The organism is Bacillus salipaludis (assembly GCF_030938565.1).
In the GTDB taxonomy this organism is placed as follows: Bacteria; Bacillota; Bacilli; order Bacillales; family Cytobacillaceae; genus Neobacillus; species Neobacillus salipaludis_A.
The window spans coordinates 988,015-1,103,357 of record NZ_JAVGVR010000001.1 but is presented as its reverse complement, the minus strand read 5'-3'; the positions used below and the strand labels follow the sequence as shown (position 1 = coordinate 1,103,357).

At 39.9% G+C, this 115,343-nt stretch carries 101 protein-coding genes, 10 tRNA genes, 3 rRNA genes, 3 pseudogenes and 3 riboswitches (1 of these 120 running past the window's edge); of the genes and pseudogenes, 29 read left to right on the top strand and 88 right to left on the bottom strand.

The window, feature by feature from the left end:
• The 3 genes in view from RCG21_RS05330 to RCG21_RS05320 are tightly spaced (at most 27 nt apart) and all read left to right on the top strand, a layout consistent with a single transcriptional unit that may run on beyond the window.
• A protein-coding gene (locus tag RCG21_RS05330; RefSeq protein WP_133336583.1) for a spore germination protein crosses the window boundary here: on the top strand, positions 1–1,436 show its 3' portion. Its footprint begins 160 nt before the window's first position; only the last 1,436 of its 1,596 coding nucleotides appear in the window; its start codon lies off the left edge, out of view; the stop codon is at positions 1,434–1,436.
• On the top strand, positions 1,433–2,623 hold the full coding sequence (locus RCG21_RS05325) for a Ger(x)C family spore germination protein (protein WP_133336585.1): 1,191 nt from the start codon (positions 1,433–1,435) through the stop codon (positions 2,621–2,623). The genes RCG21_RS05330 and RCG21_RS05325 overlap by 4 nt, the downstream gene beginning before the upstream one ends.
• 27 nt (positions 2,624–2,650) lie before the next feature.
• Complete coding sequence (locus RCG21_RS05320; RefSeq protein WP_133336786.1) at positions 2,651–3,739, top strand: GerAB/ArcD/ProY family transporter; 1,089 nt, start codon at positions 2,651–2,653, stop codon at positions 3,737–3,739.
• Between the two features lie 624 nt (positions 3,740–4,363).
• Here the strand turns inward: RCG21_RS05320 and RCG21_RS05315 are convergent.
• The 4 genes from RCG21_RS05315 to RCG21_RS05300 all read right to left on the bottom strand — a co-directional run bounded on the left by RCG21_RS05315 (position 4,364) and on the right by RCG21_RS05300 (position 7,610).
• Positions 4,364–4,900: an HD domain-containing protein gene (locus RCG21_RS05315; protein ID WP_133336587.1), complete on the bottom strand. Its 537-nt coding sequence runs from the start codon at positions 4,898–4,900 to the stop codon at positions 4,364–4,366.
• A gap of 98 nt (positions 4,901–4,998) precedes the next feature.
• Positions 4,999–6,420: a tetratricopeptide repeat protein gene (locus RCG21_RS05310; protein ID WP_308912935.1), complete on the bottom strand. Its 1,422-nt coding sequence runs from the start codon at positions 6,418–6,420 to the stop codon at positions 4,999–5,001.
• A 146-nt stretch (positions 6,421–6,566) separates the two neighbouring features.
• Positions 6,567–6,845 carry an MFS transporter gene (locus RCG21_RS05305; RefSeq protein ID WP_235824848.1) on the bottom strand — a complete coding sequence of 93 codons (279 nt, stop codon included), beginning with the start codon at positions 6,843–6,845 and terminating at the stop codon, positions 6,567–6,569.
• Between the two features lie 153 nt (positions 6,846–6,998).
• The gene (locus RCG21_RS05300) at positions 6,999–7,610 is read right to left on the bottom strand and encodes an RraA family protein (RefSeq protein WP_133336591.1); all 612 of its coding nucleotides are present in this window, start codon (positions 7,608–7,610) and stop codon (positions 6,999–7,001) included.
• A gap of 361 nt (positions 7,611–7,971) precedes the next feature.
• Here RCG21_RS05300 and RCG21_RS05295 point away from each other — a divergent pair, with 361 nt between their 5' ends.
• Complete coding sequence (locus RCG21_RS05295) at positions 7,972–8,409, top strand: SRPBCC family protein (RefSeq protein WP_133336593.1); 438 nt, start codon at positions 7,972–7,974, stop codon at positions 8,407–8,409.
• A 56-nt stretch (positions 8,410–8,465) separates the two neighbouring features.
• Here the strand turns inward: RCG21_RS05295 and RCG21_RS05290 are convergent, their stop codons facing one another.
• Positions 8,466–9,755 carry an alkaline phosphatase gene (locus RCG21_RS05290; RefSeq protein ID WP_372512745.1) on the bottom strand — a complete coding sequence of 430 codons (1,290 nt, stop codon included), beginning with the start codon at positions 9,753–9,755 and terminating at the stop codon, positions 8,466–8,468.
• A gap of 242 nt (positions 9,756–9,997) precedes the next feature.
• Between RCG21_RS05290 and RCG21_RS05285 the strand changes: the two genes are divergently transcribed.
• The gene (locus RCG21_RS05285; RefSeq protein ID WP_133336595.1) at positions 9,998–10,474 is read left to right on the top strand and encodes a divergent PAP2 family protein; all 477 of its coding nucleotides are present in this window, start codon (positions 9,998–10,000) and stop codon (positions 10,472–10,474) included.
• Between the two features lie 55 nt (positions 10,475–10,529).
• Positions 10,530–10,613: riboswitch (ZMP/ZTP riboswitch) on the top strand.
• A 46-nt stretch (positions 10,614–10,659) separates the two neighbouring features.
• Positions 10,660–11,502: a bifunctional 5,10-methylenetetrahydrofolate dehydrogenase/5,10-methenyltetrahydrofolate cyclohydrolase gene (locus tag RCG21_RS05280; RefSeq protein ID WP_133336597.1), complete on the top strand. Its 843-nt coding sequence runs from the start codon at positions 10,660–10,662 to the stop codon at positions 11,500–11,502.
• Positions 11,503–11,875: 373 nt separating this feature from the next.
• Here RCG21_RS05280 and RCG21_RS05275 read toward each other — a convergent pair whose 3' ends face one another.
• A complete protein-coding gene (locus RCG21_RS05275) occupies positions 11,876–12,916 on the bottom strand; it encodes an LLM class flavin-dependent oxidoreductase (RefSeq protein WP_133336599.1) in 1,041 nt (346 codons plus the stop codon).
• A gap of 150 nt (positions 12,917–13,066) precedes the next feature.
• On the opposite strand from RCG21_RS05275, the gene RCG21_RS05270 reads away from it, so the two are divergent.
• From RCG21_RS05270 to RCG21_RS05260, 3 genes are all read left to right on the top strand, one after another.
• The gene (locus RCG21_RS05270) at positions 13,067–13,666 is read left to right on the top strand and encodes an NADPH-dependent FMN reductase (protein ID WP_026573674.1); all 600 of its coding nucleotides are present in this window, start codon (positions 13,067–13,069) and stop codon (positions 13,664–13,666) included.
• A 222-nt stretch (positions 13,667–13,888) separates the two neighbouring features.
• Complete coding sequence (locus RCG21_RS05265) at positions 13,889–14,467, top strand: TetR/AcrR family transcriptional regulator (protein ID WP_133336601.1); 579 nt, start codon at positions 13,889–13,891, stop codon at positions 14,465–14,467.
• A gap of 29 nt (positions 14,468–14,496) precedes the next feature.
• Positions 14,497–15,699, top strand: a complete 1,203-nt coding sequence (locus RCG21_RS05260) for an MFS transporter (protein WP_133336603.1) — start codon at positions 14,497–14,499, stop codon at positions 15,697–15,699.
• 89 nt (positions 15,700–15,788) lie between these two features.
• Here RCG21_RS05260 and RCG21_RS05255 read toward each other — a convergent pair.
• The 10 genes and pseudogenes from RCG21_RS05255 to RCG21_RS05210 form a co-directional block, all read right to left on the bottom strand.
• A pseudogene (locus RCG21_RS05255) lies at positions 15,789–15,941 on the bottom strand (HU family DNA-binding protein); the annotation flags it as partial.
• 469 nt (positions 15,942–16,410) lie between these two features.
• Positions 16,411–16,731 carry a DMT family transporter gene (locus tag RCG21_RS05250; protein WP_308912934.1) on the bottom strand — a complete coding sequence of 107 codons (321 nt, stop codon included), beginning with the start codon at positions 16,729–16,731 and terminating at the stop codon, positions 16,411–16,413.
• 7 nt (positions 16,732–16,738) lie between these two features.
• Positions 16,739–17,095 carry a DMT family transporter gene (locus tag RCG21_RS05245; protein WP_133336607.1) on the bottom strand — a complete coding sequence of 119 codons (357 nt, stop codon included), beginning with the start codon at positions 17,093–17,095 and terminating at the stop codon, positions 16,739–16,741.
• A 59-nt stretch (positions 17,096–17,154) separates the two neighbouring features.
• Positions 17,155–18,039 carry a Cof-type HAD-IIB family hydrolase gene (locus RCG21_RS05240; RefSeq protein WP_308912933.1) on the bottom strand — a complete coding sequence of 295 codons (885 nt, stop codon included), beginning with the start codon at positions 18,037–18,039 and terminating at the stop codon, positions 17,155–17,157.
• Between the two features lie 23 nt (positions 18,040–18,062).
• Entirely contained in the window at positions 18,063–18,845 is a 783-nt protein-coding gene (locus RCG21_RS05235) for a DeoR/GlpR family DNA-binding transcription regulator (RefSeq protein WP_133336611.1), read from the bottom strand.
• Between the two features lie 20 nt (positions 18,846–18,865).
• Complete coding sequence (locus RCG21_RS05230) at positions 18,866–19,879, bottom strand: ABC transporter ATP-binding protein (RefSeq protein WP_133336613.1); 1,014 nt, start codon at positions 19,877–19,879, stop codon at positions 18,866–18,868.
• Positions 19,879–20,751: an ABC transporter permease gene (locus RCG21_RS05225; protein ID WP_133336615.1), complete on the bottom strand. Its 873-nt coding sequence runs from the start codon at positions 20,749–20,751 to the stop codon at positions 19,879–19,881. Before RCG21_RS05225 ends, RCG21_RS05230 begins: the two co-directional genes overlap by 1 nt.
• Positions 20,751–21,602 carry an ABC transporter permease gene (locus RCG21_RS05220; RefSeq protein WP_133336617.1) on the bottom strand — a complete coding sequence of 284 codons (852 nt, stop codon included), beginning with the start codon at positions 21,600–21,602 and terminating at the stop codon, positions 20,751–20,753. Before RCG21_RS05220 ends, RCG21_RS05225 begins: the two co-directional genes overlap by 1 nt.
• A gap of 116 nt (positions 21,603–21,718) precedes the next feature.
• Positions 21,719–22,552: an alkaline phosphatase family protein gene (locus tag RCG21_RS05215; RefSeq protein WP_133336619.1), complete on the bottom strand. Its 834-nt coding sequence runs from the start codon at positions 22,550–22,552 to the stop codon at positions 21,719–21,721.
• Positions 22,542–23,651, bottom strand: coding sequence for an ABC transporter substrate-binding protein (locus tag RCG21_RS05210; protein WP_308912932.1), 1,110 nt, complete (start codon positions 23,649–23,651; stop codon positions 22,542–22,544). Before RCG21_RS05210 ends, RCG21_RS05215 begins: the two co-directional genes overlap by 11 nt.
• 293 nt (positions 23,652–23,944) lie before the next feature.
• Between RCG21_RS05210 and RCG21_RS05205 the strand changes: the two genes are divergently transcribed.
• Positions 23,945–25,684, top strand: coding sequence for a multicopper oxidase family protein (locus RCG21_RS05205; RefSeq protein ID WP_308912931.1), 1,740 nt, complete (start codon positions 23,945–23,947; stop codon positions 25,682–25,684).
• A 90-nt stretch (positions 25,685–25,774) separates the two neighbouring features.
• Here RCG21_RS05205 and RCG21_RS05200 read toward each other — a convergent pair whose 3' ends face one another.
• Complete coding sequence (locus RCG21_RS05200) at positions 25,775–26,320, bottom strand: cupin domain-containing protein (protein ID WP_133336625.1); 546 nt, start codon at positions 26,318–26,320, stop codon at positions 25,775–25,777.
• 161 nt (positions 26,321–26,481) lie between these two features.
• On the opposite strand from RCG21_RS05200, the gene dsdA reads away from it, so the two are divergent.
• The gene (dsdA, locus tag RCG21_RS05195; protein WP_133336627.1) at positions 26,482–27,840 is read left to right on the top strand and encodes a D-serine ammonia-lyase; all 1,359 of its coding nucleotides are present in this window, start codon (positions 26,482–26,484) and stop codon (positions 27,838–27,840) included.
• A 457-nt stretch (positions 27,841–28,297) separates the two neighbouring features.
• Here the strand turns inward: dsdA and speB are convergent, their stop codons facing one another.
• The 4 genes from speB to RCG21_RS05175 form a co-directional block, all read right to left on the bottom strand.
• Entirely contained in the window at positions 28,298–29,296 is a 999-nt protein-coding gene (gene speB, locus RCG21_RS05190) for an agmatinase (RefSeq protein WP_133336790.1), read from the bottom strand.
• Between the two features lie 114 nt (positions 29,297–29,410).
• Positions 29,411–30,595, bottom strand: a complete 1,185-nt coding sequence (locus tag RCG21_RS05185) for an iron-containing alcohol dehydrogenase (protein WP_133336629.1) — start codon at positions 30,593–30,595, stop codon at positions 29,411–29,413.
• A gap of 64 nt (positions 30,596–30,659) precedes the next feature.
• A complete protein-coding gene (locus RCG21_RS05180; RefSeq protein ID WP_308912930.1) occupies positions 30,660–32,132 on the bottom strand; it encodes an aldehyde dehydrogenase family protein in 1,473 nt (490 codons plus the stop codon).
• Positions 32,133–32,158: 26 nt separating this feature from the next.
• Positions 32,159–33,547, bottom strand: a complete 1,389-nt coding sequence (locus tag RCG21_RS05175; RefSeq protein ID WP_133336633.1) for an APC family permease — start codon at positions 33,545–33,547, stop codon at positions 32,159–32,161.
• Between the two features lie 129 nt (positions 33,548–33,676).
• Between RCG21_RS05175 and RCG21_RS05170 the strand changes: the two genes are divergently transcribed.
• Positions 33,677–34,510, top strand: coding sequence for a MerR family transcriptional regulator (locus RCG21_RS05170; protein ID WP_208025383.1), 834 nt, complete (start codon positions 33,677–33,679; stop codon positions 34,508–34,510).
• Between the two features lie 361 nt (positions 34,511–34,871).
• On the opposite strand, the gene RCG21_RS05165 is transcribed toward RCG21_RS05170, so the two are convergent.
• The 10 genes and pseudogenes from RCG21_RS05165 to RCG21_RS05125 form a co-directional block, all read right to left on the bottom strand.
• On the bottom strand, positions 34,872–35,771 hold the full coding sequence (locus RCG21_RS05165) for a 5'-nucleotidase, lipoprotein e(P4) family (protein WP_208025384.1): 900 nt from the start codon (positions 35,769–35,771) through the stop codon (positions 34,872–34,874).
• Between the two features lie 153 nt (positions 35,772–35,924).
• Positions 35,925–37,085 (bottom strand): response regulator, encoded by a 1,161-nt coding sequence (locus tag RCG21_RS05160; RefSeq protein WP_133336635.1) that lies wholly within the window; start codon positions 37,083–37,085, stop codon positions 35,925–35,927.
• Positions 37,086–37,112: 27 nt separating this feature from the next.
• Positions 37,113–39,476: a histidine kinase gene (locus RCG21_RS05155; protein WP_308912929.1), complete on the bottom strand. Its 2,364-nt coding sequence runs from the start codon at positions 39,474–39,476 to the stop codon at positions 37,113–37,115.
• A 173-nt stretch (positions 39,477–39,649) separates the two neighbouring features.
• Positions 39,650–39,952: pseudogene (locus tag RCG21_RS05150) on the bottom strand (sigma-54 interaction domain-containing protein); the annotation flags it as partial.
• Between the two features lie 133 nt (positions 39,953–40,085).
• A complete protein-coding gene (hbs, locus tag RCG21_RS05145; RefSeq protein WP_133336639.1) occupies positions 40,086–40,358 on the bottom strand; it encodes a non-specific DNA-binding protein Hbs in 273 nt (90 codons plus the stop codon).
• Between the two features lie 176 nt (positions 40,359–40,534).
• Positions 40,535–40,756 (bottom strand): IclR family transcriptional regulator domain-containing protein, encoded by a 222-nt coding sequence (locus RCG21_RS33470; protein WP_133336641.1) that lies wholly within the window; start codon positions 40,754–40,756, stop codon positions 40,535–40,537.
• Positions 40,757–40,840: 84 nt separating this feature from the next.
• On the bottom strand, positions 40,841–41,683 hold the full coding sequence (locus tag RCG21_RS05140; protein WP_133336643.1) for a YitT family protein: 843 nt from the start codon (positions 41,681–41,683) through the stop codon (positions 40,841–40,843).
• A 214-nt stretch (positions 41,684–41,897) separates the two neighbouring features.
• The gene (locus tag RCG21_RS05135; protein WP_133336645.1) at positions 41,898–43,529 is read right to left on the bottom strand and encodes an amidohydrolase; all 1,632 of its coding nucleotides are present in this window, start codon (positions 43,527–43,529) and stop codon (positions 41,898–41,900) included.
• A 39-nt stretch (positions 43,530–43,568) separates the two neighbouring features.
• The gene (locus tag RCG21_RS05130; protein ID WP_308912928.1) at positions 43,569–44,915 is read right to left on the bottom strand and encodes an APC family permease; all 1,347 of its coding nucleotides are present in this window, start codon (positions 44,913–44,915) and stop codon (positions 43,569–43,571) included.
• Between the two features lie 198 nt (positions 44,916–45,113).
• Positions 45,114–45,971 (bottom strand): MerR family transcriptional regulator, encoded by an 858-nt coding sequence (locus RCG21_RS05125; RefSeq protein WP_133336649.1) that lies wholly within the window; start codon positions 45,969–45,971, stop codon positions 45,114–45,116.
• Between the two features lie 219 nt (positions 45,972–46,190).
• Here RCG21_RS05125 and RCG21_RS05120 point away from each other — a divergent pair, with 219 nt between their 5' ends.
• On the top strand, positions 46,191–46,967 hold the full coding sequence (locus RCG21_RS05120) for a DeoR/GlpR family DNA-binding transcription regulator (RefSeq protein ID WP_133336651.1): 777 nt from the start codon (positions 46,191–46,193) through the stop codon (positions 46,965–46,967).
• On the top strand, positions 46,960–47,838 hold the full coding sequence (locus RCG21_RS05115; RefSeq protein WP_372512576.1) for a Cof-type HAD-IIB family hydrolase: 879 nt from the start codon (positions 46,960–46,962) through the stop codon (positions 47,836–47,838). The genes RCG21_RS05120 and RCG21_RS05115 overlap by 8 nt, the downstream gene beginning before the upstream one ends.
• Before the next feature lie 325 nt (positions 47,839–48,163).
• Here the strand turns inward: RCG21_RS05115 and nagZ are convergent, their stop codons facing one another.
• From nagZ to RCG21_RS05090, 5 genes are all read right to left on the bottom strand, one after another.
• On the bottom strand, positions 48,164–49,993 hold the full coding sequence (nagZ, locus tag RCG21_RS05110) for a beta-N-acetylhexosaminidase (protein ID WP_308912926.1): 1,830 nt from the start codon (positions 49,991–49,993) through the stop codon (positions 48,164–48,166).
• Between the two features lie 217 nt (positions 49,994–50,210).
• On the bottom strand, positions 50,211–51,218 hold the full coding sequence (locus RCG21_RS05105; RefSeq protein ID WP_308912925.1) for a FecCD family ABC transporter permease: 1,008 nt from the start codon (positions 51,216–51,218) through the stop codon (positions 50,211–50,213).
• On the bottom strand, positions 51,215–52,210 hold the full coding sequence (locus RCG21_RS05100; RefSeq protein WP_308912924.1) for a FecCD family ABC transporter permease: 996 nt from the start codon (positions 52,208–52,210) through the stop codon (positions 51,215–51,217). Before RCG21_RS05100 ends, RCG21_RS05105 begins: the two co-directional genes overlap by 4 nt.
• 214 nt (positions 52,211–52,424) lie before the next feature.
• Complete coding sequence (locus tag RCG21_RS05095) at positions 52,425–53,339, bottom strand: iron-hydroxamate ABC transporter substrate-binding protein (RefSeq protein ID WP_308912923.1); 915 nt, start codon at positions 53,337–53,339, stop codon at positions 52,425–52,427.
• Entirely contained in the window at positions 53,290–54,135 is an 846-nt protein-coding gene (locus tag RCG21_RS05090; protein ID WP_133336663.1) for an ABC transporter ATP-binding protein, read from the bottom strand. Before RCG21_RS05090 ends, RCG21_RS05095 begins: the two co-directional genes overlap by 50 nt.
• Positions 54,136–54,365: 230 nt before the next feature.
• On the opposite strand from RCG21_RS05090, the gene RCG21_RS05085 reads away from it, so the two are divergent.
• On the top strand, positions 54,366–55,415 hold the full coding sequence (locus RCG21_RS05085; protein WP_308912922.1) for an NAD(P)/FAD-dependent oxidoreductase: 1,050 nt from the start codon (positions 54,366–54,368) through the stop codon (positions 55,413–55,415).
• A 423-nt stretch (positions 55,416–55,838) separates the two neighbouring features.
• The gene (locus RCG21_RS05080; RefSeq protein ID WP_133336677.1) at positions 55,839–57,038 is read left to right on the top strand and encodes a CynX/NimT family MFS transporter; all 1,200 of its coding nucleotides are present in this window, start codon (positions 55,839–55,841) and stop codon (positions 57,036–57,038) included.
• 339 nt (positions 57,039–57,377) lie between these two features.
• Here the strand turns inward: RCG21_RS05080 and RCG21_RS05075 are convergent, their stop codons facing one another.
• Entirely contained in the window at positions 57,378–57,698 is a 321-nt protein-coding gene (locus tag RCG21_RS05075) for a YbjQ family protein (protein ID WP_026573696.1), read from the bottom strand.
• A 323-nt stretch (positions 57,699–58,021) separates the two neighbouring features.
• The gene (locus RCG21_RS05070) at positions 58,022–58,489 is read right to left on the bottom strand and encodes a GNAT family N-acetyltransferase (protein ID WP_133336681.1); all 468 of its coding nucleotides are present in this window, start codon (positions 58,487–58,489) and stop codon (positions 58,022–58,024) included.
• Between the two features lie 457 nt (positions 58,490–58,946).
• Here RCG21_RS05070 and RCG21_RS05065 point away from each other — a divergent pair, with 457 nt between their 5' ends.
• Entirely contained in the window at positions 58,947–59,345 is a 399-nt protein-coding gene (locus RCG21_RS05065) for a (deoxy)nucleoside triphosphate pyrophosphohydrolase (protein ID WP_308912921.1), read from the top strand.
• 134 nt (positions 59,346–59,479) lie between these two features.
• On the opposite strand, the gene RCG21_RS05060 is transcribed toward RCG21_RS05065, so the two are convergent.
• A complete protein-coding gene (locus RCG21_RS05060; RefSeq protein WP_133336685.1) occupies positions 59,480–59,662 on the bottom strand; it encodes a DUF1272 domain-containing protein in 183 nt (60 codons plus the stop codon).
• A 12-nt stretch (positions 59,663–59,674) separates the two neighbouring features.
• Positions 59,675–60,634, bottom strand: a complete 960-nt coding sequence (locus tag RCG21_RS05055) for a threonine ammonia-lyase (protein WP_308912920.1) — start codon at positions 60,632–60,634, stop codon at positions 59,675–59,677.
• 169 nt (positions 60,635–60,803) lie between these two features.
• Here RCG21_RS05055 and RCG21_RS05050 point away from each other — a divergent pair, with 169 nt between their 5' ends.
• The 3 genes from RCG21_RS05050 (at position 60,804) to RCG21_RS05040 (ending at position 63,771) form a co-directional block, all read left to right on the top strand.
• Positions 60,804–61,670, top strand: a complete 867-nt coding sequence (locus RCG21_RS05050) for a LysR family transcriptional regulator (RefSeq protein ID WP_308912919.1) — start codon at positions 60,804–60,806, stop codon at positions 61,668–61,670.
• Between the two features lie 73 nt (positions 61,671–61,743).
• Positions 61,744–62,190 (top strand): VOC family protein, encoded by a 447-nt coding sequence (locus RCG21_RS05045; protein WP_133336691.1) that lies wholly within the window; start codon positions 61,744–61,746, stop codon positions 62,188–62,190.
• A 636-nt stretch (positions 62,191–62,826) separates the two neighbouring features.
• Positions 62,827–63,771 (top strand): PD-(D/E)XK nuclease family protein, encoded by a 945-nt coding sequence (locus RCG21_RS05040; protein ID WP_133336694.1) that lies wholly within the window; start codon positions 62,827–62,829, stop codon positions 63,769–63,771.
• Between the two features lie 51 nt (positions 63,772–63,822).
• On the opposite strand, the gene RCG21_RS05035 is transcribed toward RCG21_RS05040, so the two are convergent.
• Positions 63,823–64,476, bottom strand: coding sequence for a hypothetical protein (locus RCG21_RS05035; RefSeq protein ID WP_133336696.1), 654 nt, complete (start codon positions 64,474–64,476; stop codon positions 63,823–63,825).
• Between the two features lie 201 nt (positions 64,477–64,677).
• Here RCG21_RS05035 and RCG21_RS05030 point away from each other — a divergent pair, with 201 nt between their 5' ends.
• Positions 64,678–65,031, top strand: a complete 354-nt coding sequence (locus RCG21_RS05030) for a hypothetical protein (protein WP_133336698.1) — start codon at positions 64,678–64,680, stop codon at positions 65,029–65,031.
• A 253-nt stretch (positions 65,032–65,284) separates the two neighbouring features.
• On the opposite strand, the gene RCG21_RS05025 is transcribed toward RCG21_RS05030, so the two are convergent.
• The 6 genes and pseudogenes from RCG21_RS05025 to RCG21_RS05000 form a co-directional block, all read right to left on the bottom strand.
• On the bottom strand, positions 65,285–66,766 hold the full coding sequence (locus RCG21_RS05025; RefSeq protein ID WP_133336700.1) for a sodium:solute symporter family protein: 1,482 nt from the start codon (positions 66,764–66,766) through the stop codon (positions 65,285–65,287).
• On the bottom strand, positions 66,763–66,963 hold the full coding sequence (locus tag RCG21_RS05020; protein WP_026573727.1) for a DUF3311 domain-containing protein: 201 nt from the start codon (positions 66,961–66,963) through the stop codon (positions 66,763–66,765). The genes RCG21_RS05025 and RCG21_RS05020 overlap by 4 nt, the downstream gene beginning before the upstream one ends.
• A gap of 12 nt (positions 66,964–66,975) precedes the next feature.
• The gene (locus RCG21_RS05015; protein ID WP_372512744.1) at positions 66,976–68,154 is read right to left on the bottom strand and encodes a M20 family metallopeptidase; all 1,179 of its coding nucleotides are present in this window, start codon (positions 68,152–68,154) and stop codon (positions 66,976–66,978) included.
• 178 nt (positions 68,155–68,332) lie between these two features.
• Positions 68,333–69,631, bottom strand: a complete 1,299-nt coding sequence (locus RCG21_RS05010) for a hypothetical protein (protein WP_308912918.1) — start codon at positions 69,629–69,631, stop codon at positions 68,333–68,335.
• Between the two features lie 140 nt (positions 69,632–69,771).
• A pseudogene (locus RCG21_RS33465) lies at positions 69,772–70,110 on the bottom strand (C40 family peptidase); the annotation flags it as partial.
• A 1,307-nt stretch (positions 70,111–71,417) separates the two neighbouring features.
• Complete coding sequence (locus tag RCG21_RS05000; protein WP_133336706.1) at positions 71,418–71,867, bottom strand: NUDIX hydrolase; 450 nt, start codon at positions 71,865–71,867, stop codon at positions 71,418–71,420.
• A 131-nt stretch (positions 71,868–71,998) separates the two neighbouring features.
• Between RCG21_RS05000 and RCG21_RS04995 the strand changes: the two genes are divergently transcribed.
• Positions 71,999–72,985: a DMT family transporter gene (locus tag RCG21_RS04995; protein WP_133336709.1), complete on the top strand. Its 987-nt coding sequence runs from the start codon at positions 71,999–72,001 to the stop codon at positions 72,983–72,985.
• 25 nt (positions 72,986–73,010) lie between these two features.
• Here RCG21_RS04995 and RCG21_RS04990 read toward each other — a convergent pair whose 3' ends face one another.
• The gene (locus RCG21_RS04990; RefSeq protein WP_133336711.1) at positions 73,011–73,385 is read right to left on the bottom strand and encodes a hypothetical protein; all 375 of its coding nucleotides are present in this window, start codon (positions 73,383–73,385) and stop codon (positions 73,011–73,013) included.
• 198 nt (positions 73,386–73,583) lie between these two features.
• Here RCG21_RS04990 and RCG21_RS04985 point away from each other — a divergent pair, with 198 nt between their 5' ends.
• From RCG21_RS04985 to RCG21_RS04975, 3 genes are all read left to right on the top strand, one after another.
• On the top strand, positions 73,584–74,366 hold the full coding sequence (locus RCG21_RS04985) for a metal-dependent hydrolase (protein WP_133336713.1): 783 nt from the start codon (positions 73,584–73,586) through the stop codon (positions 74,364–74,366).
• A gap of 160 nt (positions 74,367–74,526) precedes the next feature.
• Positions 74,527–75,801: an L-cysteine desulfidase family protein gene (locus tag RCG21_RS04980; RefSeq protein WP_133336714.1), complete on the top strand. Its 1,275-nt coding sequence runs from the start codon at positions 74,527–74,529 to the stop codon at positions 75,799–75,801.
• Positions 75,802–76,350: 549 nt separating this feature from the next.
• Positions 76,351–76,632: a YggT family protein gene (locus tag RCG21_RS04975; protein ID WP_235824850.1), complete on the top strand. Its 282-nt coding sequence runs from the start codon at positions 76,351–76,353 to the stop codon at positions 76,630–76,632.
• 46 nt (positions 76,633–76,678) lie between these two features.
• Here the strand turns inward: RCG21_RS04975 and RCG21_RS04970 are convergent, their stop codons facing one another.
• A complete protein-coding gene (locus tag RCG21_RS04970; RefSeq protein WP_133336717.1) occupies positions 76,679–77,500 on the bottom strand; it encodes an alpha/beta fold hydrolase in 822 nt (273 codons plus the stop codon).
• Between the two features lie 128 nt (positions 77,501–77,628).
• Positions 77,629–78,447, bottom strand: coding sequence for an MBL fold metallo-hydrolase (locus RCG21_RS04965; RefSeq protein ID WP_133336719.1), 819 nt, complete (start codon positions 78,445–78,447; stop codon positions 77,629–77,631).
• Between the two features lie 145 nt (positions 78,448–78,592).
• On the opposite strand from RCG21_RS04965, the gene RCG21_RS04960 reads away from it, so the two are divergent.
• The gene (locus RCG21_RS04960; RefSeq protein WP_133336721.1) at positions 78,593–78,787 is read left to right on the top strand and encodes a hypothetical protein; all 195 of its coding nucleotides are present in this window, start codon (positions 78,593–78,595) and stop codon (positions 78,785–78,787) included.
• Positions 78,788–78,912: 125 nt separating this feature from the next.
• Here RCG21_RS04960 and RCG21_RS04955 read toward each other — a convergent pair whose 3' ends face one another.
• The 9 genes from RCG21_RS04955 to RCG21_RS04915 form a co-directional block, all read right to left on the bottom strand.
• The gene (locus RCG21_RS04955) at positions 78,913–80,313 is read right to left on the bottom strand and encodes a sensor histidine kinase (RefSeq protein WP_308912916.1); all 1,401 of its coding nucleotides are present in this window, start codon (positions 80,311–80,313) and stop codon (positions 78,913–78,915) included.
• Positions 80,303–80,977: a response regulator transcription factor gene (locus tag RCG21_RS04950; protein WP_133336723.1), complete on the bottom strand. Its 675-nt coding sequence runs from the start codon at positions 80,975–80,977 to the stop codon at positions 80,303–80,305. The genes RCG21_RS04955 and RCG21_RS04950 overlap by 11 nt, the downstream gene beginning before the upstream one ends.
• Before the next feature lie 295 nt (positions 80,978–81,272).
• Positions 81,273–82,802, bottom strand: coding sequence for a flavin monoamine oxidase family protein (locus RCG21_RS04945; protein WP_133336725.1), 1,530 nt, complete (start codon positions 82,800–82,802; stop codon positions 81,273–81,275).
• Between the two features lie 207 nt (positions 82,803–83,009).
• Positions 83,010–83,972 (bottom strand): peptide-methionine (S)-S-oxide reductase MsrA, encoded by a 963-nt coding sequence (gene msrA, locus RCG21_RS04940; RefSeq protein WP_133336728.1) that lies wholly within the window; start codon positions 83,970–83,972, stop codon positions 83,010–83,012.
• 151 nt (positions 83,973–84,123) lie between these two features.
• Positions 84,124–85,383: a sensor histidine kinase gene (locus tag RCG21_RS04935; protein ID WP_133336731.1), complete on the bottom strand. Its 1,260-nt coding sequence runs from the start codon at positions 85,381–85,383 to the stop codon at positions 84,124–84,126.
• Between the two features lie 9 nt (positions 85,384–85,392).
• Positions 85,393–86,064 carry a response regulator transcription factor gene (locus tag RCG21_RS04930; RefSeq protein WP_133336800.1) on the bottom strand — a complete coding sequence of 224 codons (672 nt, stop codon included), beginning with the start codon at positions 86,062–86,064 and terminating at the stop codon, positions 85,393–85,395.
• Positions 86,065–86,157: 93 nt separating this feature from the next.
• A complete protein-coding gene (locus RCG21_RS04925) occupies positions 86,158–86,985 on the bottom strand; it encodes an RnfABCDGE type electron transport complex subunit D (RefSeq protein WP_133336732.1) in 828 nt (275 codons plus the stop codon).
• Positions 86,986–87,867 (bottom strand): FAD:protein FMN transferase, encoded by an 882-nt coding sequence (locus tag RCG21_RS04920; protein WP_133336733.1) that lies wholly within the window; start codon positions 87,865–87,867, stop codon positions 86,986–86,988.
• 3 nt (positions 87,868–87,870) lie between these two features.
• On the bottom strand, positions 87,871–88,347 hold the full coding sequence (locus tag RCG21_RS04915) for an FMN-binding protein (RefSeq protein ID WP_133336734.1): 477 nt from the start codon (positions 88,345–88,347) through the stop codon (positions 87,871–87,873).
• Between the two features lie 203 nt (positions 88,348–88,550).
• A riboswitch (Lysine riboswitch) is annotated at positions 88,551–88,731 on the top strand.
• Between the two features lie 129 nt (positions 88,732–88,860).
• Here RCG21_RS04915 and dapA point away from each other — a divergent pair.
• On the top strand, positions 88,861–89,730 hold the full coding sequence (dapA, locus tag RCG21_RS04910; RefSeq protein ID WP_133336735.1) for a 4-hydroxy-tetrahydrodipicolinate synthase: 870 nt from the start codon (positions 88,861–88,863) through the stop codon (positions 89,728–89,730).
• 89 nt (positions 89,731–89,819) lie between these two features.
• Here dapA and RCG21_RS04905 read toward each other — a convergent pair whose 3' ends face one another.
• The 14 genes from RCG21_RS04905 to RCG21_RS04840 all read right to left on the bottom strand — a co-directional run bounded on the left by RCG21_RS04905 (position 89,820) and on the right by RCG21_RS04840 (position 104,442).
• Positions 89,820–90,548, bottom strand: coding sequence for a sirohydrochlorin chelatase (locus RCG21_RS04905; protein WP_133336736.1), 729 nt, complete (start codon positions 90,546–90,548; stop codon positions 89,820–89,822).
• Between the two features lie 19 nt (positions 90,549–90,567).
• Positions 90,568–91,347: a uroporphyrinogen-III C-methyltransferase gene (gene cobA, locus RCG21_RS04900; RefSeq protein ID WP_133336737.1), complete on the bottom strand. Its 780-nt coding sequence runs from the start codon at positions 91,345–91,347 to the stop codon at positions 90,568–90,570.
• Positions 91,348–91,480: 133 nt separating this feature from the next.
• A complete protein-coding gene (gene cysC / locus RCG21_RS04895; protein WP_026573748.1) occupies positions 91,481–92,080 on the bottom strand; it encodes an adenylyl-sulfate kinase in 600 nt (199 codons plus the stop codon).
• A gap of 12 nt (positions 92,081–92,092) precedes the next feature.
• Complete coding sequence (gene sat, locus RCG21_RS04890; protein ID WP_133336738.1) at positions 92,093–93,247, bottom strand: sulfate adenylyltransferase; 1,155 nt, start codon at positions 93,245–93,247, stop codon at positions 92,093–92,095.
• Between the two features lie 109 nt (positions 93,248–93,356).
• A complete protein-coding gene (gene cysP, locus RCG21_RS04885) occupies positions 93,357–94,427 on the bottom strand; it encodes a sulfate permease (RefSeq protein ID WP_133336740.1) in 1,071 nt (356 codons plus the stop codon).
• A gap of 36 nt (positions 94,428–94,463) precedes the next feature.
• Complete coding sequence (locus RCG21_RS04880) at positions 94,464–95,180, bottom strand: phosphoadenylyl-sulfate reductase (RefSeq protein ID WP_133336742.1); 717 nt, start codon at positions 95,178–95,180, stop codon at positions 94,464–94,466.
• A 112-nt stretch (positions 95,181–95,292) separates the two neighbouring features.
• A complete protein-coding gene (locus tag RCG21_RS04875) occupies positions 95,293–95,424 on the bottom strand; it encodes a YezD family protein (RefSeq protein ID WP_372512743.1) in 132 nt (43 codons plus the stop codon).
• Between the two features lie 89 nt (positions 95,425–95,513).
• Positions 95,514–95,615, bottom strand: a riboswitch (SAM riboswitch).
• 124 nt (positions 95,616–95,739) lie between these two features.
• Positions 95,740–97,458: an assimilatory sulfite reductase (NADPH) hemoprotein subunit gene (gene cysI, locus RCG21_RS04870; protein WP_133336744.1), complete on the bottom strand. Its 1,719-nt coding sequence runs from the start codon at positions 97,456–97,458 to the stop codon at positions 95,740–95,742.
• Between the two features lie 17 nt (positions 97,459–97,475).
• Positions 97,476–99,284, bottom strand: a complete 1,809-nt coding sequence (locus RCG21_RS04865; RefSeq protein ID WP_133336802.1) for an assimilatory sulfite reductase (NADPH) flavoprotein subunit — start codon at positions 99,282–99,284, stop codon at positions 97,476–97,478.
• A gap of 192 nt (positions 99,285–99,476) precedes the next feature.
• Positions 99,477–100,205 carry a GntR family transcriptional regulator gene (locus RCG21_RS04860; RefSeq protein WP_133336746.1) on the bottom strand — a complete coding sequence of 243 codons (729 nt, stop codon included), beginning with the start codon at positions 100,203–100,205 and terminating at the stop codon, positions 99,477–99,479.
• Positions 100,206–100,264: 59 nt separating this feature from the next.
• Positions 100,265–101,047, bottom strand: a complete 783-nt coding sequence (gene frlD / locus RCG21_RS04855; protein WP_133336748.1) for a fructoselysine 6-kinase — start codon at positions 101,045–101,047, stop codon at positions 100,265–100,267.
• Between the two features lie 63 nt (positions 101,048–101,110).
• Entirely contained in the window at positions 101,111–102,124 is a 1,014-nt protein-coding gene (locus RCG21_RS04850; RefSeq protein WP_133336750.1) for an SIS domain-containing protein, read from the bottom strand.
• A gap of 128 nt (positions 102,125–102,252) precedes the next feature.
• A complete protein-coding gene (locus RCG21_RS04845) occupies positions 102,253–103,596 on the bottom strand; it encodes an amino acid permease (RefSeq protein WP_133336752.1) in 1,344 nt (447 codons plus the stop codon).
• Positions 103,597–103,620: 24 nt separating this feature from the next.
• A complete protein-coding gene (locus RCG21_RS04840) occupies positions 103,621–104,442 on the bottom strand; it encodes a sugar phosphate isomerase/epimerase family protein (RefSeq protein WP_133336804.1) in 822 nt (273 codons plus the stop codon).
• A 541-nt stretch (positions 104,443–104,983) separates the two neighbouring features.
• Here RCG21_RS04840 and RCG21_RS04835 point away from each other — a divergent pair.
• The gene (locus RCG21_RS04835) at positions 104,984–106,477 is read left to right on the top strand and encodes an amino acid permease (protein WP_133336754.1); all 1,494 of its coding nucleotides are present in this window, start codon (positions 104,984–104,986) and stop codon (positions 106,475–106,477) included.
• 114 nt (positions 106,478–106,591) lie between these two features.
• Here RCG21_RS04835 and RCG21_RS04830 read toward each other — a convergent pair whose 3' ends face one another.
• Both RCG21_RS04830 and RCG21_RS04825 read right to left on the bottom strand, forming a co-directional pair.
• Positions 106,592–107,137 carry a DUF4865 family protein gene (locus RCG21_RS04830; protein WP_133336756.1) on the bottom strand — a complete coding sequence of 182 codons (546 nt, stop codon included), beginning with the start codon at positions 107,135–107,137 and terminating at the stop codon, positions 106,592–106,594.
• 85 nt (positions 107,138–107,222) lie between these two features.
• Positions 107,223–108,122, bottom strand: coding sequence for a GNAT family N-acetyltransferase (locus tag RCG21_RS04825; protein WP_133336758.1), 900 nt, complete (start codon positions 108,120–108,122; stop codon positions 107,223–107,225).
• Between the two features lie 93 nt (positions 108,123–108,215).
• Here RCG21_RS04825 and RCG21_RS04820 point away from each other — a divergent pair, with 93 nt between their 5' ends.
• Positions 108,216–108,458 carry a hypothetical protein gene (locus RCG21_RS04820; protein WP_133336760.1) on the top strand — a complete coding sequence of 81 codons (243 nt, stop codon included), beginning with the start codon at positions 108,216–108,218 and terminating at the stop codon, positions 108,456–108,458.
• 273 nt (positions 108,459–108,731) lie between these two features.
• Here the strand turns inward: RCG21_RS04820 and RCG21_RS04815 are convergent.
• The 13 genes from RCG21_RS04815 to RCG21_RS04755 form a co-directional block, all read right to left on the bottom strand.
• Positions 108,732–108,805, bottom strand: a tRNA-Ile gene (locus tag RCG21_RS04815).
• A 5-nt stretch (positions 108,806–108,810) separates the two neighbouring features.
• Positions 108,811–108,884 (bottom strand) — tRNA-Gly (locus tag RCG21_RS04810).
• A 21-nt stretch (positions 108,885–108,905) separates the two neighbouring features.
• A tRNA-Gln gene (locus tag RCG21_RS04805) sits at positions 108,906–108,980 on the bottom strand.
• A gap of 13 nt (positions 108,981–108,993) precedes the next feature.
• Positions 108,994–109,069, bottom strand: a tRNA-His gene (locus RCG21_RS04800).
• Between the two features lie 18 nt (positions 109,070–109,087).
• Positions 109,088–109,164, bottom strand: a tRNA-Met gene (locus RCG21_RS04795).
• 40 nt (positions 109,165–109,204) lie between these two features.
• Positions 109,205–109,278: transfer RNA gene (locus tag RCG21_RS04790), tRNA-Cys, on the bottom strand.
• Between the two features lie 7 nt (positions 109,279–109,285).
• Positions 109,286–109,360: transfer RNA gene (locus RCG21_RS04785), tRNA-Gly, on the bottom strand.
• A gap of 50 nt (positions 109,361–109,410) precedes the next feature.
• Positions 109,411–109,486: transfer RNA gene (locus RCG21_RS04780), tRNA-Lys, on the bottom strand.
• Between the two features lie 5 nt (positions 109,487–109,491).
• Positions 109,492–109,567 (bottom strand) — tRNA-Val (locus RCG21_RS04775).
• Between the two features lie 39 nt (positions 109,568–109,606).
• Positions 109,607–109,681 (bottom strand) — tRNA-Glu (locus tag RCG21_RS04770).
• A 44-nt stretch (positions 109,682–109,725) separates the two neighbouring features.
• A 5S ribosomal RNA gene (rrf, locus tag RCG21_RS04765) occupies positions 109,726–109,842 on the bottom strand.
• A gap of 204 nt (positions 109,843–110,046) precedes the next feature.
• A 23S ribosomal RNA gene (locus RCG21_RS04760) occupies positions 110,047–112,982 on the bottom strand.
• A gap of 196 nt (positions 112,983–113,178) precedes the next feature.
• A 16S ribosomal RNA gene (locus RCG21_RS04755) occupies positions 113,179–114,728 on the bottom strand.
• Together the 16S, 23S and 5S rRNA genes with 10 tRNA genes alongside form the textbook arrangement of a ribosomal RNA operon.
• Between the last annotated feature and the right edge of the window lie 615 nt (positions 114,729–115,343).

Sequence of the window (115,343 nt, the reverse complement as noted above, 5' to 3'; positions counted from 1 at the left end):
TTGTCTTCCGCCCCATTTGCGCCAATAGGCAGACCAAAATGCTTCTGATTTATATAGATGGATTAGTGGATAAGAAAATAGTGGAACAGGTTGTTTTGAAACCAATGATGTTTGAAGGTATGCCTGATGGATTAAAGCAAGTGAACTCAATAGGCGAAATTATCCAAGACCAGCTTGTCGCTATTACTCAAGTAAAGGCGGTTTCTAAGGTTCGTGAGGTCAGTGATGCAGTATTGAAATCTAATCTTGCTGTTCTGACAGACGGGGAGAGTCAAGCGCTGCTTGCCGATATAAAAGGGTTTGAGAAACGTAGTATCGAAGAGCCTAGTGCAGAGCTTTCTGTTCGCGGCCCGCGAGACGGGTTTACGGAAACTCTCAGGGTAAATACGAGCCTTGTACGCCGGAGAATTCGGAGCCCTAGACTAAAAATGGAACCTTATTCGATTGGAGATTTATCGCAGACAGATATCGCGATTTCCTACATTGAGGGGATTGCTTCAAATTCGGTTTTAGAGGAAGTTCGCCAAAGGGTTCGGCGAATTCAAATTGATGGGATTTTAGAGTCTGCTTTTATTGAAGAGTTTATCGAAGATCTTCCTTTTTCTCCCTTTCCACAAATTCAAAATACCGAACGACCGGATGTTGTGTGTGCAAGCCTATTAGAAGGGAAGGTTGCCATTTTCGTGGATAACACACCTTTCGTTCTGATCGTTCCAATGACATTTTGGACAGGAGTGCAAGCAGCGGAGGATTATTATGAACGATCGATCTTTACATCCTTCATTCGATTTGTACGTTTTACACTTATAAATATTTCTTTATTCCTCCCTTCTCTTTACGTTGCGGTGACAACCTATCATCCACAATTGATCCCGACAAATTTGCTTATCAGTATTGCAGCGGCACGGGAAGGAATTCCTTTCCCGACTGTCGTGGAAGCACTGATGATGGAATTTTTGTTTGAAGGTCTGCGGGAAGCGGGTGTTCGTTTACCAAAAGCCGTTGGATCCGCTGTCAGTATCGTGGGAGCGCTTGTAATCGGACAAGCTGCCGTGCAAGCAGGCATAATATCAGCACCCATGGTCATAATTGTGGCTACCACCGGTATCTCGTCGTTTTCTTTTCCTCGCTACAACTTGGGAACAGCCTATCGTGTGCTGCGCTTCCCGATGCTACTATTGTCGGGAATATTGGGGCTGTATGGGGTTGCCTTTGGAGCCCTTGCTATAATCATACATTTAACTAATATTCGCTCTTTTGGTGTTCCTTATCTAAGCCCTGTTGCTCCCCAGATTCCTCGTAATTTGAAGGACGTATTGATGCGAGCACACCGGTGGAACATGACAAACCGTCCCGTGATGATTTCTGGTGAGGAAAAAATGCGGATTCCGAAAGGCCAACAACCCGGTCCGAAACAAGGGGACCAGACAGAATGAGCCCGCTAAAGGCACTTTGTCTTATTCTGGTTATTTCTTTATTTTTCTTGACGGGCTGCTGGGACCGAACGGAGTTAAATGATCTGGCCATAGAGTTGGGCTGGGGACTCGATCAGGCAGAAAATAACAAAATTGAAATCAGCGCTCAATTTATCATCCCTTCAAAAATTGGAATGGGGCAGAGTGGAAGAAGCGAAGCAGGAAAAACTGTTTTTATTGAATCGGGAACTGGAAAGGACACGCTTGAAGCTGTACAAAATATGCAGACGAAATTGTCAAGAGAAATCTTTCGAGGGCACCGTCGTGTTATTGTGATTGGAGAACAATTGGCTAGGCGGGGTCTCGATCCATTTTTAGATACCTATAGCCGCGATCCCGATATTCGCTTACGAGCTGATGCACTTATAGTAAAGGGGAGTACAGCGAAGCAGTTTCTGGAAGCATCCTATCCTTTAGAAAATATCCCTGCACTTGGGGCACTGAAAGAACACTCTCAAGTGGGTGGAATGGGAGATACGTCTTTATTAAATTTTTTTATCGCCATCATGAGTGACGGGATCACCCCAACCCTACCCGTTATTGAACTGAACCAGGGCTCCAAAAAACAAGATCAAACAAGTGTCAAAGGATTTCAAATTGTAGGCATGGCAGTTTTCAACAAAGACCTTAAATTAAAGGGGTTCTTAAATTTACAGGAAGATAAAATCTATCTTTGGCTAATCAACCGTTTAACTAAACAAACGATTACAGTAACTGTCCCTGAGGGAAAGGGAACTGCTAGTTTATATATAATCAAAATGAACAGCAAAATTATACCCATTATTCAAGGTCACACCATCAAGTATGACATTATCCTTTCAGGTGAGGGAATCATCCGAGAGAACAATACGAATTTAGATCTTACGCAATCGAAAAATCTTGATCTTCTAGAACATGTATTGGAAAAAGAGGCCGAAAAGGAAGCTCTTCAAACCATTGAAAAGGTTCAAAAACAATATGGAACCGATATCTTTGGCTTTGGTGAAGCCATTCATCAAAAATATCCATCCCAATGGAAAGTATTGAAGAAAAGTTGGGCCAATCAGTTCCGCAAGGTAGAGGTCTCAGTCCATGCAAATCTGACCATTCGACGAGTGGGTCTGACTGGACCATCGTTGCAGTTAAAGAATAATGAAATAAAAAAATAAGGAGACATACAGCTTGTGGCAAAATCAATGAAAATCTCTGGCTCGCAAATTTTTTGGATGATGTTCACATTTGAAGTGGGAAATTCACTTCTTCTGACCATATCATCTACGATCCGTAGTGTAAAACAAGATGCATGGATCTCGATGATGATTGCAGGACTTGTTGGCATTGCCATTACTTTTCTGGCAACTACACTCAGTTCGCTGTATCCGAACCAAACCATGATTGAATTTAGTCAAACCATTCTCGGTAAATGGCTTGGTAAGCTGATGATGATTCCCTTTTTCCTTCTATGGTACTCGGCGATTGGGGTAATCGTCCGTGAATTTGGTGATTTCATGATTACCGCGTTGTTTCATAAGACACCTTTGTGGGTTATTATACTTACCACCATGTTACTGCTCATTTTTATCATGTATCAAGGTGGTATAGAAGGGATTGGACGCTTAAGTGAAATCGTTGGTCCAATCGTTATTTTGATGATTACTGTTTTGATCATTTTAGACCTTGGCAATATGCATTGGCATTATATACTTCCCATTTATCATGATTCTGGATTGCTTCCAATCCTTAAGGGTTCCTATACCCCCATGGCCTCCTTTTTTGGAGAGTCTGTCATGATGACAATGTTCGTCTTCTTTATGGAAAAACCGGACCAAGCGTCAACACGGGCGATGTGGGGAATAGGGCTGGCCGTTTTCATGGTGAGCGTCGGCACATTGGCTGTGATTTTCACGTTCGGGCCAAATTTACCTTCAAGGCTTTTGTATCCGTTTTACGATATGAGTCGGTTCATATCCGTAATGGAATTTATTCAAAACGTGGATATTTTGATTGTCATTATATGGTTTTTTAGTATTTTTGTTAAGCTGGCGTTATATATGTTTATTGCAAGTTATGGAACGGCACAATTGTTTCACCTGAAGGATTGGCGAAAAGTGGTTTGGCTTCTTGCTCCAATTTCGTTTGTTATGGCTCTGTCGATTAAAAATATTCAGATATTCGCCCAGTATTATGATAAGTTTTTCGTGCTTCCATTTGTATTTCCCATCAACATGATCGGGATTCCCTTGCTTTTGTTGGTTGTTGGCTGGATTCGAAGAAAATATGCGTAAGTCCAGTAGCATCATGTGGTGTTTATTGTACTTGTTAATGGGAATAAGCCTCACAAACACCCATTCGGGTTGTTAAAGAAGGGATTTCCAAGCTTAAAACGAAAATAGCGGACGTTAAGACCTAATAACCTTTATATATAAGGAAAGGTAAAGTTTACACAACTCTGTTAGAATACTTTTGAAATAAGCCAAAAGCTTGTTAAAGCAAGGTTCAAAACCTATTACCAAAAATAAAATTCCATTAGTTTTAAAGGATATTATATGTCAACTAGCCCTATGACGGGGCTGGTTTTTCGTATTTTGAAAATCAAAGGTAACAAAACCCTATCAGATAAATACTATAAATGGGTCCTCCAGTCAATCTTTTTTAAAACGGTTCAATCTTGTTCTAAACGGTACAACTTTGTTTTAAATCCACACATGGTCGAAATTTAACTAAACATTGAAAATCAATTATGACTCCATTCCTAAATGGTTTAGTGACAGGTAATGTTCTGCCTTGCTAATAATCTTTAACTAAACGTTTGATTAGTTTAGACTGTTTCAGCCAAAACCCCAATTTACCAAGGCTTACGCCGTTCAATTAAACGTTTAATTAGTATACGCTTTTCCGACACAAGGCTTTTAGTGAAATAACAATTCCACTTCATTACGTAATTCTTCTAACAAAGCAAAGGTCCCTTGGGCCCCCAAGCTTTCCACGACATTCGTGTAATACCACTTTTGCTTCTCCTTGCCCCGTTTAAACCTCTTCCAAACCTCTTCGCCAACTTGTTCGTAGTCATTTCGGATTGATCGAATATTATGTAGTTTATCCGCACAAGCAACAGCACGGATTTCCTTTGAAGCAGTTTTTAAAAATTCAATCGTATGTTCCTTCCGCTTCTCCCAAGAGAGCGATTTATCTGGTTCGGAACAGCCCGCAACGATTTCAGCAGTTTTTTCTCCGAAATTAAGTTTAATATCTTCCAAGGTTAAAGAGGTATCTTCAACTGTATCATGCAGGATTCCTGCTGCCACCACATTATCAGGGTAACCTGCTTTCATTAACAGCATCCCCACTGCTACCGGATGGGTAATATAAGGTATTTCCGTCAGTTTTCGGTACTGACCTTCGTGTGCTTTGCTAGCTATATGAAGTGCTTTTTCAACCATTTCCATCGTGAATCACTCCTCTTATTTTTATTCTATCATTCCTTATTGTTTACTCTAGTAAATTTCCCCAAAAAAGAGCTCGGAAACGAGCCCTGTATAAAAGGTTATCCAACCTGTTGATTATGTTTTAATTGCGCAGCAATTTTCTGATATACACTAGCTTCCTTGACCATCCCCTTTTGCTGATACATTTTACTAATTCTTAAGACGGGAATTGGGTTTTGTGGCTGTAATTCCATCTCCCAAAAGAAGCAATCGATGGCCTTATCATATTGCTGAAACTCTGCATAATATTCCCCCAGTTCCATCATCCGTTCTGGGTCCTCTTCCAACCCGGCCATTTTATTGATTTTTTCAAACACCTTTAAATGGGGAATTGTCTCATTAACAGGGATTAGTTTATTGCGAACCGTTTGGAGGTCATGTTCTTCTAAAAGGAGAATAGCCAGTTGGGACATTTTTTGTTCCATCTGGATTGTTTTCTTATCATCGGGAAGATGTTTCAGCAAGGCAAGGAAATCGTCCAAGTGTATGAACACAAACTTAGGGTCGGAATTTCCCCAAATGTTGGTTAGAATCGTTTCGTAGGAATGTGGCAGGTCATCTAAAAAGGTGAATAAATATAAGGCGGCCTTCTCAGTGTTCCCTTTCGCAACCATTTTTTCAATCAGTTGTTTTGCTTCAGGAATCTCATTAAACGGGTTAATGTTTGCCTCACTTAAAACGAGCATCCATTGTTCTAACGTTAGAAATCTTAGTGCAAGTGAAGTAGATTTTTCAAGGGCCTCCACTCTTTGTAGTTTTTCAACTCGTTCCAGCCACAGCAGTAACACTTCAACATTACAATCCTGCTGCGTAGATATTTGTTCTAAAAATTTTTGTTCCTTTGGATTTAAGCGGTTTTGGAAGCAGTGCAGCTCTACATAAAGTGGGTCCTTTTTAAGGATTTCAGACAAACTGGAGGTATTGTAAAAATCGTGGTAAGAAAAGTATTCGTGTGATTCTAATCGTTCCTTTGCAGATTTTAAGGAAGGAGCAAAGTCACGTAAAATTTGAATCACCTGGAAGGATTTCATAAATTTTCCACTTCTTCTTTGATGATAATAAATTTTGTCAATCATTTCGATTAGCTGATTTTTTTCAAAAAAGGAGTCAAGTGTTGTGGCAATATAGGCAACTTCTTGCAGTGAAAAATGCTGTTGGAGTTCTGTGAAGAGTTTATTTTTACTCGGAATTGAAACGTTTAAATTGGGGATAAATGTGGGTAACATTGGATTGGGAGCCTTAAGTATAATTCCTTCTCGAAAAGCTTTATCGATAAAAGTATCTTCAGTGGTTTTAGAGAGTTTGTCACCATAAATAAAAGAGTTTTTATAGTAAACAAGATAATATTTATCGTGTTCTTCTGTCATAACTTCGACTACCTTGCTTCTTGCAAAAAGAGCGGCACGAAGAATATTCCCTTTTATTATTCTCTTTTTATCCTTTATTGACATTTCAGTTGGTATCATCAGTTCTTTATCCATTTAGCCCTGCCCCCAATCATCAATTTGACTCTTACCTTCGACTTTATTATATCACACGTCTAAAAAAAGAGTGCATCAGGCTATTTTTTCTAAAAAGGAAAGGATCTGGCGCAAAGTGCTTCATTTTCGCCAGATCCTTTTTCGTCCTAACCAGATACATTTTTATAATTATTTTCTTCCGTTACTTCCTTCTTATCAAGATTCATAAATAGAACCATCAGAAAAGATATTAACAGCAAAGCACTTAAAAAAAGCAGTCCGGATTTGGTATCCCCTGTCATCCCCTTTATAATACCTATCGCATAAGGACCCACAAAACCACCTAAATTACCAATCGAATTGATTGATGCGATCGCAACAGCTGCTGTTGACTGGGTTAAGAACAAGGATGGTAAAACCCAGAATGGAGCTTTAAAACTGTACATTCCTGTCAGAGAAACCGTTATTACATGGATGGTTTATCATAAGAGTGCTGAGGAACTTAATGTTGTGAAAGCGTTTGTTGAATTTATTAAAGATTTAGTAGCATCTTCGTCCATATAAAGAGTTGGGCCAGATTGAGATGGCCCAACTACCAATTAAGATAACATTTTGTCAAGATAGGCAATGATTTCTTCTTTATTGTTTGATACCTTTTCTGCTCTTTTAATGTCTTTCTCTAATTTTACTTGTGACTTTTTCAGGATTTCCTCTTCTCTTTCTCGGGGCACTACTACAACACCATCAGCATCTCCTATTACAAGATCACCAGAAGAAATGGTTACACCGCCGCATGAAATCGGTCCATTAATGCTTCCATTTCCCGTTTTATTGCTTGCAGCTATTGTAGTCCCTTTACAAAACACAGGATAATTTAATTCCTTTGCTCCTATAATGTCACGAATAACACCATCCGCAATAATCCCTTTAATGCCAAGGGTTTGGGCCATCCCGAGAATAAAATCACCTGCAATGGCTCTGCTCGTATCCCCTTTTGCGTCTATAACAATGACATCGCCTGGCTTTGCTTCGCGTATGGCTTTTAGTACAACAAGATTATCCCCTGCTTGCATGTTCACAGTAAATGCACGTCCTGCAACCCGGTATTCTTCTTTTAAAGGTTTGATTGATGCATCTAAGTTTGTCATTCCATCTAATGCATCGGAAATACAAGTTGTTGGTATGTCTTGAAATTGATCAACAATATTCATTTTTTCTCCCCCTGATTTTAATTTTCACACCAGATTAATAGCATCAACTGATGTTTTTGCTCGTATCTTTACCATACCAATCTTTCACCTAGTTCATAAAATCGAAATATTTCATATTGGTTTATTCTATATTTGAATGAACTTAAACGTGGTTGGTTAAGACTTTAATAATCAAACGGTCGAAAAAAGAGTACTAGGTGCCACACGACCTTTTAACGAAAGACAAATTTAATTAAACGTTTGATTAGTGTATGCTATTTAAGAAACAACCTGATTATTCGTGGAATCAAATTTTAATTAAACGTTTGATTAGTATACGCTAATCATCAGAATCTTTAGTGGAAAGTGAGATGGCTTGAGGATGAAAAACATTACAAAATTTAAAATAGCAAAACCTGCTCATGAAGTATTTGAAGCATTTGTTGATCCAGCGAAAATCGGTAATTTTTGGTTTTCAACAAGCTCAGATAGATGGGAATCTGGAAAGACGGTTGCATTAACATATAAAGAATACAATGCGGAACTTGAAATAAAAGTCATAAATGTTGTTGCAGATCAGAAAATCGTGTTTAAATGGGGCCCGGTTGAAGATGAGCATCAGGTGACAATCTCACTAAATGATGTAGATTCGTCCTCTACGATTATTGAAGTTACAGAAGATGGTTTTGACGAAAATGACCCTGAGTTCGTACATAATCTAGTCGACAATAAAGAAGGCTGGGTATATATGTTGACCTGTTTAAAAGGGTATCTAGAAAACGAAGTCAATACGTTGAGGGGCGCTTTAGTTAAAGAGTAGTAGTCAATAACCCCATTGAACAAGGGAGTCCAATGGGGTTAAACTTTTTAATGAAATCACTTACCTTTTTTAATCATTTCAAAAATGTTTTTCGCCTGACCTGTATTGTTTATTTTTCCTGTAAAAAGGTCGCTTCCGGGTCCGTAGGCATAAATGTTCACATCATCCCCCGTATGCCCGCTGGTTGTCCAGCCAGTTAAGGATCGGTTATCGAAAATCTTTTCAATTGCATTATCAATTTCAGTTACGTTTTTCGATTCTGTCGCTTTTTTTACCAATCGGATTTCTTCGGGTTTCAGTGACAACTCAATATTACTTTTTAACGTTTGTTCTACATCTGCACCTTTTGCAATTTGTTCAGCCATAAAGTCAGGAGTATGCTTTGCAGCTAGTATTGGCGCTGCAAACCAGTTATAATTCCCCTTTGCCCCGACTGAAAAACCGCCTGTTGAATGATCTGCAGTTGCAACCACCAATGTATGCTTTTCTTTTTTAGCAAAATCAATTGCCGCTTCAAACGCATTTTCGAAGTCTTGCATCTCGCTCATCGCAGCAACGATGTCGTTATCATGACCTGCCCAGTCGATCTGGCTTCCCTCAACCATTAGGAAAAAACCCTTTTTATTTTTACTTAATTTACTTAAAGCAGTTTCTGTCATCTCTTTTAAGGATGGTGTAGAAGCCTCTCGATCCAGCATTTTAGGCAATCCTTCAGGGGCAAACAATCCAAGCACCTTAGTTTGTTTACTTTTTAACATTTCGTCCTTATTCGTTACATAATCATAACCATCTTTTTGGAATTCCTTTGTTAAATCACGGTCAGAACGGACCAGGTTGGTTACTCCACCGCCAAGCATTACATCGATTTTGTGATGACCATTAATTTTCTCGTCAAAATAATCATCCGCTATCGCATCCATATTTTTGCGGTTTTTTTCATGGGCACCAAAGGCTGCAGGTGTGGCATGCGCAATCTGGCAAGTCACAACGAATCCAGTCGATTTACCTTTTTCTTTAGCCGCTTCCAGAACGGATTTTACCGGTGTGCCATTGCGGTCGACCCCAATCGCCGAATTGTAGGTTTTGACCCCTGTTGCCATGGCTGTACCTGCAGCAGCGGAATCCGTTACATTATGCTTCGGGTCATCCGAGTAAGTCATTTGCTGTCCAACTAGGTATGGATCAAACGCTGTGGGCTCAAACCTTTTTGTGTTCGGATTATCCTTAAAATAGCGATATGCAGTCGTATAGGAAACCCCCATTCCGTCTCCGATTAAAAAAATAATGTTGTTAATTTCTTTTTGGCCGTGATTAGCTTTGACCCCCTGATACATAGTTCCGAGTATCGTTCCGACAATTGCTATAAAAAGTGTAGCGACTATTAGTATTGTTTTCCGCAAAATTTGCTCCTCCTAAATTTAACTATATAGGTTCAGTGTCCCCTTTTAATTTATAATCATAAGGAGTTTGCCTTTTTGGGTAATCTAACATTAAAAAGGGTATGTAATAAAAGAAATTTCTTTTGCAATATACACATACAATCAATTATTAATGAGAAATGTTAAATACATTTACTGGAGGGAAACCTGTGTTTTTATCCTATCCTATTTTAGCCGCCCTTTTAGGGATGTTGATTGCTCAATTCGTAAAGATCCCCATTCATTTTTTAACTACCGGGGAATTAAGATGGAATCTAATGTTCAGTACTGGCGGTATGCCGAGCTCTCATACCGCAACGATTATCTCCTTAACGACAGCGATTGGGCTCACCTCTGGGTTTAAATCAAATGAGTTCGCAATTTGTGTAGTGATGTCTGCCATTGTCATGCATGATGCTACGGGGGTCCGCCGGCATGCCGGGTACCATGCGGAGGTTTTAAATAAATTGTTAGTTGATTTCAACGCTTTGGTCGAAACTCTAAAAGACCCTAATCTTAAAAAAACAGAATCCCGAGCAAAGCTCAAGGAACTTTTAGGACACCAGCCGGCAGAGGTATTTTTTGGTGCCGTCACCGGGATTATAATCGGTTTCTTAACCTATTTGGTTTATCCATTTTCTTCCTAACTAAAACCTTTATTGAATATCTTTTTAAGGTATGATATTCTCTAATCAATAAGAAGGAAAATGCAGTGACTGACGACAACCGTGGAATTGACCACATGGGAGCTGCATTTTATACGGTCGGGTCGTCTGGGCAGAGATAGGTATTTTTTTCCTATCTCTTTTATTATTTAGGAGGGTTTTTTTCAATGGAAAAAGTCATTTTAGATGGACAACTCGTAGCAACAAATATTAAAGATGCTTTAAAAGATAAAGTGAACGTACTAAAGGAAAAAGGAGTTACTCCTTGCCTTGCTACTATTTTAGTCGGAGATGATCCTTCATCAGCGACATATGTAAAAATGAAGGGAAATGCTTGTGAGAAGGTTGGAATTAAATCATTACGAATTCATCTTCCTAAGGAAACACAAACAGATGATTTATTAAAAACGATTGATGAATTAAACCAAGATGATTCTGTTCATGGAATTCTTCTTCAACATCCAGTGCCGGCACAGATTGATGAACGTAAAGCGTTTGAGTCCATTGATATTCGTAAGGATGTTGACGGGGTAACAAGCAGAGGCTATGGTGAAACAGCTTTAGGATTCGGAAAATATCCATCATGTACTCCGGCTGCGATAATGGAAATCATTAACTTTTACAATATCCCTGTTGAGGGTAAACATGCGGTTGTTGTTGGTAGAAGCCCAATCTTAGGGAAGCCGGTATCAGCTTTACTTTTAAATGCAGATGCTACCGTAACAACTTGTCATTCACGTACCACGAATTTACCAGAAATCGTTAAACAAGCGGATATTGTGGTAGCCGCTGTGGGTAAACCTAATTTTATTCAAGGGGACTGGATCAAAGAAGGTGCAGTAATCCTGGATGCTGGATATAATAAAGGCAATATCGGTGATGTGGATTACGATGCGTGTTATGAAAAAGCTAGCGCGATTACCCCTGTTCCAGGTGGAGTTGGTCCTGTGACAATTTCGATGCTGTTAAAGCATACTGTAAAGTCTGCTGAGGAAACTCTTCAAAACTAATATGATTTGAGTTGAGCTGTTTTGGCTCAACTCTTTTTTTTGCAATTTCATTAGCCTTAAGTATGCATTTATCATCTTCACCGGTAATGCAACGCCTTCCCTTTTACCTCGAGATCACTTTTTTCCTCTTCAGGGATAATGCAACGCCTTTCCTTTTACCTCGAGATCACTTTTTTCCTCTTCACGGGGAATGCAACGCCTTTCCTTTTACCTCGAGATCACTTTTTTCCTCTTCACGGGGAATGCAACGCCTTTCCTTTTACCTCGAGATTACTTTTTTCCTCTTCACCGGTAATGCAACGCCTTCCCTTTTACCTCGGGATCACTCTTTTCATTTTCACGGGTAATGCAGATACATTCTTTTTCAAGAGATTTACTGTTTCCCAGTCTCTCGACGCACAACAGGTGCTACCTCGGTTGCCAACCTTTCAATATTCTCCGCAACCTTCTCAAAAGGCATTCCGCCAATATCCATTTGAGCAATAAACCGCTGGTGCCCAAAAAGCTCATATTGATAGAGAATTTTTTCAATAATCTGCTGCGAACTTCCCACAAATAATGCCGTTTCCGGAGCAGCCATAATCTCAAAATCAGCTCTCGACATATGGGTACTCATGCCACGCTGGCGATTGAGATATCCCCAATAATTGGAGTGAAACGCATAATACTCATCTTTTGCCTGCTCCGTGGTTTTAGATATATAAGCATGTCCTGTGACTCCCACTTTCAAAGATTCCGGAGCATGCCCAGCTTGACTAGCCGCCTGCCGGTATATATCAACAAGAAGCTTAAATCGGATGGGCGGACCTCCTAGGATGGCCAAGGCTAAACCAGTACCTAATCTGCCTGCTCGTGCCGCGCTCTCCGGAGTGCCGCCAACTCCAACCCAAATCGGTATTTCTTTTTGTAACGGCCTCGGAGCTATTTCAGCAGCCTGCAATGGCGACCTAAATCTGCCACTCCATGTAACCCTCTCTTCCGCATTTAGCTTCAAAAAGAGCTCAATATGTTCTTCAAACAATTCATCATATTGGTTCACGTCATACCCGAACAGCGGAAACGATTCGATAAATGCTCCACGTCCGGCAATGATTTCCGCCCGCCCATTTGATAGTAAATCAAGTGTAGCAAAATCCTCAAAAAGACGGACAGGATCTATCGTATTTAAAACAGTAGTAGTAGTGGTTAGTTTGATTCGTTTCGTCACTTGTGACACTGCAGACAACACAATCGCTGGAGCTGATACTGCATAATCCAGACGGTGGTGCTCCCCTACTCCAAATACATCCAGCCCTAATTCATCCGCCATTTTTGCCGCTTGGATAATTTCTTTAAGTCGCTGATGCGCACTAATCGTCTTCCCTGTATGCGGATTCGGGCCTAAATCCGCTAACGTATAAATCCCAATTTCCATTTCTTTCTCATCCCTTCTTTCTTTATAACTAGTATTCAATAGTTGACAAAAATAATTACATGTAATATTATTATCTTGAATTAAATATATTTTAATTTGAGATTCATGATTTGTAAATATATTTCACAAAAACTACAAGGGGTGTCAAAAATGAGCTTTTTCAGTAATTTATTTGGCAGTGCATCTAAGGAGGAAGAAAAAATGACCAATCCAAAATTAAAAATCGGGATTATTTTAGGAAGTACACGTCAAGGACGTGTTAGTCCACAAGTAGGAGAATGGGTGAAAGGTATTGCTGACAAACGTCAGGATGCAGATTATGAAATCGTTGATATCGCCGACTTCAAATTACCATTCTTAGGAGAAGGTACTGGCCAAGAACCAGGACTTCAAGCATGGAATGAAAAACTTGCTAGCCTTGATGGCTTTGTATTCATTGTGCAGGAATACAACCACAGCATCACAGGCGCATTGAAAAATGCATTGGATTCAGCTCGCGAAGCTTGGAACGATAAAGCAGCAGGTATTGTAAGCTATGGATCAACTGGCGGAGCCCGTGCTGCTGAACACTTACGCGGCATCTTAGGGGAATTAAAAGTTGCAGATGTTCGCACACATCCGACTCTTTCATTATTTACTGATTTTGAAAACGGATCAGTATTCAAACCAGCTGAATTGCATCTTACAAATGTGAATGCAATGCTTGATGAAGTAATCAGTTGGAGCGGGGCATTAAAAACTGTTAGATAATTGATTCTCCTTTTAAAAAATAGAGCTTGGATTCCAAGCTCTATTTTTTTATATTCGATTTGTATTGGTTAAACTAGATTTAATTAAACCATTCTCCCCAATTAAAACTTCATTTCCCTCGTCCCCATCCCATATATCTTTCGAGTCAAATTGAGATACTTGCTTATCATTACTTAATTTGATATGATAACTAACGAACGTTCGTTAGTTGAGGTGATTTTATTGAAAAGCAATGAAATTAAGGAAGCGGCTCTAAAATATTTCACAATACATGGTTATGAAGGAGCGTCTCTTTCGCAAATAGCTGAAGAGGTCGGCATGAAAAAGCAATCCATTTACGCTCATTTTAAAGGGAAGGATGACCTTTTTCTGCAAGTTTTGCGTGATGCCAAAGAGACTGAGCTATCTTCAAAGCTCCAATATTTTGAAAAAGTTGATTCACAAAATCCCGAAAAAGATTTATACGGATTCTTACAATTGGTTATCGATCTATTTCAAAAAAATGAGCATATAAAGTTTTGGCTACGCATGTCCTTTTTTCCGCCAGCCCATCTCGCAAAGGCAATTGAAAAGGAAGTAATCGATATCGAAGAGAAAGTACAGGCGATACTAGAAGGTAAATTTCAGGATTGGATTGATGCTAAGTTAATCATCATAGATGCTGCAAAAACACCAACCTTCGCTTTCTTAGGAGTAGTCGATTCCATTTTGCTGGAACTTGTATACGGCAATGATGAACATCGGCTGAAAGACAAATTAGATGCCTCATGGACTGTATTTTGGAGAGGGATTTCACATTAATGATTCATACAGAAAAGAGGTGTTGATTCATGAAGAAAACGATAAAAAAACAAAAAGCTGTATTAATTATTCTTTTAAGCAATATTTTTATTGCCTTTCTGGGAGTTGGTCTCATCATCCCTGTTATGCCAACTTTTATGAATATTATGCATTTATCTGGGAAAACGATGGGCTATCTTGTTGCGGTTTTTGCGGTGTCACAACTGCTAGTGTCACCACTCGCAGGACAATGGGTTGACCGTTATGGCAGAAAGAAAATCATTATCATCGGTTTATTCCTATTTGGTGTATCAGAACTGATTTTTGGGATAGGCAAAAATGTATCAGTGCTTTATCTATCAAGGATTCTAGGTGGATTTAGTGCCGCCTTTATTATGCCGGGAGTTACTGCATATCTTGCAGATATTACATCGCTTCAGGAAAGGCCAAAAGCAATGGGCTATATGTCTGCCGCTATAAGCACTGGCTTTATTATAGGGCCCGGCATCGGCGGCTTTATTGCAGAATACGGTGTACGTATGCCCTTCTTCTTTGCTGCAGCCATAGCCTTTTTAGCCTGCTTTATTTCCATATTTATTTTAAAAGAGCCGATAACTAAGGAACAGCTTGCAGAAATTTCGGCTAAAACCAAGCAAACAAACTTGATTAGCGATTTGAAAAAATCACTTAATCCGCTTTATTTCATTGCATTTATTATTGTATTTGTGCTCGCATTCGGTTTATCAGCTTATGAAACAGTTTTTAGTCTATTTTCTGATCATAAATTCGGCTTTACACCAAAGGACATTGCATCGATTATTACAATAAGCTCCATCTTTGGCGTTATCGTGCAAGTATTTATGTTTGGGAGAATGGTAGATTTTCTTGGAGAAAAGAAACTGATCCAATTATGTTTGGTCATTGGTGCAATTTTGGCAGTGGCATCCACCGTGGTTTCTAGCTTTTTGACGGTGCTTGTGGTAACTAGCTTCATCTTTCTTGCATTTGACTTGCTTCGTCCGGCATTGACGACCTTTTTATCAAAAGCTGCCAAGAAGGAACAAGGATTTGTTGCTGGAATGAATTCTACTTATACGAGCTTAGGTAATATCGTTGGACCAGCGATGGGCGGGATACTGTTTGACATAAACATCCACTTTCCTTATCTTTTCGCTGCTGTCATTATGGTCATTGGGCTTGGGATTACAGTGATGTGGAAAGAAGGACATTTATCAGAAAGTGTTGCAAAATAATAAAAAGCTATTCTTTCTACAGTCTTACCTTACGAATAAAAGAGTGCTGAGGAAGCCAAAAGGCTTCCTCAGCACTATCTATTGGTTACTTATATAACAGCTTCTTTTAATTCTTTACCTGGTTTAAAAGCGGGAACTTTAGAAGCAGGAATCCGCATTTCCTCGCCTGTTTGTGGATTACGGCCTGTTCTGGCTGCGCGTTCACGTACTTCAAATGTTCCAAACCCAACATGGTGACATTTGCTTTTTCTAATCTCCTATATCCCCTTAGGGAATTGTGCTTCGCTTGCGCTTGGCTTACCTAGGCTAAGGACCCCAATTGGACTTAACAAGTTCAACATCTGTCCGATATGAGTAGGCTAGGTTCCTCCAATACACCGATAGGTCTGTGGGTTGCATTGAAAATATTCGGGGGATACTCTTGCTCCATTGGTTATTAGTTAGTCTCTTTGTTATGCTATTAAACATAGGAGCAATTAATCAGCGAAAACTTAAATAAACACAGAGGTAAAAAAATCTCTGTGTTTACTCTAAAAATACATTTATAGAAATCTAAAAAGGCTACGTTTTAATTTATTCTACTGTTAGAAATAGTTCTGTTTGAATTACTAACATATTTTCATACGAGTTTATTTTGTTACAATTATGTGATATTAAATATTTCCACCTATATTTTTCTATTTCTTGTTCAACCATGTGCTTGCGTTATTATTACTGTCCAGAAGTTATTTTAACGCCAACAGCACCTATTATTATACAAAGAATTAAAAAGATTCTTTTACTATTTCTCGGTTCTTTAAAATATACCATTCCTACTAAGACACTTCCTACAGAGCCGATGCTAGTCCATATTGCGTAAGCTGGCCCGATTGGAAGAACCTTTAATGAAAGGGAAAGAAAATAAAAGCTGAAACTACCAAATACAAGACAGGATACGGTAGGAAAAAACTTTTTAAATCCTTCTGCGCGTTTTAGACTTATGACACTTCCAATCTCAGCAAATCCAGCAAGAAGGAGTAACAGCCATGCCATCTACTCATCACCTAACCTTGAACAAATCATCTACTTCTTGTTGACCCACATTTGACTCAATTTTTAATCCAATTATTCCAAAAATCATTAAAATGACAAAAAACATTTTTAGCAGATTGATAGACTCTCCCCAAAAAATCGCCCCAACAGCTATGGTTCCAACCGTACCCAAACCCGTAAAAATGGCATACCCTGTTCCTACGGATATTAAACGTAAAGCTTTTGACAATAAAAAAAAGCTGAAAATGATAATCCCCACTGTTAGGACACTAGGTATGAATTCAGTAAACCCGTGCGAATATTTAAGGCCTATAATCCAGACGATCTCTAAAAGACCTGCAATTAAAATATAAATCCAATCCATTTAAAGATTCTCCTTGTTAGCAGATACATTCCATTATGTGTAATTGCTAACCTGCTATTTTAATAGATGGTATTAGGTTGAATCACCAAGTTGTTAAAGTATCGGTAAATGGCATGGGCCACACCATCTTCATCATTTTTAAGAGTGGCCATTGTACAAATTTCTTTAATCTCACGTTTTGCATTCCCCATCGCCACGCTATATTTCACTTTTTGGAACATAGATCGATCATTGTCGCTGTCTCCGATTGCCATTGCATATTCTAAACTGCAATTTGTCAAAGAACAAAGTTTTTCAAGGGCAATTCCTTTTGAAGCATATTTGCTCGTAATTTCAATATTATGATGAGCGGATGAAACAACTGTTAACGAACCATATTCTTGAAAGTGTTTCCGGCTTTCCTCTAACTTCTTTTCATCAAAAGAACACACTACAATATTATAAAAATCTTCCTTTTGTTTTAGGATATCATGATAATTTTCAACAAAAACATAGCCATACTGATCAAGTTGTCTTTCTGCTTCCTCCACTAATTCATTCCGATTGCCATCTCCCCCGGCTCTTTTCATCATTTGAATCTCATGATCGAAATTTTCCCTGTCTTTTCTAATCGTATAAATGGCTTTGTTTGTAAACACCTCATAGTAAAAATTCCATTCGTCTAACCATTGAAGAATAGATTGGACTTCATTTTTCTCTATGGCAGCAGCAGACAAAAGCATCTCATCTTTGGAATGAATGGTGGCACCGTTTGTACCAATTACAACGGTAGAAAGCCCGGCCTTTTCACAAATTCTTCGCACATCAAAATAAGCCCGGCCTGTTGAAATGACTACTTCAATGCCATTTTCTTGGGCAAATTGAATCGCTTTTATATTTTCTTCACTTATTTCAATCTGATGGTTTAATAACGTTCCATCTAAGTCTATTGCAATTAAACTCATGTTCTTTGTCTCCTATTCGATATCTATGCTTTGATCCAATCGATTTCGTTTAGTCTCAAATCAGTTTCCCAAGATTCCGGGAGATGTTGGTCACACACAATGATATCTAATTTCTCTAAGGGGCATATTTTACAAAATGTATCCACGCCGAATTTTGAATAATCGGCTAACAAAATAATTTGTTTTGATACCCTAACCATGGTTTGAGAAACCAAAGTTTCGTTTAAATGAAAATTGCTAACACCGTTTTCAATAGAGACACCGCCTGCTGAAATAAAGGCCTTATTAATATTGAATTGATTTAATACCTGCTCAGTAATACCGCCACTGACCGATTGCTGTTTCGGATCAATTTGACCGCCTAACAGTAAAATCTGCCCTGTGAACTTTTGTTGATTAAGAGATTCCGTTAATACAGCTGATACAGGAATGGAATTTGTTAAGATCGTTATATTTTCTTTGTTTTGGATAGAATGGGCAAACTCCAGTGTAGTTGTCCCGACATCAATAACAATAACATCTCCATCGGAAATCAGTTCCGCTGCTTTTTTACCAATTTGTATTTTTTCTTCTTGCTTCACTGTCGTACGCTGGGTAAACGGAGGTTCCCCAGATTGAAAGGTTGTTTTAATTGCCCCGCCATAAACCTTTTTTAATAACCCATTTTCCTCTAATTGTGTTAAATCCCGACGGATGGTTTCCTCTGAGACATTGAATTGTTTGGCCAAATCAATAACTTTTACCTTTCCTATTCTTTTTAACTCATTTAAAATTTCATTTTTTCTTTCCTCTGGTAAGATTAACATTTGATTACCCCATTACTAATTTATAAAACAATACATTCTTTCTTTGGTATAAGGATCCGAATAGGTGAGCCCTGATCCAGTTTTCCTCCTTGATGATGAAGAGAATCCACATGAAGGATGGAACCATCTGTTTCAACTTCGTATCTTAAAACATTCCCAGTCATCGAAATATCCCGAATCACACCTTTAACCGTCCAATTATCTTGTAAAGGTATGGTTTCTTGTTCAACTGGAGTTAATTGTAATACTTCAGGGCGGATCGCCACTTCATTGCCTGTTAATTCCGGACTTCTAATCAATTTATTAAATACCTCAACATTTAAAACATTATAATTCCCGATAAACTTTGCAACAAAGGTGTTAACTGGAGAAGTATAAATTTCTGATGGAGAACCTGATTGAACAATATTGCCTTCATTCATAATAAAGATCTTATCTGACAAGGTCATTGCCTCTTCTTGATCATGCGTAACAAAGATCGTGGTGATCTCCAATTCCCTTTGGATTCTTTTTAATTCCCTTTGTAAATTTTTCCTGATTTTTGCATCCAATGCACTTAAAGGCTCGTCCAACAGCAGCACTTTCGGTTCCATTACAAGCGCCCGTGCCAGTGCAACCCGCTGCTGCTGGCCGCCGGACAGCTGATGCGGATAAGATCCTTCTTTTCCGGTTAAATCAACCATATCAATCATGTTTTGCACCCTGGATTTGATATTTCTTTGTTTTTTCATTTTAAGCCCATATGCAATGTTATCGAAAACGGTCATATTCGGAAAAAGGGCATAAGATTGGAAGACCATCCCGACTTCACGGTGCCGAGGTGATAAATGAGTAATATCCCTTTGATCCACCAAGATCCTTCCCCTATCCACTTCTTCAAGTCCAGCGATGGACCTGAGTAATGTACTTTTTCCGCATCCGCTTTGTCCAAGAAGTGTAGCAAATTCCCCTTTTTGCAGTGTTAAGGATATATGATTTAAAACTACCTGATTTTCATACCGTTTTGTCACTTGATCAATGGTTATATAGCTCATTAATTTTCACCTTCCAAAAAAGTAATGTTTTTAGGAGACTGTTTCTTAAAACTTGAAAAAGTCCTCTTCTTTTTTAACCTATATGGACTTTTTTGGTTTCGGAACGTGGCTTTTAAAACGGCCCATGTTAACAGCATAATCACTGAATAATACGTAATAACAATTGCACTTGTTAAGTGACCGCTTGTATTTAACTTGTTTGCAAGATAAATTTGAAGGGTTTCAAACTGTCCTCCAACCAGCAGATTGGCAAAAGAAAACTCACTAAATAAAAGAGCAACGGATAACAGTGTAGATACTAGGATACCGGATAGAATATTAGGAAACACGACGGTTCTAAAAGCTTGAAACTTTGATGCCCCCAACAACTCAGCGGCATCAACAAGTTCCACCGCATTAATGGTCCGCAGACTGTTCCGAATCCCTTGATACATAAATGGCAAAATGGTAACAAAATAAGCACCAATTAGAATCCAAGGTGTCCCGGATATTTGAATCGGTCCATTCGAATATAACTTGATTAATCCAACAGCCCCGACAATGGGAGGAATTCCATAAGGAAGCATCGCCACCGCTTGAAGCAGCCCTTCCAACTTGCGGAAATAGATCGTAATAATAAAAATAGTCGGAAGCATAATCAGGATACTAAGCCCCACAGACATAACAATCAGAAACAGAGTGTGTTGAAAAGCAGTAAAAAATCTAGCATCTTGAAATAATTCCACATACCATTTTACGGTAAAAGATTCAGGTAGAATGGTACGGTCCCACTTGCCGGCAATCGAAAATAAAAATGTCCCGATTAGCGGAATTAACAAATAAATAATGAGTAACCAAACCGCTGCTTTATGAAAACGCAATGAAGATTTCATTATAAATCCCTCCTGAAACGACGCATCATGCGCTGATTAAACCACATCGCCATAATCATCGTCGAAGCTAAAAGAACACCTAATGCACTGCCCAGTTGCGGCTTTAAGGCAACATCACTAGCAACAAGAGAGGCAATTTGCAAAGATAGTAAATTATAATTACTGCCAACTAATGCATAAGCTGTAGCATATGCGCCCATGGCGTTCGCAAACAAAATACTGAATATACCGGCAATACTAGGTAAAAGAACAGGCAGGCCAATATGAAGCCAAAATTGCCGCTTTGAAGCCCCTAATAATGCTGCAGCTTCTTTCCATTGCTGTTTAATCCCTTGATAAGACGGATATAGAAGCATAATAGCCATGGGAATTTGGAAATAAACGTAGACAAGAATTAACCCCGTCCAAGAGTATAAATTAAAATTCCCTAACACATCCCAGCCAAACTTGGCAAAAAGTAAAGTAAACAGACCATTGTTACCAAGCAATATAATGTAGGAAAAAGAAAGTGGAATTCCTTCAAAATGGGAAGTCATATTGGCAATCATGAGTAAACGATTTTGTGCTTTCTTCGAAAATTTTGTAAACGAATAGGCGAGACCAATCGCCACTATAATCGAAGTGATTGCGGAAAAAAATGAAATAAGAACGCTGTTTTGAATGGCTTGTAAGTAAAATTTACTTTTAAAAATGGTTATATATTGCTCAAATGTCACCTTGGTTCCATCGTCAGCATAAAAGCTATTTTTCAACATCGTAACTAATGGTCCAATTTCAAAACCAACAATCAGAATAATAAATGGCAGTAAAAGAGCTAATAAATAAAGTTTTTGTTTTTTTATTTTTTGCAAGATTTTTCGCTCCTCTAAAAATGGCTAAACAATCCTTTGAATCGATTTAGCAATAATGCCAGATCGATTCAAATTTTCAAAGAATGCTTGATTTATAGACTATAAAGCTGTCCAAATTAAAGAGTGACCGCTTCTTTCAGTCCAGGAAATTTATAAGAAATCATTTTGTCAGACGGTTCAATACTTAACAGTTCACAAACCAGTGGTGCAAACGCCAATTGAGGAATGGTTTCCCCATGTATTCCTGTTTCTATTCTTGGACTAATGACAAAAAGCGGTACATCACGTTCACCATCAGTTATGCCCCCATGGTTCCCGTATTCACTCATCCCATGGTCGGAGGTAATCAAAATATGGTAACCAGATTTCATCCAAATCGGGAGAAGTTGCGCTAACAAGCTGCCCATTTTTAAAATTTGTTCCCGATATTCTTTCGATTCGGAACCATAATTCTCTCCTTTTACATCCACTCCCATAGGATGAATATATAAAAAGTGAGGATCATGCTTTCTGCGTAAAGCCTCCGCATCCATCAACAAATGGCTATCCGGATAATCATCTTCCCAATAGAACAATCCGGATTGGATAGGCTTAGACATATCTTCTTGGATACGGTCTTCTATAAAGTTGAATGGCGCCCGGTTATATAGTTCGCTTACCCAGTAATAAGCTGCAGAAGCATTTCTTAATCCGTTCTCTTTCGTAAGATGAAAAATACTTTTCTCATTAGATAAACGAACCGTTTGATTGGAGGTAATTCCATTCATGGATGCCGGAGTGCCGGTTAGTAATACTTCATACAGCGGACGGGAAAGACTTGGAAGCTCCGATTTCACTTTGTATAGTGCCGCCTGATTCGTTTCAACTAAATGCTGAACATATCCTAGTGCATCAAACGCCTTATCATATCTCATACCATCAACAACAACGACAATCACTTTATTTAACATTGACTAACACCTCTTCTTGCCACAGCTGCGGTAAAGTTTTTGCTGTTCCTTCCCAAGCTTTGTAATCTTTAATTGGTTGGGCATTTTTGTATTCTTCGTTTGGAACCAGTTTGGCTGCTACCTCTTTTGGAAGTTGTACATCACGAATCGGACGTGCGAATCCTTTAGCTAAATTAATTTGACCTTCATCACTTAAGATATATTCTCTAGTCGCCATCGCAGCATATGGATGCTTAGCATATTTGTTAATGATGGTGGAATAAGCACTGACAACTGAACCTTCTTTTGGAATGCTTATATCAAATTGCTTGCGGTTGATTTGCTCCGCATATCCAATGGCATTGAAATCCCAAACAATGGCTACCTCTACTTCCCCTTTTTCAATGTTAGCCGGCTTTGCATCCGTCAGACTAAGACGGCCCTGCTTGGCAAGCTTGGCAAAATATTTAAGACCCGGTTCGATATTTGACTCACTACCGCCGTTAGCAATCGCAGCAGCAAGAACAGCCATTTGATTCTGTGCGCCGCGCTGAACATCCCCAACGGTTACTTTGTAGTTTCCTTTTAATAGATCAGCCCATGATTTTGGCGGGTTCTTTACCAATTCTTTATTTGTTAAGAAAGCAATCGTTCCCTGATATCCTGCAACCCAGTCTCCATCGTCATCTTTTGCCCATTTCGGTACTTCATTCCAATAGGAGGTCTTATATGGTATAGTGAGCTTTTTTTGTTCCGCTATAGGAGCAAAAGAAATCCCTACGTCACCAATATCAGCCGAAGCATTCTCCTTTTCAGATTCAAACTTTGCAATTTCTTCAGCGCTTGATAAATCTGTATCATTATGGGTCAATTTGTATTTTTTTGTCACGTCTCCCCAAGTTTCCCCCCAGTTTGCCCAAGTATCTGGCATACCGACGCTATTTATGGCTCCTTCTTTCTTTGCTTTTGACTCAATTTCCCCAACTTTTAGTGAATTAGGATTTTTCACAACGGGAGCAACAGTTTTTTCATTTGTACTGCAAGCTGCCAAACTTAGTAAACTTAAACCTAATACCCCAGCTTGTATTGACTTCAGTGTCTTACTCCATTTACGTTTCATTAAGAAATCCTCCAGTTTGGTTTCTTTAATATTGTTGTTGATTGTTTACGGTTTTAGAATAATTCATGAATGTGAATCCCACATTAAGCCAATGTTAAGGTTTTGTAATGTCTACCCGCTAAAAATCTCCTATAAAAACAAAGATCTTTTCACAAAAAAACCTACTGCACCGGACAACATTTTGTTGAGTGAGTAGGAAGTAAAACTTACAAATGTTTTTGTCATAAAGTTCTTTGTATAGAACTAATTATAGAAAGGGAATTATGTTTCATTTTTTTAAAGGAGGCAGGAAGATGTCTTTAAAGAAGTTTGTGGACGCATTACCCCTTCCACCTATCTTGGAACCCAAAGATAGATGTGATGACATCCCATTCTATGAAGTAATCATGAAACAAGTAAAGCAAAAGTTACATCGCGATTTGCCCCCAACTACTGTTTGGGGTTACAACGGTATGTATCCTGGCCCTACATTCGAGGTACGAAGAAATGAACCTATTTTAGTAAAATGGAAAAATAAATTGCCATTTGAACACCTGCTGCCCGTGGATAGAACGCTTCATGGTGCAGAACCAGATAAACCTTCTGTAAGAACGGTCGTACATTTACATGAAGGTCGTGTTCGTCCAGAAAATGACGGATATCCAGAGGCTTGGTTTACACGAGATTTTGAAAATGTTGGACCGAAATTTGCCCATGAAGTATATTTTTATCCCAACTGTCAACGCCCTGCAACACTATGGTACCATGATCACGCACTTGGAATTACTCGTTTGAACGTATATGCAGGGCTTGCAGGATTCTATATCCTAAGAGATGATGAAGAGGATGAATTGGACCTTCCAAGAGGAAAATTTGAAATTCCACTGGTCATCCAAGATCGTTCGTTCTATCCTGATGGTGAATTGTTCTATCCAACCCAGCCTGGCCACGAGCCTCCTCCAGCACCACAACCGCCTCCACCAATCGATCCAACAGTACCAAACCCATCCGTTGTCCCTGAGTTTTTTGGCAACACAATCTTAGTCAATGGAAAAGTATGGCCTTTCCTGGAGGTTGAGCCACGGAAATATCGCTTCCGCATACTTAATGGTTCCAATGCTCGTTTTTACCGTATTCGTTTGAGCTCTGGTCAAGATTTTGTCCAAATTGGCACGGAAGGAGGACTTTTGGAAAATCCAGTCACCGTTGCCGAAATCATCCTTGCACCTGCAGAACGGGTCGATGTTATTATCGATTTTTCAAACCACAATGGTCAAAGTATTATTTTAACTAATGACGCACCAGCACCATTCCCCGGTGGCGATCCACCTTCTCCTAACCTAACGCAGATTATGGAATTTCGAGTAGTCAAGCAAAGACACACTTTGTCTGACAGCAGCAAAATACCCGCGAAGCTAAGCTGCTTGGAAAGACTTGATTCTGCTGATGCTGTAACGGTAAGAAAAAACGTCTTAGTGGAAACTACAGATGAGTTCGGGCGTTTAAAACTTCTTTTAAATAATCTCGATTGGGATCAGTTACCTTTAACAGAAACCCCATATAATGGAACTATCGAGATTTGGGAGCTTTACAATACTACACCGGACACTCACCCAATTCACTTGCACCTTGTTACTTTTCAAATTTTGAATCGTGCTGTGTTTACCGGTGATCCAAATGGTACTGACCTTGTAGTCGGACCGCCACAACCACCCGACCCAAATGAAATGGGATGGAAAGATACTGTTCGTGCCAATCCCGGGGAGGTCACCCGAATCATTGCACGGTTTGGGCCATTTACAGGAATCTACCCATGGCATTGTCATATCCTTGAACATGAAGACCACGACATGATGCGACCGTATGAAGTACTCCAAAATCATAATTTTAACCCATGCGTTCCAATTCCAGGCGTGTGTCCGGATGACTCGTTTACCCAATGTTGTCATGAGGATCATGAACATTGTGGATGTAAAGAGGATCATGACCAAGATGAGTCAAGTTCTAATGACCATCACCATCACCATCCTCATCACCGCCACCCAAAAAAATAAAGGTAAAGATATACAAAGACTAGTTTTTTCATGATTGAGCTAGTCTTTTTTTATATGAAATACTGAAATAAGATTTATTTATCATTAGGGTTAAAAAGCAGGCGGGGTAACTGAAAATAATACAACCGCATTTTGGTTGAAATCATTTTCCCATTTATGTTTCATATATGCAGGTATTTTCACACTATCACCAGCCTCTAATATATGTTCCTCCTCATTTAAATACACCTTAATTTTCCCCTCTAAAATAAAAGCAACTTCCTCTCCTTTATGTTCCAAGAGTTTCTCAGACGACGAAGTGTTTGGCGGAACCTTCATAATAGCTGACGCGAGATTTCCAGTAAAATCGGGTGATAACAATTCATAAGACAAATTGTCAATCACCATTTTTCTACGTTGATTTGTCCTAACAACTAAATCCGCCGTGTTTTTTTCTTCAAGGAAAAAACTAAAGGTTGGAACATCAAGGGCCTTTGCTAAAACTTTAAGGGTTTGAATAGAAGGATTTGCTAATCCGCGTTCAATTTGGCTTAACATCGAAGGCGTTATTTCAGCTAACTTAGCTAATTCTCTTATACTTAACACTTTAGCTTTTCTATATTGTTCAACCCTTTTTCCAATATCTATATTTTCCATCCCTATACACTCCTTAACACTGAATGTTAATTTATATTTAACATAATTAAACAGCACTTAACATTTAAAATAATTTGTGTTAAATTTTATTTAACGTATATTAACTTATATTTTATTTCAGTTTGATAACTGTTTACAAGTCAATTAGGAGGATTCGTCGAATGAAGGAAATTGAAAGCAAAGAAATACAAAAATGGAAAGACCAATATCCTTTACTAAGCAAACTCATTTCAATGGAGGAAATATTCTGGTTCAATCCAAATATCGAAAAATTCCAAACAGGAATTAAAAAATCCCCCCTAATTCAAGAAGATGTAAGGGATGCAGAGGAAAGGTTGAAACGTTTTGCACCATATATCGCTAAGGTTTTCCCAGAAACAAAAAAGATGAATGGTATTATCGAATCACCTTTAGTGGATATCCCCTCCATGAAACAATCCCTAGAACGGAATTATCAACAACCTATATTAGGTGAATTATTTCTAAAATGTGATAGTCATCTTCCTATATCAGGATCTATAAAAGCAAGAGGCGGGATTTATGAAGTTCTCAAACATGCAGAAGAATTAGCTCTTCAACATCAATTGTTAACAGTTCACGATGACTATTCAATTTTAGATAGTGATAGGTTTCGAACCTTCTTCTCTCAATATTCAATCGCTGTTGGGTCGACTGGAAATTTAGGACTTAGTATAGGCATCATGAGTGCAAAATTAGGTTTTAATGTGACTGTTCATATGTCGGCTGATGCAAAACAATGGAAAAAAGAGTTGCTTCGAAGCAAAAATGTTAATGTCATTGAGTATGAAGCAGATTATAGTAAAGCAGTAGAGGAAGGTCGAATTCAAGCAGATATGGACCCTACATGTTATTTCGTGGATGATGAAAATTCTCATGATCTATTTTTAGGATACGCAGTGGCAGCAGTTCGATTAAAAAAACAATTAGAAGAGTTAAAGATAACAATAGATGAAAATAATCCTTTGTTTGTATACCTTCCATGTGGGGTAGGCGGTGGTCCTGGAGGTATAGCGTTTGGGTTAAAGGTATTGTATAAAGATTACGTTCACTGTTTCTTTGCAGAACCTACTCATTCTCCATGTATGTTACTTGGATTAATGACTGGACTCCATGATAGAATTTCTGTACAAGATATCGGTATTGATAATATAACAGACGCAGATGGACTAGCTGTTGGAAGACCATCTGGATTTGTGGGTAAAACGATAGAACCGTTTTTAAGTGGTAATTATACGGTTTGCGATGAGCAATTATATATGTTGCTAAAGGAACTAGTTGATACAGAGGCGATTCGTTTAGAACCTTCTGCACTAGCAGGCATGATTGGCCCCATTAAATTATTTAAAGAGGGAACCGATTATTTACAGAAGCATAATTTAACTAAAAAAATGAACAAGGCTACACATATTATTTGGGGAACAGGTGGAAACATGGTTCCTGAAGAAATGATGGCAGAATATTATCGAAAAGGATTGAAGTTAACGTTAAATGAACAATAAGTAAATTAACACGGGGTTAGGTATTCTTTAACCATCCCATCATAGAATAATGAGGTCTTAATATAACGTTACACCGTGCATCGCATGGACTAATTCCTATCAGCTACTTGCATAAGTATTGAATTCGTTTAAAACTTCTAGTTAGATGGGGGAAGGAGCTCCTATCCCCATCTAATGGTCAGATTTGGCTCAAATATGATTTTCTCGGGAGAAATATTATAATTATCTGACGGTCATTCCTTATTAATGTAATAAAATAAATAAATATAAAAGTAAGGAGAATAAATGTTTAGATTTTCAAAGAGATGAAGGGTTTTAAGGCTAGAATACAAAATGAAGTTATAGTGAATTTTTTCTTGTTTTACAAATGGTTAGAGTCCATAGAAATAAGGAGAGGAACGCTTTGCGTTCCTCTTTTTTATTAACATCCATTGGTCCCAGTAGGAAACAACCCCAGTTAAAAAAGCATTTCTTCTTTTTCTTTTCCGAATTTTTTATTCTCTTTTTTCTCTTTTTCTTTTAATACATAGCTGAGTAAGTCTAGTAAAATACGGGCTGCTACTTGTCCAGTTATGCCCGTTAGATCATATGGAGGGGCAACTTCTACTAAATCAAACCCGATGACTTCTCCTCTTTTGGAAATTCCTTTAAGCAATTCATTAACCTCATCGTAGAGGAGCCCACCTGGAGAAGGTGTTCCTGTTCCAGGTGCAATGGACGGATCGATTCCGTCAATATCAATCGTTACATAATATTTTTCTCCTGCAGGAATAAGCTCCAACACTTCTTTAAGTCCCATTTTTCTCATCTGACGAGGTGATAGGATCACGCTGCCATACGCTCTTGCTGCATCGACGTCTTCTTTTTTGCTGCTGCTGATCCCGCGAATACCGAACTGGAATATTTTCTGAACATAATCCAGCTCAGATAAGCGACGAATGCAATTTCCATGACCATACCTCATTCCTGAGCGATGATCCGCCCAGTCTAGATGGGCATCAATTTGAATCACATGAAACGGACCTATGTCTTCTAGTCCCTTTCCAACTGCTGCTGTGATGGAGTGATCGCCTCCTAATACAACCGGCATAGCACCTTTGGAAATAATTTTTCGTATTGCTTCTTCTGTATTTTCATGGCACTGCATAATATCTCCGTGTACCATGTCTACATCACCACAGTCGACGACTTTCCATTCAGGCCCAAGATACATAGTATCATTTTCAATATCATAAGCACCATCCAGACCGAAACTATATAATGTAGAGCCTTCGCGGATTCCTCTAGGGCCCATTCTTGCACCAGATTTCCATTGTGTCCCCATGTCATTAGGCACCCCGATTACAGCTACATCTGCATCAAGCTGGTTCAGGTTCGAACATATTGGGTATTTCCCAAAAGTACAAATTCCTGTAAATGGTAAGTTTAAAAACTGCTTTTCATCACGAATAGACATTCTTGCTGCCTCCTTTTTAATTTTCATCCACTCTTTTTCCTTATGCAAAGTTTTCTGAGGGGGGCCGTTTGTTAACCAATTATTTTTAATTCTATTTTTATATTGTTTACACAATTAGCTTTCAATTAAAGTTGTTGTTTTCTCCTCATAAGTCTTTTGAAATAAATTCAGATAGTCTTCTTTTGTCAAATCCCTTGAATTTGCCTGAGTACACAAATGTTTAAAGGCTCCTTCTGCTAGGAATGGGAAGTCTTCGGGATTTACATTACTTAAATCTCGAAAGCTAGGAATGCCGATTTTATTTGCCAGCTCTTTTAACAACACAACACCTTCATAAGCCGTTTCTTCAATTGTTTTTCCTTCAGGATTTGCCCCAAGCTTGATTGCTACCATGGCGTGCTTTTCTGGATTTGAAGGAATATTATATTCAAATACATGTGGAAGAAAAATAGAATTCGCCACTCCATGTGGAGTATCATAAAGTCCTCCAAGTGGTTCGGCCATTGCATGTACAGCCCCAAGATCCGTGTTATCAAAGGCGATACCGGCAACCAAACTGCCCAAAAGCATATTTTTCCTAGCCTCTAAATCGTGACCATTTTCTACTGCTAATGGTAGGTACTTTGCAATTAATTCTATGGAATATAGTCCCAAAGCATCTGAAAGTGGTTGAGCAACTTTGCAGGTGTAAGCTTCGATAGCATGTGTGAGTGCATCCATTCCTGTAGCTGCTGTAATGGATTTAGGCAAAGTTACTGTCAATTCAGGATCTACAAGTGCAAGTTTAGGAGCGATTTTCAAATCTAGTATCGCCTCCTTTTGTTTCGTCACGGTATCGGTAATGACAGAACCTCTTGTAACTTCACTACCGGTACCTGAAGTTGTCGGAATACAAATTAGTGGTGGGATTTCCCGTTCTAGTAAATTTACACCGTAACGTTTTCTTAATTCTCCTCCATGTGTTAAAAGTGTCCCAATTGCTTTGGCTGTATCCATTGAACTTCCGCCGCCAAGACCAATTAAAAGATCGATGTTCTCGTTTTTAAACTTTTGATAAGCACTCTCGCAATCTACATCTTTTGGATTAGGTGATATTTCATCATAAACAATATAATTAACACCTTCTTGATCTAAAGATTGTGTGATTTTGTCCAAAATTCCTGTTTGTGCAAGTCCTTTATCTGTAATAATGAGTGCTTTATTTCCCCCTAATTCTTTAGCCCTTTTCCCAATATTCTTTACTTTACCCTTTCCAAACTCTATAGAAGTAGGCAGATTAAAATGAAAATCCCATAACATATTAAATTTCCTCCTTTATTATTCCCAATATTCTGAATTTAAATCTGGTGTTTTCTCTATTTAACTAATTGCTAAACCATTCAGTTGGCTTAACATCTAAATTAATATTGATTTGTTTTACCTCAGTAAACGTATCCAAACCAAAGGTTCCTAACCCGCGGCCAATCCCGCTCTGCTTGTACCCTCCCCACGGTGCTTCATTATAGGCGAGGTTATAAGCATTAACATAGGTAATTCCGGCTCTTACTTTTTTAATAACCCTCAAAGCTTTGGCGCCATCTTGTGAAAAAACACCTGCTGCAAGCCCGTATGAGGTATCATTTGCCAGCTGGATTGCTTCCGCCTCATCTTTAAACTTTTGAACGACAAGGACTGGTCCAAAAATTTCTTCCTGAACAATTCTCATGTCAGGTTTGGTGTCAACAAATATTGTTGGCTCAATGAAATAACCATTTTCAAGCCCGTCACTTGTGATGCGGTTGCCCCCGCAAACTAATGTAGCCCCTTCGTTTAAGCCAATTTGAATATATTCAAGGATGTTCTTCATATGGTCTTCACTTACAAGCGGCCCCATCTCTGTAGACGAATCATCTCCAAGCCCAACCTGAATCTTTTTCGCTCTTTCTACTAATCTAGCAATGAACTTATCATGAATGCTCTCTTCTAATAGTAAACGCGATCCTGCATTACAAACTTGTCCGGCATTGGTAAAAATCCCATTTAATGCATAATCGATAGCTGTCTCAAAATCTGCGTCAGCGAAAACAATATTTGGTGACTTGCCGCCTAGTTCGAGTGAAATGTTTTTAATATTTCCTGTTGCTGCATTCATGATGCTTCTACCCGTTGCTGTACTACCTGTAAAAGAAATCAGATCCACCTTCTGACTTTCCGCTATTTCTTTTCCTACTGTTGAACCACCTCCCAAAACTAGGTTTGCAACACCAGCTGGTATCCCCACTTCTTCCATGATCTGAAATAATTTGTAAGTGGTGACCGGAGTGATTTCAGCTGGTTTAAATACAAGCGTATTTCCCGCAGCAAGCGCAGGGGCTATTTTCCAAGCTCCCGTCAACAATGGAAAATTCCATGCAGCGATAAGTCCGCATACACCGACAGGTTCCCGAATAACCATGGCTTGTACAGGATCGGCAACAGAATACGTTTGACCATTTGGTTTTGTCACTAACCCAGCATAGTATCGAAAGCAATCCACCGTATCAGCAATATCAAACTCAGATTCTTTAAGGGGTTTTCCCGTATTCTCTGTTTCAAGTTTGCTAAGCTCGGCTGCCCTTTCTTCAATCTTATCCGCTATTTTAAATAAGTAGGATGCACGTTCAGATGCCGGCAAGCCTGACCAAATTCCGGAGTCAAAAGCTGTTCGTGCTGCACTAATCGCCATTTGGGCTTCTTCTCTACTTCCCTGCGGAGCCTCAGCCATGATTTTACCGTTTGCGGGATTCACAGCATGACTCTTCTCTCCGCTTAACGAATCCATCCATTCACCATTAATAAACATTTTCAACTTCAACATTTTGACAAACCTCCAATATGTTATTTTTATCTTACCTGTTGAGAGATAACCTCTTGATCAATGTCTTGGTCATTTTCTGGAATCATTTCTTTATCAAAATAAAACTCAGGAAGCGGTTTGCGGAACCATTTCGTCATATAGACAAGATAAATCAATCCGCATGCCATCCAAATGCCCCCGAGAATCAACGCATCCATTTCTAAATGCGACCATAACCACATCGTAAAGGCTGCGCCAATGAGTGGTAATAATAGATACCGAATGCAATCCCGAAAAGAACGCTTGTGATTTCTGATAAAATAATGGGCGATAACAGACACATTTACCGATGTAAAGGCAATTAACGCTCCAAAATTGATAAACTTTATAACTTGTTCTAGGGTTAATAAAATTGCCAGTAAAGAAACTGCGCCAATCACAATGATGCTAAGTGACGGTGTTTTAAATTTAGGATGAATATATCCAAATATTTTTTTAGGTAATACGGAATCTCGCCCCATCGCATATAACACTCGAGAAGCGCTTGTGATTGAAGCGATACCTGAAGAGAAATTACCAATAATCACCGCTGTAATAAACATGGATTTAAATAAATTTCCTCCGACGAGCACTGCTATTTCAAGGGCTGCAGAATCAGCATGTTTGAATGAAATGCCCGGATTCACCAATTGTGCTAAGTAAGAAGAACCAATATACAAAACTCCGATAAACAATAGCATGATAATAATTGCTTTTGGAATCGTTTTTTCGGGATTGATTGTTTCCTCTGATAAAGTGGTCAGTGAATCAAAACCAAGAAAACTAAAACAAAGAATGGTAGCACCTGCCAAAATATCGGATAAGGAAACATCCGCATCAAACAATGGCTTAATTGAGAAAAGACTACCCGTCCCTACTCCTTCTGATAGACTTTTGAAAGTTAATATCCAGAAAAGGCAAACAAAAATGACTTGAGCAATCACAAAAATTTTACTAGTTATTGCTGATATCTCCACACCTAGTATACTTGGAGATACGATGCTTGCAGTCAACACAATTACCCACACATAATGCGGGATTCCAGGAAATACCGAACTCAAAAAGACAATCGACATTAAGCAGGTAACCATAGGTGTTAACAAATAATCAAGCATAATCGACCAACCCACAATGAACCCAACCTCAGAATTAATAGATTTTTGCGTAAAGGTATAGGCTGAACCTGAAATCGGGAACGCTTTCGCCATTTTGCCATAGCTGAGAGCTGTAAAAAGTATTGCTAAAAAAGCAATAATGTAAGCAGCTGTAATGACACCTTTTGAGGTAACGGCAGCAATTCCATAGGTATTAAAAAACACCATGGGGTTATTCCATGCAATTCCTAAAAAAACAACCTGTGACAAAGTAAGCGTTTTTGCAAGCGCTTTCTGTTTCATAACTCAACTCCCTCCGTGTTAATAAATTAAATTCTTAGATGATTTAGAAGATTTCGTATCCTTATTGTAAACCTTGTTGTTACACAAAGGTCAATAGGTGTATTATAATTTTTAAGGGAGGTTATCTCAGTGAAAATAAAGGAAAAATTAACCATTGGTGAAATGGCGGGGCTACGAGGGATAACGGCGGAGACCTTACGCCACTATGATCGGATTGACCTATTCAAACCTCAATATGTTGATCCCGATTCGGGGTATCGCTACTATTCTATTTTTCAATATGAAGTTTTAGGGACCATCAAAGAGTTGCGGCAACTTGGGATGAGTACAGACGAAATAAAGGAATATTTTAATGAACGTAATTTTAATAAGTCCTTGGATATTCTTAAAGCCAAACATACGGAACTTAAATCAAAACTGAGTGAGTTACATGACTTGGAGGAAAATATTCGCGGGAAAATTGGATACCTGGAGCATGTAGCGAAAGAAAAAGAACTTCAAGAGGTGTTTTTTCGCGAAATTGGAAAAAGGAAGTTAATTACCTTAAATGAAAAAATAAATAATAATTTGGAGCTTTGTTATGGTGTTATAAGGTTAGAAAATATGCTCACCGAGAAGACACCAATTCTGGCTAGTAATAGACTAGGCATTATCATCAAGGAAGCAGATCTTAGAGCGAAACGGTTTGAAGAACCTTCCATTATTTTTGTCGTTGCAAAAAATAAAGAAAAATTACCAAAACAGTGCCAAATCACTGTTCCTGCCGGTTTATTTGCATGTATTCGTTACAACGGAGAATTATTATGGAACCGAAGCGAAAGTTTGAGTAAGATTTGGGAATATCTCGAAGAAACAGGATATCACATAACTGGCGATGCACTGCAAATCATGCACGTCGATATTACAATCACAGATAAGCCAAATGAGATTACATTCGAAATTCAGGTTCCAGTTCAAATTTAGGGACGGTGGGTTAGGAACCTTGTCCCACCTTGATGAAGTGATGGGACGAGGAACCGTCCCCTTGTATCAACTCCTATTTAATTAACAAATAAAAACCACTTGGATTATCCTAAGTGGTTTTTACTTTGACTATTAGTATCATCAAAAAAGCATTACAGATATGTTAATTAATACGCTTTTTTGTATGCTACCGATAATGTTTTTCCACGAAAACCGAACTAATTATAAAAGTTCGTTTCTATTCGTGTTCCATAGCAGCCTCCTGGAAGAGCAACTGACCGTATGAGTTAACGATTACCCATCCACTGTCCATTTTAAATCCATGTAGGTAACGACTCTCCCAATACATTTAAATTCAACTCTACTTTTGTTTCCAAGCGGAACGAGTAGCTGCCTCCTTCCATATTACGCGATTATTATCGGTCGCTGCAGGCTCCGATTCACCAAAGATGGCGCGTACCCAATGTCCGTCAGTTGGATTTGGCATGAGAATAAACTTAGTTCCAAAGAGATCTTTATCCTGTTCCATCAACTTGGCACGCTTGTCAATGTCTGCAACGTAATAAATTCGGCGGAAATCGTTCAAGTTATCACCTAAATAGGAGATTACCTTATAATTTTGAGCTATCTCGTTTTGACGGGGTTCCTTGTTTGATGTGTCTCTGAGAATTGTCAGATGCTTTTTATCGACATAAGGAAATTTAAGTTTCTTTAGTTGTGTTTTTGCGTAGTGATATGTTTTTGATCCTTGGTCACGGCTCGAAACATAGAAAACCTCCACCCCTTTTTTCTTACAGTAATTAAAGAAATCCAGTGCCCCTGCAGTAGCCGCCATGTTATACGTTGGAATCCACTTGTCCCAAATCGCATCGTCGAAGAAGTCTTTATTATTGTTAATAAGATATCCCCAATAATTGACCGGACTGAGAATTGTATCATCAATATCCGTGATAACAGCTAACGGTTTATCGCCCTCCTTGCGGTTGGCAAGGGCACGATCAACTTGGATTCGTGCCATATTAAAAGATTGGTGATAGAGCGCTTTATACTCTGCTGCAGTCTGCTTCCAGGCAACTGCTACATTCAGTATATTATTGAGTCCATCTACTGTAGAACCTTCAGCACTTGGTGTTATTTTTGGTTGTTCCACTGCTGCCTGTACATGTGCTGAATGCTGTTTAGATAAGCCAAATACATAACCAACCGTTGCACTACTAAGTACAACAATAATTGCTAGAATCATTGAAAAATGTCTTTTCATTTCTTTATCCTCCTCAAATTTTTTATAACATAAAATATGTTAAATCATCACTCTGACATATTTCTGACATTATAAACAATTCTGAAAAGACGTGATTATAGAAAAAAGCGACTTGAATCGGAAACAGCTCCTTTTCAAATCGCTTTTGGTCCTTTAGAGGATTTTTATTAATTCCATATAGTGCTTTTCAACTTTTAAAGAGGGTGTGCAGCCCATTTCTTTCATAAGATATTGGCTATGCTGCTGATATTGTCTGATGAGGGCTGGCTTGTCTTTACGTTTTTCGTAGATCTCCATTGCCATAATACATGCCTTTTCCTCATAGGGGAAAAAGCGCAATAGCTTTTTCAGGTATTCCAATTCTTGTTCTATGGATTGGTTTTTATCAAAATAATTGATTAGCCGATATGTAAGTCGAATATAAATTTGGTTGATGCTTTCGCTAAGAGCAGCACTCCAAAGATAAGCTTTATTTTCAAAAAGCTCTCCACGGTAGTATGATTCAGCTTTCATAAGCAACGATACTTCTTTTTCGCTGTCAGGATGTTGGTTGCTCCTTAACAAATCCGTGGATACTCTTACAAATTCCTGATAATCCAAGAGACATTCCTCAAGCTCTACCCAGTACCCGTCACTATTACTTTTAATCTTAAGTGGCACCTGCTCATTCACAATTGTTTTCTTTAAGCGGTAAATAGAGGTATGGAGATTGGTTGTCGCCCGATCAGGGTCTAGGCTGGGCCAAAGCAAATCACAGAGCCTCCATTTGCCGATAGGTTTCCCAAGGTGCATGACAAGATAAGCCAAGAGCTCCTCTACCTTCGATGTTATCCAGTGTACCTTTTGATTTGAATGTCTCCCAAAGACTTCAAATTCGCCCATACAAAGAATTCTTCCCTTGTGCATGATTTCTTGATCCTCAATTTTGGATTCAGGCCTTTGCCGGCTCGTACGGTTCATGATTTTACGAACCACTCGATTTATTTCTTGCGCATCAACAGGCTTTAAAATATAATCCAGGGCATTAACTTTAAAAGCTTCTATCGCATACTGGCTGTATGCAGTGACAAAAATGATATGCGTTTCCCCATGAATCGCCAAAATCTTTTCTGCCAATTCCAATCCATTCATGTCTGGCATTTCAATATCCACAAACGCAACATCTGGTTTAATCTCACCAATTTTTTCAAGGGCTGTTTTAGGGTGAGTAAATTGCTTGACCACTTCCAATTGACCATTTAGATCAATCACTCGTTTTAGTAGAATATGGTTTGGATGCTCATCATCTATGGTAATCGCAATCAGCTTCGGCAAGGCAAATTTCCTCCTCCAGTTATTTTATCAAGTGTTTTTCTTAAACGGTAAATATAAAGTGATGATTGTACCATACCCTTCTCTGCTTTCAATGGTCAGTTTCGTATCTGCAATATGTCCCAGCCTTTGATGGATATTGGCAAGGCCTACTCCAAAAACAGTTTCCTTTCTAGATAAAATTTCTTTAATTTTTTGTTCCGACATCCCAACCCCATCGTCTGTAACAGTAACTTTTATCGATTCGCCTTTTGGCTGGACGGTAAGCTTTACCGTGCCCCCCTGCGTTTTTTTTACAACCCCATGCCGGATTGCATTCTCTACTAAAGGCTGTATCATCAATGGCATGATCCTTTGCTGTAAACAAGTTTCATCAATTTCGAAAATGGTTTGAAGTCGTTCTCCATATCTGGCTTCCTCAATATCCACATAAGATTTCACCAGTTCAATTTCACGTTGCAGCGTTACCAGCTCACCACGGTTATCGGTATTAAAAACAATTCTTAGGTATTTACTGAGACTGTTCAATAATTCTCCCGCTTTTTCCGTATCAGTATAGCAAAAGGCCATGATCGCGCTTAGTGCATTATATAAAAAGTGAGGTTTTATTTGCGATTGCAAATAGGCCATTTCGTTTATCGCTACTTCCTTTTCAAGTTTTTTCGAAACCTTTTTAGTTCGAATAAAACCGAATACAAATAGTGATAAAACGATCAATACAATCAGCAAAATGAAAGTGATTAGATTCCGATGTCTTTTTTGCGTGATATACCTGTTCCTAAGTTCACTTTCACCAACTTTATACTTATCAACAATATCATTTGTATCAAAATAATTCATAGCACGATTCATAATGCTTACTAAAGTATCCATCTCACCTGTCTGTTTAAAAAAATAGCAATAATATTTAGGTGATTCTTTAATGCGATAAACAGAAGTCAAATCAAAAAGCTCATTTTCATAAAAATCTTCCAAAAAGACATTTTCGTTTTGAATGATATAGTCAACATCCCTATTTTTTAGTCCGAGATACATTTTACGATCACTATCAAAATATGTGATTTGTTCTTTAGGAATAATTGTCTCAATGAAATCTGTTATGGATGTTCCCTTTACGATTCCTACTTTTTTATGAAGAAGTTCTTGCACGTATTTTATCTTTTTTGGGTTGTCTGCTTTTGCAATTACAGAATAATATGTGGAAACATACGGGTGTGAAAAGAGACCGAATTTTTGTCTAGTCTCCGTAATGCTAATTGGAAACAGGAGGTCAATATTTTTCTCTTTCACTTTGTTAACCTTTTCGGACCAACTAAGGTTTTCATCGCGTATGAAGATATAGTCTAACCCAATGAGGTGTGCAATGTTTTCAAAAAGTTCGACACTGGCACCTGAATATTTACCTTTGGCTTTATCATAAAAGGATAGGGGTGCAAAGTTGTCATCCACCATAACACGCACTTTTCCAATTGAACGTATAAACTCCTTTTCCTTTTCTGTCATAGGGAAATGATTGTACAAATATGCTTTCTGCATTTCTTTTTCATATTTTGCAACGATTGGGCCAATTGCGATGGAAATCGCTTTGTTCAGTATCGATAGTAATAGAGGATTGGAACTGCTAGTTATTACTCGATAGGTATCATAGGTTCGGGAATTAGGGACCGGACGCGCCAAGAGACCATGATCAATTAAACTTCTATAATTCCCAACATTTGAGTAGATAAAATCAATCTTATTATTTTTCAATGCATCATAAGCAGCAGAAAGATCTTTGTATGGATAATATTTTATATCGCTAAAATTATTCAGTGATTGACTGTTATCGTCTATCATGTTTAGAATACCGACTTTTTTCCCTGCAAGTGTATACACAAGTGTATCATCCGTTATTTTTTTATCATTCGAATAAAAAATGAAATTCATATTGATGCTAATGGGTTCACTAAGCAAAATCTCAGGATAGACTACTGTACGCCTTTGGATTATGGGTGACAAATCCAATGATCCATTCGATATTTTATTGATGACATCCTCTGAACTACTCACTGCGACATAAGATAGTTTTACTCCTAACACTTTTTCCAGTGTGGAGTAGAAGAGTTTATTTACCCCATATTCATTTCCATTATTTTTAAATTCATAGAATCCCCCCATGGAATCAAGATTATTAGGAACTTTCAACCCTTTTTTCCTGACATTATCAAGGTACTCTATTTCATCATCTGTGAGTGGAATCGACTCGCTTGAAAAAGAGTCTGCAGTACTACTATATTTTTCATAGATATTTTCATAGCTATTTCTATTTTTTGAAGAGGTTGCTTCTGCAACCGAGAAATTCGAAGTAAAAAGCCAAACCATAATCAAAAGTATGATCACTTTTTTTCCATTCATTCAAATAGCCCCTCATGTTGCATTATTCCATTTCACCTAATTTACGACCCGCTATTGCATTTTTTTAATCAGTATAAAATCGACATCAAGAGATATCAACAATATCTTACAAAATTATCGAAAAAATCATTTTACTTTTATTGGAGTTAAGACAAGGCTGTTTTCTTAAAGATTTCGTTCATAACAGGGAAGCCCGTTGCCATTACTACACGTCCTGTTGTCGTGTGCTGCATCACTTGTATTTCCTTTTTTGCTTTTAAAACCATCTTGGTAACCGATGGGGAAAAAATGCTCTCTGTTTCAAGCTGAGTTACTGATTTTCCAATTAAAAAAGAAACACCCTTTCCGTAAATGGCTTGGCAATTCGGACTAGCTTTTAAAACCATTCCGTTTCCATCCGTAATCACGATGTTATCTTTCGAAGCTCTAAGAATGGCATCCAATTCGATTTGAAGAGTTCCAAAGTGTTTTTCCATATAATCACTGCCTTTGCGAATGAATTTCCTTATTATTAAGATACCAATTCATTTTCAAAGTAAAAAGGCTATTCAATAGAAAAAAGAGCGCTAAGGAAGCAAAAAGGCTTCCTTAGCACTCTTTAAAGATTACTTATTTGACGGCTTCTTTTAGTTCTTTACCTGGTTTAAAAGCGGGAACTTTAGAAGCAGCGATCTGCATTTCCTCGCCTGTTTGTGGATTACGGCCTGTTCTGGCTGCACGTTCACGTACTTCAAATGTTCCAAACCCAATTAACTGGATTTTTTCTTCCTTAGCAAGTGTATTAGAGATAGTTTCAAACAACGCATCCACCGCTTTGGTAGCATCTTTCTTAGCTAATTCTGTTTGTGTTGCGACAGCGTTGATTAGTTCAGTTTTATTCATAATCTAGCACCTCATCCTTTTATTTTAGATAGTATGTAAAAATGATATCATAACACATCTACTATAAGGTTTTCCAATTTAACAGATTCATATACATTTATTCCAAAAGAAACAGTATCCCTTAATAGTATGCTTTAAGAAAAATCATAAAAAGACACAAGCGCTTTTAACCCGTGTCATTTATTAAGTGTATCCAAACTTTTGTGAAATCTCGTGTGCCGCACTCTGACCTTTTCAACCAACGAAGGCAGCATTTCCTTTTGGTAATTCACATCAAGGCCTGCAATACTAATGCCTGCAATGATAGACCCATTGTAATTAAAAATAGGAGCAGCAACAGCAGATATATAATTTTCAAGTTCCGAATGACTTAGGAGAAAACGGCTTTTTGTTTCCATAAAAATGCTGGCAATATAATTTAACTTCTTCCATTAGAACCAATCGAAATATTTCATTTTCCCCAATCGCATTAATATATTAATCTAACGTTTGCGGTTATCATGGGTAAACCCTCTTCCAAGCACCTCGTACACATCATTAACACTCACAAATGCATAGGGATCCATTCCCTCCACCAATAATTTTAGTCGCCCTATTTCATTTCTGTTAACTACACAATAAAGCACTTCCTTACTCTCTCCTGTGTATCCTCCTTTACCGTTAAGTAATGTAACACCCCTTTCCATTTCCATTGTGATTTTCTTCGCAATCTCTGTGTTTGTATTCGATATAATCATTACGGCTTTGGCTTTATACGCTGCCTCCTGGACATAATCAATGACTTTTGCTCCGATAAATACAGCCACAAGGGTATACATAGCACGGGTCAAATCCAGATAAATAAGCGATATGGCAACGACAATTAAATCAGAAAAAAACAATGTTCGTCCAATACTCCATCCCATGTGTTTTTTCAAAAGATAGGCGATGATATCGATTCCATCTGTTGCCCCGCCAAAACGAAATACAATCCCTAATCCAATTCCGACCGAAACACCTGCATAAAGAGAAGCGAGCAATGAATCATGTAAAGGCAAAGAGAAATTTTCGAAAACACTAAGAAAAATAGATAACGATACAGTTCCCACTACCGTATAAATAAAGGCAGTTCTCCCCAGTGTCTTCCAACCTAGAAACATAAGTGGAATATTGATCAATAAATTGACTAACCCTGGATCCCAATTAAAAATAAATTTCAGTAATATGGTTATTCCTGTAATACCGCCTTCTGTTAAACCGTTACTTATGTTAAAACAATCAATGCCAAAACCCATAATGGCAGAACCTACAATAATAGCTGCTATGGGTTTTATTTCAAGTTTCATTTAACTCAACCCCTCAATGACTAAAGCTTCAAATTGATTTGATTAAAAGATTAATGCATGTTTTATGCCAAATGGTATTACTGGTTTTTAGGGATATTTAACTAACAGTGGTATTTAATTTTGCATAAACTATCTATATCTGAATAGTTGGTTAACAATAGTTTAAATACAAAAGAGGATTCTACAGTAACGGAATCCTCTTTTCATAAATATGTTATTTTTCGATTAGAGACTTTGTATGATCATAGACCACTGTACCATCAACAATTGTTAGCTGGACTTTCGTATCGGGTATTTCCTCCACCGGTATTTCAAAAAGATTTCGCTCCAAGACGACAACATCCGCAAGTTTCCCCACTTCCAATGTGCCTAATTCATGCTCTCTAAATGTACCGTAAGCTGATCCTGACGTATAGGCTTTTAAAGCATCAGCAAGCGCAATCCGTTCATGCGGATGCCACACTGTTTTTCCACTGCTGTCGATTCTCGTTACTGCACGATAGATTTGTAGAAGCGGATTCAGGATATCAACTGGGAAATCAGTTCCAAATGCCAAGTTTGCACCAGATTTTTTCAAAGTATTTATTGAAAAAACATGCTTTTCTCGTTCCGAACCAATTCGATCAGTGTAAACACCCCGTTCCGACATTGCAAAGTGATCCGGCTGCATTGAAGCAGTAACACCCAGCTCCTTAAAACGAGGGATATCATTCGGATGTATTACTTCTACATGCTCGACGGAATGACGTGAATCCCGTTTGCCGTTGACTTTTTGCGCTTCCTGATAAGCATCTAAAGCTAGACGGATGGCTCCATCACCAATCGCATGAAAACGAATACTGAAGCCTTCCTTATCTGCATCCGCCACCCATTTTTTAATCGTCTCAGCAGGGAAAGTTGTCTCACCACGTGAATCCGGTTGATCTGCATAAGGTTCTAATAAATAAGCCGTACGGGCAGTAATAACGCCATCAATAAATTGTTTCAGTCCGGACACACGGAGTTTATCCGATTGATACGTATCTCTCAATTGTTTAGCACGCTCTATATCGCCATTTAATACTGGCCATAAATGAATGCGTGTTGTTAAGTCCCCTTTATCTTCAAATTCTTTGAAAAGGCCATAATCATTAATAATATTCATTGACTCCGATGCAAATAAGTCATGGACAGCCGTTACTCCTAAACTAGCAGCATGAGTAAGGAAATTTGTTAAAAGAGCTTTCTTTTGTTCTTTCGTAAAATCATAGGCATGGCGGATGACCGCATCCGTTGCTCCTTCATAGAGAAGGCCATTTGGTTCTCCATCGTCGTCCTTCCCAATCCTGCCGAAAGAAGGGGATTCAGTATGTCGATTAATATTTGCGATCTCTAATGCCTTTGTGTTCACCCAAGCATAATGCATTTCGGCATGAAACATAAGCGCTGGACGATCAGGGAGAATCCGATCCAATGAATGACGGGTCGGTAATTTTTGAGTATCCCAATAACCTGCATCCCATGTAAATCCGATTACCCATGGATTTTCCGGATTAGCTTCAGCGAATTTGCGAATCATTTCCAGTGCTTCCTCTTCCGAACGGGCCGCGAACAGATCGACACCATTAAGGGCAACGGCCCCCTGCATAAGATGAAGATGGAAATCATGGAATCCCGGCATGATGAGTTGATCATTAAATTGATAAATTTTCGTATTCTCACCTGCAAAGTGTTTCATTTCTTTCTCAGAACCAATCGCAACAATTTTGTTATCCTTAATCGCAATCGAAGCGGGTTCAGGCTGGTCGGTAAGACCTGTAAAAACAACATCACTCGAAATAATCATATCAGCTTTTTGTTGACTCATAATTAATCAATCCTTTCATTTATATAGATAAATGCCACTTTAATGAGCTTCTTCTAAGCCAAGCTCAGGAGGCAGCTGCCTAAACATTTTTGTTAAGTTTAATAGATAGATAAATCCGATGAGAAGCCATGTTCCACCTAATAATAGGGAATGTTTGTCCAGCTTGGTAATCAACAGTCCAATAAGCGCCGTCCCAATAAGCGGGATTATCAAATATTGAATCGTTCCTTTAAAAGACCTCTGTTTTTTTCGGATAAAATAGTGTGCGATAACCGAAAGATTCACAAAGAAAAAGGCGAACAGCGCTCCAAAGTTAATAAGCGAAATGGCAGTGGTTAAATTTAGGAATAGTGCACTTAACGCAACAACACCAATGAGTAAAATATTGAATACCGGTGTGCGGTATTTTGGAGATAGATAGCCAAAGATTTTTTTCGGCAATACATCCTCCCTTCCCATTGCATACAGAATACGAGAGGCGCTCGTACCGGAAGCAACGGCTGAAGCAAAGGCGGCTGTTAGGCCGATTGCATTAAAGACACTCGTAAAAATATTCCCGCCAACATACATCGCAATGTCAATATAGGCGGATTCAGGATTTTTAAAAGACTGAAACGCTGGATAAATGAGTTGTAAAACATACGTACCCGAGATAAACATGAACCCACCAATAAGCGTGATGATATAGATCGCTCTCGGCAATGTTTTCCTGGGTTCCTTAGTCTCTTCTGACAACGTAGTAACGGCATCAAAGCCTAAAAAAGAAAAACATAAAATAGGAATAATAGATAGTAGCGTTGGTACTTTAATGTGAGAATCATAGAAGGGAACGGTTGAAAATAATGTCCCTGCTCCTCTTCCTGCAAAAATTCCTTTAATCGACAAAATCAGAAACAGTACAAACGAAAAAACTTGTAAGAGAAGTAAGATGGTATTAAAATTCGCTGCTAATTTTATACCTAGGATGTTGACAATCGTAATAATCACAATAAATGAAATGATCCAAACAGACATTGGAACGGATGGGAACATTGCATGTAGTGCGATTGCATTGAGAAGGGAACTGATCATCGGGCTAAACACATAATCGAGTATGATTGTCCAACCAACGAGAAACCCTAAATGAGGGCTTATCGATTTTTGTGCAAACGTATAAGCTGCCCCTGCATTTGGGAACGCTTTCACCAATTCCGCATAGCTATAAGCTGTAAATAACATGACAATTAGAGCAATCGCATAAGCGGTGGGGAGCATCCCATTTGTACTTGTAACAGCTACCCCATATGTTGAAAACATAGTCGTTGGAGCCATAAAGGTTAAACCAAAGAACACAACATATTTTAATGATAAAGAACGCTTTAGAGTTGGCGTGCTTGTTTGATTCATAGATCAATCCTCCTTATTTGCGTATTAATTGCCCTTATTCCCTATTGAAAATGACCTTTTCGCCTATAACATAGAAATCATCCCTCATTTCAGAATAATATGAAAATATCATAAAGTCTTGTCCAACTCCAGAGTCAACTATTCCTAAAAAAAAAACAGCCTCGAATTGAAAAAATCATTTCGAAGGCTGTTTTCAATTTATCCTTTTTGAATAGGAATTTGGATTTCATAATAGGCTTCATCATATTGATCCGTCAAAGAGATATCAACCTGCATAATTGCAACAGCATCACCATTTGGAATGTAACCATGAATTTCGCAATGATGGAGCAGCTTTTTAAGCAAGTACAGCAAGTTCTCCCGATCAACTCCCCCATAGTAGGAGCATATATAGAGACCCTTTTCTAGTTTTTGAGTTGACTGTTCCGGTCCATCATCTTGAACAAGAATAAATAATTGGCATTGAAAAGCACTTAATTTACTGGAAGAATCAGATGTTTGGCGGATTTCATCAAAATATTCTTTTTTGATAAATTCTCCAAATTTATTGCTGGCCAATACCGGTATGTCCCCACCAATCATATTTTCAAGCTCCAACAGTCCAAAATATATATTTTCTTGATCCTCCCAACCTACTGGTCTGTCGAGCTGAATGTATTCTCGTTCTTCAAAATGTTTAATGACAATATCAGAATCCTGATAACTTTTTGTGAAACGTTCGATATTATTTAACCGGGTCTTCAATATTTTATGAATTTTTTGCAGCTCATTAATTTTTTCCTGAATATTGTCTAGTGATTGTTGAAGTAAATGAACCGATTTTTTGACGTTACGATTTGTTAGAAATTGCTTAATTTCCTCTAAAGAAAAACCAATTTTTCTTAATTCCTTGATGGTTCCAAGAATCTCATACTGATAAATCGAATAATACCGATAGCCAGTTTTAGGATCCGTGTAAATCGGCTTTAGCAATCCAATTTTATCGTAATGACGCAATGTATCCACTGTTACATTTCGAAGTTTTGCCATTTCTCCAATACTTAGCTTATTTTGCATGACCCTTTCTCCTTAAACGCAACTAACGGTAGTTAATAAATAGATTACAAGCTTATTATACTATTTAAAAAATTTAGTATACAATCTAAGATTTGACCAAACAGAGATAAAATTTTTTGGGGGGTCGGGTATATTGCTTAAAATCAATTATTTACACTTACAAACATGCAAATAATGGTGTATAATTACTTAAAACCACTTAAAAGGGAGGCTCAAATCTTGTACCAAGAGGAAAGATTATTATCAATCATGGATTTTCTAAAAGAGAATAACAGGATTTCGGTCGATCAAATTTGTTCACTGTTCGATGTCTCTAGAGATACAGCAAGAAGGGATCTTGTCAGGCTTGAGGAAGAAAAAGCGATTGTGCGTACTCGTGGCGGAGCGATCCTTCCATCCGTCCATGATGAGGTGAAAAACTATACAAAACGACTTAAAACTGTATCAGAAGAAAAAAAGAAAATCGGTAAAATGGCTGCCTCATTAATTTATCCTAACGACAGAGTAATCTTAGATGCCTCTACAACCGTCCAAGCTTGTGCAGAACAGATTGAAAGCATAGATTGTACCATTATCACCAACTCAATCAACCAGGCAGAAGTATTATCATCCAAGCCTCAAATAAATATTCAGCTTTTAGGGGGCACTCTGCAAAAAGAGCATCGATTTCTTTATGGCTCATCTGTAGTAGAAAAACTCTCTGAATACCATGTTGATAAGGTTTATATCGGAGTTGTTGGTATCTCGGAAAACGGATTAACGATCGCCCATGAGGAGGACGGTGTCGTAAAAAGAAAAATGATTCAGCAAGCAAAACAGGTCATTGTGCTAGCAGACCATACGAAGCTAGGCATTACAGATTTTTTTCGATTCGCTGACTTACAAGATATTGATCTCTTGATTACCGATAAAACCCCTGCGAAAGAGTTTAGGGAATTATTAAGTAAAAACAATGTAGAAATCTTAACAGCGGATTTTGAAGAAGGAGATGTTTAAAGTGGTAAAACTAATTGCCGTGGATTTGGATGGCACATTACTAAATGAAGAAAACCGTATAAGCCAAAGGAATCTGGAAGCAATTAAATTTGCCCAATCCAATGGTGTTGAAGTAGTCATCGCCACTGGTCGTGCCCATTTTGATGTTCAAGAGATTTTTAAAGATACTGGGTTGAAAACTTGGATCATTGCTGCAAATGGGGCAACCATTCATCAACCGAATGGAGAATTGGTCCACTCCAAAGCAATCAATCTTGAGGATGCCATTACTATTTTGAGCTGGCTGGAGAATGAGAACTTCTATTATGAGGTATTCACTAATCATTCAATTTTTACCCCGCAGAATGGACGGGAACTTTTAGCCATTGAAATGGATCGCGTGTCAAGTGCGAATCCAGATATAAGTATTGAACAGCTGAAATATGCTGCTGAAAAGCAATATAGTCAAACAGGCTTTTCCTATATTAAGTCATATTCAGATCTAGTAGGCAAAGAAATCGAATTGTATAACATCCTTGCATTTTCCTTTCATGAAGAGAAGCTGAAAAAAGGAAGGCGTCATTTTGAGCATTTGGAGGATGTAACAATTGTGAGCTCTGCGAAACATAATTTTGAATTCGAACATAAGAATGCATCTAAAGGCAATGCTTTAGAAATTCTTGCAAACAAGATAGGCATCCCCTTAACTGATACTGCTGCTGTCGGGGATAGTTTTAACGATTTATCCATGCAGCAGGTCGTTGGAAAAAGCTTTGCAATGGGGAATGCCCATGAAGCAATAAAGGATATATGTGATGAGGTTACCCTATCAAATGACAAAGATGGGGTTGCGCATTTGATCTATTCATTGATCCCAGTCACCGCAGATTAATTCTACAAGTTACTTAGACTCTCATTGGCGTAACGCATTTGCGGCGTGACAATGATGGTTTGAGCATATATTTTTGAATGCCCCGAAAAGGGTTAGCCGTTTTTGGGGGCTCGAAACTGAAAAAACAATGCAATTCGCAGCTGAATTGCATTGTTTTTTTGAGGTGTAAATTTATATGAATTGTTGCTTTTTAGGCTATAATCCCATTTTCAAACAAATATCGAGTATTTACAAATAATCAGGCTTATATGCATACATTACTTTAAGCCTGATTCAAGAAAAGTTACGACTTTTGCACCTTCTTCAGGTGTGCCATACCGTTCCTTTATTTCGTATACTCATCCAACAGCTTGCTAATTGACTGATTAATCTCCCCAATATTCACGTTTCCCACTTGCGAATTATTCAATTCATATTTTATTTTTAATTGAATGATGCGACTGACGCTGTCATTGATTCTTTGTTCGGAAATTTCCCCTTTTTGAACAGCAGTCTTTAAGGAAGAAATGGTTTCGACTATTTTGTTATAATCGTGGGCTACTAAAATAATGTCGCTGCCAGCCATGACTGATTCCACCGCCGCCCGGCCAATGGTGAAATGATTTGTAATTGCCTGCATCGTCATATCATCAGTAATGATAACGCCATTGAAATTAAGCTGTTTTCTTAGAATTTCAGTCATAATCTTTTTAGACATGGAGGCCGGAAAATGGTCATCCAGCTTTGGGAGCAAGATATGGGCTACCATTACCACATCAGCCCCGCGATTAATGGCACGTTCAAACGGGATTAATTCAAGTTTTTTAAGTTGCATTAGAGTTTTGTTGACGATGGGAAGTTCTAGATGGGAATCTATATCAGTATCTCCATGTCCGGGAAAATGCTTAATCGTTGGAATAATATTCTGCGACTGAATTCCTTTCATGGTTTGAATCCCAAGCTTGCTTACAACTTCCGGATTATTTCCGAATGACCTATTCCCTATTACTGGGTTGTGAGGATTACTGTTGACATCTAGAACAGGCGCAAAATCAAGATTGAAACCAAATCCTTTTAACTCTCTGCCTAAAATGGAACCAACTTTATAGGAAAGCTGAGTATTATTGATTGCTCCAATAACCTTATTTGTTGGAAAGTTATTAAGTCCCCCTGGCAGCCTAGAAACGCTACCTCCTTCTTGGTCAACACTTAACAAAAGCGGCATAGGGTTGGGAACATTATCAGACTTAATTTGGTTTAAAAGCTGAACCGTTTGTTGAGAGTTTACTAGATTATTAGCGTAAAAAATCAATCCTCCAACTTTGTATTTGGATATTAAATTTTTGGTATGGGCATCAACTGTGGTTCCATATATACCCCCGATGATCATCTGCCCAATTTTCTCATCCAAGCTCATACCAGATATGATTTCTGTGACACTATTTTGATGTGAAGACGGATTTGGATCATCCGCTTGATTTGGATTATCAGTCTGTCCTGGATGATCAGATGGTTTCGGATCATCAGATTGACTTGGTTTACCCGATTGTTTTTTTATTTGGGTATAAACAGAAATATGATCCACTTCTGGATTCGGCTCCTGATCTGTTGGTTTTGGTAAAATCCACTTTAAATCGTACACAGAGGTAACATGATAAACTAAAATAATTTGGTCATGGGTACTATCTTTATAATACCGAACCTCATCTGGTTCACCGCCCGCCTTCTTGATCTCATTTAATAGAATATTTTTTAATTCCGAATCATAAGACCTGATATCATTAACAATTTCATCATGGTAACCAAATACTACATGGTGATTTCTATACTCTTCGTAGATACCACTTGCAGTTTCAGTTCTTTGGTTAGGTTCTCCCCATTTATTATTGACTTCCTTCATTTCAGTCTTACCGGAAATGAATGGGGTATGTGCTATTTTTCCTTCCTTAGACAATGAAAAGATTTCTTTTACTAGTGCATTAGCACTTGAGGTTTTGTCATGACCGGATGTGGAGGAGTTCTGACTAGGTGGAGGTGATGTTATCGTTGGATTTTTGACTGTCTGCTTCGCACTTCTATCTCCTCCGAATGTAAAAATGACAACAGCTAGAATAAGAGCTAGAGAAAGAACCGACAAAATCAGCGGTTTCCACAGGGAATTTCTTGGTTTCGTCATAAAATATTCCTCTCTTCCTTACTATAGACAAGAGAAAAAGTATTTCTTATACTTAAATTCAACTGCTGAACCTTGCTCCATCTTGCCCGGATTGTTGACTATCTTCCCATTTATATGCACCTATTTTAGAATCATGTTTACCATGGAGTAAACTGCTCCACTTCCCCCTAATCATTTTTCCCTTCATAGATCCCGCATCTTAAATTTTAGATTGGTTTTATTTTTTCAATAACAAATACATAAAGTAAGGCGCACCAATTAAAGCAACCATGATCCCGGCCGGTATTCCATCGGGGTCAATGATATTTCGTCCGATCGAATCGGCCAGCAATAAGAGCCAGCCGCCTAACAGAATAGCAATCGGGATAAATAATTGGTTTCTCGGTCCGACTAAAGCCTTGGCAATATGCGGCGCCATCAGTCCAATAAAAGCAATTCCTCCGGTAACTGATACAGCTGCAGCGGCTAAAGCAACAGCAATGCTTAGAAAAACAATCCGCTCCTTTTCAAGCGCGATCCCCACCCCAATCGCAACTGGCTCACTAAGACCCAGGATATTCAAGCGATTGGCTTTATACAAGGTTAAGGGAATGAGAATCACAAGCCAAGGCAGGATTGCCCAGATAAACGGCCAATCGGTCCCCCAAATATTGCCCGCCAACCACCTTGCAATAAAATCAACCTTTGTCCGCTCCGCAGATGAAATCAGAATGATCATCAAACCTGAAAGAGCCATAGAAAAGCCGACACCGACAAGCACTAACCGGACCGGCTGCAGACCTGTACCCCGTTTATATGAAAAGACATAGATCAAAGCTGCAGTCAGAAAAGCTCCAATAAATGCAACTAGCGGAAGAACATACACAAATGAACCAACATCAATTGGAAAAAACAGAAAGAATACAGCAATCGCAACTCCAGCGCCCTGGTTAATCCCGATGATTCCCGGTTCTGCTAAATCATTGCGGGTAATTCCCTGCAAAATTGAACCAGATAAAGCGAGCGCCATTCCGGCTAATAGCGTAATCAAAATCCTCGGCAAGCGAATCGAGAATAAAACAAATTCCTCTTTAAAGGTCCCCTGCCCAATGATTGTAGGAATCAAGCGATCATAGGATACCGAAGAATAGCCAATCCCGATCGAAATAGCAATCGTCAGCAAAATCAGTACAAATAATCCCACCAGCATAATTCGCTGCTTTTTAAGTAATAACGGATGAATCATGAGAATTTGTTCCCTCCTTTATGCACAATCATGAGAAAGAAGGGTAAACCGATGAGTGCTACAATCGCGGCAACCGGTGTTTCATAAGGAGCATTAATCATTCGCCCCAGTGTATCGGCAAAAAGCATAAATGTCGCCCCTAAAATAGCCGAAAACGGGATAATTAATCGATAATCTGTTCCAACAATTGGACGAACGATATGCGGAACCATTAATCCAATAAAGGCCATATTGCCAACAAGGGCAACGGATGCACCGGCGAGTAAAATAATGACAAGAAACAGAACGAATTTAATATTGACCGTTTTTTGCCCTAATCCCACAGCGACTTCCTCATTTAAGCTAAGAATCGTCAGCTGCCTGGAGAGAAAAAGCGAAAGTAAGACTCCCACGACAATAAAAGGAACAATAACCCGAAGCTGATGCCAGGTGGTCCCAATCATTCCACCTGCTGTCCACATTGATACATCCTTTGAAATTTTAAAGTAAATTCCAACTCCTTCTGAAATCGCGTAAAGAAAAGCTGATACAGCCGTACCCGCCAGAACAATCCGAAGTGGTGAAAAACCGCCTTTCATGACCCCGATTCCAAATACCAGAATCGAACCAATTGCGGCACCAATAAAACAGGCGACCATGATTCCAAAATAATTGGTGGACGGAATGAGGGCAATGGTGATCGCCAGCGCTGCATTTGCCCCCGCTGTTAACCCCAGCATACCTGGGTCTGCAAGCGGATTTCTTGTTAATCCTTGCATAATCGCACCTGAAACGGATAACGCCATTCCCACAAAGATGGCGGCGACTTCGCGCGGCAGGCGAATCTCTCGAATGAGGGAAATCTCTTGACTCTTCACGGTCGCTGTTAGCGCAAACCACACATCTTTGACCGTGGTATCTGCCGCTCCCAACACAATGGAAACAATAAACATCGCGAAAAATACCAACAAGAATAAGCTTAACTTGTATATAAAGGGAATCGATTTTGTCATCACAATCTCTCATCTTTCGGAAAGAGGAATTCAATAAAACTGAATTCCTCCTTTTAAAATTGTAGTTTTTGACTCTTAAAATGGATTCAGTCAAACGTTATCAAGTGAAACCCATCATGATTTATCTGCGATTCTGAGTCATTTATCTGCGAAAAAGGAACTTTTATCTGCGTACTGAAATGTTTTATCTGCGAACCAAAGAAAATAGAAAAAATTAGTTTCCTAGAAAGTCCTTTTTAAACGTTTCTAGCTGATAATCTAATGTTAACGGGTCATTGAAATAGAATTCTTTTGCATTTACTTCAAAAACATGTTTGTTTTTAACAGCTGGGATTTCTTTGTACGTATCGGTTTCTTGAAACGAGTTATCCGTATCTGAATTCTTACTTAAGATGAGATAATCCCCGGCATACTCAGGAAGGGCTTCCTGTGATAAGGCATAGTATCCATCTTTTTCTACCATCTTTTTCACTTTTTCCGGCATGTTTAACTTCATAGCTTGATATAAAATTTCTGTTCCGCGTCCCCAGTGGTCGCCGTAAACATAGAGCTGCTTATCAAAGTTCTCTACAACCGAAACGGTCGCGTTTGGTCCAATTTTAGCTCGAATTTCTTCACCGGCTTTTTCTGCCCGCTGCTTGAAATCGTCCACCCAAGCCTGTGCTTCTTTTTGTTTATTTAATAGTTTTCCAATTTCAACGTGTTGCGTTAGATAATCTACTTTTCCGTACGTAAAAGTAACGGTAGGTGCAATTTTTTTCAATTTATCTACGTTTTTTATCGTAGACAACCCAATAATTAAATCTGGGTGTAATTCAATAATTTTTTCCAAGTTTTCATCCGATACTTCTTCGACATTTTTCAGCTTACTGTCAAAACGCGGGTTCATTTTTGACCAGGAATCCACTCCGACAAGCGGAACACCTAACGCCATGACATTCCCAGCAAATGAGGAAAGGACGACAACGCGTTTCGGATGTGCAGGAACCTTAACGGGTCCATTTTCTGATTGGTATGTAATCGTGTCTTTCTTTTTTGAATCCGAGTTAGTTGTTGTTTTAGTAGAGTTACTGCAAGCACTAATAATTAACACTAAGATTAAAATAAAGGGAATCATCAGCTTTTTCATGTTTCCTATCTCCTTTTAGTAAATTGTACGTGATGCACATGGGTTTATTGGTTCTTGGATCCTTCCCAATTTCAGCATCAATGTTGAATACCTTTCTTAACACGAGAGGAGTAAGAACCTCTTCACTCTGCCCCGCTTTCATGACTTGCCCGTCTTTTAACGCTATCAAATAATCTGCAAAACGAGCCGCTTGGTTTAAATCATGCAGCACCATGACAATCGTTCGTTCCTGTTCGCGATTAAGTCTTTGCAAGAGTTCTAGAACCTCTAACTGGTGAGCCATATCGAGATAGGTTGTTGGTTCATCGAGGAAGATGATTTCCGTTTCTTGGGCAAGAGCCATCGCAATCCAAACCCGCTGCCGCTGGCCGCCTGATAATGCATCGACAGGCCGATACTTAAAGCATGCAGTTCCAGTCACCTCAAGGGCCCAGTTAATGACTTCCATATCCTTTTTGGTCAAACGGCTAAAACCTTTTTGATAAGGAAAACGTCCATAGGAAACGAGTTCTCCTACCGATAATCCGCTGGCACTTTCAGGTGTTTGCGGCAGTATCGCCATTTTTTTAGCGAGAATTTTCGTGTTCTCCTGTGAGATATTTTTTCCGTCAAGGATTACGGTTCCAGATTGAAAAGGAATAATCCGGGATATCGCTTTTAAGAGAGTTGACTTTCCGCAGCCGTTGGAACCGATGATGGTCGTGATTTTTCTATCAGGAATTTGAACACTAAGATCTTTTACTATGACACGGTCACCGTACCCTATCGTGATTTCATTGGTATAAAGGCGAACCATTTTTTTGTAACCCCCTTTAGAAAAACGCAATTGATAATGATTATCATTTTCACAACTCCACTTTAATGGCAATTATATCCTCTGTCAATCATTTTTTTAAAATTGCTAAATTTATAGATACCTCTTTCGTGTCCGCCCTGAAAAGTTCTCTATTGCCAATTGAGTAAAAATTGTGTATGTTTAATTGAGAATGATAATCAATAACAATTATTTGCTGGGAGTGTGAGGAAATGAATCAGCAAGAATTATTTGATGTAACCGTGATTGGCGGCGGACCGGCAGGACTCTACTCTGCCTTTTACAGTGGATTACGCGAAATGAAAACAAAGATCATCGAATTTCAACCGCAGTTAGGCGGTAAATTACATATCTATCCAGAAAAGATTGTTTGGGATGTGGGCGGCTTAACACCTGTCCCCGGAGAAACCTTACGGAAGCAGCTTGTCCAGCAGGGATTAACGTTTAACCCGGAAGTCGTTTTAAATGAAAAAGTGGAGTCAATCTGCCGGGATGAAGCGGGGATTTTCGTTTTAAAAACGGCATCAGGGAAAATGCATTTTTCAAAAACGGTCATCGTGGCAGTTGGCAGCGGGATCTTAAAACCGCAAAAACTGGAAATTGAAGGTGCAGAAAGATTCGAAGTTTCGAATTTGAATTATACCGTGAAGTCGTTAAACCATTTTAAAAATAAAACAGTTATCATATCCGGCGGCGGCAATACGGCGATTGATTGGGCCAATGAGTTGGTGCCAGTTGCCAAACAAGTTTATCTAACCTATCGGAAGGACAAATTATCAGGACATGAGGCGCAGGTTTCCCAGTTATTGAACAGTTCTGCCCATTGTTTCTTAAATACCTCGATTACGAAATTAGTTGCTTCCCACGAGCATGATGTGATTAAGAAGGTGTGCTTGACCCATCAAGAAACGGGTGAAAGCTTTTCTCTGGAGATCGATGAGGTAATCATCAATCATGGCTATGAACAAGATGCGGCCTTATTGGATCATAGTGAATTGTCTATTGAACGGGCTGAGCAATCTTATATTGCTGGCAATGCGACATGTGAGTCTTCTGTTGAGGGAATTTATGCGGCTGGAGATATTCTCATGTACGAAGGGAAAGTGAATTTAATTGCGGGTGCTTTCCAAGATGCGGCCAATGCAGTCAATAAAGCAAAGCAACTTATTCAGCCGCACGCACCTAAAGTGGCGATGGTCTCTTCGCATAATGAAGTCTTTCAGAAACGGAATCGGGAATTCATTAAGCAAATGATGAAGTAAATTTCAGTAGATTTCGCCAATATACCTTCCTCTACTTCATGTTTTTTTAAAGAAGGGTTAACAGGTTTATAACATCTATGACATATTCTATTAATATTATTTCTTTATAGTATAGGTAGTGGGGGTAGCATGAGTGGCTACCATGGTATTTGGCGTAGGAGGAGCCGATACAAGTGAGCGGGTCAATATATTGGATTTAAAAGCTAAATTAAAAACCGACAAAATTTAATATGAAGAGGAAGAGAAATTATTGGGGACATTTATCAAGATACTCGCTTGATTTTGTCCCCAATCTAGTTTATTGAAGGCAGTTTTTACGTTTACTCTCCTGACTTTGGCCTCTATCATACCTGACACTGACCGCATTTCCCCTTTCATTATGATATACTTTAGAAAGTGTATTTTCCTGAAAGGAGTAAATAAATGGAATTAACAAATTCTAATACTCAGACGAAATCGTCTTATCTTTTTTTCCTCGTTACCGGGATTATCCTTGTCGCCTTTAATTTGCGACCGGCGATTACCTCTGTTGGGCCATTAATTGGAATGATTCAGAAAGATGTCGGACTTGCCCATTGGAGCGCAGGCCTGTTAATGAGTTTACCGTTAATCGTTTTTGCCGTCATGTCACCAATTGTTCCAAAACTAGCCAATCGATTTTCAAACGAAAAGACTCTGCTCATTGGCTTGGTTTCACTTTTGATTGGGATTAGTATACGGGTGATCCCCATGACATTTTTTCTCTTTGTCGGAACCCTATTGGCCGGGATGGGAATAGCGATTGGAAATGTGCTTTTGCCAGCTGTTGCAAAGGACAAGTTCCCACAAAAATTCGGGTTGATGACAAGTGTTTACTCTACCTCGATGGGATTTGTTGCATCCTTAGCATCCGGAGTAAGTGTCCCATTAGCAACGGGATTAAACCTTGGCTGGCAGGGAGCCTTAATTGTTTGGGGGATTCCAGCTATTGTAGCCATCTTGGTTTGGAGCTTTCTTGTCAAATTTAATCAAGGAAGCCAGAATGCAGTCAGAAAAGTAACTCCCAGTTCAAATCAAATCTGGCGTTCAAAACTTGCCTGGCAAATCGCCATTTTTATGGGGTTTCAATCCTTCTTATTTTATGTAACAATTTCTTGGCTGCCTGAAATCCTGCACAGTCACGGCATTAGTGTTGAAACAGCAGGTTGGCTCCTTTCCTTTACCCAACTCGTGGGATTACCGGCCAGTTTCTTCGTCCCTGTTATGGCAGGACGGTTTCGTTCACAAGTTGGTATTTCCTTCGGATTAAGTTTGAGTGCTTTAGTCGGCTTTACAGGATTACTCTTTGGCTCATCCTATCCGGTTTTAATTATCAGTATTATTTTAATCGGAATTGCCTTGGGTGGGAGCTTTCCATTAGCCCTTAGCTATATCGGCCTTCGTGCCCGAAGTGCTGCCCAAGCTGCCGATTTATCGGGAATGGCCCAATCAACTGGTTATATTCTTGCCGCAATCGGACCGTTATTTATTGGGTTTTTATATGACCAAACCCATATGTGGACCATCCCACTCATCACTCTCATTATTGTTTCTGTCATTCAGATGACATTTGGAATGCTATCCGGCCGGAATCGGTATGTGTAAGGGCGAAAACTTAGCATAAGTAATTTTTATAACCAAAATGCAAAAGGTATCTCCAATTCGTTTTTCTGGGGATACCTTTTAATAATTATAAGCTGAGATCGTCCCCTCACCCTATTCTTCCTTATAAAATCGCTCACCGGTTTCCGGATTAAAGTAAACAACTAATCTTTTATTTGTAGTTGGATCAATTGAGACCTCATTTGTCCGGACGAAGCCCTTAGGCACTTGTTGTCCATGCTTCGATTTAAAGCGGCGATCCCAAATCAATCAGGAACCAATGATTAAAATAATAAGAATGATGAGTTGGATACCGTAATAACCCAAAATCCATTTCATCGTCTATTCCTTTTCCGCAATAACAGCTGTTCCATACGCGACGATTTCACTCATATTCTGACCGATTTCACCAGAGTCGAAGCGCATCATAATAATCGCATTTGCCCCCATTGCCTGCGCATTTTTCACCATGCGGTCGATTGCTTGTTTTCTAGCATCTTCCAGCATTTCTGTATACTGATTAATTTCTCCACCCACGAGCCCTTTAAGAGAAGCCATGATATCCTTACCAAGTCCTCTCGCCCTTACGGTTAATCCAAATACTGGTCCAATCACTTCTGTAATTTTATGATTCGCAATATTCTCGGTTGTTACGATGTTCATTTGAATCCGCCCCCTTTAAAAATAGTCCTACAAGTTTATTTTACTTTGCAAAGAATAGAAAATGCCATTACTTTTACAACATTTTGGTAAATTTGTCCTAAAACAAGGAAAGCCACCCCAATATTTATAGACAAATGGTTCGTTAAAAATTGGAAATTATTCCCTTATAGTAAAATTGAGGAAAATATATTTTTGTTTGTGAATAAGGATGAAGTAGTTTTATGGATAATGAGATAAATTCATTTGATGCAATCCTTGCTTTGACAATCGGTAAGCCAGAAATGCGCTTTCACCTTCTGCCGCATCATTAAAAAATACTGATTTTATTCAGTTAAATCCTTCTCAAACATCACCATATCCAATGCCCTTATCCCATTTTCAAAAATGGGCGTGGGATACTTTTTAAAGAAATCCTTTTTAATTTCAACCATCCTAAAACCAACTTTTTGATAAAAAGCAATGTTTGCAATACTAGAATTGGCGGTTCCGACGATCATTTTCTGTAATCCCTTAGATTGGTATAGTTTATAAGCCTCCATTACGACTTGTTTACCTACTCCTCTTCCTCTATACTCTTCAACGATTGCAATATTCTTAAGCTCGACTATTTGATTGGCTAGGAAAGTAAATAATGCAACACCAATACAAATCCCATCCTGGCAAATTGTGAACATCTCACCGTCATATATGTATTCCTTCACTACCTCCTCACTCTCATCAGCTAAAAGAAGATAATCAAGATATAGAATTCTTTTTTCTTGTACAACTGGATCTAGTACACAAGTATCCATAACTTCCTCCTCAATAAATTCCTTCATTCACCAATCATAATCGGTATACTTCCCCCATCACAATCCTATATAAAGAAAAATGCTAAGAAAGGACAGGGTCAAAGTAGATTTTTATGAAAAAGCTTAATTTACTTTGTTTTTGTAACCTCACAAGGCTTTGCTTTTGTTTGCATTAACAATTTTAGAGAACGGCAGAGTATTTATCTCTGTTGTAGTCTTTGTAGTAATCTATGAAGTAATCTCTGGTATTGCTTGTATCAAACCGAACTCCTCTATTTGCTCATCCAGAGACGATGGAAAGTTCATATTGATTTTAGGATAGTTTCATTTTTTACCTTAAATGACGGAATGGTCCATCCATCTACTCAAATTGTCTTGTTGCAGTTGCTCACAGGCTTTTCACTCTTCCTATTTAAGAATGGTATTATATTAATTAAATGATTTGGGAGGGATAGTAATGAAAACACTAGTAAAGGTGGTTGCTGCCATTATTGAAAATGAGCACGGTGAATTCTTATGTGCTCTTCGGTCACCTCAAATGTCGACCCCAAATATGTGGGAATTTCCAGGTGGGAAAGTAGAAGTAAATGAAGATATTTATACCGCATTAAAAAGAGAAATTGACGAGGAATTGGATTGCAAGATTGAAACATCGAAAAAGGTTTTTAATGACACCACCCATGAATATGAAACAGTTATCATAAATTTGCTTTCGATTAAATGCAAAGTCGTGGAGGGCTCCCCTACACCAAGAGAGCACTCTAAACTAATTTGGCTAAAAAGAGAAAATCTAGATTCATTGAAATGGGCACCTGCTGATATTCCCGCAGTACTGCAGTTAATCAATGAAAAATAGTCTTCTTGTCATCGAAGACTATTTTTCACGTCAGATGCACTTTAACTAAACGTTTAATTAGTATATGCTAATTCGGGCAAAAGCTTTATTCTATGGGAATAGCTGCTTTTAATCAAATGATTGATTAGTATATCCTAATCCTTCCTAATCCTTCGCGGCCGTATAACTAATTCCCCGCCACAATTAGGGCAAACACCATTCATCTCTTTTGTACAATCATGACAGAAAGTACATTCATAACTACAGATATAAGCTTCCCCTTCCTGATGAACTGGTTGATTGCATTTTTCACATACACTCCGCATTTCTAACGCCATCACAAATCCCCCCTATTTTACTAAATTTAAAAACCTTGACCACGAAATATTCCTTCCTGTAACCACAACCGCTATCTTACGCCCCTTTATTTCTACCCCTAATTGTCTCAATGCTGCTATCCCCGCTGCACCCGAGGGTTCCACAATGTATTGATGCTTCAACATTGATTTCATCGCTTCGATGATATCTTCATCGGTTACAGTTAGAATTCGATCAATATGTTCATGGATAATCGGAAACGTTAGCGTCTCCGGTTCAATTGGCCCGCTCAATCCCTCTGCAATTGAAGGCTGCAAATCAACTGGACAGACTTCACCATTTTGATGCCAGACAGCAAATGTTGGGCTGTTCTTAGTTTGAACACCCCACACCTTAATATTGGGATTTATTGATTTAAGAGCAATACACAAACCAGCTGTAAGTCCCCCACCACCTAAACAGGTAATGACGGTGTCAACATCAGTTAAATCTTCTAAAATCTCTAAACCAATCGTCCCTCCCGCTTCAATCATGCTGCGGTTATTGTAGGCCGAAAGGAAAGTATAACCGGTTTCCTCGGCAGCTCTTAAGGCCGACACCCTCGCTTCCTCAATCGAATCAAAGTAAGTAATAACTGCCCCGTAGCTTTCCAGGGCTTTCACTTTACTCTCGTCAACATCAAACGGCAAATAGACAAACGCTGGAACGTTCAATTTATGGGCAGCATAGGCCAATCCAATGCCATGATTGCCGGCAGAAGGTGCAATCACTCCGAGTTCACATTGATTTTTTTCTAATGTTAACAGCTTATTGAAAGCTCCTCTTGCCTTGAAACTACCGGTTACCTGAAGGTCTTCCAGTTTTAAATAAATATCTGAATCATATAAGCGACTAAGCTCTCCGTTGTATTCTAGTGGCGTATGGCGGATGTAAGGCTTAATCCGACCGTGTGCCTGGATTATATGCTGTAATGTTATTAAGTCAGAATTCATAACGATCAACTCCCTTATCAACATTTTACTTGCAAACACGAGTCAGGAGATAATACCGTTAAGTTATATAGTCATAACCATTCGTTATGACTATATAACTTAACGGTTCAATAATGGATGGTTTTGTAATACACTATGACTACCAATACTTTTCAAGGATTTGATCCGAATGTTTAAACTCGCTCAACTTCATTACTTTGTTATCACCGTTGAGGCAGGTAGTATGACTCAAGCGGCTAAAACTCTCTTTATCTCGCAGCCTGCCCTTTCAAAACAATTATCCTTACTTGAAAAAGAACTAAATTGTCAGTTGTTCCAGCGAAAAACAACGGGCATCGAGCTTACGAAGGCGGGCAAATTTTTCTATGACAAAGCAGTTGTCATCCTAAGAGGTACAGAAAGTCTGGCCAAATCTATGGAGGCTTTCTCCAGTAAAAATACAATTAAAATTGGGGCGCTTCCCAGTATCGGAAGCTATTTTTTGCCAAGTGTGATAAGTAAAATTGGTTCATCCTTTAAGGTAGAGTTAACGTTAAAAGACACTACACAGGAATTAATTGACCTGTTGGATTCTGACTTTATTGATTTTGCCTATGTCCAGGACACTAGTAATCTTAAAAATAATATAAAATGTAAAGAACTATTCTGGGAGCCATATGATGCTATAGTACCTGGATTACAGGCTAGTGAATCAACAATTACTCTAGACGAATTTCTACAGCACAACTTAATTCTTCATAAACATCCTTGTGATATCCGCTTGTACTTCGAGAAATATTGCAGGGATCAAAACCTGGATTTCAATGTATTAATTGATCTTGAAGCCAATGAATCCATTATCCCTTTTGTTAGCAAAGGTATTGGCTCATCCATCTTGCCTAGAATGGTAACCAGCCAAATCCAAGACAATTCTATTAAAATCATTCAACTTGAAGAAGAGAAACTAAAGAGGCGTGTGGATTTTTTATATAAACCGATGTTGAAAAAGATTGCTTTGAAACTGTTTGCTTACTCGCTTGAATCTTCTTTCATTTAACTAAATGAATTTGTTTTTCCATCAAACGTCAGAATAATTCACCTAAAACAAAAATTATAGGAGGGATAATGACATGATAAAAGGTTTATATGAGGCACATTTACCAGTTAGTAACTTAAAACAATCTATTGAATTTTATCAAAAGTTAGGTCTAAAACTTTATAAAAAATATGATAAAGTTGCTTTCTTTTGGATTGAAGAAGGAAAAAGTTGGATTGGTTTATGGGAAGGTCCAGAATCAAAAATTCCTTATCATGTATCGTTGAGACATATAGCATTTTATGTTGATTTAGAAGATATAAAGAAAGCCAAGACTTGGTTAAAAGAACGTGGAATTGAGGTAAAGGAGGAGTTTGGGAAAGAACCAAAAGAACCAGTTGTTGTTCCTAATCAAGCTCACGCAATGATTTACTTTGATGACCCTGATGGGAACAGTTTGGAATTTATTACAAGATTACCAAAAGAGATTGAGCAAGCAGAAAAAATATATTTGAGTGAGTGGGAGAAGCTATACTTATAACTTTCTTTGATATTTGGGATTTCAGCAATTTGTTCATGGAAAATAGTCTTTAACTAAACGTTTAATTAGTATATGCTATTGCGGATAAAAGCTTTATTCTATTGGATAGCTACTTTTAACCAAACGATTGATTAGTATATACTAATTCTTTTCACCTCTTTATCTATTGATAGAGCTATATTATTCCCTCCTAGGCATTCCTAATTTTGTTTTCTCTCAGGTATTCATACACTAATCTTTCATTAAATAATGCTTCTTTTTTTAATTATCAAATCCAACCACCGGCTACCTTACACCTAATTCCATTCCAAGAGTCTAGCTAGAAATGATATCATATGTATAATACATTTATTGGCTGTGAATATGTGGTGGAATTTGTACAGGCGAAGAAATTCGGAAGAAAAGAAACCGATTGGACTCATCACTGATGATGACCTTCCCTTTTAACATGGAAAAAGTCCCTCAACCAGGCTTTGAAGGACATTTCTTGACCTTGAATCACAGAAATTGTCTTTCATCCAGGCTTTGAAAGAATTTTTTCGTCCATGAAATCTAGCAGTCCGCATTAGAAGTAACTCACTACTACAATAACAACCATATATTGGTCATCATCACTTTATAGGAGGAGGAACTCCCATGTACGTTCACCGGGACTTTCCTGAATTTTCGTGGTCCAATTCCAGGCATAAAACATTCCTGGAATGTGTGCGAAAGTATTATCACCAATACTATGAATCTCATAATGGCTGGTTATATGAAGCACCCGATGAAAATAAAGCAGCCTACCGGCTTAAAAATATCAAAAACATCCCCATTCTATTGGGGGACCTAATCCACAAAGCGATTGACTGGCAGCTCAAGAAGTTTCTCAATGACAAAAGCCTGTTTACTGAAGATGAGATGATTACTTTGATCACTCGAAGTCTCAATAAGGCCTACCTTGATTCCACCAAGCATCGACAGCTATGGTTTAACAAGCCGAAGCAATACCAAATGCTCCATGAAATCTATTATGGAAATGGGCTTAGCAAGGATGCCATTGCCGCTGCGAAAATGAAGCTGGACCTATGTGTGAAGAACTTCTTCACAAGCAAGACCTACCAAGATATTCTGACAAAACTAGAGATGCATGTCTTGCATTCAGAGGATTTTCAAACGTTTGAGGTTAATGGTGTCGATGTGTTCGTTGTACTCGACTTTGTTTATAAAGATGTGAGTCAGGAAAAGTGGATTGTCGTCGACTGGAAAACGGGGAAAGAATCAGAGGATGATCGCAAACAGCTAGCCTTTTATGCCCTTTTTCTATCAAAACAACACAATATTCCAATAGAAGACATCATCCTTCGCAATGAATATTTGCTATCTGGCAAACACCAGGAATATAAATTAACCGAGTTCGAAATAGAATCCGCTCAAGCCTTAATGAATGACAGTATCTATTATATGTTGAAATACCTTGAGGATCCTGTAAAAAATATGCCGCTGAATATTGAACAGTTTGAGATGAATCCTTCGAGAAAGTGTCAGAACTGTAATTTTAAGGAGAAATGTTTGTCGGTTCATGATTCACTGAATGGTTAAAAAGCCTAAACCAAGTTGGAAGAATTTCCTCCATGGTTTAGGCTTTTTTGGTTAGGGGCAATTCCTATCCGGAATTATAATCTCCATTTTCCCTTCCTGATTGATAATTTCAACTGCCTCGTCTGCAAACAAATAAGGGGTATCAAACCGGTCCTGCTTTTTGATATCCAAGTAACTATTATTAGTAGTCAGAACGGGAAAAACCGCGTTCGTTTTCTTGAATAGATTTTGAGTAACCTCTATTTCCGCCATTAAAATAATTTGTTTATTGGAGACTGAGAAAAATAGTTTACCAATCTCTCTTTCGTTCTCATCCATAATTTTAATCTGTTGGAGGATGGAAATAAGACAGGTTACAAAATCGTTTATATGCTCATTTGCCAGCCCAGGTAATTGATACTCTGCCAAAGCTTTATTCATTCCGGTTTTGATTTCTTTAAAGGAAAATACGTCTTCAATCCGAAGCGCCGCTTTTGTTTTTCCTAGATTTTCAAACTTCTTTCTTGTTTCAACAAGGTACTCCTTAATATAGCCGGTATACTGCTCACGCTGCACCGCCAAATCAGCCAGCTCCTGAATCCAGCGAATCTCTTTACTGCGATTTCGAATCAACAACAAAAACGCATATACATCCTTTTCATCAAACGTATGATTAACTAACTTTTCATAATAATAGTTCAATAACAATTGTTCTTTCTTATCCATTGGTTTGCTCCTAGAAGAATTATTTCTATCCTATTGTAAACTTATCCTTTTAATAGGACAAACCTTCTAATGAACTAGATTCCTATACTGAGGGGAAATAAGACCCAAGACTTAGACAGCATTACAACTCTTGCTTTTTTTAAAATCCTGGGAATCCTGTTACTCTTATATAGGACTTATAGATATAGAAGGAGGTTAGTAATGAAGAAGTTTGGCCCATTTGGGGTGAAATGGTTAAAGGTGATTCATATTATATTGGTAGCATTATTTTTTGGCGGCATTATGAGTTCCTCCTTTGCTTTAAATTACGGGATAACATTAGCCACCTTCGATGAAACGTTTGAGACCTATAAAAGAATTGTGATCATTAGTGACCAGATTGTCAGAATTGGAGCTTTCGGAACTTTATTGGTCAGCTTCATCTATGGATCTTTTACAAATTGGGGGTTTTTCAAGCAATGTTGGGTTACGGTAAAATGGATTCTTTTTACAATCCAAACAATTTCACACCTCTTTTTGTCTTTCCTGCACCTCTTGAAAGACACTTCAGCCTAGCCTGCACCTCCTTTTGTCGTTCCAGCACATCGGAGAGACGTTTCTGACCTCTTCTCACCTCTTTTTGTCCTTCCAGCACATCTGGAGAGACACTTCTGCCCTCTTCTCACCTCTTTTTGTCCTTCCAGCACCTCTTGAAAGACACTTCTGCCCTCTTCTCACTTCTTTTTGTCCTTCCAGCACCCTCGGAGAGATATATTCACAGAAAAGAGGATCCCTTTTAGGAATCCTACAGATTATTTTTTATACTTTACTATACCGTCTCCAGAACCTCAGCCTTCTGCTTGGTTGATGCCGCTTTTTTTGTTACTAAACTAACAATTAATAAAACGATAATATTAATAAATAAGGCGATGATTCCATCATTCAAGTCTTTAATAGCTTGAGGAAGATGCGGGAATAGCCCGGCAACTTTTATATTCCCTAAATCCATAAAGGACACTAACACACCACCAATGATAATTCCGGCAAAGGCACCCTGTTTCGTCACAAAATTCTTTTTCATCAAGCTGGCAAAAAAGGCTGGGGCAAGTTGAGTAATAAAATTGTAAGCGATGATGGCAATACTAAAAAGGCTATTTCCACCTTTAAAAGTCAAATAAATGGCTGCAAGTGAGATAAACGGAACGAGATATTTTACTAGTTTTGCAATCTGATTGTCTGTTGTGGCTGGAGAGAATACCTGATAAATATTTTTAGCAAACAAAGTTGAAATCGTCATTAATAGTAAAGAGCTTGGTACTAAAGCAGCTAACACACCGGCTCCGCCAATCAGCCCAACAAACCATGGGTCAAATGCCTGTTTGGAAAACTTGAGTAAGATTAAATCAGCTGCACTTCCTTCTAATCCTGGTGTTTGTAAAATGGCTGCAAACCCTACAAAAAAGGCAAACAACAGAATCAATTGGTAAATGGGCATGAGGGCTGCATTTTTTCGTAAAGCCTTTTCGCTCGAAGCTGCAAAAACGGGAGAAAACCCATGCGGCCACATATAAAATCCAATGGAACTTAAGATAACAGTCGATATATACCACGATACGCTCATCCCTTGTTCTGGAAGTATAGGGAAATTGGGTTTCGCTTGATTGATCGCCTCGAACATCGGTTGAATACCGCCGTAATAATGTATAGGGAAATAAATTCCTAAAAAGACCACAATACCTAGAATCAAAATATCCTTCAAAATCGATGTCAGAGCGGAACCGTGAATACCAGAAATCATCACAAAAATGGTTACCCCAAGAGCCCCGACCCAAATAGCAGCCTTAGAAGAGATGACCCCATAAGAAGTTGCCGTCACAATATAGCCTAAGCCTTTGAATTGAAGTACTAAGTAGCAGATACATGCCACAATCCCGATCACGGCAACAAGGACTCCAAGGTAAGGACTCTGATATTTTTTTACAAAGAAATCAGATTGAGAAACTAATTTGTGTTGCTTTGCATACCTCCAAATCGCAGGAAATACGAAGTAGGAAATGACCGTTGCCAAGCAGCCATATGTGACGATGCTAAAAATCGAACCCCCATCCCGATAGGCAGAACCGCTTGCCCCTAAAAAGGTAAAGGTCGTATACATTTCACCAGCTGACAAAAGGAAAATCAATAGGGTTCCCATTCCGCGGCCCCCCACCGACCATTGTTCCAAGTTCATCTCTTTCCCTTTTTTTGCCCAAATCCCTATAGCAACAGAAACGACGAAAAATGACAAGATGAATAGCACAGCAATATTCATTTTGAATTCTCCTCCCGGTTAGCTGGATCTAAAATATAGATAATTCCAAGTATTCCTGTTGTTAAAAAAGACCAGAGTACGATCCAAAAGTGAAAAAACGGCATTCCGAGCACATAAGGAGTCATTCTATTTGTAAATAAAGCCCCTGCAACAAGGCCAAGAAATGGAATAACGGCTAGCCAATAGATGGATTTCATTCTCTCATCCCCTTAATCGTTTTGATTTAATAGTTTCAAAGTACCGTGAACCAATAACTTCGTTCCATCCTCTAAAGCTTGTTCGTCAATTGTAAACTTGGGATGATGATGTGGATAGATAATCCCTTTTCCTTCATTACCGGCACCAATTGAAACATAGGATCCTGGTACTACTTTTTGAAAGGCAGAAAAATCTTCACTTGCCATCATCGGCTTGACCAATTCCCTGCTCTCTTTTCCAAAAACTTCACAAACCGTTTCGTCTATTACTCTCGTAACTTCCTCATCATTTATAACGGGGGCGTAACCGAACTGATAATTAAATTGATAGGTGGCTCCATGTGCTTCCGTAATCCCCTTTACAATCCGTTCAATAAAGTTCGGTATCTTCTTCTGCAAGTCTGGGTTAAAACATCGAACGGACCCTCCAATCGTTACCGTACTTGGAATTACATTTATCGCACTTCCTGCATGGAACTGGGTTACTGAAATCACGGAAGTTTCCTGAGCATCCTGATACCTTGAAACTATATGTTGGAGATTCGTTACCACCTGAGCCCCAATCACAATCGGATCAATCGTTTGATCAGGTTGTGAGGCATGTCCGCCCTTACCTAAAACGGTAACTTTAAACGTATCCGCTCCGGCCATCATCGGCCCATAACTCAAACCAATTTTCCCAAGTGGAAGAGTAGAAACCAGATGGGCACCAAGGACTGATTCTACTCCGTCGAGGACACCTACGTTCACCATTTCTTGGGCACCGCCTGGCGGCTGCTCCTCGGCATGTTGAAATAGAAAGCGAACCTCCCCCCTTATTTGCCCCTTTAACTTTGTCAGAATCTTTGCAGCGCCTAACAGCATCGCTGTATGTCCATCATGCCCGCAAGCATGCATGACACCTGAATTCCGTGAAACAAAGTTAAAATCGTTCTCCTCTTTAATTGGAAGCGCATCCATATCTGCCCGCAGTGCAATTACCTTTCCCGGCTGCGGCCCCTTTAACCGAGCCATAATACTGGTTTTTGTCGGTCGTGAAACTTCCAGATCACCAAAAGTACTTAAGGTTTCATAAACAAATTGGGCTGTTTTTACTTCCTGAAAGGATAGCTCCGGATACATATGTAAGTATCTTCGCCAGCTAACCACTTCCTCCTTAACCTCTTCGATTAAATCATTCATCATTATCATTTGGGACACGTCCATCAACCTCCTTTTTATTTTTGGTTAGTTTAAGGAAAAAATTCCTTAAATGAAGTATATAGGTTTGCGAATTAAGTTTCAATAGTTTTTTGAATTTTATGAATGTGATAATCTTTAGGTATTCTGAAAAAAGCCAAAATAAATAAGCACCCAAAACGCTGGATGCTTATAACAATCGATATATTTTACTTGGTCTTCCTCGAGTAGCATAGGCCTCCTGGCCAACATATTTTGCCAACTTAACTTCACACATATCGGTTACAATTCGGCGCACATTACGCTCCGTCATTTCAAGATGTGCCGCTAGATCCTTTGTTGTAAAATCATGCCACCCCATTTTTTGAATGAGGGCAACGATTTTTTTATATGTTTTAACGCTGATATTTCCCTTTTTTAATTTTTCAATAAGGATTTCATTTTGGGAACGGATTTCATATTGTAATTCATTGTTTTGGCCGGGTGATTCGATAATTTTTCCATCATCTTGAACCATAACAATTTCGCGTTTCTTCATTTCCTTAGAATGTTGAATGGCACGAAACGCATTGATTTCAGCTGCATAAGCTGTCTCGCCGAAGCCAATTCCAACCGCAACAGTCGTTTCTGCCTCGAATGCCAATTTTTGAACGGTTTCTTCAAGCGCCGCAATTTCACGTTCAATTGCGCCGCGGGAGCTAAAAATCATGTATCGGCCGTTCCCCTTCTCAGAAAAGGACCCATTAATTTTTTCTCCCAGTTGAATCAACATTTCTTTTAGTCTGAGCTCTAGGTACTGTAAATGATAAGGGGTTTTCATTTCCTCTGCTACTCTGTTAAAATATTCAACTTCGATGATTTCAACGCCAATTTGTCTATCTTTAAAGTAGGAGGTCTTTACTTTTTCCAAAAGGATTCGAAGTGTTTGCCGTATTTCCATCAACGTCATCGACATTCGATAGGCAGGAATTCCTTCCTCTCTTAACGCTTCGCAAACAGATGGGAAACAAGTTAAGGCTCCTTCAGTTTTTCCTTGATTCCATAACTCTAGGTGAAATTGCAACAATTCATTCGTATTAACATCTAAATCAAATGTTTTTGTATAGACGGTTGTTTTATTTATATTAAGCTGTGATAAAGCTTCCTCGCTGATGTTGTTTGTTGTCATCGTATCTATGCTTAGCTTTTTAATCAATCTCCCTAGTTCATCACTCAACTCTAAAAAGGCTTTAAAAAAACCTGATTCCGTAGCAGGAACATGGACCATTATTTTGTCTGTTCCCAATGTTTTTTTCGCCATTTCATAGGGGAGCGGGCCCGAAAAAAGCCACGCATGCACATCGGAATGATGTGCTGTTACAATTCTCTCTACTTCTTCGACCTCTACATAAGGTAAAGGGATGAAATCCAATTCCTGTTTATATTCTTTTGCCAAATCTAAAATCTGTTTTATAGACGTTTCTAGGCCGACTAATCCGATTTTAAACATTATGTATTCCGACTTCCTTTATAAATCCGTAATTTTCGTTGCACCATTATTGAAAATTGATAACAAAAAAGTACCTGTCCTAACATTATATCAGTTAGAGGCAGGTACTATAAATCAACATTTATTTAGATTTGGCTACATTAATAAGGAGATCTTGCACCCAAGTATCTTGTTTTCCAATAGGATACTGTCATGTCGGAGATAACAACACCTTGGTCTGCTGCACTAATGAATTTATTGTTGCCTAAGTAGATTCCAACATGTGATGGACCAGCTTTGTAGGTTTCAAAAAAGACTAGGTCCCCTACGCTTGGCGAACCAACTGGTGTAGTTGCACTCCATTGTGTGCTGGTTGTTCTAGGTATTGAAATTCCTACATGATCGAATACATATTTTGTGAAACCGCTGCAATCAAAACCACTAGGAGTATTTCCACCCCAGCGGTATGGTGTGCCTATGTATTTTTGAGCTTCAGCAATTACTTCTTGGACCTTTGATGCGGAATTAACAGCAGGTTTTTGAGTAGCCTCTGCTTGTGGTTTCGCTGCTGGTTTTTGGGTCACATTTGTTTCTGGCTTCTCTGCTGGTTTTTGGACCGTAGTTGTTTCCGGCTTTTCAACTAGTTTTTGGATAGCTGTTGATGTCGATGGTGCTGCTGGTTGAACAGACTCTTTTGAATATGTGTTTCCTTCAGATTTTTGAGTCTCAGTTGAACTGGACTTCACGGCTGGTTTTTGAGCCACCTTTGTCTCTGAAGGCGCGGCAGGTTTTACCGCAGTTTTTGCTTCCGATTTTGCCACTACACTTTTAATGATCTCTACTCGCTTCACAGCTGCTTTCGCTTTGGATTTGGTAACTTTTCTAGTTGCTTCAGAAACTTTATACGAAGCAGATGTTGCTTGGGCACCACTCACACTTAAGGTTTGTCCTACATGAATGCGGTCTGATGTTAAGTGGTTGATATTTTTAAGCTGTACAACAGATAGATTAAAACGAGCTCCAATTTCAGATAGCGTGTCCCCTTTTTTAACCACATATTTTTGGTTAACAGAGAGGGTCGGAGCAGAAACTTGAGTACTAGTTTTTGAATTTGGTATTTTTAATTGCTGGCCAATACGAATCAAATCTGATGATAAGCCATTCAAGCTTTTCAGCTCACTAACAGTCGTACCATTCGCTCTTGCTAGTTTCCATAGACTATCACCAGGTTTTACGGTGTAGGTAAGGGTTAATTTTTGATTTACATATATTTTATCACTTGAAAGGTTGTTCCATTCTTTTAAGTGATTGATCGAAACATTTTGTAAATGAGAGATTTTCCATAGACTATCACCAGGATGAACTGTGTATGTAGGTTCTTGTGCATTGGCAGTGGCTCCAAATGCAGTAAGTACAAGCCCGGCCGTTGCAGCTGCTGTTACTAGATTTTTTTTCAACTAAAGCACTCCTTACTTTCATTATTAATACATAGATATAATAATGAAAAGTACAATCATGCACATCCACACAAAGTGGTAATACAGTAAATTTATTGAATATGTGGTCGTGTAAACGCTTTCTATTACAAACTATAGAAATAGCGGTAAATATTATAACATCGGGGTTTTACCGCTATTTTTTCCCATCTACCACTTGACCTAAGTAACACATTTGTAAACAATTTTTAATCTGTTAGAATATTTTTTCATAAATACTATTAGCCTAGTAAGAAATTCTGTTTTTGACGATATATAGACATTTTGACCTGTTTTGGATGAAACTGTCACCTAGCCGTTTATTAGTGTCGTTATTGACCTATATTTAGTTTTTGAATCAGCTTTAGCACTAACGGGCTGGTCTCATCTGGTAATTCTCGTATCGGAAAGAATCCAGCAGCAAGCGATTCCACCCCATCCACTTTGATGTTACTGCTTTTAATATTATTTGAAGTATATACAATTGTAACTGGATAGAATTCATCGCCATTTTCCAGCTTTCTGAAATACTGCTCTCCTGAAAAAACATCTACAAGCTGAAGATGACCAATTTCAACTCCTGTTTCTTCAAAAACTTCTCTTTTGCCTGCCTCTTCAGCGGACTCCCCTAATTCCAGGAGCCCGCCCGGAAGCGCCCAGATGCCCTCCGGCCGTTTTTGCAAAAGAATTTCTCCTTGTTCATTGATCACGCCCACTACTGCGCCTACTAAAATAATCGCGCGGGTGCCGATGACTTTTCGCAATTCTTCAATATAGCCCATAAGTATCCTCCAAAATAATTTTATTTCTATCATATCATTATTCCTCTATTACTAATTACTAGTGCAAGCCCTTTCAGTCTCGTGTATAATGGCTAACTAGAGTCATAGACTGAATTTCGGAGTGGACTAGTATGAACCAGCAAAAGAGCTATTCACGTTTTTTTACAAATAAATATTGGGTCGTCGTGGTTGCCGTGTTTTGCTCGGTTTTATGGGGGAGTGCCTTTCCGGTTTTAAAACTAAGTTATGATGAGCTTGGCATGGCAGAAGACGATTTATCAGCAAAAATTGTTTTTGCTGGAATCCGTTTCATGATGTCGTCATTACTGCTGCTGTTTTTCATGCTCTGCGTTGATCGTAAGGCGCTCAAAGTAAACTGGCGGCAATGGCCAGCCATTATTGGTTTAGGGCTGTTTACAACGAGTTTAAGTTATTTCTTTTTTTATAATGGATTAGCCCATACATCGGGGATGAAGGCATCGATTTTAAACTCCAGCGGTGTATTTTTCGTTGTTTTTCTAGCACATTTTGTTTATAAGGATGATCGCTTAGATTGGCGGAAGGTTTTTGGGTTGATTACTGGTTTTGGCGGTATTGTGCTGTCCAATTGGGGACAGGATGCCTCACTGGATTTTTCGTTTTATGGAGAAGGATTTATGCTTCTTTCCGGATTAGCCAGTACTTTCGGTACCTTTTTATCCAAACGTCTGTCTGCTAATCTTCATCCGTTTGCTTTAACCGGATGGCAAATGTTCACTGGTTCGTTGATCATGCTCGTGGTTGGGGTTCCAAATCTTAGACCACACGCTTTTGAATTTACCGCGAATGCATGGCTTCTATTGGGGTATGCTGTATTTTTATCCGCAGCGGCCTTCGCCTTGTGGACTTCTTTGCTCAAGTATAATAAAGCGGGAGAGGTTTCTCTTTATAAGTTCGTTGTACCCGTTTCCGGGACCATTTTATCCGTGATGTTTCTACCGGGTGAACATATAACAGTTAATACAATTGTGGCCCTTCTACTTGTAGCTGTAGGTTTAGCGGCTGTGAATCAGAAAGGAAAAAAGGGCTTGTTTGGTTTAAGAAAATGGCGGCGGACTGAGGAGCAACTTTACAAATAAAAAAGAGCTTGGGGCAAGCTCTTTTTTATTTTTCAAATGATAATTCTTTAATTTTTATAATCCAATCCTTGAAGCTTGCGAATTCATTCGAATCAAATCCGAAGTATTTCTTGATGATTTGGACAGATTCGCTCTCTTGATGATGAAACACTCCATCTGAATAGATTAATTTAAAAAGTTCAACTAAGACGATATTTTTGGAACGTTCCGATTTGAATATCTTGAGTATATCCTCGATGGCAAGGCCCTTCAATTGATAATCCTCGAGTTCCATTTCTTTTTTATATTTAGTTAAAATAGTTTCTTCAAATATAGATCGATTCCCGTCAATCGCGGCAATTAAGTTAGCTAATTCAAGAAATGCTTCTCGCTCTTCTGAGTGAAGTTCTGCAAGGAACAATACATACATCTCCTTATTTTCTTTGTTTCTTTATACGAATATTAACATATTTAGTTTAAATTATATAGAAAATAGGTAACTACTTTTTTCAAAGGATTATTGATGCATAGCGAGGGTTTCGCAAAGTTCCATAGGTTCTAAATTACCCATCCTGAAAATACAATAGTTTTGGTCTTATTCCCAATAGGAGGTCTCACGATGAAAATTCAAAGACTTGGCCATGCTATGTATATTTTTAAAAGTAAGGAAGGGAAAAACTATCTGACTGATCCCTTTTTTGATTTAAATCCCGGGTTTCCGCCGGATTTGGATACCGCTGCGTTCTATCAATCTGTTGACTGTGTTTTTCTAACCCACGGTCATTTTGACCATACAAGTGGGCTGTCTAAGATCGTTGAGCATAAACCTGAAATAATGATTGTTGCACAATATGAGCTGGCATTGATTCTTCTACAGCAAGGGATTAAAAATGTACTGCCAATCAATTTAGGAGGCTCTGTTTCCTTTGATGATGTAAATGTTACGATGGTCCAGGCGAAACACACTTCCTCTTATAGGGAAACAGAAGGTACTCCTGTGTATGCGGGAGAAGCGGCCGGCTATATTTTTGATTTTAAAAATGATTATACCGTCTACCACTCAGGGGATACAGCCTTAATGTCCGATATGAAGTTAATTCAGGACGTGTATCAGCCTGAAATTGCAGTATTGTCCTCTTCAGGGCACTTTACAATGGGACCAAGGGAAGCAGCCTATGCGGTAAAACAACTGTTAGACGTTCATTACGTCATACCGAGCCATACCTTCCCAACCAACGAAACCGCCGCATCACCTGAAGCCTTAACCCAATTACTCAATGCATTTCCAGTTGTTGATTTCATGGTCGACAAAGACAAAGAACTAGAAAAGCTATTAAAGGACTACCCAAAAACAGCCGTCATCCCCCTCGGTTACGGAGAAGAAGTCACATTTGAGAAATAAAAAAGAGGTGCTTTATATTCGACAAAATTCGGGCGGTGACAGGCACCGCCCGAATTTTGTCGAATACATCCACGCCCCCCAAAAAATACCTAATAGCTTTTGATTGCCGGTATGATAGAATTTAGGAAAAGTTGATTGGGAAAGCGGAGGGTGAGCGGGGATGGGAAAGGATAAGATTTTGTCGATTTTGGAGAGGGAGTTAGTGGTTGCTCTTGGCTGTACGGAGCCCGTTGCAATTGCTTTGGCTGCGGCGACGGCGAAAAGCTATGCAAAGGGCAATATCCAAAAGATTCATCTGTATGCGAGCGGAAATATTATTAAGAATGCGAAATCGGTTGGAATTCCAGGGATGTCGGCTAAAGGTCTTGATTTTGCTGCAGCACTTGGAGCAGCAGCAGGAGACCCTGATAAGAAGCTGGAGGTTCTTGATGGACTGACAGCAGAAGATGAGCTGCTTGCATTAAAGCTGATTGAAGCGGGAAAAGTTACAACCGGACAGGCAGATACACCGAAACGACTGTATATAGAAGTAGTTTTACAAACAGATCAGCAGACAGCAAAAGTGGTTATATCTGATAATCACAGTAATATCACCCTAATCGAGGTAGATGGAAAAACGGTTTTCCTTGGCGGCTGTGAAAACATCGGGATTCAAACCGATGAGGAAGAATTAGAAGAGCTTACCATTGATGAAGTCTATGATTGGCTTCTTACTATTGACTCTCATGACCTTGATCTTGTAATAAAGAGTATCGAATTAAATCGGAAGATTGGGATTGAAGGACTCTCCGGAGAGTACGGGTTGAATGTTGGACGAACCATTAAGGAAAATGTAAAAAAAGGATATCTATCAGATGATTTGGCTACTGCCGCTATGTCACTGGCTGCTGCAGGGTCTGATGCAAGGATGGCAGGTTCCACCCTTCCAGTAATGGCCAATACGGGGAGTGGAAATCAAGGGATTGCCGTTACCCTTCCAGTGGTTGCTGTTGCAGAGAAGTTAAAAGTTTCGGAGGAAAAAATGATTCGTGCGGTTGCCCTTAGTCATCTGGTTACGATTCATATCAAATCCAAGTTTGGCCGTTTGTCCGCCCTATGCGGCGTAACGGCTGCCGGTATGGGAGCAAGCGCCGCGATTGTGTACCTGCTTGACGGCGGCCTTCCCCAAATTAAAGCAGCAATCCAAAATACGATTGGCAATGTTTCGGGAATGATCTGTGACGGTGCGAAAGCAGGCTGTGCAATGAAAGTCTCAACCTGTTCCAATGTCGCCGTTCAATCTGCCCTTTTGGCACTAAACAACCAAGCAATCCAATCAACCGACGGCTTCATTCACGACGACGTAGAAAAAAGCATCGAAAGCTTCTGCAAACTCGGAAACGAAGGAACCCGACAAACCGACCAGCTCATCCTGCAACTCATGCTCGAAAAATAAATCATGTTAACCCCTAATGAAAAGTCGGCAGTACTGCCGGCTTTTTTGTATGGCCTCATTCGACAAAATTCGGGTGGTAACAAGCACCACCCGAATTTTGTCGAATCACCTATTTTGGGTAGGGACAGGGCGTTTTTATTTTTATACAAGCTCACAACGTCATAATTCATAATATTTTGAATATATATAAATATGTTTTAAAACATTCTCACCGGAAAGGGGCATATGAACCTATGGATATTTGCATTTCTTGTGGAATGGAATTGTCAATTTTGGAAAGGACTCGAGCTGAGTGCTGGGATTGCAGGGATACGACAACGGAAGCTTATACGGAAGATGAATAATGATTGCTGTTATAGATAAAAATGTTAGAGAAAGCTGCCTGATCATCTCTTAAAGGGCAGCTTTTTCACCTTACTCGAGAAAAGTGGCCTTTTACGATGAACAGGATGAAAATATTGAAACCAAATAAGAATATAATCGTATAAACCTATGTATCGTACAAGTTATAGAATTTCATTAAATTTATTATAGATGGGAGAATTAAAATTGGGCTTAACCATTTTTCAATTTGGACAGACTCTTTTTGAGGTATACTATTGGCTGATCTTAATATCTATTTTCGGTTCTTGGTTTCCGGCTTTTCACTCCTCCAAGATTGGCGGATGGATTGGCAAACTAGTTGAACCATATTTAAGCATTTTCAGGCGGTTTATCCCCCCTCTTGGTCCGATTGATATTTCGCCTATCATCGCACTCTTTGTATTTAATTATCTAAGTAGCTTTGCCCTGGAAGGCCTCCGCCGCTCGTTGACTTTCATTGGGGTATAAGAATCTAGAGAAGACAGTAATCAGGACGGCTACTGTCTTCTTTTTATTACATATTCCTGCCGTTCGCAAAAGCGCTGAGATCTTGATTATATTTATCCACTGACTCCCAAAAGGGAGAATGCCCGGCATAAGCATAGAGGGAAAGAATTGAGTTTGGTATGATCTGTGCGTTTTCAATAGACTGTGCCGGATTAAGAATTTTATCCTTTACACCGTGGATAAGAAGAACCGGCAGTTGAATGGTTGGAAGCAGTTCATCATAGGAAACAGATCTTGTGATGATCGCTTCACGAACATAGGGAGGAACCATTGTGTTATATCCTAGTATGAAGTAAAAATCGTTCATTGTTGGATTTTGTGCAAACAGAAGTGTTACAAATTGCTTGAGAGCATTTGTACTATTAAGGGCTTTTTTGGATATGAGTCCCGGAATGATGGCCTGCATGGCTGGAGTATAATAGGTGCCGCCAGAGATTCCCGAAGAAGTTCCTACATCCACTAGGTTAATACCGGAGATATCCCCTTCCCCATAAATTTGAAGATAATCCAAAACAACCTGTCCGCCGTAGGACCAGCCAACCAGCAATGGCTTGTTTAGATTTAAGGCATGAATAATCGACTGGATGTCATCCGCCCAGTTTTGTGGATTGTGATACCCTTCCTTCGGCTTTTCAGAAAAACCGTGTCCGCGTAAATCCAAAGCAATTAAGCGAAATTGATTTAACTCCTTGGATTGAAACTGATGAATCCAACTAAGATGGTTTTGCGATACATCATGAACAAAAAGGATTGGCTTCCCGTGCGGATTTCCACCCTCCACCACAAATAATGACGTTCCAGATCCTCCTTTAATAAAAAATGATTTCATTTAACACCTCTCCAATAAAAGATACGTTATTATACTGGAGGAGTTGTCCAAAGGTGACAAAATTCGGGCGGTGCCAGGCACCACCCGAATTTTGTCGAATTTAATTAGTGGCGATAGGCCGCTAGTTGCTATTTATATTCCCTCTGAATAATGGCGATATTATCCTTGTGGCAGGTTTTAGTGAAGTTTGATGGGAATGGCATTTCTTTTTCCAATACACCCATAGCCTTTTGGTCCTCTTTTTTAACCGCTGTAATTAATCTCTCTAGATAATCTTGTGATAATTGAATTCTTCGCTTCATTTCCCCTTGACTTGTCGTCGCCTGCCCATGTCCAGGAACCATAACAGCAACGTTATGCTTCTCAAGAATCTGCTCTGCTTTTTGGAGTGTTGCTTCGTATGCCTTTGCACTGTCGTAGATAAAGGGCAGCTCGAAATCAGATAGGTAATCACCGGTAATCCAAATGCCCTCCGGCTCGATGACCGTAAATAATCCGTCATGCGTATGGCCCGGCGACAGGTAGAAGGTTATCGTGGTATCGCCAATCACTAACTTCTGACCGTCTTCTTCGATGACAATATCGATTTCCTCCGGAAAAACAATTGGATAAGGTGCTTTAATGTAATTTTCATTATAAAATTGCTGGATTAAGGACACTTTTTGTTCCTTATTTGGGTGGTCCCTTAGTCCATTGCTTCCAATTACCTTGGCACCCGGGAAGGCTTTGTAGCCAATGACATGGTCGAAATCACCGTGCGTAAATAGAAGGTATAGTTCCTTTTCCCCTTTAATCCCATTTACATGCTGTTTTATTTCTTCGATTTCGTGCGGAAGCCAGTTTGGGTCCACAACAAGAACAAAATCCTTAGCATCTACCACCGTACAAGTTGTTTGAAATAAAGCACTTTGAAACACCGTTATGTATTCATTTTCAAATTGGATCATGGCGTCTCCCTCTTTTTTTAAAATTTTATGATTTATTTCCCCAATTATATCAAATCAATCAGGTTAAATATTAAGGATTGCATAAGACCAGCACTTAATAAATATGATAACAATAAGGAATCCTAAATAAAGGAGCTGTTAAAAAATGGCCATCTTCAATAAAATCGCCTTATTTTTTGTTGTCTTATATTCCTTCATCATCATTATTAATACTTATTTAGGAGAAACGGAACGGGTTCAATCGAACGTTATTTACTTTCTTATGAACGGATTTGCTTACATCGTAACGGCAATGGAAGTGGAAAAAGAAAAACTGCTAGCAGGAGGATTGGAAGCTTGATTTTAAACTTCACCGCCATAGATACCCAAAGACTTTTCTTGGGTATCTTTTTACTTGTATTATCATTGAAGCGACTGTCCGTCTGAGGAGGACAAAACGCCCCATTTGTCCACAAACGGTGCCTGTCACCGAATTTTAGGTACTCGGATCGTAAACTTGCTTCCTTTTCCTATTTCGCTGGAAACTTTAATGGTGCCGTTATGGGTTTCTACGATCCATTTGGCGATGGAGAGTCCGAGACCATGGCCACTCATTTGGCGTGAGCGGGATTTATCTGATCGATAGAAACGTTCGAAAATTCGCTGGTAATCCACCTGCTTGATTCCAATTCCTGTATCCTCTACTTCGAGGCCAAGCGTATTCACCTCTTCAGAAATGGTTAGTTTAACATCTCCACCGTTTGGGGTGTATTTAATCGCATTGTCCAATAAAATATATAATAGCTGAGATAATCGTTCCGAATCCCCCACAACCTTCAGCGTTTCCGGGGCAGTCAAGGTTAACGTAATTTCCTTTGAGGCAGCTAGCGGCTGTACCGATTCGATTGCTTTGTCCGCAAAAAGGCGGAAGTCAAATAGTTCCGCTTTGAGTTCAATCTTGTTCGAATCCGAACGTGCAAGCGTTAGTAAATCACTGACTAACCGAGTCATCCGTTTCACTTCCTGCCTCATATTTGTAAGAAACCTTCCTGACATCTCCTCTTTATTCGGTTCCATCGTCATTTCAATGGCATCAATAGAGGATAGCAGCACACTTAATGGGTTCCGCAATTCGTGAGAGGCATCAGCCACAAATTCGCGTTGTCTTGCAAACGCTCCACTGATGGGAACCATCGCCCTTTTCGACATCAGCACACTGATCCATAACGCCCCTCCAAAAAATACCCCTCCTAGAATGACAAGGATAATGAGAATCCAATGAAATAGCTTGTAGGTAAATGAGATATCTTTTCCTACAAACAACTTGCCAATATATTGGCCATTATTATAGAGCGGCTGGCCTGCAATCATCAACTGCAGATCCTGTGCTTCCTCTCGCGGGTGAAACTCCCCCCTTATTCCCTTTCCATGCAGGCCCTCCTGTATGCGCAAGGTTTCCTTTCGAATTTCCATCCCTGTTGGATTTAGGCTCTTCACAAGACTAAGTAATTCTGGTCGCAGCCGATGATCCGCCTCATTCCCCATAACAAATTCTCCGTTTGAACTCACGACGTAGTAAAAATATTGATTCACTCCTGAAAAGATCACTTCTTGATTTTGAACATCATGGAGACCGTCCGAATTATTTTTCAAAAAGTTTTTTTCAATAAAATTCGCTTCTTGGCTTACTAATGTTTGAAGTTCATGCTCCTGATTTTTAAGGATGGTCACATGGAGAACCGCATAAACAATTAAAATAAAAAGGGTAAGAAACAAGATTAACAGACCACTATAAATTCGGGTTAATCGGCCTCGTGTACGGGTAAAAACATCCCTTTCGCTCATATTTAAAAATCCTCGAAGCAATGAACTAATTTTATGGTTCAATCTTATAGCCCACCCCTCTTATACTATGAAGTAAATCTTGCTTCCCCAAGCGGTCTAATTTCTTTCTAATTAACTTCACCGTAGCATCAATCGTTTTCGGAGCTACTTCCGAATCTAAGCCCCATATCCGATCCAAAATAAGCTCGCGCGGCAAAACTTGTCCCTTATTTTGAATCAATAAGTCTAACAGCTGAAATTCCCGCGGACTAAGCTGAATCTCATTATTCCTGAAACGAACGGTCTGGCTTAAACGATTAAAGACTAAATCATTGACAGTGGTTTTTTCCTCCAATATTGGGGCATAGTTGCGACGTGAAAGAGCACGAAGCCGCGCCAACAACTCATCTATTTCAAAGGGCTTAACAAGATAATCGTCTGCACCGGAATCCAAGCCTTCAATTCGGTCTTGAACTGTGTCCTTCGCCGTTAACATCAAAATCGCACCGGAATAGCCATTTTTTCGGAGCCGTCTGCACACAGATACCCCATCACCATTTGGCATCATCCAATCCATTATTAGGACATCATAGTGAGAAAAGCTGGCGTAATCATAGGCATCTTCTCCTTCCATCACCCACTCTACCTGATATCCTCCCTTCTTTTTTAACATATAGACAATTAATTCCCCTAAATTTACATCGTCCTCCGCCAATAATATATTCATGGAAAATTGACTCCTTTAATGTGGTTATTAACAGGAATCTACCAAAGAAACCTTTAGAAAAACTTAAAATAGGAAGCACTAAGATTAGTAGAGAATTTAAAAAGAGTTATCGGGATGCCGAATATTTGATAGTGGAATTTTTTTCATGGCTGTGTTATAGGACATTGTTGATTTTTTAACCCTAACGGAAATCAACAGACAAGTTTAACACAGCCTTTTTCATAGTAGGAAAAAATGATAAAGAGCGGTTCTAATTACTTTAGGACCGCTCTCTTATTTAAACCTCTTCTCCCTTTTATAATTCATCAATCACTTCTTTTGCAGCCCTTTCACCTGATTCAACCGCTCCATTTAGATAACCTTGATAATGAATGGATGTATGCTCTCCGGCAAAGAAGATATTCCCTTCTCGTTCACCTTCAATTCCGGAAAATTTGGTATATTGACCGATTTTCCAAAACGAATAGGACCCTTTGGACCATTTGTTACTAAGCCAATGATCAATCGTAGATATGCCATTCCAGCTACTTATAGTGCCTGGAAGTACTGGTTCGAGCTTGTCCAAAAAACTTTTTGTAATTTCCTTTAATCGTTCTTCAGTTGGGGCAATCTGTTTAGCAGCGTGTCCTCCTCCTGTATAATTTACAAGAATTCCTGATTCCCCAGGTTGCGCCCGCGTTGATTCGAACGTTTGTTGATAACCAGTATCAGATAATGTATCGCCGTTATTCTTCTGCTCACACCAGAACCGATTGAAAAATTGAGCATGAAGCTTCGTATTTACCCCCATTCCAAGTTCTTTAATCGCCACTATTTTTAAGTCACGAAATTTTGCATTCTCATAATCTATGCTTCTTAAAATATTAAAAGGAAGACAAAGAATTACTTTATCTGCCAAAACAGTCCATTCTTTTTCTTTATTTCGAAAAACAAGCTTTATTTCTTCCTTTTGTTCGATTCTTAACAGTTCAGAATTAAATCGAATTTGTCCGGCTAGATTCTGGGCTAATAATAGTGGAAGCTGATCATTACCGCCTCTTATATGAAATCGCTCATCAGAGTCTCCATACATTTGATAAGAATCGGTAAATCCTAATAGATATAGTAGATTTAATGCGCTTTGTACATGTGCATCTGCTCCAAATTCAATCGTGTAGGCCATGGTTAGTAATTGACCGAACCTAGAGTTGATGCCTCCAGAAACCGTTTCATTGATATAATCGACAATTGACATTTGGTCAAGCTCATAGCCACGTTCCGTGTAATGATTATATCTTGTGGTTTCTCCTGCTTCCTTAAGATCTCGTTGAAGTTTTGGATAAATTTCCGAAAAATCTTTAGTTGCTTCTTTAAAGGTATACGGTTTTCCATCAAAAAAGTAAACAGGTTCTGTACCCTTAGATTCTGCCATTATCAAATTATCTATTTCCAATCCTAATTCTTCAGCTAACGCTTGAATCTCTCTATGGTTTGAATCAATTAACTCACCGCCACACTCGACAATTTGACCTTCTTTAAAATAATCTCTCCTTGTTCGGCAGCGCCCGCCCACCCGGTTGGTAGCCTCATATATTGTAGAAGGAATTCCTGCCTGCTTCAGCCGGTAGGCACAAGTAAGACCCGCCAGGCCTGCCCCTACAATCACGATTCTTGGATAATCTTGTGGTTCCTTATAAACATTCAAAGGCTGTTCTTTTTCGATTTTTCCATGGTTTGGAATAGAATGTAGTTGTCCAATAGCTTGTCCATTACTTTGTTTCTCCATTTCAGCACGAACTGTCACAAAGGCCATCTTCATCATTCTTGCTAATGGTGTATGTGCCAAATAAACATCAACCCCTTTTTACTTTGCTGCAATAATTTCTTGTAACAAAGTATGTAAGAGGAGTGAAATTGCTGTAGGCTAGATGGTCAGAAAGTTAAAATTCGGTTAAAAATAGGGCTATTTATACGAAGATTTGATAAAAAAAGAGTGGCTCCTCCATGTTTGGCGGTACCACTCTTTTATCTTGATAAGAAAAATGATTAAAGATTATGTAAACAACTTTGCAAATTGCCCATACCCCTCATCCTCGAGCTTGTTTTTAGGAACAAACCTCAGGGCCGCCGAATTAATGCAATACCTCGCCCTGTCTGGACCCGGTCCATCATCAAAAACATGACCAAGATGCGAATCGGATGTTTTGCTGCGAACCTCAATTCTCCGCATACCATGCGAAGTATCAAACTTTTCCTCCAGTTCATTGCGGCGCAGGGGCTTCGTGAAGCTAGGCCAGCCGCAGCCTGCATCATATTTGTTCATGGAACTAAATAAGGGCTCCCCGGAAATGATATCTACATAAATACCTTCTTCGTCATGATTCCAGAATTCATTTTGAAACGGCGGCTCTGTTGCATTCTTTCTCGTTACCTCATACTGAAGCGGCGTTAACTCACTTCGCAGCTCGTCTTCACTTTTGCGCATCTTCCAGTTCTCACGAATAAAGCGTGCCCTGCCGGAACCTTCCCGATAAAGATTATAGTGAAACGGAAAAGTTTTATAATAATACTGATGCTTATCTTCCGCCCTGTAAAAAGGGCCAGCCGGAAGGATTTCCGTAACAATCGGTTTTTTAAAAAGGCCGCTTGCGGCAAGCTCTGCTTTTGAAGCTTCAGCTTGTTGTCTTTGGTCCTCATTATGGTAAAAAATAGCGGTCCGATAGGAGGTTCCTCGATCATTAAACTGCCCCTCCGCATCAGTCGGATCGATTTGCTGCCAAAACAGCTCCAGTAGTTTTTTATAAGAAAAGATGACTGGATCAAACGTAATTTGAACCGCCTCATAATGTCCTGTCGTATTAGAACATACCTCTTGGTACGACGGATTTTCAGTATGCCCCCCCGTATACCCCGAAACCACTTCCCTAATCCCTGGCTGCTCATCAAACGGCGAAACCATACACCAAAAACACCCGCCAGCAAACGTTGCAAGCTCGAATTGATTCTTCAATCCCATCATTCCTCCATCTTTATTACATTATCTTCATAAATTGTACGACCTTAATTGATCCTGTGACCCTATTTTATACCAATGTTTAATTGCATCGAATACGCAATGAAAAGGATCGCAACAAAAAGATAGGGTGGCAGCACACCCCAGATTACTATCACAAGAAGCTTTCAGGTTTATTTCTTAGTGGGAAGCTTACGAAAACACGTGTTCCTTCGCCTTCTTTGCTCATAATTCGAATTTTTCCAGTATGTGATCGAACAATCCAATTGGCAATCGAAAGCCCTAAGCCTGATCCCTCTAAATGACGAGTTCTGGATTTATCCCCACGGTAGTAACGGTCAAAAATATAGGGGAGATCACTTTTTGGTATCCCAATCCCAGTATCCGCTACCTCAATGACAGCACGTGAATTTTTCACATCTGCTTTAATAGTGATAACTCCATTCTCCCCCGTATACTTAAGGGCATTGTCTAACAGAATGACAAACAGCTGTTTCAGTCTCTCTTTATCCCCTATCATTTTGATTGGAAAGACTTCAGCGATTATCTGTATATTTTTTTGACTAGCCAGCGCTTTAAAATCTTTAATTACATGCTGAAGAATCTCTTCCAGCATAATAGTCTCTTGGATCAACTGGATCTGGTCCGTGTCAGACCGAGCTAATGTCAATAAATCAGAAGTCATTTTTGACATGTAGTGAATCTCTTGAATCGCCTGGTGAATGGTCTCACTTTCCTGTTCAATCGTATAATCCGGATGACGAAATAGATGTTCAAGATTTAATTTCATAACGGAAAGAGGTGTACGCAGTTCATGAGAAGCATCTGCCACAAACCGCTGTTGTTTTTCCCAGGACCTCTTGATGGGTATTAAGGCCTTATTAGCTAGATAGAGCCCAGCTAGTGCTGCAATAAACACACTTAATAAGGACCCAAAGCCAATGACCACCAATAAATGATCCAGCATTTCATTTTCACGTCTCAGATTATAAACAATTTGAATATGCTGGACTGGTGAATATTCCCCATTCTTTGGTTCAGCCATCGTGATGACACGATAGGATTCTGCTCCAATCGCTACAGTTTGAAGACCTTTCTTCTTTAATAATGGTGAAAAATGAGCCGTATCCTTTAAAGAGAGCGTACTCTGTGGTATCACCTGGTAAAGTTTATTTCCCTTCTTCCAAAGTAAATAAACTAACCGATGGTTCTCTTCCCGCTCTGGACTTAACTCCTTGCCGAGTTTCTCTCTCTCTCGCTGCAAATGATTTCGCTTTTCTAAAATAGTCTGATCCACTTGATGGTATAAACTATAATGCGTATAAAAATAAATAATAGCCCCAAAAGCATTTTGAAGGATAAAAAATACAAGTGCATTCAGGATAACGAGCCGACGTTTAGTTTTTTTAAACATTGCTCTACCTTACTCCTTTAACATATACCCTACACCCCTTACGGTTCGAATCAACCGCTCAAGTTCAAAAGGGGCCAATTTTTTCCGTAAATAATGGATATAGAGTTCAACAATAGCGTCTGTCGTTTCACTCTCTATTCCCCAAACTCTTTGATAAATCTGATCTCGGGTTAGGATTTGCTCTTTATTTTGTATAAGGTAAAAAAGAAGTTCAAATTCTTTAATCGTTAACTTTAGAGCCGTTTCATTTATAAAACCCTCATGCTGGTTGGTGTCTAAGAGAATGGGGCCATAGGTCATCTTTCCTTCGATTCCTATTTTCCCTGAGCGTCTAAGCAAGGATCGCACTCTCGCTAAAAACTCTTCTGTAGCAAAGGGTTTGACAATATAATCATCCGCACCAAAGTCAAGACCCTTTACCTTATCTTCAATCCGGTCCTTTGCAGTCAGAAATAAGGTCGGGGATTGATGGCCTTCACTCCGCAGCTTTCTCATCACCGCGTATCCATCCATCATTGGCAGCATAATATCCAGCGTGATCAGATCGTACTCACCGGTCGAAGCCATAAAATACCCTTCTTCCCCGTTTTCAGCCTGGTCCACTTCGTACTGTTCTTCCTCTAATATTCTAGAAATGATCCTTCTTAAAGGTCCATCATCTTCTATGACCAATACACGCATAGATGCCTGCCCACTCCCTTTCTTTCTATCCTGCATAGTTTGTCCCCCAATTATTTCAATATTTTAATCGTGATGCAAAGAATCTAGGCAGCTTTACAATTTACTATCTGCCCTTTGTGTTTTTGTAACTTGCCTCATGGCGGATGCCTTTGAGTTAAAACATTTATTCCAATAGTTATAAAAATTCCCGGCAAATAAGCCGATAAATAAATAGGTTAGTCCGCCGAAAAGGCCGTATATAATAACCCCTGAAACGGCAGCCAGTACGCCAAAGAAGATTTGCTGCTTATATTTTGCCGGTGAAGTTGGAGGATCTGTGAGCATGAAAAAGGCGAAAAATAGGGTTGCATTGATAAATGGCGGACGAAGAGCGTCTGCAGCATCTCCTTTACTTGATAAGCCAAGTATAAGCAGTAATACAAAAAAGGTCCCTAAGAATGAAAATACCTGTGGAAATTTATTAACTCGTTCGGTTACAAAATAACCGCCAATTAAAAGAAACAAAATAGTCCAGGCAGGAAGATCCCCAAAAGCCCCCCACCAGCTTTGGCCTGTTTGAAAAATAAAAATAGATAACAGTAATCCAAAAGCAGCAGGATTAACGATTGGTTTTTTCTTATATACTAATAGATGCTTGGACAAGATGGCGAGAATCGCTGTCCCTGCCACAACCATTCCAGATGTCGTAAAACTTAAGATAAGTGAAATGATTAAGGCTGTTATTACTGTACTGTCCTTGCTGCTTCTTCTATCCAGAATTCTACATAAGATATAATCTACAAAGATTGATGCCACAATGGCGATCATACTGTTCTCTATCCCCAGCATACTTTTTGACCCAATAGATGCGATGAATAGATAAAAAACCATGGCTGTCGCGACATAACCCTTTGGTGTTTTGAACCACTTTTTCCCCGACACTTAAATCCCTCCAACTTTATAAATCTGTAATTCTGATGTGATAAGGATCCCTTTTAAAGCTAGATGTTCAATTAATTGTTTTCCTTTTTTTACTCCAAGTAAAAAGGAAGCTGTTGAAAAGGCATCTGCCATCATTGCAAACGGTGCGATGACACTGCAGCTAATCCATTCATTTGGCGAACATTTTGTTTTCGGATTTACCAAATGATGTAAAATTAAATTATCTGGATTTCTCCGTTCATAGCTGCCAGATGTACAGACGGCTTCGTTTGATATCTCTATAGTTTCAATGATGGAATCCTTTTGGTACGGATGCTGGATTCCAATTTTCCATTTTTCTCCGTTGTCATCCAAACCGAATGCAAATAAATCGCCTCCAGCGTTAATGACAAATCCCTTAAATTCCTTTAATTCATTAGCAGCCAGATCAATCGCGAACCCTTTTGCAACAGCTCCAAGATCAATGACCATCGGCTTTTTTAAGGTTACTGTATGATTGTACTGATCAAGTTCGATATCATGATAAGAAACCGAATCAGAAGAAACACTTTTCATCATCTGTCCAGAAAGATAGTGTCGATTAAATCCATTCATTTCCATCATCTTTCCTACAGTAGGGTCAAATAGTCCATCCGTTAATTTAGCCATTTCAATCGCAATATAAAGAGGCTCAAATAGAAAAGGACTGATTTTTACTGGTACTCCGATATTCTCACAAGCTCGTATTAGCTCACTTGATGAGCTGAAGCGGCTGCATGCCTGTTCTACATGCTGAAATGCCTCAAAGGCACGAGTTATTTTTGCTTCCGTCTCTTTCTTCGACTTATTGGAAACGACCTTTATGTCAACAACAGTATCCATGTACAATTTTGTTTTTTTCATAGATTATCCCTTCACGTTATGGGCTTGGGAAAGTGCATCCATCACAGCGTCCTCAAAAGCCTGTGTACTATAAGTGGCCCCAGAAACATTATTCACTTGTGCACTTTGTTTTTGCACTACTTCATCAGGAAGTCCGACTATGTCACTTTCTGAATAATGCATTGCAAAATGGCTAATCTCTACGGTGGCAATTTTGTCATTCTTAATTGTCAAAGCTACATCAATAAATCCACGCCGATTCATACCTGTACCTGTAAACGTCCCATCCTTATAGATCCTTTTATTTTGCTTGTTCTTTTGTTCACCGACCTTTTCATTAGAGTGATTTATTGTAATATGCCTAGCTTGAACATTCGCTGCAATATGGTGTAACGGCTGATCAATAGAAGCCTGCGTCTCTGTAGTAACAAATCCGGCAGCATAAGCCGCTGCAACAGCTGTAGAACAAAGAACAACCCACTTCTTATCCATTTTCTTCATAAAAAATCCTCCTAACCAATTCCTCTATTCTCGGACAGTATATCCAGTCAATCTTAGAATTTTCTTAGAATCCTATTTGATCGACAAAATTCGGGCGGTGACAGGCACCACCCGAATTTTGTCGACCTTGTCCCCTTGAATTTGAAGAGAAAATCTGATATATTAAGTGTTAATTAAATATTTTCTTACTTCAAACCTTTTGAAGTGAGGATAGAGGCGCAAAGACCATTAGTACATAGTTGGAGGATAATGAGGTCCTGGGATGATTATGGAAAGGGGAATTTGCCGAAGCTTATAAGACTCTCATTTGTCTTGGAGCTGGTTCTGCTATTGAATAAATACAGAACTGTCATATAGGGAACTATATGGAGGGCTATCTCACGCACGGGAACTTGATCTTTATTTATGTTTCTATTGCAGCAGCGAGCCTTCGTTGCTGCTTTTTTGCGTTGACTTGGAATGTCCTTAGCCACCTCTAATTTATAAAAAAAATAATTTAAAGGGTGAGGAAAAATGAATTTTGGCCAAGTTTTAACTGCTATGGTTACGCCATTTGATCATGAAGGCGAGATTGATTTTAACGCAACGAGAACATTAGTAAATTACCTAATTGAAAATGGGACGGATGGATTGGTAGTCGTTGGTACTACTGGGGAATCTCCTACATTAACAACAGATGAAAAAGTTGAATTTTTTAAGTTTGTTGTAGATGTCGTAAACGGCAGGATTCCTGTCATTGCCGGAACAGGTTCGAATAACACGAGGGCTTCAATTAGTTTAACAAAACAGGCTGAGGCAGCGGGTGTGGATGGGATTATGCTCGTGGCTCCATACTATAACAAGCCGTCACAAGAAGGTTTATATCAACACTTTAAAGCAATTGCCGAGTCCACCGAATTACCGATTATGCTTTATAATATTCCTGGGCGAAGTGTGGTCAATATGTCCGTTGAGACCATTGTACGTCTATCCCAGATTCCTAATATCGTAGCTATTAAAGAGGCTAGCGGCAATTTAGACGCCATGGCAGAAGTGATTAGCCAAACACCGAGTGATTTCACTTTATATAGTGGTGATGATGGTTTAACCATTCCGGTCTTAGCGATCGGCGGTGCAGGAATTGTTTCCGTTGCCTCCCATATCATTGGAAATGAGATGCAGGAAATGGTCAATCTCTTTAAAAGTGGTAATGTCCAAGAGGCGGCTGCAGCGCATCGCAGACTGCTTCCAATCATGAAAGCATTATTTGCTGCTCCAAACCCAACACCGGTCAAAGCAGCCCTTAATCTAAAAGGTGTCAACGTTGGCGGCGTCCGTCTCCCAATGGTCCCACTAACCGACGAAGAAACCAGCACACTACAAAACATTCTGCAACTTGTTTAAATTTCAATACAATAGGAAAGGCACCTCCCACATATTGGGAAGGTGCCTTTCCTATTGTGTTTCGACAAAATTCGGGTGGTGCCTGTCACTCACCGAATTTTGTCGAATCCGCCAACGACAATGTCTTCAATCACACGGTGCCGGCTTAGTTGGCCGGTACAGATGATATCCTGGTCTTCTGTTTGCTTTTTGCGGACCATTTGGTTTATTTCGGCTAACAGTAGTCCGGAGAATAAAAGATAGGGAATGACGATAACTCTCCCCGATCCTGCCTCCAGGACCGCTTCAAACCCCTGCTCCAGTCTTGGTTCTGCAGCCGCGAGGTAACAAACAGACACCTGGTCCGTTTGGAGGCGTTCTTGGATTCCATTGGCAATCAACTCAAACGCAATGTGAATGCTGAGATCGCTGCTGCCCCGGCCAACTATCAATAATGAATCCCGTGAAGTTACTTCTCCTGCCGCCCCTCTAACCAGCTCAGCAATCGCATCGAGAATTTCATCCTGCACGCCAAACGGATTCCTTACATGTACTTGGATCTCTGGATACTTTTCGCCTAATACAGATAGTGCATTCGGAATATCTTCCTTAATATGACCAGCAGCTAAAAGAAAAATCGGCACAACGGTAATCTCCGATGCACCTTTTTCCACACATCTTCTAAAGCCCTCTTCAATAGAAGGTTGGGTCAATTCCAGAAAACTGATTTCCTGAATCGGGACATCCACACGTTCTATTACCCTATTCAAAAAGGACTTTACCTCTTCGGCTCCCTTTTTTGATCTTGTTCCATGGCCGATATAAAGAATCGCTTTCATGCAGATTGCTCCTTTCCGCTTACCCTTGAACAACTGGTAAATGAGGGACGATTTCTTCCTCGAACCAGTTCAGTCTATCATGTAAGCGGACAACCTCGCCAATCACAATCATGCTTGGGTTTGCAATTTTTGCATCCTTAACACGCGCTTCAATCGTGCCAAGGGTTCCAACTACTGTTCGTTGATCGCTTAAAGTGCCCCAGTGAACAAGAGCGATTGGTGTGTCCGCAGATTTCCCATTCTCCACCAATTGTTGAACAATCGTAGGAAGGTGGGAAACTCCCATATAAACACATATCGTATCGACCGCTTTCGCTAAATGGGCCCACTGATGCTCTGCCTCTTTATCACCGGCAGCTTGATGTCCAGTAATAAATGCAAAGCTTTTGCTTAAGGTGCGATGGGTAACCGGTATGCCTGCATAGGCAGATGCTGCAATTCCAGCGGTAATGCCCGGGACCACTTCAAACGGCACATGATTTTTCACACATTCCTCCGCTTCTTCCCCGCCTCGTCCAAAAACAAACGGGTCGCCTCCCTTTAAACGGACAACCGTATAGCCTTTTTTCGCATATTTGACCAAGAAGTGATTAATTGTTTCCTGCTTCATTGTATGGTAATTCGGAAGTTTACCGCAGTATACCAGCTGCGCATCTGCTTTTGCATTCTGAAGGAGCTCCGGATTTACTAACCGGTCATACAAAATCACATCAGCCTGCTGCAGGCAGCGTAATCCTTTTACTGTAATTAGATCTGGATCACCAGGACCCGCACCAACTAAATAGACTTTGCCAACCATGAAATCCAACATCCTTTCCCTATGCCTTTTCTGTAATACTTGCTGTTATTGATGATTCGCTGATAAACGCTTACTATCAACTAAAAGGGTGTAAAATTACACCCCAGGTCACTTTTTTATAACTCAAATACTATTAAAAAATATTTTTCTCCCGCAAATAAGCAATCACTTGCCCAACAGCTTCCTCAACCGATAATAAATCAGAACGTAAAGTGATTTCCGGTTTTTCCGGTGCTTCATAAGGAGAATCAATACCGGTGAAATCCTTTATCTCACCACGGCGTGCTTTGGCATAAAGCTGCTTAGGATCACGCTGCTCACAAACCTCGATTGGACAATCCACAAAAACCTCAATGAATTCTCCTTCTTCAAATAACTCCCGAACCTGATCCCGATCAGATCGGAAAGGAGAAATAAATGCCGTCGTAATCACCTTGCCGCTATCAACAAATAACTTCGCGACTTCACCGATCCGGCGAATATTTTCCGTGCGGTCGTGCTCAGAAAAACCTAAATCCTTGTTTAAACCATGACGAATATTGTCACCGTCCAACACATATTCATTAATCCCAAGACGGAATAATTCGTTTGATACCGCGTTGGCAATCGTTGATTTTCCGGAACCAGAAAGACCTGTGAACCATAGTGTGCAACTTCCATGGCCGTTCTGGGAACGACGGTCATTCTTCGTAATCGTTGTTTCGTGCCATGTAATATTCGTAGATTGTGTCACTTCAAGTCCTCCTTAAGCTTCAACAGTCGCTTTTTCTTTCATTCCTTCAATTAAAACCTCCACAACTTCCTTACGGCTGAAAGTAGATGGCGGAAGAACACCGCTTCTTAGCATCTCTCTCACTTTTGTTCCGGAAAGGATTACGCGATCTTCTTTGTCATGCGGGCAAGTTTTATCAGACGCCATTCCATCGCATTTCGTGCAATAGAAGCTATGCTCGAAAAATAACGGCTTAATTCCAAGCTCTTCTTCTGTAAAGTTGCTGAAAATATACTGGGCGTCGTAGGTTCCATAATAGTTTCCAACCCCGGCATGGTCACGGCCGACAATGAAATGCGTGCAGCCGTAGTTTTTACGTGCAAGCGCATGGAAAATCGCTTCCCTTGGTCCTGCATATCGCATTGCTGCTGGGTGTACGCCCAATTGAACACGCTCTTTAGGATAATAGTTTTCTAGTAAAACGCGATAGCTTTTTAGACGAACATCTGCAGGAACATCATCAGACTTCGTTTGACCAACAAGTGGATTTAAGAATAAGCCATCAACTGTTTCAAGAGCTGCTTTTTGAATATACTCATGGGCACGGTGAACCGGATTTCTTGTTTGGAAACCAACAACCGTTTTCCAGCCTTTTTCTTCGAATAATGCACGGGTTTCTTTTGGCTCAAACCATACATCGCCAAACACGCCTTTTTCTGGCTTTTTCACAAGCACGATTTCACCAGCAACGTAAACTGGACCTCTTTCGAATAAACGTTTCACCCCTGGATGCGCCAGCTCTTCTGTTTTATAAACATTGAGAGCTTCCTTATTCAAATCAGGTTCATACGTTTCGGAAACCTTGATCACTCCAAACACTTCTTTGTTGGAAACAAGTTTAACTTCCTCGCCAACTTCAAGTGTTTCCGCCACTTCATAAGATACTGGCAGTGTTACAGGGATGGACCAGATTGTATCGTCAGCCAAGCGCATACGCTCTACTACTGATTCGTAATCTGCTTTTCCAAGAAAACCAGTTAGCGGGCTAAATACACCAACGCCGATTAATTCTAAATCACTTAGAGCGACTGCATCAATTTCAATTTCTTTTTCTACATTTGAAAAATTATAATTTGGATTATATGCCTGAATTAGTTTTCCTCCATGAGGTTTTGATACAAATGACATCTACAATCAACCTTTCTTTACTGGTTTTATTTTTTGGTTGTTAAACTAAGTTGTTGATTTCCGCTCCAATCAACGTTGTTCAAAAATCAACATTGTCTTTTAACACAGCCTATTTTTTTGAAATATTTGCTTGAGAAATCGTACCCTGTGATGCAGATCGTTTCATTAAGAACATCACGCCTAAAACGGAAATCACTACGCCCGCCATTGCAACGATTGAGTATCCATTTTTTTCAATCAATAACTGAATAATCGTATAGGACAGCACCATTGATAATACGGGAGAAACCATCCATACTGTTAAGAGCTGCACGACAATATCCTTTTTTAAAACTGATTTTCCATGCTTAGCAAAACCAATTCCAATAATTGAAGACGTCGTAATTTGCGTTAACGGAACCGGGATCCCGAATAAAGAGGCAATCGTAACAATGCTTGCTCCCGTTCCGGAAATCACACAGCCCTCTTCGAGCTTAAGCTTCGTAATTTTTTTACCGTTTGTTTCAAGCACGCGGTGTCCAAAAAGAATTGCTCCTAACGCAACAGCTAATCCGCCCCAAAGAATGGCATCACCAGTGGACATCAATTTTGCAGCAACGAGCGGACCTACCGCGTTCGCCACATTATTCATTCCGGCTGAAAAAGCTTCAAACAATCCCATCAAGACAACTAGAATCGCTAAAAACGGCCCTGCTTTCGGCTTTTCAATCAATCGTTTGATAAACTTTATTTTTAAAATGGTTGCCGCGAGAATGGCAATCACAAAGGCAGCAAACGGTGTAAGCAGCCAGAAAATCGCAATCCAGATGAACTTGCCGACAAATACGGATTGGTAAACCACCCCTGCTCCAACCACTGCCCCTACTGCAACTTCACTGGTCGAAAGCGGTATACCAAATATATTGGCTAAAAACAGTGATAACGCCGCTGATGCTAAAACAATTAACGCAATTGCAACAGTAAACGTGCTGCTTGGAACAATTCCACCGCCGATTGTTTTTACTACTTCACCGCCGCCAAGCCAAGCACCGAAAAAAACGGCAATGGCGCAAAGAAATAGTGCGACCCGCTTTTTTACTACTCCTGCCCCGTACGAAATTCCCATTGAGGCAGCCGCACCGCTAGCTCCAATATTTACAGCAAAAAATAAACCGATGGTAATGGCAATGATTGTAAGCATAAGGATGACCTCCCTTCTCCCGCATTAAAGTTCAACTTACTTTGTGTGCAAACCACACTCGGTTTTCCCGCTTCCGGACCATCTTCCTGCACGGGAGTCTCCATCTGCTGCAACCGGTTGTGTACAAGGGAAACATCCAATACTTGGATAGTTTTGATCATGCAATTGATTATACGGAAGATCTTTTTCACGGATGTACGCCCAAACCTCATCCCACGTCCAGTGAATGAGCGGGCAGATTTTAATATTTTCAAATTTTTCATCCTTATTAAGGAATTGTGTATCCTTGCGCGTTGGAGATTGTTCCCGGCGAAGTCCCGAGATCCAAGCTTCTTTTGTCGTTAAGGTCTCTCTTAACGGAATCACTTTTCTAATTTGGCAGCAAAGATTCGGGTCTTTCTTCCATAACGCTGATCCATACTGCTCTCTTTGTTCATCTAAATTCAAGACTGGCTGCTTCCGCTCTATTCTTAGCGAAGGAAAGCGTGCTTCAATTTTATCAATGACATCATAGGTTTCCGGAAAATGCAGGCCAGTATCTAAAAAAACAATATGGGCATCCGGTTTTACCTGCTGAATTAGGTCAATTAACACAATTGCTTCTGCACCGAAGCTTGAGGCATAGACGATTTTGTCTTCGGAATAATTTTGGTAAGCCCATTCTAAGACAGCACGGGCACCTTTTGTTTCATCCTCAGTTTGAAAACTGTCGGAAATCTGATTCCAGTTTTCATAGGTCACAGCTCTTGTCATCTTGGAAAAACTCCTTTCTTTAAAAAACAATACTCACTTTGGCTCCGTCTTTTCTTTTCAAAAAAGGCAGTCTGCCACCGGTTAAAGTGAAGACTGCCTCTAGTTTTTCTAGTCAGCGTTTCTTATTGGTTTGTAGACGAACCTTTTCGTTTTTCTCTATTTGCACTACTTTTCCATCCTGGACAACAAGTGTGATTGATCCGAAATTCAATGTTTCAAGCATTTTCTCAAGATGTGAAGTAATTTCTTCCCACTCAGATGGTTTCAGCTGATTCGCCGCCTTTCAAAAAACGCCCTCCCCATTTGGAAAAGGCGTTCGTACTTCAATGTAACACCTTATCTTTCAAAATGGATTCCATTTTGCAGGAATTGGCACCTTTCTTTGTAGGTTGCCGGGCTTCAACGGGCCAGTCCCTCAGCCGCTCTAGATAAGCGATTTATTTAATTTATATTTTATATCCTACCATACCTATAGGATTTGTCAATGATCTGTTTAAAAAATTCCCAAAATTCTGTTTGACAAACTTTTAGATTACGATTTTAATTGATTCTATTTCGATTAATCGTGGAAATTCGTCCCGTCCGTTGTAGCTTTGATAATTTCCGCACGGATGACAAAGTCACCAAAATGCTCGCCTTCCTGCCGTTCTTTTGCATAGCGTGGAAGAATATCCCGAAGCTCCCTTAAAATCTCTTCTTCTCCGATATTTTCACGGTACATTTTACTTAGACGGCTCCCGTCATGGGCAGCGCCTAAATACATATTATATTTACCTGGTGCCTTCCCGATAAAACCAATCTCTCCAAGGGAATGGCGGGCACAGCCGTTCGGACAGCCAGTCATTCGAATTGTAATTTCTTTATCACGAAGACCATTTTCATCCACAATGGTTTCGATTTTATCAATCAGCTTTGGTAGATAACGTTCAGCTTCTGCCATCGCCAATCCGCAGGTTGGAAGAGCCACACACGCTATTGAGCTGCGTCTTAGTGCTGTATATTGCTTACCTTCCGTTAAGCGGTACTGTTCAACTAGGCTGTTGATCTTTTTCTTCTGTTCGCTCGATACATTGGCAATAATTACGTTTTGGTTAGCTGTTAGACGGAATTCACCGGTATGGATTTTGGCAATTTCACGCAAGGCAGTTTTCAGCTTGTAATCATCGAAATCTGCTACGCGCCCACCCTCAATAAATAGTGTTAAATGCCAATTATTATCAACGCCTTTTACCCAACCATAGCGGTCGCCGTTATGATCAAAATGATATGGTCTCGCTTCACCAAGTCTCCAGCCTAGGCGGTTTTCCAATTCATTTTTAACCGTTTCTAAACCAAGTCGGTCCACAGTATATTTGAACCTAGCGTTTTTACGGACAGAACGGTTTCCGTAATCGCGCTGAATCGTAATCGTTTTTTCTGCAACATCATACAATTGGTTAGGTTTACAGAAACCAATCACTTTCGCAAGCTGCGGATAAGTTGCGGTGTCTCCATGTGTCATGCCCATGCCTCCGCCAATCGCTACGTTAAATCCAATCAGTTGGCCCTCTTCTACAATTGCGATGAATCCAAGGTCCTGGGAAAAGACATCAATATCATTTGATGGAGGTACAGCAATCCCAATTTTGAACTTACGCGGCAAATATAGCGGTCCGTACATTGGCTCAACTTCTTCTACCTCAGGAGTACCGGCCACCTTTTCCTCATCCAGCCAAATTTCGTGATATGCCCTAGTACGCGGCAATAAATCGTTACTCAATTTTTGTGCCCATTCATAGACTTCGCTATGAATTTCGGACTGATATGGATTGGATGCACACATAACATTCCGATTCACGTCTCCACACGCTGCAATTGTATCCATTAATGCAGCATGGATACCTTGAATAGTACTCTTCATATTCCACTTTAGTATTCCATGCATTTGGAATGTTTCACGGGTTGTAAGTTTCAAGGTTCCATTTCCGTATTTTTCAGCAAGCTCATCCATAACCAGCCATTGGTCTGATGATGCTACACCGCCTGGCAAACGAACGCGCAGCATGAATTGATACGCTGGCTCCAATTTTTGTTTTTGTCGCTCGTTTCGAAGGTCCCGGTCATCCTGTAAATAGCTGCCATGATGTTTCATCAGACGGTTATCATCATCCGGAATACCAGCGCTGATTCGGTCTAGCATCACTTCCTTCAGCGTGCCGCGCAAATAATTGCTTTCCTCTTTAATTCGTTCTACGTCGCTTGGTTTACCGTCTGGCGCTTTTAAAATCTGATTCACCATTTTTAAAAAAACTCCTCTCAGTATACATCACGCTGATAACGTTTTTGCTGCTGCATTTCAGCCAGATATTCTTCTGCTTTTTCACGGCTTAAGCCGCCTTCTTTTGCAATAATTTTAATGAAGGTATTATGGACGTCATGTGCCATATGTTTTTCATCTCCGCAGATGTATACAACTGCACCCTCTTCAAGCCATTTATATAGCTCTTTGCTTTGCTCAAGCATTCTGTGTTGTACATATACTTTTTCTTCTGTATCCCTCGAAAAAGCAACATCCAACTTTGTCAGTGCCCCATTTTTCAGCCATTTTTGCATTTCTGTCTGATATAGGAAATCGGTCACGAAATGCTGGTCACCGAAGAACAGCCATGATTTTCCTTCGGCACCGGTTTCTTCACGTTCTTGAATAAAAGAACGGAACGGCGCAACACCTGTACCTGGTCCAACCATGATGATTGGTGTCTCAGGATTTTTAGGCAGTTTAAAGTTTTCATTTTGTTGAACGAAAACAGACACATGATCCCCTGGCTCCAAACGCTCTGCTACATACGTGGAGGCTACGCCTTTTCTTTCCCGGCCATTTGCCTCATATCGAACCGCACCGATCGTCAAATGCACTTCATCAGGATTGGCAGCTAAACTGCTCGCAATTGAATAAAGACGAACCGGAATTTTACGAAGAATAGAAACAAACTCCTGAGCAGAATCACCCCACGGACCAAAATCACGAACCAGGTCTAATATGTCACGTCCATTGATGTACTCTTTTAATTTTTCTCCATTTCCTTGAGCAACAAGCTCTTTTAATCCCTCATTTGTGGAGAGCGGTGCAATTTTCTCAAGAAGCGGCTTTGTCAAAGTCGTAATCTCATAGTATGATTGGAGCGCTTCTTGAAGAGTGCGAACATCGCCTTGTTTTACTGTTACTTGGTCTTCTTTGGACCATTTTAATTCATTTAGAAGCTGCTCAACTAAAGCCGGATCATTTTCAGGATATACGCCTAAACTGTCTCCCGGCTCAAACGTAAGACCAGACCCTTCAAGTGAAAGTTCAAGGTGATGCGTTTCTTTATTCGATCCCCGACCGTTCAGATTGATGTTATCAAGTACTTCTGCTTTAAACGGGTTCGTTCTGGAGTATTCGGATTCAATAGTTTGCAGGGTGCTGGCAGCTGCAGCGGCTTCAGCAGCGCCTGCACCTTGAGCATCCTTTAGGCTGCTAAGAACGCCTTCAAGCCATTCTGCAGCTGGTTCATCAAAATCAACATCACAGTCAAATCGTGGATAAAGCCTTGTTCCGCCAAGTTCCTCGAGACGATCATCGAATTGTTTACCTGTTTGACAGAAAAATTCATAAGAGCTGTCCCCTAAAGCTAATACGGAAAATTGTAAGCCTTCCAGCTTTGGAGCCCGTTTGCTATGAAGAAACTCATGGAAGGTCATCGCATTATCCGGCGGATCTCCTTCCCCATGTGTACTGACAACAATCAGCAGGTTTTGAACCTTCTTTAAATTGTTTGGTTTGTAATCACTCATGGAAGAAAGTGTGACAAGATAGCCGTTTCCTTCCAATGTTTTGGCTGCTTTATTCGCAAGCCCTTTGGAGTTTCCAGATTGTGAACCGTAAATAATGGTTACGTCTTTGGAAACGGCCTGACCAGCATTTTGTGAAGCTGCCGGTGCAGCTGCTTGCGCCCCCGAAAACTGGGAAGCAGCTAGATATCCGCTTAACCAAAGCTTTTGTTGGTCTGTCAATGTCGGCAGAATACGGTTTAGGAGCTCTGCCTGCTCCTGACTAAACGGACTGTTTAATACCTGAAGTTGCAACATATCCACCTCACTAAGGAATTAAAATTCAAAAACCCGCTTTAAAATATCACGGGACAAGAATTTTTTTACTTTTCAGTCTCTCTAATAGATTAATAATATAATAATTTGACAATTCCTATAAGTCAAGTCGGTTTTAAAATAAATTTATTTTTCGATAAAAAAAAGCCACACCAGATTAACTGGCATGGTTTATTTCGCCCGATGGACGGTTAGGTTTACTTTGCTTGTTTCACACATGAATGTGGAGAGGTGGACGGGTTGGTCGTTTGAGTTAAAGGCGATTTTTAGGATTCTGAATAGGTTGGCTCCGATATCGCATTCTAGGTATTTGGCGTATTCCTTTGTTGCACCAATTACATCGATGATTTTATCGTTGCTGACTATTTCTGTATTGTAATCCTCTGAAAGGATTTTATAAGTGGATTCGTCCCTTGCAATTTTCTTTTCCAAATCCGGAAACTGAATTAGCGAATAATGCGCAATATCATAGAAAAGCGGACGGTCATTCACATACATAAGCCGTTCAAGTACTAGTACCGGACTTCCATCCTCAATCTTGAGGTGTTCCGCAACATCCTTTGGTGCCGTAATCACTTCACTTCTAAGAATACGGGAATTTGGGATCATCCCTAACTGGTGACTGAACTCCGAGAATCCACTTACAGATAACAATTCATTGTGAAACTTATTCGAAGCTACAAACGTTCCCCTGCGTGGTATACGTGTCAATGTACCATCCTTCACCAATTCTTCAATGGCTTTTCGGATCGTGATTCGGCTGACATTATATGTTTCACAAAGCTCTGCTTCTGTGGGAATCTGTTCGTCCGGCTTATATTTCCCCTGCTGAATATCATTCTGCAGCATTTGCCTAATCTGCATATAGAGAGGCTGCGGGGTTGAAGCATTTAAATTCATACTTTTCATCCTATCCATCATATGTTTATACATTATTATACATTGCCGGCCGGCTAGCGTCACCATGCACCGAAATAGCGGATGGTTTTTGCAGCCGTTTTGGTCCCTAATGTTAAACATTGTTGGATCGATTGTCCCTGCAATGTTCCATAAATAAAGCCGGATATAAAAGAGTCACCTGCTCCCATCGTATCAACAACATCGGCCTCTAACACTCCGCACTGGTAAAATTGCTCGCCATCGTAAGCAATCGAGCCATTTTCTCCTAACGTAGCCACCGCCACCCTAGAACCTTGTTTTTTAACCTCCTTTAAAAATCCCCTGATATATTCATCATCCTTTATATAAGAAAAGAAGGAATAGTCCACAAAGGCGGGCAATGTTTTAACCAGACCATGCTCTAACTGGTCTGAAAAATCAAACGCCGTGAGCAATCCTTTTTGTTTAAAAAGAGGATAATACCATTCAACATGTCCCCAAATTCCAGCATGAACAAGCTGATGGGTGTGAATAAACTCCAGTTCGTCATCGGTTAAGGTAAACTGAGCCATTACTCCTTCATCATAATCCCCAAAACGACGATCATTATCAATCAATTCAACATGAGTAACCGCTGTTTTCCCGTCCTTCTTCGCGAGAAATGTCGTATCCACGCCCTTGCCCTGGACCGCCTCAATCATTTGATCACCATATTGGTCATTCCCAACCCAGCCGATATAGGAAGAGTCCGCCCCCAACTCCTTTAAGTAGACAGCAACATTTACAGGGTTTCCTCCGGGATACGCCTTCCCGCTTGCAAGATAGACATCCATACAGTTATCTCCGACTGTTACAATTCTCATTCTTACTCCCGCTTTCTTTTAAATTGAAGAACGAGCACTACTAGGTAGTGCTCTTTAAAATTCTTAATATTCTACTTTACGATAGTATCTTCTTAGCTCTAATGGGTGGTTTCTCTCCCGCTCAAGGTAAACGCTAATGCGGCTTAACACTGCCCAGTTTATGCTGACAGAAAAATGCTTTCTAAATTCTTCGCTAATACCCGGCATTTCAAAGTTTTTTGTATCAATAACAGTTAATTGGCTGGTAATCTTTTCAGCAAATCTTTCAACACGGTCCATCAGCGGTCTCGTTTCATCTTCCCCTTTAAGTAAAATAACACTAGTATCTTCGAGCACTAGTTCAAGCGTGCCATGGAAAAATTCCGCTGCATGGATAGATTTCGCATGAATCCATTGCATTTCCTCCAAAATACACATTGCATAGGAGTAAGTGTTCCCCCATAGATTACCTGAACCGACCATCATGTGGTAATCGGTATCCTTATGTCTAATTGCAAATTCCTCTGCTTTTTTATCAAAAGCCTTTACAGCATTAAGAATTGCTTGCGGCAGCAAGGAGACTTCCCTTATAAACTGCTCATATTGTGGAAATTCATTTTTGTTATGCATGAATCGGAAAATTACCATGTATAGCAGCATAAAGAATGTATCAAAAGAATGCTTTTCAGAACCGGTTGTGATACAGTAATCCACTACCTCGGTTAATGGAGTATTTGGCTCCGCAACCAATGCAAGCGTAGTAGCTCCTCTTTCTTTACAAAACTCAGCAGCAGCAACGGTTTCTTGTGTTGTTCCCGATACGGAGGTAAAGATACAAACCGAATTCTTTGAAAAATGTCTATGGTTCATGACCATAAATTCTGCCGCAATTTCAGCATGAACATCAATCGTTGAATTTGATTTTAAAATATATTCATAGGGATACATCATCGCAATCGTTCCACCAGCACCAATCAGGAAAATATTGCTGTACCCTTTTTGACAAATTGAATCAACGATTTCTTCGATTTGCCCCTTAAATGCAAGCCCTTCTTTTTCCACAAGCTTCAGGAATAACTCTTCATCAAATTTTAACATGGCGTAGTCCTCCGAAAAAGTTTATTTGTTATGTCTTGTATTATAATTAAACAATACAAATTATACAATTGTTTTTTTAAAAAAATTTTTAGGAAGCTAGTTCTTGATGAACCAACTTCCTAAAATCATTACGCTACTAAATTTCCGTCCTTGCCGTTCTTAGATCCATATCTTTTTTCCCAGTAGAAATAGACTGGCAATCCTGTGGCAATGACAATAAATGCCGCAATCATCCCTTGCCATGGAGCCCAAGTAAAGGTCCCCCACGCAAGCCATGATGCTCCAAGAATGGCTAATATCGTTGTTAATCTCCACATCGGCATCCGGTAGATTGGATTATAGTCATCCCGTTTGCGGCATTTATAAACCGCGGCAAAGTCTAAAATATTGATCACCAATTGAATTAAGGTAAAATATCCAAGCAAAGTGGTTAAATTCGTTGCAAACACAAGAATACATGCATACGTAACCTGAACAATAATTGAAAAACTAGGTGTTTCATATTTAGGATGTACTCGTCCAAAACGTTTAAAGAACAGCCCGTCCTTTGCCATTGCATATTCTAAGCGCGGCTGAAACATAATACAGGAACTTAATGAACCTAAAATAACAATAATGGCAGTAATCGCTACAAAGGATGAAGCTATATGTGAAAGCCCCGGTATATACTTAACGGCATCTGAAACAGCTGCACTTGAGTGGATTAATTTATCAAAAGGCATTAATCCCGTTACACAAACGGCTAGCAAGGTATATAAAATTAACACAATAAAGACAGAACTAATTAGTGCACGCGGAAGAATTTTTCCCGGATTTTTAAATTCACCTGCCATAAAACAAATGGCTGCCATACCCGTGTAGGCCCAAGTGGTCGCAGAGACACCGCCAATTAGACTTGTTTTTACTGCACCACCATGAGGTGTATACGAGAAGTTTCCCGTGTTCATGTACATCAAACCTAATGCAATAACGATTAAAAACGGAATAATTTTTACAGCGGTAATAATCACCTGAAAAAGACCGCCTTCTTTTACACTCCGATAATGGATCGAGGTAATCACCAATATAATGGCAACCCCTAATAATTTACCGGCAAATCCAGAGAAGAATGGAAAAAAGCTGGCTAAATAAGATACAACGGCTAAAGCCATAATCGAAATTGATGGAGGATCTAGTGCCCAGAAGGTTGCCCATCCATATAAAAAGGCTAAAGGTCTCCAGCCTGCTTTATTCAGGTAAACGTAACCGCTTCCATTTTGGGGATAAGCTGTTGATAACTCAGCAAGAACCATTACTTGCGGGATGGCGATAATGCCGCCGATAATCCAAGCTAAAATAGAAATCGAAGGGGTTCCGGCTGCTTTGGCGACATCTCCGGAAGAGACAAAAATACCTGATCCTACAGTCGTTCCAACAGCAATTGCTAAAGCCGACCAAAAACCGAGCTTTCGTGTTAGCGTAGTATTACTCATAAAGAGTTCCTCCAAATTATCAGATTATAAGATTTCTAATTCATTTAATTTCTCTAATGATTTCTTAACGGCATCTTGTGGATTTTGATAATAACTTGATCCCATAATCTCGAGGGTACATACCCCTTCATATTGATGGTTTTGAAGGCTTTTGACATATTCTCTCCAATTTAGGTTTCCATCATCTAAAGCAAGGTGAGAATCTGTCTCACTATCGCCATCGATTAAATGGAAATGACTTAACTCTGGAAGCATCGAAAAATAATCATCCGGTGTTTCACCCGCCAGCTGCATGGCCACGGTGTCAATCATCCCTTTTAATGAAGGAGATTGAATTTCTTCAATCATTCTCTTTAGTCCAGGTGTGTCAATAATGAGATTGGACTCAAATTTCGTTAATGGTTCAAGCGCAAGAGTGATTCCTTCCTGCTCAGCTGCTTTGGAGATTTGAAAAATAGAATCGCTTGCATACTTCCAAGATTCTTCTTGTGTAAGGGAAAAGTCACCGATTCCGGAAGTAATCAGCATTTTATCCGTCTCCAATTCGACGGCAGCATGTAGATTTTCAATAAAATAATCAATGCTCGCTTTTCGCCACGGTGAATCCGATGTGGCAAGATTAAAAGGATAGATGCATTGTTCTGGAGTATAACAGACAATCTCCATATTTCTTGCTTTAACCTCTCTCTTAATCTCTCTTAAATTACTAAGCAGATTTCGATAGACATATAAATGTGGCCCACCGGCCCATAATTCAATACTACTTATATTCAGGCGATCCATACAATCCAAGAAATATCGGAAAGGATAATGCCTAAAAGTAATATTCATTCCTGCTATTTTCAACATATTAAACCTCCCTTCAGGTGAACCTTATTTATTTGTTATGTCTTGTATTATAATCAACTAATACATTAAATGCAATGAATATTTTAAATATTTTTATTGAGCGGAATTTGACAAAAAAGATTAATCTTTTTTGTCCAGTTCCCTTTTCTAAAATAATTTTTTTCGACAAAATTCGGGTGGTGCCAGGCACCTTTTTTTATTTTTCTAAAATAACTTTTTGTCATCGATTGATTCATTTTGAAAAAACTAGAAAATGTCCAAACCCCTCTTCAATACTTTAATTAACTAATTTATTAGACTAATAACTTTAAAAAGGTTGGAGAAATTTTGTTGACACTGAAAAAACAACACTTTTATACTATAATCAATTGTTAAATTTATCTGAAAATTCCAACCAGAAATAATCGGCTTTGATATGTAAATTTGCAAATTTTTGGAGGTGTATAAAGGATCAGTATTTTGACAATTTGATGAACTGTTGTCCTATTTTTTTGAAAGCGCTTGAATCAATCTAACTTAATTTCAGAGGAGGTATTATATGCTCGATATCAATGTAAAGCAATCTCCAAGAACTGAACAACAAGAAGCTACAACAACCCCTACATTGCAAAGAAAATTAAAAGCACGACATTTGACGATGATTTCATTAGGCGGTGCAATCGGAACTGGCCTTTTCCTGGGCAGCGGCCCCGCCATTCACGCTGCCGGACCTGGTGGAGCCTTAGTCGCTTATACTTTAATTGGAATCATGGTTTATTTTATTATGACAAGCCTAGGAGAACTTGCGACATTCATGCCGGTTAGCGGTGCATTTAGTACTTATGCTACCCGATTTATTGATCCAGCTCTTGGATTTGCCTTAGGCTGGAATTACTGGTATTCCTGGGCGATATGCCTTGCTGCAGAGCTTACAGCTTCAACAATGATTATGAAATTTTGGTTTCCTCACAGTTCCTCATTTTTATGGAGCCTATTCTTTTTAGTTACTATTTTTTTGCTAAACTATTTATCAGTTAAGGGATATGCAGAAGGGGAATATTGGTTTTCATTAATAAAGGTCGTTACGATTGTCATTTTTATTGGTATCGGTTTACTCATGATTTTTGGTATTATGAACGGAAAACCAATTGGATTCAAAAACTTTACGATCGGTGATGCACCGTTTTCAGGCGGATTTATGGCTACGTTAGGCATTTTCATCGTTGCTGGTTTCTCCTTCCAAGGAACGGAAGTCATCGGTGTTGCAGCAGGTGAAAGTGAAAATCCCGTGAAAAACGTACCCCGCTCGATTCGCACGACTTTTTGGAGGATTTTCTTATTCTATTGTCTATCAATTTTTGTAATCGGTTTAATTATTCCTTATACCACTAGCAGTTTGGCAGGAGATACGGTCATGCTCAGTCCCTTTACGCTAGTATTTAAAAAGGCTGGACTTGCGATTGCAGCATCATTTATGAATTCAGTTATCTTAACAGCGGTATTGTCCGCAGGAAATTCATGTCTTTATGTTACGAGCCGGATGTTATTTGCAATGGCCCAAGAAGGGCAGGCTCCTCGACTTTTTACCAAACTCAATAATCGAGGCGTTCCCGTCCCTGCAATCATTGCAACAACCCTTGTAGGGATGTTGGCCTTCCTTTCTTCCTTCTTCGGGGATGGCGCAGTGTATATATGGCTGATGAATTCAGTCGGTGTAACAGGATTTATTTTTTGGCTAGGAATTGCTGCCAGCCATTATCGCTTCCGAAAAGCCTACGTTGCACAAGGATATTCCTTAAAAGATCTTCCTTATCGTTCTAAATGGTTCCCGTTCGGCCCAATCTTTGCTTTTGCTCTTTGTTTAATCGTCCTATTGGCCCAAAACTATCAGGCCTTTTTAAGTGACCATATTGATTGGGGTGGTGTAATTGCTGCCTATCTCGGCATCCCGCTCTTCCTTGTCATGTGGCTTGGATATAAATTTATTAAGAAAACAAAGGTTATTCCGTTGGAGGAATGCAGGATTGATTTTGATGAACACCGTAAAGCTTAATTGAAGGAATGTTTTTAAATGCTCCAGTTTTCATATAAGGGGTTCCATTTTCGGATAATTTCTTGAAAATGGAATAAGAAATGACGTGTGCATGGACACACGTCATTTCTCTATTTATTCCCCTTGTGAAATATGCAGTATATTATAAATAGTTCCACTCATTTCTTTTACCTGGCTTATATCACTTAAAAAGTAAAATACATCATACTCCCACTTATCTGGATTATAGATTACGATATATTCTGTATGAATAATCGTTGGAATACTTTCCGCTATTTTATCCTTTAAGTTATTTAGACTTTCTTGTTGTGGTATTTTTCTTGTGATTTGAAATAGATATTGATTTTCTTTTATTTTAGATGTAGTAGTATCGATTAGTGGAATTCCGACATTTACTCGCTGCCATCCAAAAGAATTCAATATATTATCATAAGGTCCATTAAACAAAAACTTATTTAGCCCATTGCTGCCTTTCCAAAGATATAAGGGGCAATAACTATTTTGCAGATTTTGATTTAGGCCTTTTTCAGTTACTAAATATAGTTTAAATTTTAGGTCCTCAAATCCATCTGTTTTATGACCATTAGTTATTACCCTATCTCTAATGATCTTCATATCATAATCACTCGGTAATGTAATTTTGTATTGTGTTGCAATCATTCATTTTCCCTCCCTCTCTAATTTGGAAAAATATAGATTTACCAACCCCAGTAAATCATAAATCGGGAAATTTTATAAGTTTGATTTACTTTTTTAATACTAATTGATAGCATGCAAATGCATCCGCTTCTTTAAAACCCTCTTTACGATATAGCTCCTTTGCCCCTTCATTTTCTCCATTAACTGAAAGAATTGTTCTTTTGTAAAGATTGTCCCTGGCAAATTGAAGAGAAGCCCTAAGTAAAGTTCTCCCTAAGCCTTTTCCTTGATATTCCGGCAATATCGCAAGCGGTCCAATATTCAAAATTGGCTCGTCCTCATGCTTATCAGCGGCACCTCTGACCACCCCAACTGGTTTTTCCTTATGAAATAGGATTTTCATTCCACCTTCAAGGTAATCATCACTAGCAACCATTATCTTAACGTTATCAGGTGTGATCGGTGTTTCACTCCCCTTTAGGTTGGCAAACCCCGCGTTTCGAACTTTACACCAAATTTCTTCATCCTTTCCTGGCCTGAAAGTTTTGATCGTATAATCGCTGGGAAAAGTAACCTCGGGGACGTCTAAGGCCTCTCTTACCATCAGGAAGGAGTATCGTTCTACAGTAAAACCTAGTTGTTCTAGCGATTTAGACAGAGGTTTATTTTTCACCGGGATAAAAAGAAAGATTTTATCTAACTCTTTTGTATGATTTAATATGGACTGTAAAAGCAATGGGAAACACTTTCGGTTCTTTTTCTGGGAATGAAGAATTCTAAATCGTGCTGTTCGTCCTCTTTGATTGTAATCGTCCATGATCAGGGATGCGGCCGCAACCATCTTCCCCTGTTTATTGGTCACCATATAGGTAGGATTCTCTTTATTCGGCATAAATTTATTTAGTTCTTCATCGTAAAGATAAGAGCCGTCAATCTCATTTCCATGTTTTTTACAGTAATCTATGAAGTCATTTATTTTTTCGCTATTTAATGCTTCTACTTTCATTTTATCCCCCCACAAAAACAACTGTTTATTCTATATATGTTTTTTCGTTTGTGGGTATGATATGGTTGATATTCATTTAAGGAGGGATTGTTTGTGTCAGAATTAGAGCCATTAGAATATCCAACCGGCACGGCCATACGGGATTACGATATTATCGAAATTACCAAGACAACTGAGGGCTATGAGGTATTTCTTGATATTAATTTAGATAGCGGCTATAGCTTGACTGGGACAAAATTAGAGATAACGGATGAGGATTTAACGGGATATGAAACCAATGAAGTAGAGGAAGCGATTAAATACGCATTGGGGTTCTTTGAGGAATCATTGAGTTGATGGCTTGTATTCTGGGTGCCCGTGTTAGCAATTTTTTAGACTATTAGGGCATCAAGAGTAGAGCTCGATGACTGTATTTTGATTTTTTGGAGTGTTCGGGAATCTAGATGGACTTTCGGTTACCGTAGAAGCTGTTTTTTTCGGGTTTGCGGGCACCGAGAACCGCTTTCGGTTACAATGACCGCTGGTTTATCCAGCATCCGGGCATCTAAATTCAAAAAAGTCCAATTCGATTTCGAATTGGACTTTGATTTTTACAATTTCAAATTTTTATGGGCCTAAATGGACTCGAACCATCGACCTCACGCTTATCAGGCGTGCGCTCTAACCAGCTGAGCTATAGGCCCTTAATTGGAGCGGGTGATGGGAATCGAACCCACTACATCAGCTTGGAAGGCTGAGGTTTTACCAGTAAACTACACCCGCATATCACAATTTTATAAAAAATGGCTGGGCTAGCTGGATTCGAACCAACGAATGACGGAGTCAAAGTCCGTTGCCTTACCGCTTGGCTATAGCCCATCGATATAAATAATGGGGCGGATGATGGGAATCGAACCCACGAATGTCGGAACCACAATCCGATGCGTTAACCACTTCGCCACACCCGCCATAATCAAATATTAAATTGGTAGCGGCGGAGGGGATCGAACCCCCGACCTTACGGGTATGAACCGTACGCTCTAGCCAGCTGAGCTACACCGCCATGGAATTGAATTACCTATTTCAATATAATCTTATAAAATTGGAGGCGGCAACCGGATTCGAACCGGTGGTAAAGGTTTTGCAGACCTCTGCCTTACCACTTGGCTATGCCGCCAAAAATGTGGAGCGGAAGACGGGATTCGAACCCGCGACCCCCACCTTGGCAAGGTGGTGTTCTACCACTGAACTACTTCCGCATATTAAAGCTTATGGTACTTCTCCAATTTTGTTACAATTCATTTAAAAATGGTGAGCCATGAAGGACTCGAACCTTCGACCCTCTGATTAAAAGTCAGATGCTCTACCGACTGAGCTAATGGCTCGTTTATGGTGGAGGATGACGGGATCGAACCGCCGACCCTCTGCTTGTAAGGCAGATGCTCTCCCAGCTGAGCTAATCCTCCATTATAATGTAAGTTATTTTCACTGTTTCGACAAAACTATGGTGACCCCTACGGGATTCGAACCCGTGTTACCGCCGTGAAAGGGCGGTGTCTTAACCGCTTGACCAAGGGGCCGCTGTTTAAAAATTTTCAAAAATAATAGCCCCATAAAGGGCTTAGCCTGGCAACGTCCTACTCTCACAGGGGGACAGCCCCCAACTACCATCGGCGCTGAGAAGCTTAACTTCCGTGTTCGGTATGGGAACGGGTGTGACCTTCTCGCCATTATTGCCAGACTATTAAGTTTGAGGTATCATTCCCTCAAAACTAGATAATACAGAAGAAGTTTTAGTAAAAACGAGTTCACCTTAAGACTTGTCTAGCTTCGGCTCCTAACTTCTCGGCCGTTTCGATCCGTCCCTACAAATCCAAAAGGCAGGATTTGAAGTGCCGGCTCTCCAACGTCTGTCGAAGTTGAACAGTCGCCTCCGCTTTTCGTTATGGTTAAGTCCTCGATCGATTAGTATCAGTCAGCTCCACATGTCGCCACGCTTCCACCTCTGACCTATCAACCTGATCATCTTTCAGGGATCTTACTAGCTTGACGCTATGGGAAATCTCATCTTGAGGGGGGCTTCATGCTTAGATGCTTTCAGCACTTATCCCGTCCGCACATAGCTACCCAGCGATGCCTTTGGCAAGACAACTGGTACACCAGCGGTGCGTCCATCCCGGTCCTCTCGTACTAAGGACAGCTCCTCTCAAATTTCCTACGCCCACGACGGATAGGGACCGAACTGTCTCACGACGTTCTGAACCCAGCTCGCGTACCGCTTTAATGGGCGAACAGCCCAACCCTTGGGACCGACTACAGCCCCAGGATGCGATGAGCCGACATCGAGGTGCCAAACCTCCCCGTCGATGTGGACTCTTGGGGGAGATAAGCCTGTTATCCCCAGGGTAGCTTTTATCCGTTGAGCGATGGCCCTTCCATGCGGAACCACCGGATCACTAAGCCCGACTTTCGTCCCTGCTCGACTTGTAGGTCTCGCAGTCAAGCTCCCTTATGCCTTTACACTCTGCGAATGATTTCCAACCATTCTGAGGGAACCTTTGGGCGCCTCCGTTACTCTTTAGGAGGCGACCGCCCCAGTCAAACTGCCCACCTGACACTGTCTCCCACCCCGATCAGGGGTGCGGGTTAGAATTTCAATACAGCCAGGGTAGTATCCCACCGACGCCTCCACCGAAGCTAGCGCTCCGGCTTCTACGGCTCCTACCTATCCTGTACAAGCTGTACCAAAATTCAATATCAGGCTACAGTAAAGCTCCATGGGGTCTTTCCGTCCTGTCGCGGGTAACCTGCATCTTCACAGGTACTATAATTTCACCGAGTCTCTCGTTGAGACAGTGCCCAGATCGTTACGCCTTTCGTGCGGGTCGGAACTTACCCGACAAGGAATTTCGCTACCTTAGGACCGTTATAGTTACGGCCGCCGTTTACTGGGGCTTCGATTCAGAGCTTCGCTTGCGCTAACCCCTCCTCTTAACCTTCCAGCACCGGGCAGGCGTCAGCCCCTATACTTCGCCTTGCGGCTTCGCAGAGACCTGTGTTTTTGCTAAACAGTCGCCTGGGCCTATTCACTGCGGCTCTTCGAGGCTATTCACCTCAAAGAGCACCCCTTCTCCCGAAGTTACGGGGTCATTTTGCCGAGTTCCTTAACGAGAGTTCTCTCGCTCACCTTAGGATTCTCTCCTCGCCTACCTGTGTCGGTTTGCGGTACGGGCACCTTTTATCTCGCTAGAGGCTTTTCTTGGCAGTGTGGAATCAGGAACTTCGGTACTAAATTTCCCTCGCCGTCACAGCTCAGCCTTCGCGAGAAGCGGATTTTCCTACTTCTCAGCCTAACTGCTTGGACGCGCATATCCAATAGCGCGCTTACCCTATCCTCCTGCGTCCCCCCATCACTCAAACGATAAAGAGGTGGTACAGGAATATCAACCTGTTGTCCATCGCCTACGCCTTTCGGCCTCGGCTTAGGTCCCGACTAACCCTGAGCGGACGAGCCTTCCTCAGGAAACCTTAGGCATTCGGTGGATGAGATTCTCACTCATCTTTCGCTACTCATACCGGCATTCTCACTTCTAAGCGCTCCACCAGTCCTTACGGTCTAGCTTCAACGCCCTTAGAACGCTCTCCTACCGCGGACACCTAATGGTGTCCACCCACAGCTTCGGTGATACGTTTAGCCCCGGTACATTTTCGGCGCAGAGTCACTCGACCAGTGAGCTATTACGCACTCTTTAAATGGTGGCTGCTTCTAAGCCAACATCCTGGTTGTCTAAGCAACTCCACATCCTTTTCCACTTAACGTATACTTTGGGACCTTAGCTGGTGGTCTGGGCTGTTTCCCTTTTGACTACGGATCTTATCACTCGCAGTCTGACTCCCACGGATAAGTCATTGGCATTCGGAGTTTGTCTGAATTCGGTAACCCGATGAGGGCCCCTAGTCCAAACAGTGCTCTACCTCCAAGACTCTTACTTCGTGAGGCTAGCCCTAAAGCTATTTCGGAGAGAACCAGCTATCTCCAAGTTCGATTGGAATTTCTCCGCTACCCACACCTCATCCCCGCACTTTTCAACGTGCGTGGGTTCGGGCCTCCATCCAGTGTTACCTGGACTTCACCCTGGACATGGGTAGATCACCTGGTTTCGGGTCTACGACCACATACTCAAACGCCCTATTCAGACTCGCTTTCGCTGCGGCTCCGTCTCATCAACTTAACCTTGCATGTAATCGTAACTCGCCGGTTCATTCTACAAAAGGCACGCCATCACCCATAAACGGGCTCTGACTACTTGTAGGCACACGGTTTCAGGAACTATTTCACTCCCCTTCCGGGGTGCTTTTCACCTTTCCCTCACGGTACTGGTTCACTATCGGTCACTAGGGAGTATTTAGCCTTGGGAGATGGTCCTCCCTGCTTCCGACCGGATTTCACGTGTCCGGCCGTACTCAGGATCCACTCAGGAGGGAACGAAGTTTCGACTACAGGGTTTTTACCTTCTATGACGGACCTTTCCAGATCGCTTCATCTACCCCGTTCCTTTGTAACTCCATGTTGAGTGTCCTACAACCCCGAAAGGCAAGCCTTTCGGTTTGGGCTGTTCCCGTTTCGCTCGCCGCTACTCAGGGAATCGCGTTTGCTTTCTCTTCCTCCGGGTACTTAGATGTTTCAGTTCCCCGGGTCTGCCTTCATTATCCTATGTATTTAGATAAAGATACTGCTCCATTACGAACAGTGGGTTCCCCCATTCGGAAATCTCCGGATCAAAGCTTACTTACAGCTCCCCGAAGCATATCGGTGTTAGTCCCGTCCTTCATCGGCTCCTAGTGCCAAGGCATTCACCGTGCGCCCTTTCTAACTTAACCTAAAAGGTTTTACTCTAAAATTAGAGAGAAAAACTAAAATGGCGATTACTCGGTTTTTACTTGGTTACTTCTTCTTACGATTATCTAGTTTTCAAAGAACGATTTAAAAAAGCTTTGAGAGAATTGCTCCCTCAAAACTAAACAAACAAGAAACGGTCAACATCTTATCAGTCCATAAGGACTGCATTATCCTTAGAAAGGAGGTGATCCAGCCGCACCTTCCGATACGGCTACCTTGTTACGACTTCACCCCAATCATCTGTCCCACCTTAGGCGGCTGGCTCCTTACGGTTACCCCACCGACTTCGGGTGTTACAAACTCTCGTGGTGTGACGGGCGGTGTGTACAAGGCCCGGGAACGTATTCACCGCGGCATGCTGATCCGCGATTACTAGCGATTCCGGCTTCATGTAGGCGAGTTGCAGCCTACAATCCGAACTGAGAATGGTTTTATGGGATTGGCTAAACCTCGCGGTTTCGCAGCCCTTTGTACCATCCATTGTAGCACGTGTGTAGCCCAGGTCATAAGGGGCATGATGATTTGACGTCATCCCCACCTTCCTCCGGTTTGTCACCGGCAGTCACCTTAGAGTGCCCAACTGAATGCTGGCAACTAAGATCAAGGGTTGCGCTCGTTGCGGGACTTAACCCAACATCTCACGACACGAGCTGACGACAACCATGCACCACCTGTCACTCTGTCCCCCGAAGGGGAAAGTCCTATCTCTAGGAGTGTCAGAGGATGTCAAGACCTGGTAAGGTTCTTCGCGTTGCTTCGAATTAAACCACATGCTCCACCGCTTGTGCGGGCCCCCGTCAATTCCTTTGAGTTTCAGCCTTGCGGCCGTACTCCCCAGGCGGAGTGCTTAATGCGTTAGCTGCAGCACTAAAGGGCGGAAACCCTCTAACACTTAGCACTCATCGTTTACGGCGTGGACTACCAGGGTATCTAATCCTGTTTGCTCCCCACGCTTTCGCGCCTCAGCGTCAGTTACAGACCAGAAAGCCGCCTTCGCCACTGGTGTTCCTCCACATCTCTACGCATTTCACCGCTACACGTGGAATTCCGCTTTCCTCTTCTGCACTCAAGTCCCCCAGTTTCCAATGACCCTCCACGGTTGAGCCGTGGGCTTTCACATCAGACTTAAAGGACCGCCTGCGCGCGCTTTACGCCCAATAATTCCGGACAACGCTTGCCACCTACGTATTACCGCGGCTGCTGGCACGTAGTTAGCCGTGGCTTTCTGGTTAGGTACCGTCAAGGCACCGGCAGTTACTCCGATACTTGTTCTTCCCTAACAACAGAGCTTTACGACCCGAAGGCCTTCATCGCTCACGCGGCGTTGCTCCGTCAGACTTTCGTCCATTGCGGAAGATTCCCTACTGCTGCCTCCCGTAGGAGTCTGGGCCGTGTCTCAGTCCCAGTGTGGCCGATCACCCTCTCAGGTCGGCTACGCATCGTCGCCTTGGTGAGCCGTTACCTCACCAACTAGCTAATGCGCCGCGGGCCCATCTGTAAGTGTCAGCCGAAACCGACTTTCAGCTTTTCCTCATGAGAGGAAAAGGATTATCCGGTATTAGCTCCGGTTTCCCGAAGTTATCCCAGTCTTACAGGCAGGTTGCCCACGTGTTACTCACCCGTCCGCCGCTAATCAACAGGAGCAAGCTCCTATTGATTCGCTCGACTTGCATGTATTAGGCACGCCGCCAGCGTTCGTCCTGAGCCAGGATCAAACTCTCCAAGAAAGTTGATATAGCTCATTTGTTACGTTGGCTCATGTTCTCTATATAATAGAAGAAACATGATTATTATTGTTTGTTGACGTTTTTGTTTGTTTAGTTTTCAAAGAACAAATTTTCCTTACCGCTTGTTTAAGCGACAAGATTTATTATATCATTTCGTTTGAGGCAAGTCAACAAAAAGTTATTTTTGAATAATTTTTGTTTCACTCACTTCCGAAGCGACTTAATTAGAATATAACATTAAAACACATTCGTCAATATATTTTTTTAGATTTAAAATCGGAAAAATAATTATTCCTCTTATACTGCCTGCTAACAGAGTTAAACTATCAGCTCAAGCTAGATTGTTTAGGTAAACAAGCACATAGACATCTTCTTTATTATTTTATTATCGATAGTGGTTTTTTATCAAAAATTTAGCAAACATTATTTATGGTGAGAAAAATGAAAAATAAATTAATCGAATTTTCAACTTATATCCTTTTCCTTTTTGTAGTGTTGTTTTTTATTTATAAGATGCAGCGGTTCTCGGAAATTAACGGAAAATGGTTTTATCCAATGAATGATCCTAGGATTTATTGGCAGGGAGTATATTGATTTTTAAAAGGTAAGGGGACT

Bases quoted from the DNA above. Each gene is read 5' to 3' on its own strand.
- RCG21_RS04965 (WP_133336719.1), bottom strand. From the start codon at position 78,447: ATGATCCAATTTGAAAATGAATACATAACGGTGTTTCAAAGTGCTTTA.
- RCG21_RS05020 (WP_026573727.1), bottom strand. From the start codon at position 66,963: ATGAAATCCATCTATTGGCTAGCCGTTATTCCATTTCTTGGCCTTGTT.
- RCG21_RS05055 (WP_308912920.1), bottom strand. From the start codon at position 60,634: ATGAATTCTGACTTAATAACATTACAGCATATAATCCAGGCACACGGT.
- sat (WP_133336738.1), bottom strand. From the start codon at position 93,247: ATGTCATTTGTATCAAAACCTCATGGAGGAAAACTAATTCAGGCATAT.
- RCG21_RS05105 (WP_308912925.1), bottom strand. From the start codon at position 51,218: ATGATTCATCCGTTATTACTTAAAAAGCAGCGAATTATGCTGGTGGGA.
- RCG21_RS05320 (WP_133336786.1), top strand. From the start codon at position 2,651: ATGAAAATCTCTGGCTCGCAAATTTTTTGGATGATGTTCACATTTGAA.
- RCG21_RS05185 (WP_133336629.1), bottom strand. From the start codon at position 30,595: ATGTTATGGGATTTTCATTTTAATCTGCCTACTTCTATAGAGTTTGGA.
- RCG21_RS05295 (WP_133336593.1), top strand. From the start codon at position 7,972: ATGAAAAACATTACAAAATTTAAAATAGCAAAACCTGCTCATGAAGTA.
- speB (WP_133336790.1), bottom strand. From the start codon at position 29,296: ATGTCTATTCGTGATGAAAAGCAGTTTTTAAACTTACCATTTACAGGA.
- RCG21_RS05260 (WP_133336603.1), top strand. From the start codon at position 14,497: ATGAAGAAAACGATAAAAAAACAAAAAGCTGTATTAATTATTCTTTTA.
- RCG21_RS05275 (WP_133336599.1), bottom strand. From the start codon at position 12,916: ATGGAAATTGGGATTTATACGTTAGCGGATTTAGGCCCGAATCCGCAT.
- RCG21_RS05215 (WP_133336619.1), bottom strand. From the start codon at position 22,552: ATGTTAAATAAAGTGATTGTCGTTGTTGTTGATGGTATGAGATATGAT.
- RCG21_RS05025 (WP_133336700.1), bottom strand. From the start codon at position 66,766: ATGAATATTGCTGTGCTATTCATCTTGTCATTTTTCGTCGTTTCTGTT.
- RCG21_RS05000 (WP_133336706.1), bottom strand. From the start codon at position 71,867: ATGGGCTATATTGAAGAATTGCGAAAAGTCATCGGCACCCGCGCGATT.
- RCG21_RS05085 (WP_308912922.1), top strand. From the start codon at position 54,366: ATGAATCAGCAAGAATTATTTGATGTAACCGTGATTGGCGGCGGACCG.
- RCG21_RS05115 (WP_372512576.1), top strand. From the start codon at position 46,960: ATGTTTAAAGTGGTAAAACTAATTGCCGTGGATTTGGATGGCACATTA.
- cysP (WP_133336740.1), bottom strand. From the start codon at position 94,427: ATGCTTACAATCATTGCCATTACCATCGGTTTATTTTTTGCTGTAAAT.
- RCG21_RS05280 (WP_133336597.1), top strand. From the start codon at position 10,660: ATGGAAAAAGTCATTTTAGATGGACAACTCGTAGCAACAAATATTAAA.
- hbs (WP_133336639.1), bottom strand. From the start codon at position 40,358: ATGAATAAAACTGAACTAATCAACGCTGTCGCAACACAAACAGAATTA.
- RCG21_RS04970 (WP_133336717.1), bottom strand. From the start codon at position 77,500: ATGAAATCATTTTTTATTAAAGGAGGATCTGGAACGTCATTATTTGTG.
- RCG21_RS04880 (WP_133336742.1), bottom strand. From the start codon at position 95,180: ATGACAAGAGCTGTGACCTATGAAAACTGGAATCAGATTTCCGACAGT.
- dsdA (WP_133336627.1), top strand. From the start codon at position 26,482: ATGAAGGAAATTGAAAGCAAAGAAATACAAAAATGGAAAGACCAATAT.
- RCG21_RS05245 (WP_133336607.1), bottom strand. From the start codon at position 17,095: ATGGATTGGATTTATATTTTAATTGCAGGTCTTTTAGAGATCGTCTGG.
- RCG21_RS05090 (WP_133336663.1), bottom strand. From the start codon at position 54,135: ATGGTTCGCCTTTATACCAATGAAATCACGATAGGGTACGGTGACCGT.
- RCG21_RS04825 (WP_133336758.1), bottom strand. From the start codon at position 108,122: ATGAAAGTAGAAGCATTAAATAGCGAAAAAATAAATGACTTCATAGAT.
- msrA (WP_133336728.1), bottom strand. From the start codon at position 83,972: ATGGGATTGAAGAATCAATTCGAGCTTGCAACGTTTGCTGGCGGGTGT.
- RCG21_RS05180 (WP_308912930.1), bottom strand. From the start codon at position 32,132: ATGTTGAAGTTGAAAATGTTTATTAATGGTGAATGGATGGATTCGTTA.
- RCG21_RS05140 (WP_133336643.1), bottom strand. From the start codon at position 41,683: ATGAAACTTGAAATAAAACCCATAGCAGCTATTATTGTAGGTTCTGCC.
- RCG21_RS05015 (WP_372512744.1), bottom strand. From the start codon at position 68,154: ATGATAATGATGAATGATTTAATCGAAGAGGTTAAGGAGGAAGTGGTT.
- RCG21_RS05230 (WP_133336613.1), bottom strand. From the start codon at position 19,879: ATGAGCTATATAACCATTGATCAAGTGACAAAACGGTATGAAAATCAG.
- RCG21_RS05075 (WP_026573696.1), bottom strand. From the start codon at position 57,698: ATGAACATCGTAACAACCGAGAATATTGCGAATCATAAAATTACAGAA.
- RCG21_RS05325 (WP_133336585.1), top strand. From the start codon at position 1,433: ATGAGCCCGCTAAAGGCACTTTGTCTTATTCTGGTTATTTCTTTATTT.
- RCG21_RS05155 (WP_308912929.1), bottom strand. From the start codon at position 39,476: ATGAATGGAAAAAAAGTGATCATACTTTTGATTATGGTTTGGCTTTTT.
- RCG21_RS05300 (WP_133336591.1), bottom strand. From the start codon at position 7,610: ATGAATATTGTTGATCAATTTCAAGACATACCAACAACTTGTATTTCC.
- RCG21_RS04850 (WP_133336750.1), bottom strand. From the start codon at position 102,124: ATGTTAAAATTTGATGAAGAGTTATTCCTGAAGCTTGTGGAAAAAGAA.
- RCG21_RS04920 (WP_133336733.1), bottom strand. From the start codon at position 87,867: ATGAAAAAAACAAAATTGTACATGGATACTGTTGTTGACATAAAGGTC.
- RCG21_RS33470 (WP_133336641.1), bottom strand. From the start codon at position 40,756: ATGGAAACAAAAAGCCGTTTTCTCCTAAGTCATTCGGAACTTGAAAAT.
- RCG21_RS04985 (WP_133336713.1), top strand. From the start codon at position 73,584: ATGAAAATTCAAAGACTTGGCCATGCTATGTATATTTTTAAAAGTAAG.
- RCG21_RS04930 (WP_133336800.1), bottom strand. From the start codon at position 86,064: ATGCGTGTATTGGTCATAGAAGATGATGGACCTTTAAGAAGGATCATT.
- RCG21_RS05050 (WP_308912919.1), top strand. From the start codon at position 60,804: ATGTTTAAACTCGCTCAACTTCATTACTTTGTTATCACCGTTGAGGCA.
- RCG21_RS04905 (WP_133336736.1), bottom strand. From the start codon at position 90,548: ATGAAAGCGATTCTTTATATCGGCCATGGAACAAGATCAAAAAAGGGA.
- RCG21_RS05240 (WP_308912933.1), bottom strand. From the start codon at position 18,039: ATGAGTTTAATTGCAATAGACTTAGATGGAACGTTATTAAACCATCAG.
- RCG21_RS05060 (WP_133336685.1), bottom strand. From the start codon at position 59,662: ATGGCGTTAGAAATGCGGAGTGTATGTGAAAAATGCAATCAACCAGTT.
- RCG21_RS04935 (WP_133336731.1), bottom strand. From the start codon at position 85,383: ATGTTTAAAAAAACTAAACGTCGGCTCGTTATCCTGAATGCACTTGTA.
- RCG21_RS05250 (WP_308912934.1), bottom strand. From the start codon at position 16,731: ATGGCATGGCTGTTACTCCTTCTTGCTGGATTTGCTGAGATTGGAAGT.
- RCG21_RS05045 (WP_133336691.1), top strand. From the start codon at position 61,744: ATGATAAAAGGTTTATATGAGGCACATTTACCAGTTAGTAACTTAAAA.
- RCG21_RS05095 (WP_308912923.1), bottom strand. From the start codon at position 53,339: ATGAAAAAGCTGATGATTCCCTTTATTTTAATCTTAGTGTTAATTATT.
- RCG21_RS05040 (WP_133336694.1), top strand. From the start codon at position 62,827: ATGTACGTTCACCGGGACTTTCCTGAATTTTCGTGGTCCAATTCCAGG.
- nagZ (WP_308912926.1), bottom strand. From the start codon at position 49,993: ATGACGAAACCAAGAAATTCCCTGTGGAAACCGCTGATTTTGTCGGTT.
- RCG21_RS04950 (WP_133336723.1), bottom strand. From the start codon at position 80,977: ATGAATATATTATTGGCGGAGGACGATGTAAATTTAGGGGAATTAATT.
- RCG21_RS04860 (WP_133336746.1), bottom strand. From the start codon at position 100,205: ATGAATTTAAATGCTTCAACCCCGCAGCCTCTCTATATGCAGATTAGG.
- dapA (WP_133336735.1), top strand. From the start codon at position 88,861: ATGAATTTTGGCCAAGTTTTAACTGCTATGGTTACGCCATTTGATCAT.
- RCG21_RS05205 (WP_308912931.1), top strand. From the start codon at position 23,945: ATGTCTTTAAAGAAGTTTGTGGACGCATTACCCCTTCCACCTATCTTG.
- RCG21_RS05130 (WP_308912928.1), bottom strand. From the start codon at position 44,915: ATGAATCAAACAAGCACGCCAACTCTAAAGCGTTCTTTATCATTAAAA.
- RCG21_RS05305 (WP_235824848.1), bottom strand. From the start codon at position 6,845: ATGTACAGTTTTAAAGCTCCATTCTGGGTTTTACCATCCTTGTTCTTA.
- RCG21_RS05100 (WP_308912924.1), bottom strand. From the start codon at position 52,210: ATGACAAAATCGATTCCCTTTATATACAAGTTAAGCTTATTCTTGTTG.
- RCG21_RS04995 (WP_133336709.1), top strand. From the start codon at position 71,999: ATGAACCAGCAAAAGAGCTATTCACGTTTTTTTACAAATAAATATTGG.
- RCG21_RS05225 (WP_133336615.1), bottom strand. From the start codon at position 20,751: ATGAAATCTTCATTGCGTTTTCATAAAGCAGCGGTTTGGTTACTCATT.
- RCG21_RS05030 (WP_133336698.1), top strand. From the start codon at position 64,678: ATGAAGAAGTTTGGCCCATTTGGGGTGAAATGGTTAAAGGTGATTCAT.
- RCG21_RS04835 (WP_133336754.1), top strand. From the start codon at position 104,984: ATGCTCGATATCAATGTAAAGCAATCTCCAAGAACTGAACAACAAGAA.
- RCG21_RS04915 (WP_133336734.1), bottom strand. From the start codon at position 88,347: ATGAAGAAAATGGATAAGAAGTGGGTTGTTCTTTGTTCTACAGCTGTT.
- RCG21_RS05065 (WP_308912921.1), top strand. From the start codon at position 58,947: ATGAAAACACTAGTAAAGGTGGTTGCTGCCATTATTGAAAATGAGCAC.
- RCG21_RS05035 (WP_133336696.1), bottom strand. From the start codon at position 64,476: ATGGATAAGAAAGAACAATTGTTATTGAACTATTATTATGAAAAGTTA.
- RCG21_RS04980 (WP_133336714.1), top strand. From the start codon at position 74,527: ATGGGAAAGGATAAGATTTTGTCGATTTTGGAGAGGGAGTTAGTGGTT.
- RCG21_RS05270 (WP_026573674.1), top strand. From the start codon at position 13,067: ATGAGCTTTTTCAGTAATTTATTTGGCAGTGCATCTAAGGAGGAAGAA.
- RCG21_RS05210 (WP_308912932.1), bottom strand. From the start codon at position 23,651: ATGAAACGTAAATGGAGTAAGACACTGAAGTCAATACAAGCTGGGGTA.
- RCG21_RS05125 (WP_133336649.1), bottom strand. From the start codon at position 45,971: ATGCAAAATAAGCTAAGTATTGGAGAAATGGCAAAACTTCGAAATGTA.
- cobA (WP_133336737.1), bottom strand. From the start codon at position 91,347: ATGGTTGGCAAAGTCTATTTAGTTGGTGCGGGTCCTGGTGATCCAGAT.
- RCG21_RS05080 (WP_133336677.1), top strand. From the start codon at position 55,839: ATGGAATTAACAAATTCTAATACTCAGACGAAATCGTCTTATCTTTTT.
- RCG21_RS05175 (WP_133336633.1), bottom strand. From the start codon at position 33,547: ATGAAACAGAAAGCGCTTGCAAAAACGCTTACTTTGTCACAGGTTGTT.
- RCG21_RS05310 (WP_308912935.1), bottom strand. From the start codon at position 6,420: ATGGATAAAGAACTGATGATACCAACTGAAATGTCAATAAAGGATAAA.
- RCG21_RS04845 (WP_133336752.1), bottom strand. From the start codon at position 103,596: ATGAGTAATACTACGCTAACACGAAAGCTCGGTTTTTGGTCGGCTTTA.
- RCG21_RS05315 (WP_133336587.1), bottom strand. From the start codon at position 4,900: ATGGAAATGGTTGAAAAAGCACTTCATATAGCTAGCAAAGCACACGAA.
- cysI (WP_133336744.1), bottom strand. From the start codon at position 97,458: ATGGTGAATCAGATTTTAAAAGCGCCAGACGGTAAACCAAGCGACGTA.
- RCG21_RS04830 (WP_133336756.1), bottom strand. From the start codon at position 107,137: ATGATTGCAACACAATACAAAATTACATTACCGAGTGATTATGATATG.
- RCG21_RS05235 (WP_133336611.1), bottom strand. From the start codon at position 18,845: ATGTTAATCTTACCAGAGGAAAGAAAAAATGAAATTTTAAATGAGTTA.
- RCG21_RS04960 (WP_133336721.1), top strand. From the start codon at position 78,593: ATGGCCATCTTCAATAAAATCGCCTTATTTTTTGTTGTCTTATATTCC.
- RCG21_RS05070 (WP_133336681.1), bottom strand. From the start codon at position 58,489: ATGGATACTTGTGTACTAGATCCAGTTGTACAAGAAAAAAGAATTCTA.
- RCG21_RS05200 (WP_133336625.1), bottom strand. From the start codon at position 26,320: ATGGAAAATATAGATATTGGAAAAAGGGTTGAACAATATAGAAAAGCT.
- frlD (WP_133336748.1), bottom strand. From the start codon at position 101,047: ATGAGAATTGTAACAGTCGGAGATAACTGTATGGATGTCTATCTTGCA.
- RCG21_RS05165 (WP_208025384.1), bottom strand. From the start codon at position 35,771: ATGAAAAGACATTTTTCAATGATTCTAGCAATTATTGTTGTACTTAGT.
- RCG21_RS05010 (WP_308912918.1), bottom strand. From the start codon at position 69,631: ATGTTTAAAATCGGATTAGTCGGCCTAGAAACGTCTATAAAACAGATT.
- RCG21_RS05135 (WP_133336645.1), bottom strand. From the start codon at position 43,529: ATGAGTCAACAAAAAGCTGATATGATTATTTCGAGTGATGTTGTTTTT.